Annotated in this window: 82 protein-coding genes and 1 tRNA gene; 51 read left to right on the forward strand and 32 right to left on the reverse strand. The window is 59.3% G+C overall.

The window, feature by feature from the left end; genetic code table 11:
- Positions 1 to 306 precede the first annotated feature (306 nt).
- Both C9422_RS28775 and C9422_RS28780 read left to right on the forward strand, forming a co-directional pair.
- Positions 307 to 588 (forward strand): DUF6124 family protein, encoded by a 282-nt coding sequence (locus tag C9422_RS28775; RefSeq protein WP_116582975.1) that lies wholly within the window; start codon positions 307 to 309, stop codon positions 586 to 588.
- 144 nt (positions 589 to 732) lie between these two features.
- The gene (locus C9422_RS28780) at positions 733 to 2079 is read left to right on the forward strand and encodes a Fic family protein (RefSeq protein WP_116582976.1); all 1347 of its coding nucleotides are present in this window, start codon (positions 733 to 735) and stop codon (positions 2077 to 2079) included.
- A 178-nt stretch (positions 2080 to 2257) separates the two neighbouring features.
- Here the strand turns inward: C9422_RS28780 and C9422_RS28785 are convergent, their stop codons facing one another.
- The 5 genes from C9422_RS28785 to plsB all read right to left on the reverse strand — a co-directional run bounded on the left by C9422_RS28785 (position 2258) and on the right by plsB (position 7354).
- Positions 2258 to 2899 carry a hypothetical protein gene (locus tag C9422_RS28785; RefSeq protein ID WP_116582977.1) on the reverse strand — a complete coding sequence of 214 codons (642 nt, stop codon included), beginning with the start codon at positions 2897 to 2899 and terminating at the stop codon, positions 2258 to 2260.
- 237 nt (positions 2900 to 3136) lie between these two features.
- A complete protein-coding gene (locus C9422_RS28790; protein ID WP_116582978.1) occupies positions 3137 to 3826 on the reverse strand; it encodes a DUF4197 domain-containing protein in 690 nt (229 codons plus the stop codon).
- Between the two features lie 29 nt (positions 3827 to 3855).
- Entirely contained in the window at positions 3856 to 4254 is a 399-nt protein-coding gene (locus C9422_RS28795) for a YbaY family lipoprotein (RefSeq protein WP_116582979.1), read from the reverse strand.
- Positions 4255 to 4353: 99 nt separating this feature from the next.
- Positions 4354 to 4692, reverse strand: coding sequence for a YbaY family lipoprotein (locus C9422_RS28800; protein ID WP_007978424.1), 339 nt, complete (start codon positions 4690 to 4692; stop codon positions 4354 to 4356).
- A 169-nt stretch (positions 4693 to 4861) separates the two neighbouring features.
- Positions 4862 to 7354 (reverse strand): glycerol-3-phosphate 1-O-acyltransferase PlsB, encoded by a 2493-nt coding sequence (gene plsB, locus C9422_RS28805; RefSeq protein ID WP_116582980.1) that lies wholly within the window; start codon positions 7352 to 7354, stop codon positions 4862 to 4864.
- Positions 7355 to 7590: 236 nt separating this feature from the next.
- Here plsB and C9422_RS28810 point away from each other — a divergent pair, with 236 nt between their 5' ends.
- Positions 7591 to 7800: a cold shock domain-containing protein gene (locus C9422_RS28810; RefSeq protein ID WP_007954750.1), complete on the forward strand. Its 210-nt coding sequence runs from the start codon at positions 7591 to 7593 to the stop codon at positions 7798 to 7800.
- 92 nt (positions 7801 to 7892) lie between these two features.
- Here the strand turns inward: C9422_RS28810 and C9422_RS28815 are convergent, their stop codons facing one another.
- The 4 genes from C9422_RS28815 to C9422_RS28830 all read right to left on the reverse strand — a co-directional run bounded on the left by C9422_RS28815 (position 7893) and on the right by C9422_RS28830 (position 13092).
- A complete protein-coding gene (locus C9422_RS28815; protein WP_116582981.1) occupies positions 7893 to 8270 on the reverse strand; it encodes a hypothetical protein in 378 nt (125 codons plus the stop codon).
- Between the two features lie 84 nt (positions 8271 to 8354).
- On the reverse strand, positions 8355 to 9164 hold the full coding sequence (locus C9422_RS28820) for a putative RNA methyltransferase (RefSeq protein ID WP_116582982.1): 810 nt from the start codon (positions 9162 to 9164) through the stop codon (positions 8355 to 8357).
- Positions 9164 to 10315 carry a succinyl-diaminopimelate desuccinylase gene (gene dapE / locus C9422_RS28825; protein ID WP_015093751.1) on the reverse strand — a complete coding sequence of 384 codons (1152 nt, stop codon included), beginning with the start codon at positions 10313 to 10315 and terminating at the stop codon, positions 9164 to 9166. Before dapE ends, C9422_RS28820 begins: the two co-directional genes overlap by 1 nt.
- A 188-nt stretch (positions 10316 to 10503) precedes the next feature.
- Positions 10504 to 13092 (reverse strand): glycosyltransferase, encoded by a 2589-nt coding sequence (locus C9422_RS28830; protein ID WP_116582983.1) that lies wholly within the window; start codon positions 13090 to 13092, stop codon positions 10504 to 10506.
- A 209-nt stretch (positions 13093 to 13301) separates the two neighbouring features.
- On the opposite strand from C9422_RS28830, the gene tcdA reads away from it, so the two are divergent.
- Positions 13302 to 14120: a tRNA cyclic N6-threonylcarbamoyladenosine(37) synthase TcdA gene (gene tcdA, locus C9422_RS28835; protein ID WP_116582984.1), complete on the forward strand. Its 819-nt coding sequence runs from the start codon at positions 13302 to 13304 to the stop codon at positions 14118 to 14120.
- Between the two features lie 110 nt (positions 14121 to 14230).
- Here tcdA and C9422_RS28840 read toward each other — a convergent pair whose 3' ends face one another.
- From C9422_RS28840 to C9422_RS28855, 4 genes are all read right to left on the reverse strand, one after another.
- Entirely contained in the window at positions 14231 to 14635 is a 405-nt protein-coding gene (locus tag C9422_RS28840; protein WP_116582985.1) for a SufE family protein, read from the reverse strand.
- On the reverse strand, positions 14632 to 15837 hold the full coding sequence (locus C9422_RS28845; RefSeq protein ID WP_116582986.1) for an aminotransferase class V-fold PLP-dependent enzyme: 1206 nt from the start codon (positions 15835 to 15837) through the stop codon (positions 14632 to 14634). The genes C9422_RS28840 and C9422_RS28845 overlap by 4 nt, the downstream gene beginning before the upstream one ends.
- Positions 15838 to 15970: 133 nt before the next feature.
- Positions 15971 to 17005, reverse strand: coding sequence for a 2,3,4,5-tetrahydropyridine-2,6-dicarboxylate N-succinyltransferase (gene dapD, locus C9422_RS28850; RefSeq protein ID WP_116582987.1), 1035 nt, complete (start codon positions 17003 to 17005; stop codon positions 15971 to 15973).
- Between the two features lie 32 nt (positions 17006 to 17037).
- Positions 17038 to 17400 carry an ArsC family reductase gene (locus tag C9422_RS28855; RefSeq protein WP_007978403.1) on the reverse strand — a complete coding sequence of 121 codons (363 nt, stop codon included), beginning with the start codon at positions 17398 to 17400 and terminating at the stop codon, positions 17038 to 17040.
- A 328-nt stretch (positions 17401 to 17728) separates the two neighbouring features.
- Here C9422_RS28855 and C9422_RS28860 point away from each other — a divergent pair, with 328 nt between their 5' ends.
- On the forward strand, positions 17729 to 19360 hold the full coding sequence (locus C9422_RS28860; RefSeq protein WP_116582988.1) for a Na+/H+ antiporter: 1632 nt from the start codon (positions 17729 to 17731) through the stop codon (positions 19358 to 19360).
- 103 nt (positions 19361 to 19463) lie between these two features.
- Here the strand turns inward: C9422_RS28860 and C9422_RS28865 are convergent, their stop codons facing one another.
- From C9422_RS28865 to map, 4 genes are all read right to left on the reverse strand, one after another.
- Positions 19464 to 20264: a M12 family metallopeptidase gene (locus C9422_RS28865; protein ID WP_116582989.1), complete on the reverse strand. Its 801-nt coding sequence runs from the start codon at positions 20262 to 20264 to the stop codon at positions 19464 to 19466.
- A 274-nt stretch (positions 20265 to 20538) separates the two neighbouring features.
- The gene (dapC, locus tag C9422_RS28870) at positions 20539 to 21738 is read right to left on the reverse strand and encodes a succinyldiaminopimelate transaminase (protein ID WP_007978397.1); all 1200 of its coding nucleotides are present in this window, start codon (positions 21736 to 21738) and stop codon (positions 20539 to 20541) included.
- 115 nt (positions 21739 to 21853) lie between these two features.
- Positions 21854 to 24556 (reverse strand): [protein-PII] uridylyltransferase, encoded by a 2703-nt coding sequence (locus C9422_RS28875; protein ID WP_116582990.1) that lies wholly within the window; start codon positions 24554 to 24556, stop codon positions 21854 to 21856.
- Between the two features lie 41 nt (positions 24557 to 24597).
- Positions 24598 to 25380: a type I methionyl aminopeptidase gene (map, locus tag C9422_RS28880; protein ID WP_007978392.1), complete on the reverse strand. Its 783-nt coding sequence runs from the start codon at positions 25378 to 25380 to the stop codon at positions 24598 to 24600.
- A 371-nt stretch (positions 25381 to 25751) separates the two neighbouring features.
- Here map and rpsB point away from each other — a divergent pair, with 371 nt between their 5' ends.
- The 23 genes from rpsB to ispD all read left to right on the forward strand — a co-directional run bounded on the left by rpsB (position 25752) and on the right by ispD (position 51881).
- A complete protein-coding gene (gene rpsB / locus C9422_RS28885) occupies positions 25752 to 26489 on the forward strand; it encodes a 30S ribosomal protein S2 (protein ID WP_007978390.1) in 738 nt (245 codons plus the stop codon).
- A 189-nt stretch (positions 26490 to 26678) separates the two neighbouring features.
- Positions 26679 to 27542 carry a translation elongation factor Ts gene (gene tsf / locus C9422_RS28890; RefSeq protein ID WP_015093762.1) on the forward strand — a complete coding sequence of 288 codons (864 nt, stop codon included), beginning with the start codon at positions 26679 to 26681 and terminating at the stop codon, positions 27540 to 27542.
- Between the two features lie 209 nt (positions 27543 to 27751).
- Positions 27752 to 28495 carry a UMP kinase gene (pyrH, locus tag C9422_RS28895; protein ID WP_003222124.1) on the forward strand — a complete coding sequence of 248 codons (744 nt, stop codon included), beginning with the start codon at positions 27752 to 27754 and terminating at the stop codon, positions 28493 to 28495.
- Positions 28492 to 29049: a ribosome recycling factor gene (gene frr / locus C9422_RS28900; protein ID WP_007978385.1), complete on the forward strand. Its 558-nt coding sequence runs from the start codon at positions 28492 to 28494 to the stop codon at positions 29047 to 29049. Before pyrH ends, frr begins: the two co-directional genes overlap by 4 nt.
- Positions 29050 to 29062: 13 nt before the next feature.
- A complete protein-coding gene (gene uppS / locus C9422_RS28905) occupies positions 29063 to 29818 on the forward strand; it encodes a polyprenyl diphosphate synthase (RefSeq protein ID WP_102699380.1) in 756 nt (251 codons plus the stop codon).
- On the forward strand, positions 29818 to 30624 hold the full coding sequence (locus tag C9422_RS28910) for a phosphatidate cytidylyltransferase (protein WP_116582991.1): 807 nt from the start codon (positions 29818 to 29820) through the stop codon (positions 30622 to 30624). Before uppS ends, C9422_RS28910 begins: the two co-directional genes overlap by 1 nt.
- The gene (gene ispC / locus C9422_RS28915; RefSeq protein WP_116582992.1) at positions 30621 to 31811 is read left to right on the forward strand and encodes a 1-deoxy-D-xylulose-5-phosphate reductoisomerase; all 1191 of its coding nucleotides are present in this window, start codon (positions 30621 to 30623) and stop codon (positions 31809 to 31811) included. Before C9422_RS28910 ends, ispC begins: the two co-directional genes overlap by 4 nt.
- A 53-nt stretch (positions 31812 to 31864) precedes the next feature.
- Positions 31865 to 33217: a sigma E protease regulator RseP gene (rseP, locus tag C9422_RS28920; protein WP_116582993.1), complete on the forward strand. Its 1353-nt coding sequence runs from the start codon at positions 31865 to 31867 to the stop codon at positions 33215 to 33217.
- A gap of 72 nt (positions 33218 to 33289) precedes the next feature.
- Positions 33290 to 35680 carry an outer membrane protein assembly factor BamA gene (gene bamA, locus C9422_RS28925; RefSeq protein ID WP_116582994.1) on the forward strand — a complete coding sequence of 797 codons (2391 nt, stop codon included), beginning with the start codon at positions 33290 to 33292 and terminating at the stop codon, positions 35678 to 35680.
- A 45-nt stretch (positions 35681 to 35725) separates the two neighbouring features.
- Positions 35726 to 36229: an OmpH family outer membrane protein gene (locus C9422_RS28930; RefSeq protein ID WP_007978376.1), complete on the forward strand. Its 504-nt coding sequence runs from the start codon at positions 35726 to 35728 to the stop codon at positions 36227 to 36229.
- Positions 36230 to 36232: 3 nt separating this feature from the next.
- Positions 36233 to 37288: a UDP-3-O-(3-hydroxymyristoyl)glucosamine N-acyltransferase gene (lpxD, locus tag C9422_RS28935; protein WP_116582995.1), complete on the forward strand. Its 1056-nt coding sequence runs from the start codon at positions 36233 to 36235 to the stop codon at positions 37286 to 37288.
- A gap of 108 nt (positions 37289 to 37396) precedes the next feature.
- The gene (gene fabZ, locus C9422_RS28940) at positions 37397 to 37837 is read left to right on the forward strand and encodes a 3-hydroxyacyl-ACP dehydratase FabZ (RefSeq protein WP_007978374.1); all 441 of its coding nucleotides are present in this window, start codon (positions 37397 to 37399) and stop codon (positions 37835 to 37837) included.
- A complete protein-coding gene (gene lpxA, locus C9422_RS28945; protein ID WP_007978373.1) occupies positions 37834 to 38610 on the forward strand; it encodes an acyl-ACP--UDP-N-acetylglucosamine O-acyltransferase in 777 nt (258 codons plus the stop codon). Before fabZ ends, lpxA begins: the two co-directional genes overlap by 4 nt.
- A gap of 2 nt (positions 38611 to 38612) precedes the next feature.
- Positions 38613 to 39743 carry a lipid-A-disaccharide synthase gene (gene lpxB, locus C9422_RS28950; RefSeq protein WP_007978372.1) on the forward strand — a complete coding sequence of 377 codons (1131 nt, stop codon included), beginning with the start codon at positions 38613 to 38615 and terminating at the stop codon, positions 39741 to 39743.
- A gap of 11 nt (positions 39744 to 39754) precedes the next feature.
- Entirely contained in the window at positions 39755 to 40381 is a 627-nt protein-coding gene (gene rnhB, locus C9422_RS28955; protein ID WP_116582996.1) for a ribonuclease HII, read from the forward strand.
- Between the two features lie 77 nt (positions 40382 to 40458).
- Positions 40459 to 43980, forward strand: coding sequence for a DNA polymerase III subunit alpha (gene dnaE, locus C9422_RS28960; protein WP_116582997.1), 3522 nt, complete (start codon positions 40459 to 40461; stop codon positions 43978 to 43980).
- Between the two features lie 139 nt (positions 43981 to 44119).
- A complete protein-coding gene (locus C9422_RS28965; protein WP_007978369.1) occupies positions 44120 to 45067 on the forward strand; it encodes an acetyl-CoA carboxylase carboxyltransferase subunit alpha in 948 nt (315 codons plus the stop codon).
- 128 nt (positions 45068 to 45195) lie between these two features.
- Positions 45196 to 46524 (forward strand): tRNA lysidine(34) synthetase TilS, encoded by a 1329-nt coding sequence (tilS, locus tag C9422_RS28970; protein WP_116582998.1) that lies wholly within the window; start codon positions 45196 to 45198, stop codon positions 46522 to 46524.
- Positions 46525 to 46798: 274 nt separating this feature from the next.
- A complete protein-coding gene (locus C9422_RS28975) occupies positions 46799 to 48430 on the forward strand; it encodes a CTP synthase (RefSeq protein WP_007970707.1) in 1632 nt (543 codons plus the stop codon).
- 5 nt (positions 48431 to 48435) lie between these two features.
- Complete coding sequence (kdsA, locus tag C9422_RS28980) at positions 48436 to 49281, forward strand: 3-deoxy-8-phosphooctulonate synthase (protein WP_007970708.1); 846 nt, start codon at positions 48436 to 48438, stop codon at positions 49279 to 49281.
- A gap of 156 nt (positions 49282 to 49437) precedes the next feature.
- Complete coding sequence (gene eno / locus C9422_RS28985) at positions 49438 to 50727, forward strand: phosphopyruvate hydratase (RefSeq protein ID WP_015093774.1); 1290 nt, start codon at positions 49438 to 49440, stop codon at positions 50725 to 50727.
- A gap of 171 nt (positions 50728 to 50898) precedes the next feature.
- On the forward strand, positions 50899 to 51177 hold the full coding sequence (ftsB, locus tag C9422_RS28990) for a cell division protein FtsB (RefSeq protein ID WP_116582999.1): 279 nt from the start codon (positions 50899 to 50901) through the stop codon (positions 51175 to 51177).
- Entirely contained in the window at positions 51174 to 51881 is a 708-nt protein-coding gene (gene ispD / locus C9422_RS28995; RefSeq protein ID WP_116583000.1) for a 2-C-methyl-D-erythritol 4-phosphate cytidylyltransferase, read from the forward strand. The genes ftsB and ispD overlap by 4 nt, the downstream gene beginning before the upstream one ends.
- Positions 51882 to 51965: 84 nt before the next feature.
- Here the strand turns inward: ispD and C9422_RS29000 are convergent, their stop codons facing one another.
- Positions 51966 to 52862 carry a LysR substrate-binding domain-containing protein gene (locus tag C9422_RS29000; protein ID WP_116583001.1) on the reverse strand — a complete coding sequence of 299 codons (897 nt, stop codon included), beginning with the start codon at positions 52860 to 52862 and terminating at the stop codon, positions 51966 to 51968.
- 107 nt (positions 52863 to 52969) lie between these two features.
- On the opposite strand from C9422_RS29000, the gene C9422_RS29005 reads away from it, so the two are divergent.
- The 8 genes from C9422_RS29005 (at position 52970) to rpoS (ending at position 60104) form a co-directional block, all read left to right on the forward strand.
- Positions 52970 to 54082, forward strand: coding sequence for an S-(hydroxymethyl)glutathione dehydrogenase/class III alcohol dehydrogenase (locus tag C9422_RS29005; protein WP_116583002.1), 1113 nt, complete (start codon positions 52970 to 52972; stop codon positions 54080 to 54082).
- 8 nt (positions 54083 to 54090) lie between these two features.
- Positions 54091 to 54936 carry an S-formylglutathione hydrolase gene (gene fghA, locus C9422_RS29010; RefSeq protein WP_116583003.1) on the forward strand — a complete coding sequence of 282 codons (846 nt, stop codon included), beginning with the start codon at positions 54091 to 54093 and terminating at the stop codon, positions 54934 to 54936.
- A 43-nt stretch (positions 54937 to 54979) separates the two neighbouring features.
- The gene (gene ispF / locus C9422_RS29015; RefSeq protein ID WP_007970721.1) at positions 54980 to 55453 is read left to right on the forward strand and encodes a 2-C-methyl-D-erythritol 2,4-cyclodiphosphate synthase; all 474 of its coding nucleotides are present in this window, start codon (positions 54980 to 54982) and stop codon (positions 55451 to 55453) included.
- Entirely contained in the window at positions 55450 to 56508 is a 1059-nt protein-coding gene (gene truD, locus C9422_RS29020; RefSeq protein WP_116583004.1) for a tRNA pseudouridine(13) synthase TruD, read from the forward strand. The genes ispF and truD overlap by 4 nt, the downstream gene beginning before the upstream one ends.
- Positions 56496 to 57245: a 5'/3'-nucleotidase SurE gene (gene surE, locus C9422_RS29025; RefSeq protein WP_116583005.1), complete on the forward strand. Its 750-nt coding sequence runs from the start codon at positions 56496 to 56498 to the stop codon at positions 57243 to 57245. Before truD ends, surE begins: the two co-directional genes overlap by 13 nt.
- A gap of 41 nt (positions 57246 to 57286) precedes the next feature.
- Positions 57287 to 57922 (forward strand): protein-L-isoaspartate(D-aspartate) O-methyltransferase, encoded by a 636-nt coding sequence (locus C9422_RS29030; RefSeq protein ID WP_177323519.1) that lies wholly within the window; start codon positions 57287 to 57289, stop codon positions 57920 to 57922.
- A 211-nt stretch (positions 57923 to 58133) separates the two neighbouring features.
- Positions 58134 to 58991 carry a peptidoglycan DD-metalloendopeptidase family protein gene (locus C9422_RS29035; RefSeq protein WP_007970727.1) on the forward strand — a complete coding sequence of 286 codons (858 nt, stop codon included), beginning with the start codon at positions 58134 to 58136 and terminating at the stop codon, positions 58989 to 58991.
- A 105-nt stretch (positions 58992 to 59096) separates the two neighbouring features.
- Positions 59097 to 60104, forward strand: coding sequence for an RNA polymerase sigma factor RpoS (gene rpoS / locus C9422_RS29040; RefSeq protein WP_007970728.1), 1008 nt, complete (start codon positions 59097 to 59099; stop codon positions 60102 to 60104).
- A gap of 1014 nt (positions 60105 to 61118) precedes the next feature.
- On the opposite strand, the gene fdxA is transcribed toward rpoS, so the two are convergent.
- Together fdxA and mutS are read right to left on the reverse strand one after the other, a co-directional pair.
- Positions 61119 to 61442: a ferredoxin FdxA gene (gene fdxA, locus C9422_RS29050; RefSeq protein ID WP_116583007.1), complete on the reverse strand. Its 324-nt coding sequence runs from the start codon at positions 61440 to 61442 to the stop codon at positions 61119 to 61121.
- Between the two features lie 142 nt (positions 61443 to 61584).
- Complete coding sequence (gene mutS / locus C9422_RS29055) at positions 61585 to 64164, reverse strand: DNA mismatch repair protein MutS (protein WP_116583008.1); 2580 nt, start codon at positions 64162 to 64164, stop codon at positions 61585 to 61587.
- A gap of 210 nt (positions 64165 to 64374) precedes the next feature.
- Between mutS and C9422_RS29060 the strand changes: the two genes are divergently transcribed.
- The 9 genes from C9422_RS29060 to recX all read left to right on the forward strand — a co-directional run bounded on the left by C9422_RS29060 (position 64375) and on the right by recX (position 70067).
- Positions 64375 to 65109 carry an XRE family transcriptional regulator gene (locus C9422_RS29060; RefSeq protein ID WP_116583023.1) on the forward strand — a complete coding sequence of 245 codons (735 nt, stop codon included), beginning with the start codon at positions 64375 to 64377 and terminating at the stop codon, positions 65107 to 65109.
- A gap of 406 nt (positions 65110 to 65515) precedes the next feature.
- Complete coding sequence (locus C9422_RS29065; RefSeq protein WP_116583009.1) at positions 65516 to 65704, forward strand: Com family DNA-binding transcriptional regulator; 189 nt, start codon at positions 65516 to 65518, stop codon at positions 65702 to 65704.
- A gap of 10 nt (positions 65705 to 65714) precedes the next feature.
- On the forward strand, positions 65715 to 66293 hold the full coding sequence (locus tag C9422_RS29070) for a DUF642 domain-containing protein (protein ID WP_116583010.1): 579 nt from the start codon (positions 65715 to 65717) through the stop codon (positions 66291 to 66293).
- A gap of 123 nt (positions 66294 to 66416) precedes the next feature.
- On the forward strand, positions 66417 to 66764 hold the full coding sequence (locus C9422_RS29075; RefSeq protein ID WP_116583011.1) for a phage holin family protein: 348 nt from the start codon (positions 66417 to 66419) through the stop codon (positions 66762 to 66764).
- Between the two features lie 23 nt (positions 66765 to 66787).
- A complete protein-coding gene (locus tag C9422_RS29080) occupies positions 66788 to 67351 on the forward strand; it encodes a glycoside hydrolase family 19 protein (RefSeq protein ID WP_116583012.1) in 564 nt (187 codons plus the stop codon).
- Complete coding sequence (locus tag C9422_RS29085; RefSeq protein ID WP_116583024.1) at positions 67333 to 67869, forward strand: lysis system i-spanin subunit Rz; 537 nt, start codon at positions 67333 to 67335, stop codon at positions 67867 to 67869. Before C9422_RS29080 ends, C9422_RS29085 begins: the two co-directional genes overlap by 19 nt.
- Before the next feature lie 79 nt (positions 67870 to 67948).
- A complete protein-coding gene (locus tag C9422_RS29090; RefSeq protein WP_007971146.1) occupies positions 67949 to 68449 on the forward strand; it encodes a CinA family protein in 501 nt (166 codons plus the stop codon).
- An 83-nt stretch (positions 68450 to 68532) separates the two neighbouring features.
- A complete protein-coding gene (gene recA / locus C9422_RS29095) occupies positions 68533 to 69591 on the forward strand; it encodes a recombinase RecA (RefSeq protein ID WP_007971148.1) in 1059 nt (352 codons plus the stop codon).
- A gap of 8 nt (positions 69592 to 69599) precedes the next feature.
- Entirely contained in the window at positions 69600 to 70067 is a 468-nt protein-coding gene (gene recX / locus C9422_RS29100; RefSeq protein WP_116583013.1) for a recombination regulator RecX, read from the forward strand.
- Between the two features lie 45 nt (positions 70068 to 70112).
- Here recX and C9422_RS29105 read toward each other — a convergent pair whose 3' ends face one another.
- Positions 70113 to 71231: a TIGR00730 family Rossman fold protein gene (locus C9422_RS29105; protein WP_116583014.1), complete on the reverse strand. Its 1119-nt coding sequence runs from the start codon at positions 71229 to 71231 to the stop codon at positions 70113 to 70115.
- A gap of 482 nt (positions 71232 to 71713) precedes the next feature.
- Between C9422_RS29105 and C9422_RS29110 the strand changes: the two genes are divergently transcribed.
- Complete coding sequence (locus C9422_RS29110) at positions 71714 to 71908, forward strand: hypothetical protein (protein WP_007971153.1); 195 nt, start codon at positions 71714 to 71716, stop codon at positions 71906 to 71908.
- Here C9422_RS29110 and C9422_RS29115 read toward each other — a convergent pair whose 3' ends face one another.
- On the reverse strand, positions 71909 to 72331 hold the full coding sequence (locus C9422_RS29115) for a quorum-sensing-regulated virulence factor family protein (protein ID WP_007971154.1): 423 nt from the start codon (positions 72329 to 72331) through the stop codon (positions 71909 to 71911). It abuts the gene before it with no gap.
- A gap of 188 nt (positions 72332 to 72519) precedes the next feature.
- Here C9422_RS29115 and C9422_RS29120 point away from each other — a divergent pair, with 188 nt between their 5' ends.
- The 3 genes from C9422_RS29120 to C9422_RS29130 all read left to right on the forward strand — a co-directional run bounded on the left by C9422_RS29120 (position 72520) and on the right by C9422_RS29130 (position 74585).
- Positions 72520 to 73278 carry a tRNA-uridine aminocarboxypropyltransferase gene (locus tag C9422_RS29120; RefSeq protein WP_116583015.1) on the forward strand — a complete coding sequence of 253 codons (759 nt, stop codon included), beginning with the start codon at positions 72520 to 72522 and terminating at the stop codon, positions 73276 to 73278.
- A gap of 218 nt (positions 73279 to 73496) precedes the next feature.
- Positions 73497 to 74147 carry a response regulator transcription factor ErdR gene (gene erdR, locus C9422_RS29125; RefSeq protein ID WP_116583016.1) on the forward strand — a complete coding sequence of 217 codons (651 nt, stop codon included), beginning with the start codon at positions 73497 to 73499 and terminating at the stop codon, positions 74145 to 74147.
- Positions 74148 to 74222: 75 nt separating this feature from the next.
- A complete protein-coding gene (locus C9422_RS29130; RefSeq protein WP_015093791.1) occupies positions 74223 to 74585 on the forward strand; it encodes a diacylglycerol kinase in 363 nt (120 codons plus the stop codon).
- On the opposite strand, the gene C9422_RS29135 is transcribed toward C9422_RS29130, so the two are convergent.
- Positions 74582 to 75508: a LysR family transcriptional regulator gene (locus tag C9422_RS29135; RefSeq protein ID WP_033047456.1), complete on the reverse strand. Its 927-nt coding sequence runs from the start codon at positions 75506 to 75508 to the stop codon at positions 74582 to 74584. The two genes, C9422_RS29130 and C9422_RS29135, sit on opposite strands and share 4 nt — an antisense overlap.
- Positions 75509 to 75653: 145 nt before the next feature.
- Here C9422_RS29135 and fpr point away from each other — a divergent pair, with 145 nt between their 5' ends.
- Positions 75654 to 76433, forward strand: a complete 780-nt coding sequence (gene fpr / locus C9422_RS29140) for a ferredoxin-NADP reductase (RefSeq protein WP_003443014.1) — start codon at positions 75654 to 75656, stop codon at positions 76431 to 76433.
- Between the two features lie 140 nt (positions 76434 to 76573).
- Here the strand turns inward: fpr and tsaA are convergent, their stop codons facing one another.
- The 6 genes from tsaA to rimO form a co-directional block, all read right to left on the reverse strand.
- A complete protein-coding gene (gene tsaA / locus C9422_RS29150; RefSeq protein ID WP_116583017.1) occupies positions 76574 to 77275 on the reverse strand; it encodes a tRNA (N6-threonylcarbamoyladenosine(37)-N6)-methyltransferase TrmO in 702 nt (233 codons plus the stop codon).
- Positions 77276 to 77395: 120 nt separating this feature from the next.
- Complete coding sequence (locus C9422_RS29155) at positions 77396 to 78166, reverse strand: SDR family oxidoreductase (RefSeq protein ID WP_116583018.1); 771 nt, start codon at positions 78164 to 78166, stop codon at positions 77396 to 77398.
- A 209-nt stretch (positions 78167 to 78375) separates the two neighbouring features.
- The gene (locus C9422_RS29165) at positions 78376 to 78846 is read right to left on the reverse strand and encodes a DUF1456 family protein (RefSeq protein WP_007971161.1); all 471 of its coding nucleotides are present in this window, start codon (positions 78844 to 78846) and stop codon (positions 78376 to 78378) included.
- A gap of 76 nt (positions 78847 to 78922) precedes the next feature.
- Entirely contained in the window at positions 78923 to 79633 is a 711-nt protein-coding gene (locus C9422_RS29170; RefSeq protein WP_116583019.1) for an rRNA pseudouridine synthase, read from the reverse strand.
- A 156-nt stretch (positions 79634 to 79789) separates the two neighbouring features.
- A complete protein-coding gene (locus C9422_RS29175) occupies positions 79790 to 80263 on the reverse strand; it encodes a GNAT family N-acetyltransferase (RefSeq protein ID WP_116583020.1) in 474 nt (157 codons plus the stop codon).
- A 112-nt stretch (positions 80264 to 80375) separates the two neighbouring features.
- Positions 80376 to 81713 (reverse strand): 30S ribosomal protein S12 methylthiotransferase RimO, encoded by a 1338-nt coding sequence (gene rimO / locus C9422_RS29180; RefSeq protein ID WP_007971167.1) that lies wholly within the window; start codon positions 81711 to 81713, stop codon positions 80376 to 80378.
- Between the two features lie 292 nt (positions 81714 to 82005).
- Between rimO and C9422_RS29190 the strand changes: the two genes are divergently transcribed.
- Positions 82006 to 83907, forward strand: coding sequence for a potassium transporter Kup (locus C9422_RS29190; RefSeq protein ID WP_007971169.1), 1902 nt, complete (start codon positions 82006 to 82008; stop codon positions 83905 to 83907).
- A 244-nt stretch (positions 83908 to 84151) separates the two neighbouring features.
- Here C9422_RS29190 and C9422_RS29195 read toward each other — a convergent pair whose 3' ends face one another.
- The 3 genes from C9422_RS29195 to C9422_RS29205 form a co-directional block, all read right to left on the reverse strand.
- Positions 84152 to 85447 carry a virulence factor family protein gene (locus tag C9422_RS29195; RefSeq protein WP_116583021.1) on the reverse strand — a complete coding sequence of 432 codons (1296 nt, stop codon included), beginning with the start codon at positions 85445 to 85447 and terminating at the stop codon, positions 84152 to 84154.
- The gene (mprF, locus tag C9422_RS29200; protein ID WP_116583022.1) at positions 85447 to 88089 is read right to left on the reverse strand and encodes a bifunctional lysylphosphatidylglycerol flippase/synthetase MprF; all 2643 of its coding nucleotides are present in this window, start codon (positions 88087 to 88089) and stop codon (positions 85447 to 85449) included. The genes C9422_RS29195 and mprF overlap by 1 nt, the downstream gene beginning before the upstream one ends.
- 278 nt (positions 88090 to 88367) lie before the next feature.
- Positions 88368 to 88444 (reverse strand) — tRNA-Met (locus C9422_RS29205).
- Positions 88445 to 88452: the final 8 nt, after the last annotated feature.

Raw genomic sequence — 88452 nt, forward strand, 5'->3', positions numbered from 1 at the left:
ATCGGCGCTTGGGTGAAAGGAGGAGGGGCGAAATCTCCCACGGATCTGTACTGCGCTAACAGTCAGAATCGGGCTTTGTCCCTCCTCCTCCCTTCAAGTCCTACCATACAAGCGGGCTTGCCCGCGAAGGCGTCCTGACAGTCAACAACGTTTACCGCCCAAGCCAACCATTCAGACCATTCCCACAAGACTTTCAGCTTGCCCGTCAGAAGCACGATCTCTAGCCTTTGTCCGTCGCTGCCACTTCAGCGACCGGGACTGCAAGCCCGCGAATAGTCGTTAGGCGCCTACTTTGGGAGCTTCGCAATGATCAAAGACAGTCCGGATTACTCTGCCTCTGAATCCGAGAAAAAAACGAGAATTTCAAATCGCCCCTGCCCAATTTTCACTATCCACCCAGGCGTCGACTCCGAAACCTTGCTGGTCCATGCCTACGAAACCCTCGCTTCAGCCAATGTAATGGCAACCGAACTGTCGTCCCTCCTGGCCGGCCCAACCTGCAATCTGGCACTCGGCATTCAGCAGATGATTGTCCTCGCGCAACTATCAGTGAATCGCGTGCTCGATCAGTTGGATCAGCAGCAATAGCAATACGAAGAAGCCCGCTGAACCTGTACCCATCAGCGAGCCTTCATTATTCCTACATTTATCTCGGACCCGTCTGATATTGAGGCTCATGAGCCCAGGTGTTGTACTCAACCCCCGGTTTTGTGAATGTTTGAGACAGTGTGCATGAAGAATCCACCCAAGTTGCGGGGACGGACCGACCCGGTGTTTGATCGGCTAGGGCAGTCGCCTCACAAGGAACGCCTCTCGGATTACCTGGCTCTGCTCAAGCACTTGGACGATCAGGGGCGTTATCTGCCATTCGATGCGTTGCGCTATCGCTGGGCGCCGGGTCTGGATTCCAGTTTGTGCTGGGCCTTGGTCAAGAAAGCCCGGACGGCGCAGTATTCGAGTCTTTTGCCATTGGGTGATCCGGTGCGGTGGCTGCAATTCGTGCTGACGCCGTTGGCGCAAAAGGCTATTTCCGCGGTAGACCGGCAAACCACTACGGCCGTGCTGGAGTACATGACCAGCCAGATCGGCGAGCGTGCGCACTTCAGCTATCTGCTCAATGACCTGATTGAAGATGAAGCCATCAGTAGCAGCCAGCTCGAAGGCGCGGCAACCACGACACGAGTGGCCAAGGACATGCTCAAGCGTCATCGCCTGCCGCGCACGCCGGACGAGCGAATGGTCATCGGTAATTTCAAGATGATGAACTTCGCCTGGGAGCAGCGCTACGAGCCTTTGAGCGTTGAGTTGATCGCGGCGATGCACCGCGTTGGCGTCGAGGGCATCGATGATCTGCAGTATTCGCCGGGGGTGTTCAGAAGCCGTGATGATGTCGTGGTGCAGGATGGCGAGGGCAACACCGTTCATACGCCGCCGCCCGCAGCAGGTATCGGGTTGCGTTTGCAGGCGCTGGCGCAATGGATCAACCATTCCCATAACAACCTCTATCAAGCGGATTACCTTCATCCTTTGATCAAAGGCATCGCTCTGCATTTTGCCCTGGGTTATGAGCATCCTTTTCGTGACGGCAACGGTCGGGTCGCGCGGGCGCTGTTTTACTGGTTCATGTTCAAGAATGACTTCTCGGCGTTCCGCTACATCGCGATCAGCGTCTTGCTACGCAATGCACCGGTGAAGTACGGGCGCTCATACCTGGATACCGAGGCGGATGATCTGGATCTGACGTATTTCATCGATTTCCAGTGTTCGGTGGTGCTGCGTGCCGTGGGCAGTTTTACCCAGGCGTATCGGAAAAGTCTGGTTGATGCCGAGTGCTTTGATCGTTGGTTGCGGGACAGTGGTTTTCTCGAGCAACTCACGGAGAATCAGCGGGCCGTGTTTCAAGTGGCCAAGAGCGGAATGGCCAAGGAATTTACTGCGGTCAATGTGAAGGAAAATCTGGGGTGCTCTTACAACACGGCATCAGCCACATTGAATGGGCTGGTCGAGTTGAAGTTATTTGAGAAACGGAAGATGGGACAGGAGTGGGTATTTTTTCTACGACCTGCCTCCGTGACCTGAACCAATATGGGAGCGAGCAGGTCCAATCCCGACGTTGGCATTCTTCGCGTCCACTACGCCCGTGGTCGTCCAGGATCAGTGTTTTTATGAGCAGCTCCATATCGAAGGCGCCAGTAGAATACTGACGCCTGTGACATGAAATAAGTGGATCTTGCGTCAAGTGTCGATCCGCAGGTTTTTAGGTAGAGGCACCGAAACCTGGAAGAGGAACAACATCATTTGGTTTCAGTATCAGATTGTCTGGATGAAGTCCCAGCGACAGTCGACGCTGGCCATAGTTCTCAAATGAACCGACCAGCGTGTAACGTCGGCCCGGTTTGATCATGGAGGGGTCATATTTCAAATAGAAATTGGGTTCCGCGGTCAAGCCGACCCCTTCACACACAAGGGTCTCGTCGTTCTCATCGCTAACGGGTTCAATCAGATTTACATACAGTTTCGAGTCCGCAGGGTAACCAATCCTCGGCATCCAGGTCTTTTCCACGGCGATGTAGCCCAAGGGGCTCAAATAAATGTCTGCATCGTGATCCCCACCTGCCCAATGGAACTCTCGCTCTATATCCAGCAAGAGCGCGGTGTTCTGATGGGAGATTTTTACGTTGATGACAAAGCGACTTCCGACGTCATACCGGTTTGAAGGGACATGGACAGCGAAATTGATGGGGCGTGCCGAGGGAAGTGTGTTGCTGCCCCATATCCCGTGAAGGGTCGGCATAGTTCTGTCGGTAATGTTTTGTACTCTGATATTGATGTCGCAGCCTTCCGGTACTTCGTAGTCCGGAGGAAAGTGCAAAAGTGCGTTGATTGTATGTTGCGTCATAATGATTTCCTTATCCGTTGGTTCGTCGAAATGACGAGCGCTGAGCGTACCCCCAACGCAATCGCGCCTTGCGTAGGAAAAGCTCTCTGTGAGAAGGCGAATCGCATATGGGATTGATCGGAAACGTCCCTGTTTCCGGGAAAGGTGACGGTCAGTTGCGCTCGACAAGATCCGCCGCATCTTCACTGCAATGCAGCGCACCAGTTCAGGCTCGCTACCACAGCGGTTTCTCGGGACCTAGAGCGTGCCGAATACCTTCTTCGCCAAACCGGTCGCCGCAGCCGCCGGGTTCTTGCGGATGGTTTCTTCCTGTTTGCCGATCATTTCGAACAAGCCATTCAACGCCTGTTCGGTGACGTAGTTTTCGACGTTGGCATTCTTCGCGTCCACTACGCCCATGGTCGCCGCTTGCCCGGCGAACGAGTTGTACTGTTGGGCCAGGCCCACCTTGTCGGTGGCTTGCTTGACGATCGGCAGGAACTTGGCGCGGATCTGTTCGCGGCTGGTCTTGTTCAGGTATTGGGTGGCCGAGTCGTTGCCGCCGCTGAGGATGCCCTTGGCGTCTTCCACGGTCATTTTCTTCACGGCATCGACGAGGATTGGCTGGGCCTGGGTCACGGCGGTTTCGGCCGCCTTGTTCATGCTGGCTTCCAGTTCATCGACCTGGTCACCCATGCCGAACTGTTTCATTTTGCTGGCGACCTTGCCCAGTTTGCCCGGCAGTTCGATTTTTACTTCCGGGTTGTTGCTAAAGCCGCCCGGGGTGCCGAGCTGTTTCACGGCCAGTTGCGCGCCTTGGGTCAGTGCGTCCTTGAGCCCGCCGGTGGCGTCTTTCTGCGACAGGTCGCTGAGGGAGAGCGCCAGGGCGTTGGCACAGATCATCAAACCTGCGCACAGGCCGGCAAAACGAAGGATAGGGCGGAGCATGGCAGCTTCCTTGTTCAGAAAAGAGAGAATTAGCGAACGGCGTCGACGCGGATTTTCAGCGGTTGCGGGTCCTTGCCATCAAGACGCACGGCATGGTTTTCGGTGGTGATGAACATCAGCTTTCCATCGACTTCGATGCGCGCGCTGACTGAGTAGCGATGGCCGGGTTTGACCTGCGCCGGATCGTAGCTCAGATGAAACGGCAGTGGCACCTGGCCTTTGACCGGGCCGTTCTGTTCGTCGAGGACAATGGCCGGTGCGTCGGCCAGGGACACGTCCTGCAAGCTCACGCTCAGGGTAGCGGTGGGCGGCAGGGCGCTGCGTTGCAGGTAAAAGACTTCGCCGTCGAGGCTGGCCTTCGGGGCAGGTTGCAGGGATTGGCAGGCGCCGAGCAAAACCGCAAGCCCGAGGAGAGAGAGTTTTTTCATGAAGCGGATCCTTGTCATTGGCACCCGAAGAAGACCGGCGCCAACGACAATTTAACGGATTTTACCGAGGATATCGCCTAACTTGCCTGGGGAGTGTTCTCAGACGAGCTGGACCAGCACTTCCTGTTCCTTCACATGATCGACACCCAGTTCCACCGGGTGAGTTTGAGTGGAGATGAAGTGCAGATGGTCTTCGTGGTTGATGCGCGCGCTGAGTGCATAGCGATGGCCGGGCAGGACATCAGCAAGCTTGTACGTCAGGTTGAAGTTCAGCCCGGCTTTTTCTGCATTGGTAGTGATCTGTACGGCCAGCTCTTTTGCTGCGACATCTTGCAGACTGACATCCTCCAGACGGACATAAAGAGTCGAGTTACGCCGCAGTACAGTATTTTCCAGGAAATACACTTTACCGCTGATGCTGAGGAGTTCGTTGCTCATATTGATTTCCTTATCGATTGATCGTCGGTAGTGACGAGGGCCCAGCATAGGGTCGAGGCAACGTTTGCTATGTAGGGGGATTCCTGGGAGCAGGGACGAAAAAGTGGTGGCATGAGCCAGAAGCGTCCTTGCTTCAGCCATGAAACTTCCGCGCAGAGATGTGAGTAAGTCAGACTGGCGTCACCAACTCCGCCGCATCTTCACTGCGATGCAACGCCACTTGCCGGATAGACAGGCGGATCTCCGCCGGCAACACCCGTTTGGCCGCGCCTTCGGCCAGTTCGCCGAGCAGTTCGTGATAACCGAGCTTGCCCGCTTCATCGCGTTTGAGCACGTCGAGGTCGAGCATCGTCTGGATGAAGTGGCGGAACAGGCTCTTGTCGAAGAACTCCGGAGCGTTCAGGCCATGCAGGATCGACAGACGCTGGGCCATGACCGTGCACAGGTCTTCCAGTTCTTCGGCGCTGATGCTGTTCTGACCGCTGTTGAGCAGCAGGGACACGGTCATGTAGAAGCGCTGCAGGGTCTGGGCGATGCTTTTCGATAGCAGCGTCAGTAACACGAAATGCCGTGAGCTTGGCGCCGGGCGCAGGTACACATCGTTCTCGAAACGCAGCAGGCCTTGTTCGACGAACGCCTCCAGCCATTGATCGATCACCCCGTCCAGTTCGTCCAGCGACCAGCGAATGAACAGCTCCGCTTGCAGGTACGGGTACAGCGCGCGGGTGTAGCGCAGGATCTGTTCGCGGCTCATGCGCGAGGCACTCTGGAAGAAGCTCGCCAGCAGTGCCGGCAGGGCGAAGATGTGCAATACGTTGTTGCGGTAGTAGGTCATCAGGACGGCGTTCTGTTCGTCCAGATACAGAATCTTGCCCAGGGCATCGCTCTGCTCGGACAGCAGGTCCATGTCCTTCACGTGCTCGATCAGCGCGCGGCCGTCACCGTCCGGCAGGGTGGTGTGTGGCGAGTACGGCACTTTGCGCAGCAGCGCCAGATACAGGTCGAGCACCCGCGCCATGGCGCGATCATCCAGAGCCAGGCGGCTGGTGGACAGTAGCGCCAGGGCAACGAGATTGACGGGGTTGATCGCCGCCGCTTCGTTCAGATGCCGGGCAACCTTCTCGCCGAGGCGGTTGGTGGTTTCGTTGAGCCAGGCGGGTCTGAACTGCGGGCCGAGTTCCTGTTGGCGCCAGTTCGGCTGTTCGCTGTCGAGGAATTCCGCCAGTTTGATCGGCTCGCCGAAGTTCACCGCGACCTGGCCGAAGCGCTGCTTGAGTGCGCCGATGACTTTGAAGATGTCAAAGATCGATTCTTTCTTCTTGGCCGCACCGCGCAACTCGCCAAGGTAGGTACGGCCTTCCAGTACGCGCTCGTAGCCGATGTACACCGGTACGAAGACGATGGGCATGCGCGATGAGCGCAGGAAGCTGCGCAGGGTGATCGCCAGCATCCCGGTCTTGGGTTGCAGCATGCGCCCGGTGCGCGAACGGCCACCCTCGACGAAATACTCCACCGGGAAGCCCTTGGTGAACAGGGTGTGCAGGTATTCGTTGAACACCGAGGTGTACAGCGGGTTGCCCTTGAACGTTCGGCGCATGAAGAACGCGCCGCCACGACGCAGCAGGCCGCCGATCACCGGCATGTTCAGGTTGATCCCGGCGGCGATGTGCGGCGGGGTCAGGCCGTTGCGGAACAACAGGTAGGACAGCAGCAGATAATCGATATGGCTGCGGTGGCAGGGGACGTAGATCACTTCGTGACCCTGGGCGACCTTCTGCACGCCTTCGATGTGGTTGACCTTGATCCCGTCGTAAATCTTGTTCCAGAACCAGCTCAGCACCACTTCCATAAAACGGATGGCCGTGTAGGTGTAGTCCGAGGCGATTTCGTTGCCATAGCGCAGGGCCTGGGCCTTGGCTTTTTCCGGTGAAATGTTCTCGCGTTCGGCTTCGTCGAGGATCGCTTGTCTGACCTGCGGCTGGTTCAGCAGGCCCTTGACCAGGTTGCGACGGTGGGAAATGTCCGGGCCGATCACCGCCGCCTTCAGGTTGCGAAAGTGCACCCGCAGGATGCGCTGGGCCATGCGCACGGTGCGCTCGTGCCCCTTGTTGTGCTCGATCAGTTCGCGCAGGTGGATCGGCGCGGAGAACTGCACGCGGGTCTTGCGCCCCAATACGATGATGCTCAGCAAGCGACGCAGACGCCCGGTCACCGCCCAGCTATCGGCGAACAGGAGTTTCCACGGGCTGTTTTCGCTGTCCGGCGACTGACCCCAGAACACGCTGACCGGAATGATCTGCGCGTCTTCGGCGGCGTTCTGGCTCAGGGCGCTGACCAGGCGGGTCAAGGTTGGCGGTGCGCCGCGCTTGTCCTGACGGCCGAGCCAGTCCGGGTCCGGCGTCAGGTAGAAGAACGCGGCCGGTTCCAGCAGGTTGCCCACCGATACCGGCAGCACCGGGCGCGGCAGGCCCGCCTTGCTGCATTCGGTGTCGACCACGGCAAGGTCGGTCAGCGAGGGGTTTTGCAGGACGTAGAACACCGGACGACTGCGGTCGAGGTTGAGGGTGAACGACGACTGATTGATCGTCTCCGAGCGAACCCAGAGGTACAACAGTCGGCGCAGGGTGCCAAACACAAGACGGCGGAACGGGGAACGGGTCATACGGCTTCTGCATGAGTGAATGAAACCAAGCGTTTGCTCGGGCGCTGCGTAGTGTGCCGGATTCGTCGAAAATCGGCAAAAAAGCGGCGAAGTAAAGTGCTATTGAGAGTTTCAGCGTCTGTCATATACTCGGCGCTCTGTCGCCGTTGCCCTCATGGGACCGGTATGCGCAGGCTGACGTTCCCGAGGCTTTCCTGCGAAAAGCCCGATCAATAATAAAAAGGGAGTATGAACAAATGGCAACACGCGAAACCGGCAACGTGAAGTGGTTCAACGACGCCAAGGGCTACGGCTTCATTCAGCGCGAGGACGGGGTGGACGTGTTCGTGCACTACCGCGCGATTCGTGGCGAGGGGCACCGTTCACTGACCGAAGGTCAGCAGGTTGAGTATGCGGTGGTCGAAGGGCAGAAGGGGTTGCAGGCTGAGGATGTGGTGGGGCTGTAACCTTTAAGATCAAAAGATCGCAGCCTGCGGCAGCTCCTACAGGTGTACACATAACCTTGTAGGAGCTGCCGCAGGCTGCGATCTTTTTGCTTTTAAGCGGTCTTCCAGGTGATCTCTTCTTCACCATCGGCGCTGATGCGAATCCAGCGGTCCGCCGTCTCTTCACCTTCTTCCTCGACCCAGGTTCCCGGCGCGCAACGCACTTCGACGTTCAGCGCGGCAAACGCGGCGCGGGCGCAGGCGATGTCGTCGTCCCATGGGGTCTGGTCGCTTTCCAGGTACAGGCTGTTCCACTTGCCGACCGCTTTTGGCAGCCAGGTCACCGGCACGCTGCCGGCCTTGCACTTGTAGGTCTGGCCTTTCTGGACCCAATCCGAACATGGGCCAAGTGCCGCGCCGAGCCAGGCGGCAATGGCTTTGTGATCGACGTCGGCGTCTTTCAGGTAAATCTCGATATCGGGCTGGCGCATGGATGTCCTCACTGCGGGTCTGAAAAATCCATTCGCGGATTTAGCCGGCCTTGAGCCGTTGCCCAAGACCAAAAATGTTTGAAGTTATTGAAGAACGAAATAATCGTAGCGCATCGACACGGTGACCTCGAACGGCTCGGCCTGCTCGATAACGGCAGCACGGCGTTCGGCACTGGCGCGCCAGCCGTGAGGTGTCATCGCCAGCAGGTTCGCCCGGTCCTGACCACTGTGGAGCGTCAGTTTGAATTCCAGGGTTTCACTATGCGCCAGCGCCATGCCTTCCGGCACCAGGTCCAGGTGCTTGTCGTCGATGTACTCGCGGACCTCATCGTACAGCCGCTCGCGCAATTCCATCAGGTGGCCGCTGGTCGGCCCGACTTTCATCAGGCCGCCGCCGACGCTGAGCAGGCGTTTGGCTTCTTCCCAGTCCAGCGGGCTGAAGACGCTGGCGAGGAACTGGCAACTGCCGGAAGCCAACGGCACCCGCGCCATGCTGGCGATCAACCAGGTGAGCTGCGGGTTGCGTTTGCAGGCGCGTTTGACCGCTTCGCGGGAGATGTCCAGCGCATAACCTTCGGCCTCCGGCAGCGCCTCGGCGATCTGCGCGGTGTAGTAGCCCTCGCCACAGCCGATGTCCAGCCAGCGCTGCGGCGCATAGCTGGCGGCCAGCTCCGCCAGACGCCTGGCCACCGGCGCATAGTGCCCGGCATTCAGGAAGTCACGGCGGGCTTCGACCATCGCCTGGTTATCCCCAGGGGCGCGGCTGTTCTTGTGCTGCACCGGCAGCAGGTTCAGGTAACCCTGGCGCGCACGGTCGAAACGATGCCCGGCGGGGCAGACCACACCGTTGTCCACCGCATTGAGCGGTGCGCTGCAGATAGGGCAGGCAAGCATCAGGCGAGCAACTTGATCAGGGTCTGGTAGTAGATTTCGGTCAGCACATCGAGGTCGGCTGCCAGTACGCGCTCGTTGACCTGGTGGATAGTCGCGTTGACCGGGCCCAGCTCAACCACTTGCGTGCCCATGGTCGCGATGAAGCGCCCGTCGGAGGTGCCGCCGCTGGTGGACGCCTTGGTGTCGCGACCGGTGATGTCCTTGATGCTCGACGACACCGCGTCCAGCAGCGCGCCCGGCTCGGTGAGGAACGGCAGGCCGGACAGGGCCCAATCGACGTGCCAGTCCAGGCCATGCTTGTCGAGGATATCGGCGACGCGCTTTTGCAGGCCTTCGACCGTGGACTCGGTGGAGAAACGGAAGTTGAACACCGCCACCAGGTCACCCGGGATCACGTTGGTCGCACCGGTGCCGGAATTGACGTTGGAGATCTGGAAACTGGTCGGCGGGAAGAAATCGTTGCCGTGGTCCCAATGCTCGGCGGCCAGTTCTGCCAGGGCCGGAGCGGCGAGGTGGATCGGGTTCTTCGCCAGGTGCGGGTAAGCCACGTGACCTTGCACGCCGCGCACGGTCAGTTTGGCGCCGAGGGAGCCGCGGCGGCCGTTCTTGACCACGTCACCCACCAGGGTGGTGCTCGACGGTTCGCCGACGATGCACCAGTCCAGACGCTCCTTGCGCGCGGCCAGGCGTTCTACCACTGCCTTGGTGCCGTGGTGCGCCGGGCCTTCTTCATCGCTGGTGATCAGGAACGCGACTTTGCCCTTGTGATTCGGGTAGTCGGCGACAAAGCGCTCGGACGCGACGGTCATGGCGGCGAGGCTGCCTTTCATGTCGGCGGCGCCACGGCCGCAGAGCATGCCGTGTTCGTCGATCAGCGCGTTGAACGGCTCGATCTGCCAGGCGCTCACCGGGCCGGTCGGGACCACGTCGGTGTGGCCGGCGAAGCACAGCACCGGACCGTCGTCCTGGCCGTGGGTGGCCCAGAAGTTATCCACATCTTCGATGCGCATCGGTTCCAGGGTGAAACCGGCATCGCCCAGGCGCTGCATCATCTGCTTCTGGCAATCGGCGTCGACCGGCGTCACGGACGGACGACGGATCAGGTCGATGGCGAGTTGAAGGGTCGGCGAAAGGTCGGCGTGGGCCGTCATGTGAAAACTCCGAGGTACGCACAGTAAACCTGTAGGAGCTGCCGAAGGCTGCGATCTTTTGATCTTGCTTTTGAAAGATCAAGATCAAAAGATCGCAGCCTTCGGCAGCTCCTACAGTGCAAAAGGGCGATCATTCTAAAGCAAAACGGCGACCCGAAGGCCGCCGTTTAACGTTATCCAATAACCGATCACGCCGTCGCGGGCGCAGCCTCTGTCGAAGGTTTCGGCAGCGACGACAGGAACGCCATGATCAGCGCCGCCAGATACGGCAGCGACTGCACCAGCAGCATGGTGACCCAGAAGCGCATGTCGTTGCTCGGCATGCCGTTGACCAGATAAATCCCCAGCGCCGCGCTCCACAGCAGCAACATGATGAACAACTCTTCGCGCGCTTCGGAAATCGCTACCCAGAAGCCATGGTTGTCGGCGTTTTTCGGTGTGCGAAAGAACGGAATGCTGCTGGTGAAGAAGCCGTACAGCACCGCTTTGGCGATGGTGTGAGACAACGCCAGACCGGCCAGCGCCGCGCAGAAGGCATCCTTCAAGTTCACCCCGACCGCACGACGGTAGAGGAAGATGATCTTGGCCACCTTGAACACGAACAGCGCCAACGGCGGGATTGCGAAGATCAGCAGCGGTGGATCGACCCGTTGCGGCACGATGATCATTGCCGCCGACCACAACAGCGCACCGACGGTGAAGAAGATGTTCATGCCGTCCGCCACCCACGGCAACCAGCCCGCGAGGAAGTGGTAACGCTGGCCGCGGGTCAGCTCGGTGTCCTTGCCGCGCAGCAGGCTGGCGGTGTGGCGCTTGATGATCTGAATCGCTCCGTAGGCCCAGCGGAAGCGCTGTTTCTTGAAATCGATGAAGGTATCGGGCATCAGGCCTTTGCCGTAGCTGGTGTGGTAGTACGCCGCCGACAGGCCTTTTTCGAATACGCGCAGGCCCAGTTCGGCGTCTTCACAGATGCACCAGTCGGCCCAGCCCAGCTCTTCGAGCACCGAGCGGCGGGTCATGGTCATGGTGCCGTGCTGGATGATCGCGTCGCGGTCGTTGCGGGTGACCATGCCGATATGGAAGAAGCCTTTGTATTCCGCGTAGCAGAGCTTCTTGAAGGTGCTTTCGTTCTGGTCGCGGTAGTCCTGCGGCGACTGCACCACGGCGATTTTCGGGTCGGCGAAGTGCGGCACCATGTGCTTGAGCCAGTTGCGGTCGACACAGTAGTCCGAGTCGATCACGGCAATCACTTCGGCGTCCTTGGCGGTGTGCGGAATCAGGTAGTTCAGCGCGCCACCCTTGAAGCCGGCCAGCGGTGCCACGTGGAAGAATTTGAAGCGTGGGCCGAGGGTTTCGCAATAATCGCGTACCGGTTCCCAGACCGCCGGGTCCTTGGTGTTGTTGTCGATGATCAGGACTTCGAAATCCGGATAGTCGAGGTTGGCCAGGGCGTTGAGGGTCTGTTTGACCATCTCCGGCGGCTCGTTGTAGCAAGGCACGTGAATCGACACTTTCGGGCGGTAGCCGGAATCGCCTTCCACTGGCAGGAATTCGCGGCGGCGCTTGTGCACCCACACCGCTTCTGCCAATTCATGGGCTTCGGTCAGCAACACGATAAACACCCCGAGCGCACCGAGGGCAAGCAGGAAACCCACTGTCAGACTGAACCAGGTGCTGTATTGCTGGCTGTAGTCGTAGCCGATCCACACCAGCACCGAACCGCAGAGGAACGCGATGAAGGTCAGGAAGGTGCGACCACGCTGGCGCAGGGCCGAGCCGTCGATCATCAGCAAGGTCAGCGACAACAGCGCCAATACCACCGAGCCGATGGCCAATACGCGCCATTGCGGAATCGCCACCACCGGGCCTTCGAAGTTGAACTTTTGCTGGCGCGCGGCGTTGAACACGCCCCAGTAGGCGCCGACGGAACCTTCGTCGCTGGCTTTCCACGGCTGGTCAAACGCTTCGATCACGAAGTAGTTGAAACCCTGGCGATTGAGCTTGTTGACCAGGGTTCGCAGGTAGATCGCCTGGTCTGCGGGCGAAGCATCGGCGCCACCGCGCATGCGGCCGTTGCTCGGCCAGCCCACTTCGGACAGCAGCAGCGGCTTTTTCGGGAACATTTTTTTCAGGTCGCGGGCGCGATCCAGAACGAACTGCTGGGCCTTGTCTACTGGAATGAATTCCCAGTAAGGCAGGACGTGCGCGGCGATCAGGTCGACGTGCTTGGCCAGTTCCGGGTGTTCCTCCCAGACGTGCCATTGCTCGGACGTGGTCACCGGCACCTTCACGGCAGCACGGACTCGGTCGAGCATCACGCTCAGTTCGGCGGCGGTGATTTCCTTGCGGAAGATCGCTTCGTTACCGACCACCACACGAACCACGCTGCGTGAGGAGTTGGCGATTTCGATGGCGCGGGTGATTTCCCGTTCGTTGCGTTCCTGGTCCGGGCTGATCCAGATCCCCAGTGTCACCCGCAAGCCGAATTCTTCCGCCAGTTTCGGGATGTCTTGCAGGGTGCCATCGACCGAGTAGATGCGGATGTTATCCGTCAGCTTGCTCATGATCTCCAGGTCGCGACGCATTTGATCATCGGTCGGGTACTGGTCTTTCTGCGGGAACTGGCCCTGCTGGAATGGCGAGTAGGAGAAGCCGGAGATCTGTTCAGGCCAGTTGGGGGCGGTGACCGGACGGTTGATCAGCGCCCAGAAGCCGGTAAACAGGGCCGCGATGGCGAGCACCACGACCAGGTTGAGTCCAAATTTACGCGATGACATAGCTATTTCGGGTTCCAAAGACTGTGGAACGGAGGAACGGTTGGCCGTCGCCAATGGGCGCGCATCCTATACCGGGCATTCTCTGGTCCTACAGCGGACAGGGAATTGCCGGACGTTGGGCAATGTGATTTCGTTAAAGTTCTTTCTATTTTTCCTGTAACTGGTTTTGTCTTCATATCGCCATATAATGCCCGCCGGTTTTTGGGGTAATGGTCATGAGTACTGAAGATCCGCGTTTTGCCGGCATTGCCCGTTTGTATGGCATCGAAGGCCTTGAGCGCCTGCGCGCAGCCCATGTGGCGATTGTCGGCGTCGGTGGTGTCGGTTCCTGGGCGGCGGAAGCCATGGCCCGTTGTGGCGTGGGCGAGATTTCGCTGTTCGATCTGGACGACGTCTGCGTCAGCAACGCCAACCGTCAGTTGCACGCGCTGGACAGTACCGTCGGCAAACCCAAGGTCGAGGTGATGGCTGAGCGTCTGCGCGGGATCAACCCGGACTGCACGGTGCACGCGGTGCCGGACTTCGTCACCCGCGACACCATGGCCGAGTACATCATGCCGAACATCGACTGCGTGATCGACTGCATCGACAGCGTCAACGCCAAGGCTGCGCTGATCGCCTGGTGCAAGCGTCGCAAGATCCAGATCATCACGACCGGTGGTGCGGGCGGGCAGATCGACCCGACCTTGATTCAGGTCTGCGACCTGAACCGCACGTTCAACGACCCGCTGGCGTCGAAAGTGCGCTCTACGCTGCGCCGCGACTACGGCTTTTCACGCACAGTGACCCGCCATTACAGCGTGCCGTGCGTGTTTTCCACCGAGCAGCTGCGTTATCCGAAACCGGACGGCAGCATTTGCCTGCAGAAGAGTTTTGTCGGTGATGGCGTGAAGCTCGATTGCGCCGGCGGGTTTGGCGCGGTGATGATGGTGACGGCGACCTTCGGCATGGTCGCGGCGACCAAGGCTGTGGACAAGATCGTGGCCGGTGTGCGGCGCCCGGCGGAACGCATCAAGCCCCAAGCCTGAGGTCGACACCTGTAGGAGCTGCCGCAGGCTGCGATCTTTTGATCTTGTTTTTAAAAGGGCAAAGTCAAAAGATCGCAGCCTTCGGCAGCTCCTAGGGCGTTTGGGGGCGATCAGGCGGCCAGTTCGCGCATCCGCTGTAGCACCGCATTCAAGCCATTGCTGCGGGATTCGGACAATTGCCGCCCCAATCCCAACTGATTGAACCAGTCCGGCAAATCCACCTGCTGCAATTGGGCCGCCGACAAGCCGTTGACCCGCGCCAGCAACAACGCCACCAACCCGCGAATCAACCGCGCATCGCTGTTGGCGCTGAACTGCCAATGGCCGTCGCGCAATTCGCCCACCAGCCACACCTGGCTTTCACAACCGTACACCCGGTTGGCGTCGCACATCTGCGCGTCGCTCAAGGCAGGCAGACGCTCGCCCCATTGCATCAGCAGGCGTGCCCGTTGTTCCCAGCCGGCGGCTTTGCCAAAGGTATCGAGTGCGGTCACGGCATCGGCAGGCAGGTTCATCGCAGCAGCTCCAACGCCTGATCCAGGGCTTCAAAAAACCGTTGCAGGTCTTCGGAGTCGTTGTACAGCGCCAATGACACGCGAATCGCCCCCGCCAGTTCAAAGCGTTTGAGCAGCGGCATGGCGCAGTGATGGCCTGCGCGCACTGCAATCCCTTGTTCAGTCAGCAAATGCGCCAGGTCGGCATTATGTACACCCTCGACGGTAAAACTGGCCAGTGCCACTTGCGGCTTGCCCAGCAAGCGGATGCCGTGACGTGCCTCAAGCCCCTTGAGCAGACAGGCATGCAGCGCCGTTTCATGGGCGGACACGGCGTCCTGATCAAGCCCGGCGAGGTAATCGAGGGTTGCTCCCAGGCCGATCACACTGGCAATCGGCGGCGTCCCGGCCTCGAAGCCCAGAGGGGCCGGGCGAAAGCGGGCGTCGTGATAATTGGCATCGAGCACCATTTCACCGCCGAACTGCCAGGGACGCAGCTGTTGCAGCGCTGCATTGCGCCCGAACAGCACGCCCAGGCCATCGGGGCCGTAGAGCTTGTGGCTGGAGAACACATAAAAATCGCAGCCCAATGCTTGTACGTCGTGGCGGCCATGGACCACGCCCTGGGCGCCATCGATCACGGTCAGGGCGTTGTGCCCCTTGGCCAGTGCCAGCAATTGAGGCAGCGGTTGCCACGCGCCAATCACGTTGGACAGTTGACTGACGGCCAGCAGACGCGTGCGTGGGCCGATCAAACCGGCGGCGGCTTCAAGGTCGATCACGCCGTTGGCATCCAGCGGCAGGATCACCAGCTTCAGGTCGCGACGGTGCGCCAGTTGCTGCCACGGCAAAAGGTTGGCGTGATGCTCCAGGGCGCTGATGACAATTTCGTCGCCCGGATTGAAAAGATGTTCCAGGCCATAGGCCAGGAGATTCAGCGCGGACGTCGCGCCGTGGGTAAAGATGATCTGCCCGCAATCGCCAGCATTGAGCCATTGCGCGGCTTTGCGACGGCTGTCCTCGAACGCCTGGGTGGCGTGGGCGCCGGGCAAGTGTTGCGCCCGATGCACGTTGGCTGCGCCATTGGCGTAGTAGTGCGCCAGGGCGTCCAGCAGGGCTTGAGGTTTTTGCGTGGTGGCGGCGTTGTCCAGATAGGTCTGGCCTTGGCGCTGCAGGGCGGCGATGGCCGGAAAATCGGCGCGCCAGGGAGAGAGAATCATCATGTTATCGGGCCCTGGTGAACATGGGCGGGGGGAACGCCTGACGTTGTAGGAGCTGCCGCAGGCTGCGATCTTTAAAAAACAAGATCAAAAGATCGCAGCCTGCGGCAGCTCCTACGGGGTCATCGTGTGACGCTTAGTTGTGGGCGTGCAGCGCTTCGTTCAATTCGATGGCCGATTTGTGGGTTTTGCATTCCACGGCACCGGTTTCCGAATTGCGACGGAACAGCAGGTCCGGCTGGCCGGCCAGTTCACGGGCCTTGACCACTTTGACCAGCTGGTTGTTTTCGTCCAGCAGCGCGACTTTGGTACCGGCGGTCACGTACAAGCCCGACTCGACGGTGTTGCGGTCGCCCAACGGGATGCCGATACCGGCGTTGGCGCCGATCAGGCAGCCTTCGCCGACCTTGATCACGATGTTGCCGCCGCCCGACAGGGTACCCATGGTCGAGCAGCCGCCGCCCAGGTCCGAACCCTTGCCGACGAATACGCCGGCGGATACGCGGCCTTCGATCATGCCCGGGCCTTCGGTGCCGGCGTTAAAGTTGATGAAACCTTCGTGCATCACGGTGGTGCCTTCGCCCACGTAGGCGCCCAGGCGCAGACGCGCAGCGTCAGCGATACGCACGCCGGCCGGAACCACGTAGTCGGTCATTTTCGGGAACTTGTCCACCGAGAACACTTCCAGCAGCTCGCCGCGCAGGCGGGCTTCGAGTTGCAGTTCGGCCAGTTCGCTCAGGTCGACAGCGCCCTGGCTGGTCCAGGCCACGTTCGGCAGCAGCGGGAAAATCCCGGCCAGGTTCAGGCCGTGAGGCTTGACCAGGCGATGGCTCAGCAGGTGCAGCTTGAGGTACGCCTCCGGGGTGGACGACAGCTGGGCGTCTTCAGCCAGCAGAGTGGCAACCAGCGGCTTGTGGCTCTCGGCCAGACGGGTCAGCAGGGCAGCCTGGGCGGCGTCGACGCCTTTGAGGGCCTCGGCCAGTTGCGAGGCCTGGGCGGTGCTGAATGCGATGGCCTGATTGCCTTCGGTGTAGCCCAGGATCGGTGCGATAGCGGCGACGACTTCAGCCGATGGCTTGAGAACCGGGGCGGCGTAGAACACTTCCAGCCATGCGCCTTGACGGTTTTGAGTGCCGACGCCGAAGGCCAGGCTGAACAGGGTAGCGGACATGTGAATACCTCTAACAAAATTGAACGGGCTGCTTACTTGAGCGCGGCCGCGTAGATGTCTGGCTTGAAGCCAATCAGGGTTCGGTCACCGAGATCGAGCACCGGGCGCTTGATCATCGAAGGTTGTGCGAGCATCAGTTCGATGGCTTTCGTCTGGTCGAGATCGGCTTTGCGTTCGTCGTCGAGCTTGCGAAAGGTCGTGCCTGCACGGTTCAACACCACTTCCCAGCCGTGCTCGCTGCACCATTGGGTCAGGTGTTCACGGTCGATACCGACCGCTTTGTAATCATGAAAGTCATAGCTGACAGCGTGTTCATCGAGCCAGGTGCGCGCCTTTTTCATGGTGTCGCAGGCTTTGATGCCGAAAAGGTGCAACGTTTTGCTTGAAACGGTCAAGGAATTGCCCCCTTTGCAGGTGCTGGAAATAAAAGGTGGAGGATTATGCCATGGCCGGACGGTTTCGCGGCGGCTGTGGTCGGGTTTGTATTTTTGTCATGGCGTAGCACCTTGTAGGAGCGAGCTTGCTCGCGATGAACCAGAGAGCGCCGCGGGGTATCAGGTAGCCGGCGTAATCGTTAACGACCATCGCGAGCAATCGAGCGTCGACCGGCTGCTCCTACAGGGGGCGGTATTCCGTTGTGCGACATTGGTGCAAGGGCCCCCAGGTAGTCTAAGCAGCTAATATGGCACTTCAATGCTGTCGATTGTCCGGGAACCACGCTTTATGCAAACCGCCTACACCGTCCTGATCCTGTTGATGCTGGTCGGCGTTTCGCGCCTGATCGGACGGGTGATCCCGCTGCCGTTGCCGCTGGTGCAAATCGCCGCCGGGACATTGCTTGCGTGGCCGACTCTGGGGCTGCATGTGGCCCTGGATCCCGAGTTGTTCCTGTTTCTGTTTCTGCCACCGCTGCTTTTCTCCGACGGTTGGCGCATGCCCAAGCGCGAATTCTGGCACCTGCGCGGACCGATCCTGACCCTGGCGGTGGGCCTGGTGTTGTTTACCGTGGTGGGCGCCGGCTATTTCATTCATTGGCTGCTGCCCGGTGTGCCGTTGCCGGTGGCGTTTGCCCTGGCGGCGGTGCTGTCGCCGACGGATGCGGTGGCGGTGTCGGCCATCTCCCGCAATCGGCTGCCCACGCCATTGATGCACATCTTGCAGGGTGAGGCGCTGATGAACGACGCCTCGGGCCTGGTGACGTTCAAGTTTGCCTTGGTGGCGGCGGTCACCGGCGTGTTCTCACTGGCCAATGCCAGTCTGACGTTCGTGCTGGTCGCCGTCGGCGGGCTGGCCGTCGGGGTGGCCTTGAGCTGGCTGGTTGGCCGTCTGCGGGCGTGGATGATCGCGCGCGGCTGGGATGACCCCGCGACGCACGTGGTGTTCATGTTGTTGCTGCCGTTTGCGGCCTACGTGCTGGCCGAGCGCATGGAGGTGTCAGGCATCCTGTCGGCGGTGGCGGCGGGGATGATGCAGAGCTGGCTCGATCTGCTGCCGCGCCAGACCAACACGCGCCTGCTCAATCGCAGTGTCTGGTCATTGCTGGAGTTCGCCTTCAACGGCTTGATTTTCCTGCTGTTGGGCCTGCAGTTGCCGGACATCATCAAGGCGGTGGCCAGTCACGAAACCTCGTTATGGCCGACGTTGTTGTATCGCGGGTTGGATGTGGTGGCGATTTTCCTGGTGCTGCTGGTTTTGCGGTTCGTCTGGGTGCAAAGCATCTGGCGGCTGTCGGTGCTGCTGCGGCGCCTGCGCGGCAAGGGTGAGGTGACGCAGGTGCCGACGGCACGATCCTGTTGGTTACTGACTGTGGCGGGTGTGCGTGGGGCCGTGACGCTGGCGGGTGTGATGTCGGTGCCAATGCTCATGGGGGCCAGTGCGTTTCCCGAGCGCGATCTGCTGATATTCATCGCCGCCGGCGTGATTCTGCTGTCGTTGATTGCGGCCTGCATCGCGCTACCACTGTTGTTGCGCGGCATCGAAGCCAGCCCGGACGACAAGCGGCGCAATGAAGTGCGCGACGCTTGGCGCAAGACCGCCGAAGCGGCCATTCATGCGCTGGAGACAGAAGAGATCAACCCGCAGGACGCCGCCGAGTCCGCGCTGGCGGCCGAACTCAAGGCACGGATCATGTCCGAATACCGACACCAGTTGGAGGTGTTCAACGATTCAGCCGAAGCCCAGGCCCTGGCCTTTCAGATGGACTTGCTGGAGCGGCGCTTGCGGGTGAAGGCGCTGCGGGCGCAGCGCCTGGAGTTGTACAGACTCAGTCGTCAGCACCAGATTGGCGATGACGTGTTGCGTGAGGTGCTGGGGGAGCTTGATCTGAGTGAGGCCAAGCTTGGAACGGTCAAGTAATAATGTACATGTTTCCATTGTTGCGTGGCGTACATGGAAGATGCATTGAAAATAATAGTCCTCAAGAAACGATCAGTTTGTTGGAGGATATCTTCAGGATGTTTTAATTGGAACTGCCAGTAAATGGCGCCTTTATTTTGTTAAGTAACTCAATCAGTGAGTGGGGTATGTATGGTGTCCCGTGAGGGTAAATCTTACTGACTACCTCCAGGTCTTTCCTGCTTAGTGTGGAGCCTCCTGGGTGGCTCCAGTTGTTTATGGTAAGTCTGCTATCGATGTCGTAGTGCATGATTGACAAGGAGTCGTAATCACCGTAGGTGTAGTTTGTGTTGCGGGGTAGTGGGAGAACGTCTCTGTCAACTTGATCGCGTTCAAGGTTGAATTCTTCTTTATACCATGCGTAAACTTTTTCCCGATCCCAAGGAATATCTGCGTCCGGGTGCTGATGTTCATGGGCGAGGCCAAGTGCGTGTCCAAACTCATGTAATACGCTGAATTCAAACTCATCATCTTCTAAAGGCAGCCCTATTTGCATTGTTTCTTTTTCAGGGGGGCGGGTGAGCGCATCTGTACCGAGATAGGAGTAAGAATCGCCGTATTGGGTTTGCTCGATTTTTATACGAATATCGCCCTCTGCTCCTGAAACGAATTCAAACTTCAAATTGGCATACTCTATCCATTTGCTCGCAATGCTTTTGACTTTGTCGATGGTTTTCTGGTCTTCGTCGTACATGGCTATTTTCAGGATTCGACCAGGCTTCCAGAATTTAGTATGCACAGCGACACTTCTCTTGGCTCGTTTGGAAGTGTTGGGTTCGGCATTATCACTGCGCTCACTGATTGCGGCCTCATAGGATGCAATCGGGTCAATGCTTTCAGGGAAACTGCAAGTTCCAATTTTCATAGGGGTGGCGTCCGTGTCTTTTATCGGTTGTAGTTTGTTTAAAATGAGATTTGTTGGTTTGGTTTGTTTGCGGTTTGTTGGGGGCTTTTATATAGCTTTGCAAGGGTCTTGATGTGGCATTTTCGCTCTCCTTCTCGAGGTTTAATCCGGACAATTAATTGGTTTCGAGTAGGAGATTATTTAAATGAGCGTCACGCTGTAAAGTTGCTGTATATGAGATGTTGTTGCTGAGGAGAGGCCTGTACTGCGTTGCACAGTACAGGCCTTGTTAGTGTCAGTTGCGGCGAGTGATAAAGTCGCGAATACGTTCTGCCGCTTCAACGCATTCTGATAATGGTGCAACCAGCGCCATGCGCACGCGCCCGGCGCCTGGATTGACGCCATCGACATCCCGCGACAGGTAAGAACCCGGCACCACGGTCACGTGCTCCTGCTCGAACAGATCGCGGCAGAACGCTGCGTCGTCACCGGCCACATTCGGCCACAGGTAGAAACTGCCGTCCGGACGCTGTACGTCCAGCACCGGGCTGAGGATTTCCAGTACCGCATCAAACTTCTCGCGATACAACGCACGGTTGGCGCGCACATGCACTTCGTCATTCCATGCAGCAACGCTGGCCAGTTGGGTTTGAACCGGCATCGCGCAGCCGTGGTAGGTGCGGTAAAGCAGGAAGCCTTTGAGAATGTCGGCGTCACCGGCGACAAAACCGGAACGCAGGCCTGGCAGGTTCGAACGCTTGGACAGGCTGTGGAACACCACGCAGCGCTTGAAGTCCTTGCGGCCCAGTTCTGCGCAGGCGCTGAGCAGGCCTGGCGGCGGCGTTTGTTCGTCGAAGTAGAGTTCGCTGTAGCACTCGTCCGCGGCAATCACGAAATCGTACTCATCGGCCAGGGCGATCAGCTTTTTCAGGGTTTCAACCGGAATCAGTGCGCCGGTCGGATTGCCTGGCGAGCACAGGAACAGGATCTGGCAGCGTTTCCAGATGTCCGGCGAAACGGCGTCGAAATCCGGGTTGAAACCGTTTTCGTCCAGGCACGGCAGGTAATGCGGCTTGGCCCCGGCGAGGAACGCCGCGCCTTCGTAGATCTGGTAGAACGGATTCGGGCTGACCACCAGCGCGTCATCGCCACGGTTGACCACGGTCTGGGTGAAGGCGAACAGCGCTTCGCGGGTGCCGTTGACCGGCAGCACGTTGCGCGCGGGATCGATCCAGCCCTTGGGGACATCGAAGCGACGTTCGCACCAGGCGGCGATGGCTTCGCGCAGGGCCGGGATGCCGAGGGTGGTCGGGTATACGGCCATCTGATCGAGATTGCTGGCCAGGGCTTCGGCGACGAAGCTCGGCGAGCGGTGTTTAGGCTCGCCAATGGACAGCGCAATAGGGCGCTTGTCCGGGTTGGGCGTGACGCTGCCGAGCAAGGCGCGGAGCTTCTCGAACGGGTAGGGCTGCAGCTGGGATAAAGCGTTGTTCATGAGGGGCCTCGTTCAATGTAGGAGCTGCCGAAGGCTGCGATCTTTTGATCTTGATCTTAAAAAGCAGATCAAAAGATCGCAGCCTGCGGCAGCTCCTACAGGGGATGGGTTTGATTCAGATACTGATGCGCGACAGTTTGATATCGGGTTCCTGGTTGACGCTCAACTGTTCGACGATTGCATCTTGTAACCGGCTACACAGCAACGGGTCGGACAGCGGCTGATTGTGGGCGTCGGTGATGAAGAACACGTCTTCCACGCGCTCGCCGAGGGTGGCGATCTTGGCGTTTTGCAGCGACAGGTCGAACTCCAGGAAAATCGTGCCGATCCGTGCCAGCAGGCCCGGGCGGTCGGGCGCGGTGAGCTCCAGCACCGTCACCGGCCGCTGGGCGTCGTTGTGGATCGTTACCTGTGGTGCAAAGGCGAAATGCTTGAGCTGGCGCGGTACCCGGCGCTGGATGATGGTCGGGTAGTCGTCCGGGTTGCGCAGGGCCTCGGTCAGGCCGTCGCGGATCTGTTTGACCCGTGCCGGGTTGTCGCCGATCGAGTCGCCGTCGGTGTCGAGCACGATGTAGGTGTCGAGGGTGAACTGGCTGCTGGAGGTGATGACCCGGGCGTCATGGATGTTCAGGTTGAGCTGGTCCATCGCGGCCACGGTCACGGCGAAGAAGTCGTGCTGGTCGGGGGCGTAGATGAAGATCTGGGTCCCGCCTTCGAACTCGCGCTGGGTGGTCTCCTTGATCAGCACCAGGGGGCCGCCATCGGCCGGTTGCTGGAGGATCGCGTCGCTGTGCCAGGCCACATCGCCGGCGGTGTGACGCAGGAAATAGTCATCACCCAACTGCGCCCACAGTTGCTCGACATCGTCCGGATCGGTGCCGCCGCGCACCAGAATGTCCAGGGCGGCGCTCTGGGTCTGGCGGATCTGCTCTTCGCGATCCACCGGATTCTCCAGGCCACGACGCAGGGCACGCTTGGTTTCGGTGTAGAGCTGGCGCAGCAGGCTGGCGCGCCAGGAATTCCACAGTGTCGGGTTGGTGGCGTTGATGTCGGCGACGGTCAGCACATACAAGTAGTCAAGGCGGGTTTCATCGCCGACGATCTGTGCGAAGTCGTGGATAACCTGCGGGTCGGACAGGTCCTTGCGCTGGGCGGTGGTCGACATCACCAGATGGTTTTGCACCAGCCATACGATCAGGCGGCTGTCCCACACTGGCAACTGGTGACGTTGGCAAAACGCCTCGGCGTCGACCGCGCCGACGTCCGAGTGGTCGCCATGCCGGCCTTTGCCGATGTCGTGGTACAGGCCGGCCATGTAGATCAGCTCGGGTTTGGGCAGCTTGCCCATGAGCTTGCTGGCCAGCGGGAATTTTTCCGACACCTGTGTGTACTGCAACTTACGCAGGTGCTTGATCAGGTTCAGGGTATGGGCATCGACCGTATAGATGTGGAACAGGTCATGCTGCATCTGCCCGACGATAAAGCCGAATTCGGGCAGATAACGACCCAGGATGCCGTAGCGGTTCATTCGTCGCAGGTTGCGGTGGATACCGATCTTGCACTTGAACAGCTCGATAAATAGGCTGGTATTGCGAATGTCGTTGCGGAAGTCGTCATCGATCAGGTGACGGCTTTCCCGCAGCATGCGAATGGTGTCTGCACGTACGCCCTTGATTTCCGGCTGCTGGGCCATCAATACGAAAATTTCCAGCATGGCGAACGGCGTGCGGCGGAAAACGTTGTGGTTGCGTGCTTCGATATAGCCATCATGCAGCTGGAAGCGCGAGTTGATCGGCTGCGGTGGTGCCTCGTCTTCCGGTGCGAGGATGACTTCCTCGAAGTGCTGGATGATCAGGTCGCTGAGCTGGGCGATGCTCATCACCACCCGGTAATACTGCTGCATGAAATTTTCGATGGCTTGCTTGGCGTCGTCGCCTTTGAACCCCAGCAGCCCGGCAATGGTGCGCTGGTGATCGAACAGCAGGCGGTCTTCGGCGCGACCGGCGAGCATGTGCAGGGCATAGCGAACCTTCCACAGGAATTCCTGGGAAGAGGCCAGCAGGGCGTTTTCACTTTCGACCAGGAAGCCTTCGCCGGCCAGTGCCCGCAGGTTCAGGGTGCCGTACTCGCGACGGGCCACCCACAGAATCGTCTGGATATCCCGCAGGCCGCCGGGTGAGCCTTTGACGTTGGGTTCCAGGTTGTATTCGGTGTCATTGTACTTGTGGTGGCGAGCCTTTTGTTCGGCACGCTTGGCCAGGAAGAAGTCCTTGCTCGGCCACATGTGCCCGGTGCTGGTGACGTCCAGCATGCGCTGGCGCAAACGCTCGGGGCCGGCGATGGTGCGGCTTTCCATCAGGTTGGTGACGACCGTCAGGTCGGCGCGGGCCTCGACGGCGCACTCTTCGACCGAGCGAACGCTCTGACCGACTTCCAGGCCGATGTCCCACAACAGTGTCAGAAAGCGCTCGATGGAGTCGCGGAAAACTTCGTGGTCCGCGCTGTCCAGCAGGATCAGCAAATCGATGTCGGAATAAGGGTGCAATTCACCGCGGCCGTAGCCGCCGACCGCGACCAGCGCGATGTCGGCGTCCTCGCTCCAGCTGAACTGCTCCCAGGCCTTTTGCAGGATGTTGTCGACGAACCAGGCGCGATCCTCGATCAGTCGACGAATGTCCCGGCCATTGCGAAAACGTGCGTCGAGCACCTCGCGGGCCTGGCGGATCGCCTTCTTGAAGGCCGCGATCGGGCTTGCCTTCAGGGCCAGTTCAGCCTGGAACTGGCCTCGGTCGAAGAGTTCGGGATCCACCTGCGGCATCGATTGGCTTTCCTTTCTATAGGCGAGATACGCTGGCGAGATCAGGCCGAAACGCGAGGGATGGTGTCATCGCTGCGCAGGGTGAAGATCTCGTAACCGGTTTCGGTCACCAGCAGGGTGTGTTCCCACTGTGCCGAGAGCTTGCGATCCTTGGTGATCGCGGTCCAGCCGTCGCCCAGAACCTTGGTGTCGGCTTTGCCCTGGTTGATCATCGGCTCGATGGTGAAGGTCATGCCGGCCTTGAGTTCCATGCCGGTGCCGGCGCGGCCGTAGTGCAGGATCTGCGGCTCTTCGTGGAACACCTTGCCGATACCGTGGCCGCAGAACTCGCGAACCACCGAGAATCCGTTCTTTTCAGCATGCTTCTGGATGATTTCGCCGATGTCGCCCAGGCGGCAGCCGGGCTTGACGATTTCAATCGCCTTGTACATGCATTCCTGGGTCACCTGGGACAGGCGCTCGGCCCAGACCGGCACGCTGCCGACGTGGAACATGCGGCTGGTGTCGCCGTGGTAGCCGTCCTTGATGACGGTAACGTCGATGTTGAGGGTGTCGCCGTCTTTCAGCGGCTTGTCGTTCGGGATGCCGTGGCAGACTACGTGGTTGATCGACGTGCAGATCGACTTTGGATAACCCTTGTAGTTGAGCGGGGCAGGGATGGCTTTCTGCTCATTGACGATGTAGTCGTGGCAGATCTGGTTCAGTTGATCGGTGGTAACGCCCGGCTTGACATGTTCGGCAATCATTTCCAGCACATCGGCGGCCAGTTTGCCGGCGATACGCATTTTGGCGATATCCTCGGGCGTTTTGAGGGTGACGGTCATACAGGCTCTCTCTGCGCCAGGCGGCGCTTTCTGAACGGAAAGGGCATTGCGCGATGGGTCTTCGCAGCCCTGAAAAATACGATTCTACCAGACGATCAGCGCAAATCTGCGCCTGTGTGCATCGCTTCTCTCTATAGAATGGTGCATTCTTGGAGGATTCCAAGGGATGGCGCAAAGCGTTCGCCAGGATTTCAGAATCCGGGTTCCGTTTTGCCCTGCCTTGTGATATAAAATGCGCCGCTTTCCGGGGATGTCCCGAAAAGCCTAAATCCACACACGTGTCGACACGATGACCTGGGTGCCTTCAGCTGATGCTGCTGGTTGGTCATTGGGATACGTGGAGGCCAAACCCGACTTATTAAGGAACTATCATGTCCCAAGTCAACATGCGCGATATGCTGAAGGCCGGTGTGCACTTCGGTCACCAGACCCGTTACTGGAACCCGAAAATGGGCAAGTACATTTTCGGCGCGCGTAACAAGATCCACATCATCAACCTTGAAAAAACCCTGCCAATGTTCAACGAAGCTCTGACTTTCGTAGAGCGTCTGGCCCAGGGCAAAAACAAGATTCTGTTCGTCGGCACCAAGCGTTCCGCTGGCAAGATCGTTGCTGAAGAAGCAGCACGTTGCGGTTCGCCGTACGTCGATCACCGCTGGTTGGGCGGCATGCTGACCAACTTCAAGACCATCCGTGCTTCCATCAAGCGTCTGCGTGACCTTGAAGTTCAAGCCGAAGACGGTACTTTCGCCAAGCTGACCAAGAAAGAAGCGCTGATGCGCACTCGTGACCTGGAAAAGCTGGATCGTTCCCTGGGTGGTATCAAGGACATGGGCGGTCTGCCAGACGCTCTGTTCGTTATCGACGTTGATCACGAGCGCATCGCGATCACCGAAGCCAACAAGCTGGGCATCCCGGTCATCGGCGTAGTCGATACCAACAGCAGCCCGGAAGGCGTTGACTACATCATCCCAGGCAACGATGACGCAATCCGCGCTATCCAGCTGTACATGGGTTCGATGGCTGACGCCGTTATCCGTGGCCGCAACAACGTTGCCGGCGGCACCGAAGTGTTCGTTGAAGAAGCTCCGGTAGCAGCAGCTGAGTAATTGACGCCTTGGCGTTGACTCAGTAAGCAAAAAGGGGGCTTGGCCCCCTTTTTGCCACCTCGAAAACCATTTGTCGGCGCCCACCGCTCTATCTGTAACGTGCGGCAGCTAACAAGGGTGGTTCGGGAAGAATTGATCGCCCGTTCGATCGGGTGGAATGGTTGAAAACCTATCCAAGAGGATTTTGAAATGGCAGAGATTACTGCAGCGTTGGTCAAAGAACTGCGCGAGCGTACTGGCGAAGGCATGATGGACTGCAAAAAGGCCTTGACCAAGGCTGGCGGCGACATCGAGAAAGCCATTGATGACATGCGTGCTTCGGGCGCCATCAAGGCCGCCAAGAAAGCCGGCAACGTTGCCGCTGAAGGCGCTATCGCCATCAAGGCCGACGACAAGGCGGCCGTGCTGCTGGAAGTCAACTCGCAGACCGACTTCCTGGCCCTGCAAGATGACTTCAAGAACTTCGTTGCTGCCAGCGTAGAGAAAGCCTTCGACGAGAAACTGACCGACGCAGCTCCGCTGATCGCCGCTCAGGAATCGGCTCGTGAAGCACTGGTTGCCAAAGTTGGCGAAAACGTCAACATCCGTCGCCTGGTGCGCGTAGAGGGCGACGTTGTCGGCACCTACCTGCACGGTAACAAGATCGGTGTTGCTGTTGTTCTCAAGGGCGGCGATGTTCAGCTGGCCAAAGAGATCGCCATGCACGTGGCTGCAAGCAACCCTGAGTTCCTGCTGCCATCGCAGGTTTCGCCAGAAGCCATCGAGCGTGAAAAAGCCGTTTTCCTGTCTTTGAACGAAGACAAGATGAAAGGCAAGCCAGCTGAAATCGTCGAGAAGATGATCGCTGGTCGTATCACCAAGTTCCTGGCTGAAGCCAGCCTGGTCGAGCAAGCTTTCGTCATGAACCCGGAAGTCACCGTTGGTGCTCTGGCCAAGAAAGCTGGCGCTGAAATCGTTTCCTTCACTTACTTCAAGGTAGGCGAAGGCATCGAGAAGCCAGTGGACAACTTCGCAGAAGAAGTTGCTGCCCAGCTGGCTGCCGCCAAGCAATAAGACGGTTTTTTAACTGTCGCCCAGAAGAGGCTGCCCGCTCACGCGCGCAGCCTCTTTTCAGATGGGGCACCAATTTTTATTGGTTTCCTTTTGGAACTGGCTTACAAAGCCATGTTCCGATGGCGCTGAAGCAGCGCCAAGCTAGAGTGAACGCCAGCTGTAAACAGCTCGCAAAGAATTTTTAAAATACGCCGCAGGAGAGATTCGCAATGGCTCAGCAGGGCAGTGGTTATCAGGCTCGCTATAAACGCATTCTACTCAAGCTCAGCGGCGAGGCCCTGATGGGCTCGGAAGAGTTCGGGATCGATCCGAAAGTTCTGGATCGCATGGCATTGGAAGTTGGCCAGCTGGTCGGCATCGGTGTACAGGTCGGTCTGGTTATCGGTGGTGGCAACCTGTTTCGCGGTGAAGCGCTGAGCAAGGCTGGCATGGATCGGGTCACTGGCGACCACATGGGCATGCTGGCCACTGTGATGAACGCCCTGGCCATGCGCGACGCCCTTGAGCGCGCCAACATCTCGGCCATCGTGATGTCCGCTATTTCGATGGTTGGCGTGACCGATCACTATGATCGTCGCAAGGCCATGCGTCACTTGAACTCCAAGGACGTGGTGATTTTCGCGGCCGGTACCGGCAACCCGTTCTTTACGACGGATTCGGCTGCCTGCCTGCGTGCAATCGAAATCGATGCCGATGTCGTGCTCAAGGCCACCAAGGTTGACGGCGTCTATACCGCTGATCCGTTCAAAGACCCGCATGCCGAGAAGTTCGATCATCTGACTTACGATGAAGTGCTGGATCGCAAGCTGGGTGTGATGGATCTGACGGCCATTTGCCTGTGCCGCGACCACAAGATGCCGCTACGCGTATTTAACATGAACAAGCCCGGCGCCCTGCTGAACATCGTGCATGGCGGCGCTGAAGGAACCCTGATCGAGGAAGGCCAACAATGATCAACGAAATCAAGAAAGACGCTAAAGAGCGCATGCAGAAGTCCGTGGAATCGCTGGCGCACAACTTCGGCCGCATTCGTACCGGTCAAGCGCACCCGAGCATCCTGGAAGGCGTGATGGTGCCGTACTACGGTTCCGACACCCCGATCAAGCAAGTGGCCAACATCACCGTCAAAGATGCCCGTACCCTGCAAGTCGTTGCCTTCGAGCGCAACATGCTGGGCGCTGTCGACAAGGCGATCGGCAGTGCAGGCCTGAACCTGAACCCGACCAACCTTGGTGAGCTGCTGCTGATCAGCATGCCGGCCCTGACCGAAGAAACCCGTCGCGGTTTCACCAAGCAGGCCCGTGATGTGGCTGAAGATGCCCGTGTTGCCGTGCGCAACATCCGTCGCGATGCGAACAGCTCGTTGAAGGATCTGGTCAAGGAAAAGGAAATCAGCGAGGACGAAGAGCGTCGCGCCACTGGCGAGATCGACGATCTGACCAAGAAGTTCGTAGCTGAAATCGACGCTAAGTTGGCGGAGAAAGAAAAAGACCTGATGGCCGTATAAGGGTCGCGTTTTCATGGAAAAGACCAAGCAGACTGCACCGTCCGCGGTGCCGCGCCATGTCGCGATCATCATGGATGGTAACAATCGCTGGGCGAAAAAACGCTTTATGCCAGGTGTCGCCGGGCATAAAGCAGGCGTGGATGCGGTACGTGCGGTCATTGAAGTCTGTGCCGAGGCCAAGGTCGAGGTGCTCACCCTGTTCGCCTTTTCCAGCGAGAACTGGCAACGTCCGGCCGATGAGGTCAGCGCCTTGATGGACCTGTTCTTCAAGGCGCTGCGTCGTGAGGCCAAGCGCCTCAACGACAACAACATCAGCCTGCGCATCATTGGTGATCGCTCGCGTTTTCATCCCGAGCTGCAGGCCGCCATGCGCGAAGCCGAGGCCATGACGGCTGGCGCCAATCGTTTTGTCCTGCAGATCGCCGCCAATTACGGCGGTCAGTGGGATATCGCGCAAGCGGCGCAACGACTGGCACGAGAGGTTCAGGCCGGGCACTTGCGTCCGGAAGACATCACGCCTGATCTGCTGCAGACCTGCCTGGCCACAGGTGATCTGCCGTTGCCTGACTTGTGTATCCGTACCGGTGGCGAGCATCGCATCAGCAATTTCCTGCTCTGGCAGCTGGCCTATGCCGAGCTGTATTTTTCCGACCTGTTCTGGCCGGACTTCAAACACGATGCCATGCGCAATGCGCTGGCCGATTACGCTTCCCGCCAGCGCCGCTTCGGTAAAACGAGCGAGCAGGTCGAGGCTGGAGCCCGGGTTTAATGCTTAAACAACGAATCATCACTGCACTGATCCTGCTGCCGATTGCCCTGTGCGGGTTTTTCCTGCTTGAAGGTTCCAGTTTTGCGCTGTTCATCGGGCTGGTAGTTACCCTTGGTGCATGGGAGTGGGCGCGTCTGGCGGGTTTCGCCGGTCAAGCGTTCCGTGTCGGCTTTGCCGCTGTGGTCGCCTTGATGCTGTTCGTCATGTACATCCTGCCCGGGCTGGCGCCTTGGGTATTGGGCGCTTCGGTGCTGTGGTGGGCGGTGGCGACGTATCTGGTGTTGACCTATCCGCGTTCGAGCGAGCACTGGTCCAATGCGGCGACCAAGCTGGTGATCGGCCTGTTGATTCTCCTGCCGGCCTGGCAGGGTCTGGTACAGATCAAGCAGTACCCGCTGGGTAACTGGCTGATCATGGCCGTGATGGTGTTGGTCTGGGGGGCTGATATCGGCGCCTACTTCTCCGGTCGTGCATTCGGCAAGCGTAAGCTCGCGCCGCAGGTCAGTCCGGGCAAAAGCTGGGAGGGCGTGTACGGTGGGCTGGCGCTGAGCCTGGTCATTACCACGCTCGTTGCACTGGTGCGCGACTGGACGGTGGCGCAGCTGTTCAAGGGGCTGATCTGTGCTGCTCTGATCGTGTTCATTTCGGTGGTGGGCGACCTCACTGAAAGCATGTTCAAGCGTCAGTCCGGGATCAAGGACAGCAGCAATCTGCTACCAGGTCACGGTGGCGTGCTGGATCGTATCGACAGCCTGACGGCGGCCATTCCGGTGTTCGCTGTGCTGTTGTGGATGGCGGCCCCATGAGCCGCCCGCAACAGATTACCGTTCTGGGGGCAACCGGTTCGATTGGCCTGAGTACGCTCGACGTCATCGCTCGTCATCCTGATCGTTACCAGGTCTTTGCCTTGAGTGGCTTCACTCGCTTGAGTGAACTGCTGGCGCTCTGCGTGCGCCATATCCCGCGATTTGCCGTAGTGCCTGAGGTCGCGGTTGCCCGCACCTTGCAGGATGATTTGCGCGCGGCGGGTCTTCCAACTCGTGTTCTGGTGGGTGAGGAAGGTTTGTGTCAGGTCGCTTCCGATCCGGAGGTCGATACGGTCATGGCGGCCATCGTCGGGGCGGCGGGGTTGCGCCCGACGCTGGCGGCGGTCGAGGCGGGCAAGAAGATCCTCCTGGCCAATAAAGAAGCGCTGGTGATGTCCGGTGCGCTGTTCATGCAGGCGGTGCGCAAGAGCGGTTCGGTATTGCTGCCGATCGATAGCGAGCACAACGCCATTTTCCAGTGCATGCCACACGATTATGCCCGTGGCCTCGAGGCGGTCGGCGTTCGCCGAATTTTGCTGACGGCTTCCGGCGGTCCGTTCCGTCAGACGCCACTGGCTGAACTGGCGCATGTTTCACCTGATCAGGCGTGTGCGCATCCGAACTGGTCCATGGGGCGAAAAATCTCCGTTGACTCCGCCAGTATGATGAACAAAGGGCTTGAGCTGATCGAGGCCTGCTGGCTGTTCGATGCCAAACCATCCCAGGTCGAGGTGGTGATTCACCCGCAAAGCGTGATTCATTCGCTGGTCGACTACGTCGATGGTTCGGTCCTGGCGCAGTTGGGTAATCCGGACATGCGCACACCCATCGCCAATGCCCTGGCCTGGCCGGAGCGGATTGACTCGGGTGTGGCGCCGCTGGATCTGTTTGCCATTGCACGGCTGGACTTCCAGGCGCCCGATGAAGAGCGTTTCCCTTGTTTGCGTCTGGCTCGCCAGGCGGCTGAAGCGGGAAACAGCGCGCCAGCCATGCTCAATGCCGCGAACGAAGTGGCGGTGGCGGCATTTCTCGACGAGCGGGTTCGTTACCCGGAAATCGCGAGTATCATCGAGGAAGTACTGAGTCTGGAGCCTGTCGTGGCAGTGGATGATCTCGAGGCAGTGTTCACGGCAGACGCGAAAGCGCGATTGCTGGCCGGACAATGGTTGAGCCGTCACGGGCGGTAAATGCTGCAGATAGTCGACCCAGGCAGCAGCGGATAGGATTGCGGAGAAAGTAGATGAGCGCGCTCTATATGATTGTCGGCACCCTGGTCGCTCTGGGTGTGCTGGTTACCTTCCACGAGTTCGGCCATTTCTGGGTCGCACGTCGCTGTGGAGTCAAGGTGCTGCGCTTCTCCGTAGGCTTCGGCATGCCTTTGTTGCGCTGGCACGACAGGCAGGGTACCGAATTTGTCGTTGCCGCCATCCCGTTGGGTGGCTACGTGAAAATGCTCGACGAGCGCGAAGGCGAAGTGCCGCCCGATCAGCTTGGTCAATCCTTCAATCGCAAATCCGTTCGTCAGCGCATTGCCATCGTGGCGGCGGGGCCGATCGCCAACTTCCTGCTGGCAATGGTGTTCTTCTGGGCGCTGGCAATGCTCGGCAGTGAGCAGGTGCGTCCGGTCATCGGGGCTGTGGAGTCCGGCAGTATTGCGGCCAAGGCGGGATTGAACCCGGGCGAGGAAATCGTGGCCATCGATGGCGAGGCGACTTCCGGCTGGGCGGCGGTGAATCTGCAACTGGTTCGTCGCCTGGGTGAAAGCGGTTCATTGCAGATAATGGTTCGCGAGCAAGGCTCGACGACCGATTCGCCACGTGAACTTGCGCTGGATAAATGGCTCAAAGGGGCTGACGAGCCAGATCCCATTCATTCGTTGGGGATTCGCCCGTGGCGCCCGGCATTGCCGCCTGTTCTGGCTGAACTCGATCCAAAGGGGCCGGCCCAGGCTGCCGGCCTGAAGACCGGTGACCGATTGCTGGCGCTCGATGGTCGTACGCTGGATGACTGGCAGCAGGTCGTCGATACCGTCCGTATGCATCCTGATACCAAAATCATGCTGCGGGTCGAGCGGGACGGTGCTCAAATCGACGTCCCGGTGACACTTGTCGCTCGCGGCGAGAGCAAGTCACCCAGCGGCTACCTGGGGGCAGGGGTGAAGGCTGTCGATTGGCCGCCGGAGATGATCCGCGAGGTCAGTTACGGACCATTGGCAGCGATTGGCGAGGGGGCTCGGCGCACCTGGACCATGAGCGTGCTGACCCTCGATTCACTGAAGAAAATGTTGTTCGGCGAGCTCTCGGTAAAAAACTTGAGTGGACCGATAACCATTGCTAAAGTGGCGGGCGCTTCGGCCCAGTCGGGTGTTGCTGATTTCCTGAATTTCCTTGCTTATCTGAGTATTAGCCTGGGGGTTCTGAATTTGCTGCCCATTCCTGTGCTGGATGGGGGGCATTTGTTGTTTTATCTGATTGAGTGGGCGCGTGGTCGTCCCTTGTCGGATCGGGTGCAAGGTTGGGGGATACAGATTGGCATCAGTTTGGTGATCGGAGTGATGTTGCTCGCTCTGGTTAATGATCTGGGTCGTCTGTAACGTCGCTGAATTGCGAATCTGCCGCATTTTGCGGCAGTTTGTTTATTGCCAGTTGGAATAAGAAAGGACTTCATGAAACGTCTGCTGCTAACTGCGGTTCTCACCGTATTGATGATCGCCGAAGTTCACGCCGAGTCCTTCACTATCTCTGATATTCGCGTCAATGGCCTCCAGCGGGTCTCCGCGGGTAGCGTCTTTGGTGCTTTGCCGTTGAACGTCGGTGAACAGGCGGATGATCGTCGCCTGGTGGAATCCACTCGTGCGTTGTTCAAAACCGGTTTCTTTCAAGATATCCAGCTGGGCCGCGATGGCAACGTCCTGGTCATCACGGTAGTCGAACGCCCGTCGGTCGCCAGTATCGAGATCGAAGGCAACAAGGCGATCTCTACCGAAGACCTGATGAAAGGCCTCAAGCAATCCGGTCTGGCCGAAGGCGAAATCTTCCAGCGTGCCACCCTTGAAGGTGTGCGTAACGAACTGCAGCGCCAGTACGTCGCCCAAGGTCGCTACTCGGCTACCGTCGACACCGAAGTGGTTCCGCAGCCGCGTAACCGCGTTGGCCTGAAGGTCAACATCAACGAAGGTACCGTTGCGGCGATCCAGCACATCAACGTGGTGGGCAACACGGTCTTCCCCGATGAAGACCTGATCGACCTGTTCGAACTCAAGACCACCAACTGGTTGTCGTTCTTCAAGAACGATGACAAGTACGCCCGTGAAAAACTGTCCGGTGACCTGGAGCGTCTGCGTTCCTACTACCTGGACCGTGGCTATATCAACATGGATATCGCCTCGACCCAGGTTTCCATTACGCCGGACAAGAAACACGTCTACATCACCGTCAACGTCAACGAAGGCGAGAAATACACCGTTCGCGACGTCAAGCTCAGCGGCGACCTGAAAGTCCCTGAAGACCAGATCAAGTCCCTGTTGCTGGTGCAAAAAGGCCAGGTGTTCTCGCGCAAGCTGATGACCACCACCTCCGAGCTGATCACCCGTCGCCTGGGTAACGAAGGCTACACCTTCGCGAACGTCAACGGCGTGCCTCAACCGCACGATGAAGATCACACCGTGGACATCCTGTTCGCGGTCGATCCGGGCAAGCGTGCCTACGTGAATCGCATCAACTTCCGTGGCAACACCAAGTCCGAAGACGAAGTGCTGCGTCGTGAAATGCGTCAGATGGAAGGCGGCTGGGCTTCGACCTACCTGATCGATCAATCCAAGACCCGTCTTGAACGTCTGGGCTTCTTCAAGGAAGTCAACGTCGAAACTCCGGCCGTACCGGGTGTCGATGACCAGGTGGACGTCAACTACAGCGTTGAAGAGCAAGCCTCCGGTTCGATTACCGCCAGCGTCGGTTTCGCCCAGAGCGCCGGCCTGATCCTCGGTGGTTCGATCACCCAGAACAACTTCCTGGGTACCGGTAACAAGGTCAGCGTCGGCTTGACCAAAAGCGAATACCAGACCCGCTACAACTTCGGTTTCGTCGACCCCTACTGGACCGCCGACGGCGTGAGCCTGGGTTACAACGCGTTCTACCGCACGACTGACTACGATGAGCTCGATACCGACGTCGCCAGCTACGCCGTGGACAGCCTGGGTGCCGGTGTGAGTGTCGGTTATCCAATCAGCGAGACTTCGCGTCTGACCTTCGGCCTGAATGCGCAACAGGACACGATCAAGACTGGTGTTTACACCGTCGACGAGATCTTCGACTTCGTTAACAGGGAAGGCGACAAATACCTGAACTTCAAGGCTTCGGCCGGTTGGTCCGAGTCCACCCTGAACAAAGGCGTTTTGGCGACTCGTGGTCACTCCCAAAGCTTGACGGCGGAAGTCACCGTGCCGGGTAGTGACCTGTCGTTCTTCAAACTCGATTACCGTGGCCAGTTGTTCCAGCCGCTGAGTGAAAACTACACCATGCGCCTGCACACCGAATTGGGTTATGGCGATGGTTATGGTTCGACTGACGGCTTGCCATTCTATGAAAACTACTATGCTGGTGGTTTCAACTCGGTTCGTGGCTTCAAGGACAGTACATTGGGTCCACGCAGTACTCCGAGCCGCGGCGTAGACAGTACGGGCAACCCTGGCACTCTTGCTGACCCGGATCAGGACCCACTGCCGTTCGGCGGTAATGTGCTGATTCAAGGTGGTGCAGAGATTCTGTTCCCGCTGCCGTTCGTCAAGGATCAACGTTCCCTGCGTACGTCGGTATTCTGGGACGTGGGTAACGTATTCGACTCCAAATGCGATCAGACGACCAATACAAATCCTGCGTCGAAGTCCAATACGCAGTGCAACGACATTAGCCTGAGCAATATGGCCAGTTCCGTTGGTGTAGGTGTGACGTGGGTCACTGCACTGGGTCCTTTGAGTTTCGCATTGGCCATGCCGGTCAAGAAACCGGATGACGCCGAGACTCAAGTGTTCCAATTTTCCCTCGGCCAGACGTTCTAAGCGTCTGACCCAAGATAACGACAATGAATTTTGTAGGAGTGCATCGTGCGTAAGTTGACTCAATTGGTTCTCCTGGCCAGCGTCCTGGTCGCTGGTCCGGCATTTGCCGACATGAAAATTGCAGTTCTGAACTATCAGATGGCTCTGCTGGAGTCCGACGCGGCCAAGAAATACGCCGTGGATGCCGAGAAGAAGTTCGGTCCTCAGCTGACCAAGCTCAAGGCGCTGGAAACCAGCGCCAAGGGTATCCAGGACCGCCTGATGGCCGGTGGCGACAAAATGCAGCAGGGCGAACGCGAGCGTCTGGAGCTTGAATTCAAGCAAAAGGCCCGTGACTTCCAGTTCCAGTCCAAGGAACTGAACGAAGCCAAAGCCGTTGCCGACCGTGAAATGCTGAAGCAGCTCAAGCCGAAACTGGACAGCGCTGTGGAAGAAGTTATCAAGAAAGGTGCTTTTGACCTGGTCTTCGAGCGTGGCGCAGTGATTGATGTCAAGCCTCAGTACGACATCACCCGCCAGGTTATCGAGCGCATGAATCAGCTGAAATAATCCATGACCGTGACCATTAAGCTCGGCCAGCTGGCCGAGTTCCTCGGCGCCACGCTACGTGGCGACCCTGAGAGAGAAATTACTGGGCTGGCCACCTTGCAGGAGGCTGGCCCAGCTCAGTTGAGCTTTCTCGCAAACCCTCAATACCGTAAATACCTGGCAGACAGCCGGGCCGCAGCACTGTTGCTGAAGGCTGCTGATGCCGAAGGTTTTGCCGGTAATGCGCTGGTGGTGCCTGATCCGTATCTGGCCTACGCGCGTGTTTCCCATCTGTTCGATCCAAAGCCGAAAGCGGCTGCCGGTATTCACCCGACAGCGGTTGTGGCCGAAGACGCGGTGGTTGACCCGGCTGCGAGTATTGGTGCCTTTGCGGTGATCGAAAGCTCGGCACGAATTGCTGCTGGCGTGACCATCGGTGCACATTGCTTCATCGGTGCCCGTTGCGAAATCGGCGAAGGCGGCTGGCTGGCCCCGCGGGTCACGCTGTACCACGACGTGCGCATCGGCAAGCGTGTGGTCATTCAGTCCGGTGCCGTGCTCGGTGGCGAAGGTTTCGGTTTTGCCAATGAGAAAGGTGTCTGGCAGAAAATTGCCCAGATCGGTGGCGTGCTGGTCGGTGATGATGTCGAGATTGGCGTGAATACCGCTATCGATCGCGGCGCATTGGCCGATACCATTCTCGGTAATGGTGTGAAGCTCGACAACCAGATCCAGATCGCCCACAACGTTCAGGTCGGTGATCACACCGCCATGGCGGCCTGTGTCGGAATTTCCGGCAGCACCAAAATCGGCAAGCATTGCATGCTCGCTGGCGGTGTAGGGCTGGTGGGGCACATCGAAATTTGCGATAACGTTTTCATCACCGGGATGACCATGGTGACCCACTCGATTACCGAAAAGGGTTCCTATTCTTCCGGTACGGCCATGCAGCCAGCAGCCGAATGGCGCAAAAGCGCGGCTCGCATCCGTCAGCTCGATGACATCGCGCGGCGCCTGCGACAGCTGGAAAAGCAAGTAGGGGAAGTGACCCCTGACGGTAATGCTTCATCAGATGGCTGATACCATTTCCATATCAAGTGTGCACAGCCGCTAGACTGCGTCCTTGATTTGCTAGAGGAGCGCGCGCCAGTTGCGCGCCCCCAATCTTTACATAGGCTTCCCCCCGAAATGATGGACATCAACGAGATTCGCGAATACCTGCCTCACCGTTACCCGTTCCTGCTGGTGGACCGGGTAGTGGAGCTGGATGTTGAAGGCAAGCGCATTCGCGCCTACAAGAATGTCAGCATCAACGAACCGTTCTTCAATGGCCACTTCCCCGCGCATCCAATCATGCCGGGCGTATTGATCATCGAAGCCATGGCTCAGGCTGCCGGGATCCTTGGTTTCAAGATGCTCGACGTGAAACCGGCCGACGGCACCCTCTATTACTTCGTCGGTTCCGACAAGCTGCGCTTCCGCCAGCCGGTTCTGCCAGGCGATCAGTTGATCCTTGAAGCCAAGTTCATCAGCTGCAAGCGTCAGATCTGGAAATTCGAATGCCAGGCTTCGGTCGATGGCAAGCCGGTCTGCTCCGCTGAAATCATCTGCGCGGAACGCAAACTATGAGTTTGATTGACCCTCGTGCAATCATCGATCCGACAGCCATTCTGGCTGACGGCGTCGAGGTCGGCCCGTGGTCGATCGTCGGCGCAGGTGTGGAAATCGGCGAGGGGACAGTCATCGGGCCGCACGTGATCCTCAAGGGCCCGACCCGAATCGGCAAGCACAATCGCATCTACCAGTTTTCCTCGGTGGGTGAGGACACACCTGACCTGAAGTACAAGGGCGAGGAAACCCGCCTGGTGATTGGTGATCACAACGTCATCCGTGAAGGCGTGACGATCCACCGTGGCACCATCCAGGACCGTTCGGAAACGACCCTGGGCGATCACAACCTGATCATGGCCTATGCCCACATCGGCCATGACAGCGTGATTGGCAACCACTGCATCCTGGTGAACAACACCGCGCTGGCGGGCCATGTGCATGTGGAAGACTGGGCCATCCTCTCCGGTTTCACCCTGGTTCACCAGTATTGCCACATTGGCGCCCACAGCTTCTCCGGCATGGGGACGGCGATCGGCAAGGATGTTCCAGCGTACGTCACGGTATTCGGCAACCCTGCCGAAGCCCGCAGCATGAACTTCGAGGGCATGCGCCGTCGGGGGTTCAGCGAAGATGCGATCCACGCGCTGCGTCGTGCCTACAAGGTGGTGTACCGCCAGGGCCTGACCGTGGAGCAGGCGCTTGCCGAGCTGGCAGAGCCGTCCGCCCAGTATCCGGAAGTGGCGGTGTTCCGTGACTCCATCCAGTCTTCGACCCGCGGCATCACCCGCTAACCATGGCCAATCTGCGTATTGCGCTGGTAGCGGGTGAGGCTTCCGGTGACATTCTGGGTGCGGGCCTCATGCGCGCGCTCAAGGCTCGTCACCCGGCCGTCGAGTTCATCGGTGTCGGTGGTCCGTTGATGCAGGCTGAAGGCCTGACCTCGTATTTCCCGATGGAACGTCTGTCCGTCATGGGCCTGGTGGAAGTGCTGGGTCGCCTGCGCGAGTTGCTGGCGCGGCGCAAGAAGCTGGTCGCCGACTTGATCGCCGCGAAGCCCGATGTGTTCATCGGTATCGATGCGCCGGACTTCAACCTCAATATCGAACTCAAACTGCGTCAGGCCGGTATCAAGACCGTGCATTACGTCAGTCCGTCGGTGTGGGCCTGGCGGCAGAAACGCGTGCTGAAGATTCGCGAAGGCTGCGACCTGATGCTCACGCTGTTCCCGTTCGAAGCCAAATTTTATGAAGAGAAAGGCGTGCCGGTGCGGTTCGTCGGCCATACCCTGGCCGATGCCATTCCACTCGAAGCCGATCGCGCGGCTGCGCGGGCCGAGCTCGGTTTGCCTGACGGGCCGCTGGTGGCGTTGATGCCTGGCAGTCGTGGCGGTGAAGTTGGCCGGCTAGGTGCGTTGTTTCTCGATACTGCGCAGCGCCTGCGGGCATTGCGCCCGGGTGTGCGGTTTGTCATGCCTTGCGCCAGTGCGCAACGTCGCGCACAGCTTGAAGAACTGTTGGCTGGTCGCGATCTGCCACTGACCCTGCTCGATGGACAGTCGCATCTGGCCTTGGCAGCGTGCGATGCGGTGTTGATTGCCTCCGGTACCGCGACGCTTGAAGCATTGCTTTACAAGCGGCCGATGGTGGTCGCCTATCGCCTGGCGCCGCTGACGTTCTGGATTCTCAAGCGCATGGTGAAAAGCCCCTACATTTCGTTGCCGAACCTGTTGGCTCAGCGTCTGTTGGTGCCCGAGTTGTTGCAGGACGATGCCACGGTCGAAGCGCTGGCCCAGACCTTGTCACCCTTGATCGAGGGTGGAGAAGAGCAGACCCGTGGTTTTGATGAAATTCACCGGACCCTGCGTCTGGATGCCTCCAACCAGGCTGCGGACGCAGTGCTGAAGCTGATCGGCCAAGTAGAATGAGTAAAACGAACATGCAGATGGGGCTGGACTTTACCTTGGTCGCTGAAGTCGAAGAGTTGGTTGCCGGCGTCGATGAAGTGGGTCGTGGCCCGCTCTGTGGCGCGGTAGTGACAGCGGCGGTGATTCTTGATCCGAATCGTCCGATCATCGGCCTGAACGACTCGAAGAAACTCACCGAGGCCCGTCGCGAAAAGCTCTACGACGAAATCTGCGAAAAAGCCCTGAGCTGGTGCATCGCTCGCGCCGAAGTCGAGGAAATCGACGAACTGAATATCCTGCACGCCACCATGCTGGCCATGCAGCGTGCGGTCGCCGGGCTGCACATCCAGCCGAAACTGGCGATGATCGACGGTAACCGCTGCCCGAAACTGCCGATGCGCTCCGAGGCAGTGGTGAAGGGCGATAGCAAGGTTCCTGCCATCGCCGCCGCATCGATTCTGGCCAAGGTCAGCCGCGATCGCGAAATGGCTGCGTTCGAATTGATCTATCCGGGTTACGGCATTGGCGGGCATAAAGGCTACCCGACACCCGTTCATCTGGAAGCGCTCGCCCGTCTCGGCCCAACCCCGATTCACCGGCGTTCGTTTGCTCCTGTACGGCAAGCATATGAAGCGCGAGAAAGCCTGATCGAGAGTTAGTCGCAAGGCTGATTTTTTTTAGCAGGGCCCGGTACAATCCGGGCCTTGTTGTTTTCAAGTTCACAGACAGGATCACTATGCCGGCTTCATTCGTTCACCTACGCCTGCACACTGAATACTCCCTGGTCGACGGTCTGGTGCGGATCAAGCCGCTGGTCAAGACCCTGGTCGGCATGAACATGCCTGCCGTGGCGGTCACCGACCAGAACAACATGTGTTCCCTGGTCAAATTCTATAAAAACGCCATGGGTGCCGGGATCAAGCCGATCTGCGGCGCCGACCTGTGGCTGTCGAACAAGGATCCGGACAACCCGCTGAGCCGGATCAGCCTGCTGGTGATGAACGCCGAAGGCTATCGCAACCTCACCGAGCTGATTTCCCGCGGCTTTATCGAAGGTCAGCGCAATGGCGCAATCATCATCGAGCGCGAATGGGTCGCTGAAGCCAGCGCCGGCTTGATCATGTTGTCGGCGGCCAAAGAAGGCGAGATCGGCCAGGCCATGCTCAGCGGCAACCCCGCCGAGGCTGAAACCCTGGCCCGCGAATGGATGGACGTGTTTCCGGATCGTTTCTACCTGGAGATCCAGCGCACCAATCGCCCCAACGATGAAGAACAGTTGCACGGCGCCGTGGCCCTGGCCGAGAGGCTCGGTGCGCCGCTGGTGGCGACCAACGACGTGCGTTTCATCAAGCAGGAAGACTTCGCCGCCCACGAAACCCGCGTCTGCATCGGTGAGGGCCGTGCCCTCGACGATCCGCGGCGCTCGAAGAATTACAGCGATCAGCAGTACCTCAAAAGCGCCGAGGAAATGGCCGAGCTGTTCAGCGACATTCCCGAAGCTCTGGAAAACACCGTCGAGATCGCCAAGCGTTGCAACATTGAAGTGAAGCTGGGTACGCACTTCCTGCCCAACTTCCCGATCCCTGATGGCATGACCATCGACGAGTACTTCCGCAAGGTGTCCTTCGATGGCCTGGAAGAGCGCCTTGCTGTTCTGCTGCCCAAGGACACCACCGAAGACTATGAAGCCAAGCGTCAGGTCTATGTCGACCGGCTGAATTTCGAGCTGGATATCATCATCCAGATGGGCTTCCCGGGTTACTTCCTGATCGTGATGGACTTTATCCAGTGGGCCAAGAACAACGGCGTGCCGGTAGGTCCTGGCCGTGGATCGGGTGCCGGGTCGCTGGTGGCCTATGTGCAGAAGATCACCGACCTTGATCCGCTGGAATATGACTTGCTGTTCGAACGTTTCCTTAACCCGGAACGGGTATCGATGCCCGACTTCGACGTCGACTTCTGCATGGACGGTCGCGATCGGGTGATCGACTACGTGGCCGAGAAATACGGCCGCAACGCGGTAAGCCAGATCATCACCTTCGGTTCCATGGCGGCCAAGGCTGTGGTCCGTGACGTGGCGCGGGTGCAGGGCAAGTCCTATGGCCTGGCGGATCGTCTGTCGAAGATGATTCCGTTCGAAGTCGGCATGACCCTGGAAAAGGCCTACGAGCAGGAAGAGATCCTGCGCGACTTCATCAAGGTCGATGAAGAAGCCGCGGAAATCTGGGAGATGGCCCGCAAGCTCGAAGGCGTTGTGCGTAACGTCGGCAAGCACGCCGGTGGTGTTGTGATTGCCCCGACCAAACTGACCGACTTCTCGCCGATCTACTGCGACGAGGCGGGCGATGGCCTGGTAACCCAGTTCGACAAGGACGACGTTGAAGCGGCCGGTCTGGTGAAGTTCGACTTCCTCGGTTTGCGGACCCTGACGATCATCGATTGGGCGCTGAAAACCATCAACCGCGACCGCGCCAAGGTCAACGAGCCACCGCTGGATATCGCGTTCATCCCTCTGGACGACAAGCCGACCTACACCTTGCTGCAAAAAGCCGAAACCACGGCGGTGTTCCAGCTTGAATCCCGGGGCATGAAGGAGCTGATCAAAAAGCTCAAGCCCGACTGCCTGGAAGACTTGATCGCACTGGTGGCCCTGTTCCGTCCGGGCCCGCTGCAATCGGGCATGGTGGACGACTTCATCAACCGCAAGCACGGTCGCGCCGAGCTGGCGTATCCGCACTCGGACTACCAGTACGAAGGCCTCAAGCCCGTACTGGCACCAACCTACGGCATCATCCTGTATCAGGAACAGGTGATGCAGATTGCGCAGGTCATGGCCGGTTACACCCTCGGTGGTGCGGACATGCTGCGTCGTGCCATGGGCAAGAAAAAACCCGAGGAAATGGCCAAGCAGCGCGGCGGTTTCATTGAAGGTTGCGCCACCAACAATATCGACGCGGACCTCGCCGGTAACATTTTCGACCTGGTGGAAAAATTCGCCGGTTACGGCTTCAACAAGTCGCACTCCGCCGCCTATGGCCTGGTGTCCTACCAGACTGCGTGGCTGAAGGCGCACTACCCGGCGCCGTTCATGGCCGCGGTACTCTCGGCGGATATGCACAACACCGACAAGGTCGTGACCTTGATCGAAGAAGTGCGGACGATGAAGCTGCGTCTCGACGCACCGGACGTGAACACCTCCGAGTTCAAGTTCACGGTGAACGACGAAGGCCGGATCATCTACGGCCTGGGGGCCATCAAGGGCGTGGGTGAGGGGCCGGTCGAGGCCATCACCGAAGCGCGTCTGGCGGGCCCGTTCAAGGATCTGTTCGATTTCTGCGCCCGGGTCGACCTCAAGCGCATCAACAAGCGCACCCTCGACGGTTTGATCCGCAGCGGTGCCCTGGATCGCCTCGGGCCGTACTTCCACGATGAGCAGAAAGCCTACCAGGCCAACATCGACCGCAATCGTGCGGTGCTGCTGACGGCCATGGAAGAAGCGATCAAGGCGGCCGAACAGACCGCGCGGACCCAGGACAGCGGTCACTCGGACCTGTTTGGCGGTCTGTTTGTCGAAGAAGACGCCGACGTCTACGCCAATCATCGCAAGGCCAAGGAGCTGACCCTCAAGGAGCGTCTCAAGGGCGAGAAAGATACCCTCGGCCTGTACCTGACCGGTCACCCGATTGACGAGTACGAGGGTGAGATCCGTCGCTTCGCCCGTCAGCGCATCATCGATCTGAAACCAGCGCGTGATACCCAGACTGTTGCCGGGATGATCATCGCCTTGCGGGTGATGAAGAACAAAAAGGGCGACAAGATGGGGTTCATCACCCTTGACGACCGCTCCGGGCGGATCGAGGCCTCGCTGTTTTCCGAGGCGTTCCATTCGGCGCAGTCACTGTTGCAGACCGACGCGATGGTGGTGGTCGAAGGCGAGGTCAGCAACGACGACTTCTCCGGCGGCCTGAAGTTGCGGGTCAAGCGGGTGATGAGCATGGAAGATGCGCGCACCAACCTGGCCGAAAGCCTGCGCCTGAAGCTGCATGCCAAGGATCTCAAGGGCGATCAGCTACGCTGGTTGGGCGAGCTGTTGAAGCGTCACCGCGGTGCGTGCCCGATCACCATGGACTACACCAGCCCTGATGCGAAGGCCTTGTTGCAGTTCGGCGAGGGCTGGCGGATCGATCCGGCGGATGCGTTGATTCAAGCCCTGCGTGACCAGTTCGGGCGAGACAACGTCTTCCTCCAATACCGTTGACGGTCAGTGCCATCAGATTGCCCTGACCCAAACCTGAATTTTTAATCTCGACCTCAACGCGCCTGTCCCTTAAGGTAGGGCGCGAATAGACAACCGGCCGGCCCAAGACTCCTTGGGACTCGACCCAAGACGGACGCCTATGAACCCGAATTTTCTAGATTTCGAACAGCCGATCGCCGACCTGCAAGCCAAGATCGAAGAGTTGCGCTTGGTCGGTAATGACAATTCGCTGAATATCGGCGATGAGATCTCCCGCCTGCAGGACAAGAGCAAAACGCTGACCGAAGACATTTTCGGCAAGCTGACCAGTTGGCAGATCGCACGCCTGGCACGTCACCCGAAACGTCCGTATACCCTGGACTACATCGAACACATCTTCACCGAGTTCGACGAACTGCACGGTGACCGTCACTTCTCCGACGACGCGGCCATCGTTGGCGGCATCGCCCGTCTGGACGACAAGCCGGTCATGGTCATCGGCCACCAGAAGGGCCGTGAAGTGCGCGAGAAGGTTCGCCGCAACTTCGGCATGCCGCGTCCGGAAGGCTACCGCAAGGCTTGCCGCCTGATGGAAATGGCCGAACGCTTCAAGATGCCGATCCTGACCTTCATCGACACCCCGGGCGCTTACCCTGGCATCGACGCTGAAGAGCGCAACCAGAGCGAAGCGATTGCCTGGAACCTGCGGGTCATGGCGCGCCTGAAAACCCCAATCATCGCCACCGTGATCGGTGAGGGTGGTTCCGGTGGTGCACTGGCAATCGGTGTCTGCGACCAGCTGAACATGCTGCAATACTCGACCTACGCGGTGATTTCGCCGGAAGGTTGCGCTTCGATTCTGTGGAAAACCGCCGAGAAGGCACCGGATGCCGCAGAAGCGATGGGCATCACCGCCGAGCGCCTCAAGGGCCTGGGCATCGTGGACAAGGTGATTGGCGAGCCATTGGGCGGCGCGCACCGTGACCCGGCTGCTGCCGCTGCGTCGATCCGCGCTGAGTTGAGTTCGCAGCTGGCGATGCTGAAGAAGTTCGACAACGACGCGCTGCTCAAGCGCCGTTACGATCGTCTGATGAGCTACGGTCTCTAACCGACCTCGCTGCACCTTGTAGGAGCTGCCGAAGGCTGCGATCTTTTGATCTTGTTTTTTAAATCAAGGTCAAAAGATCGCAGCCTTCGGCAGCTCCTACAGGGCTCCATGAGAAGCGGTCAATCTCTATGAATCCTTCGAAGAGTGATCTGCCTTCCCGGCTTTTGCTGAATCTTGAGCCTTGGCGCCATGCTGCACATTGGCGAATTGCATTCTCCGGTGGTCTCGACTCCACCGTCCTGCTGCATCTGCTTGCCCATCTCGCAAACACCGAATCCCTCCCGAACCTGAGCGCCATCCATATCCATCACGGTCTTCAGGTCGCGGCAGACGCATGGCCGCAACATTGTCAGTCGGTCTGCGACGGACTGAGCATCCCGTTGCAAGTGGAGCGGGTGACGGTGCAACCGGGGGCGAGTCTGGAGCGGGCGGCGCGGGATGCGCGGTACGCAATGTTCAGTTCGGTGACGCAAGCCGATGACGTGCTGCTGATCGCCCAGCACCGCGACGATCAGGCGGAAACCTTGCTGTTCCGTTTGTTGCGTGGGGCCGGCGTGCGCGGGCTGTCGGGTATGCCGCGTCAGCGCCCGTTGGGCAAGGGCCATCTGCTGCGGCCATTGCTCGATGTCACGCGAGTTGAGCTGGAGGCCTATGCCGACGAGCATGGCTTGAGCTGGATCGAGGATCCTTCAAACGAAGATCGGCAGTACTCACGCAACTACCTGCGGCATCAAGTCTTCCCTGCATTGACCCGGCGCTGGCCGCAAGCGGTGGCAACCATGGCCCGCAGCGCGGCGCATCTGACTGAAGCGCAGGGGTTGCTCGAAGAGCTGGCGGACATGGATTTGCGTGAGGCCAACTCTGTCAGTGAGTTCGCCTGGCTCGGCTTGCGATCCCTTGAGCTGGCGTCTCTTGCGAAACTCTCCGATGCCCGCCAGCGCAATGCCTTGAGTCATTGGCTCGAACCACTGACCCGCCTGCCGGACACTGACCATTGGTCGGGTTGGAAGGATTTGCGCGACGCTACCGGCGATGCCTGCCCGGTGTGGCGGCTGGCCGATGGCGAGCTGCATCGGGCTGGCGGGCGGATCTGGTGGTTGTCGGGCCGCTGGTTGCGCCCTCTGCCTGTCGCCGGAGCGTGGCAGGACCCGCGTTCACCGCTGGTAATCCCGGACAACGGCATGCTGTCGCTCACCGGGCAAATCCCCGATGGCCCGTTACAGATCCGCTATCGTGAAGGGGGAGAGGTCATGGCTTTGCCAGGCCGTGGCCATCGGGATCTGAAACGTTTGCTCAATGAAAGCTGTGTACCGTCTTTCGTGCGCGGCAGATTGCCGCTGCTCTACAAAGACGGGCAATTGCTGGCGGTAGCGAACCTCAACGGGCTCGATGGTGGTGCGATCGGTAACTGGCATTTGCATTGGCAGCCACTGAACGAAGATCAAGGTTTGAGCTGAAAGGGGCTTTCCGGTAGACTACGCTCCCTTCTTGATACAACTTCTGTGGATTCGCCTGAATTGCAGGAGTTGCCGATTACCAAGCAGTCTTTGCTGGGCGATTCCAAAAAATGTGTAGCGAGCAACGAACCGGTGATTCATTTCCCGGTCTGTCCCAACGCGGCGGTTTTTTTGAAAGGTGCACTGTGATTAATGCAGGTGATCGGGGGCTTCGGCCTTCCTTCGCTTTCCCCGGCGGCTCGGACCGCTTTAACGCAGACTTCTAGGGTTTTTCATGACGCGCTACATATTCGTCACGGGCGGTGTTGTTTCTTCATTGGGGAAAGGCATTGCATCGGCATCATTGGCGGCCATCCTGGAGGCGCGGGGACTTAAGGTCACCATGCTGAAGCTGGACCCGTACATCAACGTCGACCCGGGCACCATGAGCCCGTTCCAGCACGGTGAAGTGTTCGTCACCCACGACGGCGCCGAGACCGACCTGGACCTGGGCCACTACGAGCGGTTCATCCGCACGACCATGACCCAGAACAACAACTTCACCACCGGCCGTGTCTACGAACACGTGCTGCGCAAAGAGCGCCGTGGTGACTACCTGGGTGCAACCATCCAGGTGATCCCGCACATCACCGACGAAATCAAGCGCCGCATCATCAAGGGTGCCGGCGACGCTGACGTGGCCATGGTCGAGATCGGTGGCACCGTGGGTGACATCGAGTCGCAACCGTTCCTCGAGGCGATCCGCCAACTGCGTTTCGAAGTCGGCGCCAAGCGCGCGATGCTGATGCACCTGACACTGGTGCCGTACATCGCCACTGCCGGTGAAACCAAGACCAAGCCAACCCAGCACTCGGTGAAGGAACTGCGTTCCATCGGCCTGCAACCAGACGTGCTGGTCTGCCGCTCCGACCACCCGATCGATGTGTCGTCGCGTCGCAAGATCGCGCAGTTCACCAACGTTGAAGAACGTGCGGTGATCGCGCTGGAAGACGCCGATACCATCTACAAGATCCCGGGCATCCTGCACTCCCAGGGCCTGGACGATTTTGTCGTCGAGCGCTTCGGCCTGCAATGCGGCGGTGCCGATCTGTCCGAGTGGGAAGCCGTGGTCGACGCCAAGCTCAACCCTGAGCACGAAGTCACCATCGCCATGGTCGGCAAGTACATGGAGCTGCTGGACGCCTACAAGTCGCTGATCGAAGCGATGAGTCACGCCGGCATCAGCAACCGTACCAAGGTCAACCTGCGCTACATCGATTCCGAAGACATCGAGAACCAGGGCACTGCGCTGCTGGAAGGCGTCGACGCCATCCTGGTACCTGGCGGCTTCGGTCTGCGTGGCGTTGAAGGCAAGATCACTGCCGTCCAATACGCTCGCGAAAACAAGGTTCCATACCTGGGTATCTGCCTGGGCATGCAAGTGGCCGTTATCGAGTTCGCCCGTAACGTGATGGGCTGGAAAGACGCCAACTCCACCGAGTTCGATCGTGCAAGCGGCCACCCGGTCGTGGGCCTGATCACCGAGTGGGAAGATGCCACCGGCGCGGTCGAAACCCGTACCGAAGCTTCCGATCTGGGCGGCACCATGCGCCTGGGTGCGCAGGATTGCCTGCTGGAGCCGGGTTCCCTGGTTCATGGTTGCTACGGCAAGGACGTGATCGTCGAGCGTCACCGTCATCGCTACGAAGTGAACAACAACCTGCTGCCGCAAATCATGGAAGCCGGTTTGAAAATCTCCGGTCGTTCCGGGGATGGCGCACTGGTTGAAGTGGTTGAAGCACCGGATCATCCATGGTTCGTCGCTTGCCAGTTCCACCCTGAGTTCACCTCGACGCCACGCGACGGTCATCCGCTGTTCAGCGGTTTCGTCAAGGCTGCGTTGGCTCAACACCAGAAGAAGGCGTAACCCCGATGGCACAGAAGATCATCCGCGTCGGCGACATCGAGATTGCCAACGACAAACCCATGGTGCTGTTCGGCGGCATGAACGTGCTGGAAAGCCGTGACATGGCCATGCAGGTTTGCGAAGAGTATGTGAAGGTCACCGAAAAGCTCGGTATCCCTTACGTGTTCAAGGCCAGTTTCGACAAGGCGAACCGGTCTTCTGTGACCTCCTATCGCGGTCCTGGCCTGGAAGAAGGCATGCGCATCTTCCAGGACATCAAGCAAGCCTTTGGCGTGCCGGTCATCACCGACGTCCACGAGCCTGACCAGGCCGCGGTCGTCGCTGAAGTCTGCGACATCATCCAGTTGCCGGCCTTCCTGTCGCGCCAGACCGACCTCGTGGTCGCGATGGCCAAAACGGGCGCCGTGATCAACATCAAGAAAGCCCAGTTCCTCGCCCCTCAGGAAATGAAGCACATCCTGAACAAGTGCGTGGAAGCGGGTAATGATCAGTTGATTCTTTGCGAGCGTGGTTCGAGCTTCGGCTACAACAACCTGGTCGTCGACATGCTCGGCTTCGGCATCATGAAGCAGTTCGAATACCCGGTGTTCTTCGACGTGACCCACGCGCTGCAAATGCCTGGCGGTCGCTCCGATTCCGCCGGCGGTCGTCGCGCCCAGGTCACCGACCTGGCGAAGGCCGGCATGAGCCAATCGCTGGCCGGCCTGTTCCTGGAAGCCCACCCGGATCCGGACAACGCCAAATGTGACGGTCCTTGCGCCTTGCGCCTGGACAAACTGGAGCCATTCCTGGCCCAGCTCAAAGCCCTGGACGAACTGGTGAAGAGTTTTCCGACGGTAGAAACCGCGTAATCCTCAATTCTCCGGTAAAGTACCGCACGATTTAACGCTCTGGCCCTCGGGCCTGAGCCTTGTCGTCTGCAAGACTGCCCGCTGCACCTCGCTTGCCGACGATCAAAGATTTCCTACAGCTGCGTCGTTTTCGTCAACTTTGGAGTGTTTACAACAATGGCTAAAATCGTCGACATCAAAGGTCGTGAAGTTCTCGACTCCCGTGGCAATCCCACCGTGGAAGCGGACGTGCTTCTCGATAACGGCATCATCGGCAGCGCCTGCGCGCCGTCCGGTGCTTCCACTGGCTCGCGTGAAGCGCTCGAGCTGCGTGATGGCGACAAGAGCCGTTACCTGGGCAAGGGTGTTCTGAAGGCCGTAGCCAACATCAACGGTCCGATCAAGGACCTGTTGAAAGGCATGGACCCAAGCGACCAGAAAGCGCTCGATCTGGCAATGATCAAGCTCGACGGTACTGAAAACAAAGGTTCCCTGGGCGCCAACGCGATCCTCGCCGTTTCCCTGGCTGCCGCCAAGGCCGCCGCACAGGACCAGGACCTGCCGCTGTACGCTCACATCGCCAACCTGAACGGCACCCCGGGTGTCTACTCGATGCCGGTTCCGATGATGAACATCATCAACGGCGGCGAGCACGCCGATAACAACGTCGACATCCAGGAATTCATGGTTCAGCCGGTTGGCGCCAAGTCTTTCTCGGAAGGTCTGCGCATGGGCACCGAGATTTTCCATCACCTCAAAGCCGTGCTGAAGGCCCGTGGCCTGAGCACTGCTGTCGGTGACGAAGGTGGTTTCGCGCCGAACCTGGCTTCCAACGAAGACGCTTTGAAAGTGATCTCCGAAGCCGTGGCCAACGCCGGTTACAAGCTGGGCACCGACGTGACCCTGGCCCTGGACTGCGCGGCCAGCGAATTCTACGAAGACGGCAAGTACAACCTGTCCGGCGAAGGCCAGGTGTTCACCGCCGAAGGTTTCGCCGACTACCTCAAAGGCCTGACCGAGCGTTACCCGATCATCTCCATCGAAGATGGCCTGGACGAGTCCGACTGGGCTGGCTGGAAGATCCTCACCGACAAGATCGGCGAGAAGACCCAACTGGTAGGCGACGACCTGTTCGTCACCAACACCAAGATCCTGAAAGAAGGCATCGACAAGAAGATCGCCAACTCGATCCTGATCAAGTTCAACCAGATCGGCACCCTGACCGAAACCCTGGAAGCCATCCAGATGGCCAAGGCTGCCGGTTACACCGCCGTGATCTCGCACCGCTCCGGCGAAACCGAAGATTCGACCATTGCCGACCTGGCCGTGGGTACCTCGGCTGGCCAGATCAAGACCGGCTCTCTGTGCCGTTCCGATCGCGTTTCCAAGTACAACCAACTGCTGCGTATCGAAGAGCAGTTGAACGGCAAGGCCAAGTACAACGGTCGCGGCGAATTCCGCGGCTGAGTCAGTACGTGGTAAAAAAGACACCGGATTGTGTCGGAAAAATCGCTACAGCGACGTTTTTGCCACTAATCTGATGCCTTATCAGCACAAGCCTGGTTCTTCCAGGCTTCGTGCTATCAGAAGCTTCACGTTTGGCATGGCTGTCTTTTTTCACTGGATACCTGATATTCGATGCGCAGTCCCAATTGGTTGTTCCTCATCCTGCTTTTGTTGCTGGCTGGCCTGCAGTACCGCCTGTGGGTGGGAAACGGCAGTCTGGCGCAAGTGGCCGAGTTGACGCAGCAGATCGCGGATCAGCAAGCTGAGAACCAGACATTGCTGGAGCGCAATCGGGTAATGGACGCCGAAGTCAGTGAGTTGAAAAAGGGCATGGAGACCGTTGAAGAACGGGCTCGCCATGAGCTGGGCATGGTCAAGGATGGTGAAACCCTTTACCAGCTGGCGCAATGAACCAGACGTTACCGGCCTTCTGGGCCGTGATTCCTGCCGCGGGCGTTGGTGCCCGTATGGCCGCGGACCGTCCCAAGCAATACTTGCAACTGGGCGGGCGCACTATTCTCGAACACAGCCTCGGCTGTTTCCTTGATCATCCTTGCCTGAAAGGCTTGGTGGTCAGTCTTGCTGTCGACGATCCTTATTGGCCGAACCTGGCGTGTGCCAGAGATCCGCGTATTGCCCGGGTCGAAGGCGGTTCCGAACGTTCCGGGTCGGTGCTCAATGCCTTGCTGCACCTGCATGCGCAGGGCGCTGATAATGAGGATTGGGTACTGGTTCACGATGCCGCACGACCGAACCTAAGTCGTGACGATCTGGACAAGCTGCTGGCTGAACTGGCTGACGACCCTGTCGGCGGACTGCTGGCAGTTCCGGCACGGGATACGCTCAAACGGGTCGACAAGCACGGTCGTGTGCTCGAAACCGTGGATCGCAGTGTGATCTGGCAGGCCTACACGCCGCAGATGTTTCGTCTTGGGGCGTTGCATCGGGCGTTGGCGGACAGCCTGGTGGCCGATGCCGTTATTACCGACGAAGCTTCGGCCATGGAGTGGGCCGGTTCGGCACCACGCCTGATCGAAGGGCGGTCCGATAACCTCAAGGTGACGCGTCCCGAAGATCTTGAATGGTTGAGGCAGCGTTGGGCTAATCGTCGTTAAAAGATCGCAGCCTGCGGCAGCTCCTACAGGGATCGGGTACGGATCCCCCCTGTAGGAGCTGCCGCAGGCTGCGATCTTTTGATCTCAAACCCGATACTCCGGCCGCTCGGCCAACCCTTCCTTCAAAAAATCCACCAACTTGCGCACCTTCGGCGACAAATGCCGTTGCTGTGGATAAAGAGCCCAAACCGCGGTGTTCGGCGGTTGATGCCCCTCCAGCAGCGAAATCAATGCGCCGCTCTTCAAATGCTCCAGCACGTAATAGTCCGGCAACTGACACAACCCCACACCCTGTAGCGCCGCGTCCAGTACGGCTTGCCCACTGTTGCAGCGCCAGTTTCCCTGGACTCGCTGGGAAAATTCCCGTCCGTTCTGTTCCAGTTGCCAAAGATCCGAACTGCCGACAAGGCAGTTGTGGCGGCTGAGTTCCGACAGGCTGTGCGGCCGGCCGTAGCGCTCAACGTAGGAGGGTGATGCACAGAGAAACATGCGCCGTGGCGCGAGGCGGGTGGCCACCAGCCGTGAATCCTGCAAGCGCCCGAGGCGGATCGCCAGATCGAGGCCATCATGTACCAGGTCGAGTTGCCGGTTGGTCAATTCGATATCGATGCGCAATTGCGGATACAGCCCCATGAAGCGGGTCACCAGCGGCACGATGAAGCGTTCACCGTAAGCCACGGCGCAGGTCATGCGCAGCATGCCTTTGGGCTCGCTGGTCAAGTCGCCCACCGCGCGCAGCGCCTCTTCGCGGCCGTCCTGCAAACGTTGGCAATGTTGCAGGAACGTTTGCCCGGCCTCGGTCAGCGCGACCCGGCGGGTGCTGCGGTAGAGCAAACGGGTTTGCAGGCGCTCTTCGAGGCGTACGATTTGTCGACTGATATGGGAGGACGAAACCCCCAGACGTTCCGCCGCAGCGGTGAACTGGTTGCACTCGGCAACGGCGACAAACTCGTCGATCCCTTCCCAGCGGTTTTCGGACATCGATGATTATCCCTGTGTGGCAATAATATTTTGCATTTACGTCGATTATTCATCGCTGAGCCATGGATTACACTCCCTGTCTCGTTTTTATTCACTGGAGAGCCATCATGATCAAGTCGCGCGCCGCCGTTGCCTTCGAGGCCAAGAAACCCCTCGAAATCGTTGAAGTCGATGTCGCCATGCCCAAGGCCGGCGAAGTCTTGCTGCGCGTGGTGGCCTCCGGTGTCTGCCATACCGATGCCTACACCTTGTCCGGCGCTGATCCGGAAGGCATCTTCCCGTCGATCCTCGGTCACGAAGGCGGGGCGATCGTTGAAGCCATCGGCGAGGGTGTGACCTCCGTGGCGGTAGGCGACCATGTGATCCCGCTGTACACCCCGGAATGTCGCCAGTGCAAATTCTGCCTGTCGGGCAAGACCAACCTCTGCCAGGCGATTCGCGCGACCCAGGGCAAAGGCTTGATGCCGGACGGCACTTCGCGTTTTTCCTACAAGGGCGAAACGATTTTCCACTACATGGGCACTTCGACCTTCTCCGAGTACACCGTGCTTCCGGAGATTTCCGTGGCGAAAATCGCCAAGGAAGCGCCACTGGAAAAAGTCTGCCTGCTGGGCTGCGGTGTCACTACCGGTATCGGTGCCGTGCTCAACACCGCCAAGGTAAAACCGGGTGATACCGTGGCCATTTTCGGCCTCGGCGGCATCGGTCTGTCGGCTGTGATTGGCGCGGTCAAAGCCAAGGCTGCCCGCATCATCGCCATCGACATCAACCCGGCGAAGTTCGAGATCGCCAAACAGCTGGGTGCAACCGATTGCGTGAACCCGAAAGACTTCGATCGTCCGATCCAGGAAGTCATCGTCGACATGACCGACGGCGGCGTCGACTTTTCCTTCGAGTGCATCGGCAACGTGCAACTGATGCGCGCGGCACTGGAGTGCTGCCACAAGGGTTGGGGCGAGTCGGTCATCATCGGTGTTGCCGGTGCCGGCCAGGAAATCTCCACCCGTCCGTTCCAGCTGGTCACCGGCCGCGTCTGGCGCGGTTCGGCGTTCGGCGGTGTGCGTGGCCGTACCGAGTTGCCAAGCTATGTGGAAATGGCCGAGACCGGTGAGATTCCGCTGGATACCTTCATCACCCACACCATGGGCCTGGAAGATATCAACAAAGCGTTCGACCTGATGCATGAAGGAAAAAGCATCCGCTCCGTCATCCAATTCTGAGGTCTGTCATGAGCCTGGAAAACATTTCCTGCCAGAAAAGCTTCGGTGGCTGGCACAAGCGCTATCGCCATCGCTCGCAAGTGCTCGGCTGCGACATGGTGTTCGCCGTCTATCTGCCGCCGCAGGCGGAGCAGGGCGGCAAGCTGCCGGTGTTGTACTGGTTGTCCGGCCTGACCTGCACCGACGAGAACTTCATGCAGAAGGCCGGCGCCATGCGCATGGCCGCCGAGTTGGGGCTGATCATCGTCGCGCCGGACACCAGCCCTCGCGGTCTTGATGTGCCAGGCGATCCGGATGGCGCCTGGGATTTCGGCCTCGGCGCCGGGTTCTATCTGAATGCCACCCAGGAACCCTGGTCGCGACACTATCGGATGCATGACTACGTTGTGCAGGAATTGCCGACTTTGGTTGAAGCCCATTTCCCGGCGTCGGACAAGCGCGGCATCAGCGGACATTCCATGGGTGGCCACGGCGCACTGGTCTGTGCTTTGCGCAACCCGGGGCGTTATCGTTCGGTATCGGCGTTCTCGCCCATTAACAATCCGATGGATTGTCCGTGGGGGCAGAAAGCCTTCTCCCGCTATCTGGGAGAGGACCGTTCGAAATGGCGTGAATGGGATGCCTGCGCGTTGATTGCCGAGGCCGATGAAAAGCTGCCGCTGCTGGTCGACCAGGGGGATCGCGACGATTTTCTCGCCACCCAGCTCAAGCCTGAAGCCTTGCAACAGGCGACCAAACTGGCCGGTCATCCGCTGACGTTGCGCCTGCAACCGGGCTATGACCACAGCTATTTCTTTATCGCCAGTTTCATCGAAGAGCACTTGCGGCATCACGCGCATGCTCTGGTTGGCTAATGCAGGTAGAATCACGCCCTGACAAAAATCGGGGCGTTTTTTTATGCGTATTGGCCACGGCTATGATGTGCACCGTTTCGCTGAAGGCGATTTCATCACTCTGGGCGGTGTGCGCATTGCACACAGCTTCGGGCTGCTCGCCCACTCTGACGGTGACGTCCTCTTGCACGCCTTGAGCGATGCCTTGCTCGGCGCCGCGGCGCTGGGCGACATCGGCAAGCACTTCCCGGATACCGACCCGCAATTCAAGGGCGCCGACAGCCGTGCGCTGTTGCGTCACGTCGTCGCGCTAGTCCATGCCAAAGGCTGGAAAGTCGGTAACGTCGACAACACCATCGTCGCCCAGGCGCCGAAAATGGCCCCGCATATCGAATCGATGCGCGCGCTGATTGCCGCGGATCTTCAAGTAGAGTTGGATCAAGTGAACGTGAAAGCTACCACCACCGAAAAGCTCGGCTTTGTCGGTCGCGAAGAAGGCATTGCCGTGCACTCCGTTGCCTTGTTGCTGCGCGCATGAACGAACTGCAATTGCTCGGCCCGCGGGCTTACGGTGAGGCTCTCGGCACGGCGGTCCTTAAGGCGATCGCGGAAGATTTCCAGGTCGACGAAGTCCTCGACATTCCCCTCAGTGGCGAAGGCGAACACCTGTGGATATGGGTGGAAAAGCGCGGCCTGAATACTGAAGAAGCGGCGCGACGGATTGCCAAGGCTGCGGGTGTGCCCTTGCGTACCGTCAGTTATGCCGGGCTCAAGGACCGTCAGGCGTTGACTCGCCAGTGGTTCAGCGTGCAATTGCCGGGCAAGGCCGACCCTGATCTGGCAGCCGCGGAAAACGATACGCTGAAGATCCTCAAGACCGCCCGCCACAAGCGCAAACTGCAACGTGGCGCGCACTCTGCCAACGGCTTCACCTTGCGCCTGACGCAGTTCGCCGGTGACAAGCCTGCGCTTGAAGAGCGCCTGCAACTGATCGCCAAACAAGGCATCCCCAATTATTTCGGCGCCCAGCGTTTCGGCCATGACGGCGGTAACGTCGTCGATGCTCGCGCCTGGGCCGCGCGCAAGGCCTTGCCGGAGCAGCGCAACGTGCGCTCGCGGCTGCTCTCCACGGCGCGCAGTTTTTTGTTCAATCAGGTATTGGCCGCACGTGTCGCCGACGGCACCTGGCAGCGTGCCCAGGTGGGCGATCTGCTGGCGTTCACCGACAGCCGCAGTTTTTTCCCGGCAGGCGAAGCCGAGTGCAGCGACCCGCGCCTGGCGATTCTCGATCTGCACCCGACCGGTCCGCAGTGGGGCGAAGGTGACTCGCCGGCCACGGGCGCTGTCCATGAACTGGAGCAGGCCATCGCCGCACGCGAAGCGGATTTGCGTGATTGGCTGATCAACGCCGGTATGAGCCACGAACGTCGCATCCTGCGGCTGCCCATTGGCGGGTTGACGTGGCATTATCCCGAGCCTGACATTCTGCAACTGGAATTCGTCCTGCCGGCCGGATGCTTCGCCACCGTATTGGTGCGTGAGCTTGTTGATCTGGTGCCGGTGGGGCAGACGGACAGCCCATGCGTATTCTGATTTCTAACGACGATGGGGTAACAGCACCCGGTCTCGCCGCGCTTTATGCTGCGCTGGCGGATTATACCGAGTGCGTGGTTATCGCCCCGGACCAGGACAAGAGCGGCGCCAGCAGTTCGCTGACGCTCGACCGTCCGTTGCACCCGCAAACCCTGGCCAACGGCTTTATCAGCCTCAACGGCACGCCAACCGATTGTGTGCACCTGGGCCTCAACGGCCTGCTGGAGCGCGAAGCGGACATGGTGGTTTCCGGTATCAACCTGGGCGCGAACCTGGGGGACGATGTCCTGTATTCCGGCACGGTGGCGGCGGCCCTTGAGGGGCGTTTCCTGAAACACCCTTCGTTTGCCTTTTCGCTGGTCTCACGCCAGGTAGAGAACCTTCCCACCGCTGCCCATTTCGCGCGCAAGCTGGTCGAAGCCCATGCCGAGCTGGATCTGCCACCGCGAACGGTACTGAATGTGAACATTCCCAATTTGCCGCTGGACCGTATCCGCGGTATTCAGTTGACTCGCCTGGGGCATCGCGCCCGAGCCGCAGCACCGATGAAGGTGGTAGATCCACGGGGCAAGTCCGGTTACTGGATCGCCGCGGCGGGGGATGCCGAGGACGGTGGTCCGGGGACCGATTTCCATGCGGTGATGCAGGGATATGTTTCGATCACGCCGCTGCAGCTGGATCGCACGTTCAATGATGCCTTCAGGAGTCTGGACGGCTGGCTGGAGGGGCTGAGCTGATGGGTCGCGAACAAGACGATATGCTGCGTCGCGGTATCGGCATGACCTCCCAGCGAACCCGGGAGCGGCTCATCCAGCGCCTGTATGAAGAAGGCATCTCCAACGCGAAGGTGCTGGAGGTCATTCGCCGGACCCCGCGTCACCTGTTCGTCGACGAAGCGCTGGCGCACCGTGCCTATGAAGACACCGCGCTGCCGATTGGCAACAACCAGACCATCTCCCAGCCTTATATGGTGGCGCGCATGAGCGAGCTGCTGCTGGAGGCCGGTCCTCTCGACAAGGTGCTGGAAATCGGCACCGGGTCGGGTTATCAGACGGCGGTGCTGTCGCAACTGGTCGAGCGAGTGTTCTCGGTCGAGCGCATCAAGGTTCTGCAGGATCGGGCAAAGGAACGTCTGGTCGAACTGAACCTGCGCAACGTGGTGTTCCGCTGGGGCGATGGTTGGGAAGGCTGGCCGGCACTGGCGCCGTACAACGGGATTATCGTCACTGCCGTGGCGACTGACGTGCCCCAGGCATTGCTTGACCAGTTGGCACCCGGAGGCCGGATGGTGATCCCGGTGGGGGCCGGTGAAGTCCAGCAATTGATGCTGATCATCCGTGAGGAACAAGGTTTTTCCAGGCATGTTCTGGGGGCTGTGCGCTTCGTGCCATTGCTCAATGGGCCATTGGCCTGAGCATTTGTTTCGGCGCGCTGAATTCTCTTCGATTGCCTTTGTCTTACAGCGGCATCGATTGCTTCAACGGGATTCATCTTCAGGCAGCAAACGTGTGCGCGACAACGATTCGCCACATTAAAGGTAAAGCGTGCACGGCCCGTTATACTTGCGACAGTTCATGCCGGACTCCGGTATTTCACATTTTCAGCCACCACAGAGGGAGCGGCGGGTGAGTCTCACAGTCATTGCGCAGCGTATGAGTAAAACGAGCTTTCAGCGCCTGGTGACTGGCCTTGTCTTGAGTACATTGCTGGTCGGTTGTTCCAGCAACAAATCCAGTGATGTTCGTGTCGTGGATCGCAACAATGCCGCGGCTCAGCGTCCGGCGGTGACCACCGGGCAATACGTGGTGCGTCCCAAGGACACCCTGTTTTCCATTGCCTTCCGTTACGGCTGGGACTACAAGGCCCTGGCGGCCCGAAACAATATTCCAGCGCCCTACACCATCCATCCGGGCCAGACAATTCGCTTTGATGGTCGTACCGATTCAACGTCGACGGCGGTGGTCAGCTCGTCCAGTTCAACACCTTCGTCGTCGAGTAAAACTACGGTCATCCGTCGTTCGGCAAACGGTACGACCACCAGCACAACGACGGTTGTACCGTCCGTCGCGAGCAAGCCGGCCCCCGCTCCTTTGCCCCCTCCGGGGCCAGCCCCGACCGGCTGGGGATGGCCATCTAATGGCATTCTGATTGGAAAATTCTCTTCAAACGGTAGTTTGAATAAAGGAATTGATATCGCCGGAGATTTGGGACAGCCTGTTTTAGCTGCGTCTGATGGGACGGTGGTATACGCCGGGAGTGGCTTAAGGGGCTACGGCGAATTAGTGATCATCAAGCACAGTGAAACCTACGTCAGTGCCTACGGACATAACCGCAGGCTGTTGGTTCGGGAGGGGCAGCAGGTCAAGGTCGGACAGACAATTGCCGAAATGGGGTCAACGGGTACAGACCGGGTGAAACTGCATTTTGAGATTCGCCGCCAAGGTAAACCTGTAGATCCGCTGCAATTCCTGCCACGTCGTTGATCGCTTACCAGCCTGTTCCGTCGCGTAGAGGGGACAGGCTCCAGCGTTGCCAGGGAGAAAGGCGCCGCTTGAGCTTGAGGTCGAACTCACCAAAGGACTATAACAATGGCTCTCAGTAAAGAAGTGCCGGAGTTTGACATCGACGATGAGGTTCTCCTGATGGAGAGCGGCATCGATACGGATTCGATGTCGAATGATGAAGGGGCGGCTCCACCTTCCGTTCGTGCCAAATCCAAACACTCCGCATCGTTGAAACAACACAAGTACATTGACTACACGCGGGCACTCGATGCCACGCAGTTGTATCTCAATGAAATTGGTTTTTCTCCCCTGCTATCACCCGAAGAAGAAGTTCATTTTGCGCGCCTGTCGCAAAGTGGCGATCCGGCCGGGCGCAAGCGCATGATTGAAAGCAACCTGCGACTGGTGGTGAAAATCGCCCGACGCTATGTCAATCGTGGGCTGTCGCTGCTGGACCTGATCGAAGAGGGCAACCTCGGCTTGATCCGGGCGGTGGAGAAGTTCGATCCGGAACGCGGCTTCCGCTTCTCGACCTACGCGACCTGGTGGATTCGCCAGACCATCGAACGCGCAATCATGAATCAGACCCGGACCATCCGGCTGCCGATCCATGTGGTCAAAGAGCTGAATGTGTACCTGCGGGCTGCGCGCGAACTGACGCAAAAACTCGACCATGAACCCTCACCCGAAGAAATCGCCAACCTGCTGGAAAAACCGGTGGGAGAGGTCAAGCGTATGCTCGGCCTTAACGAGCGGGTTTCCTCCGTCGACGTCTCGCTGGGGCCGGATTCGGATAAAACCCTGCTCGACACCCTGACTGACGACCGCCCGACCGATCCATGCGAACTGTTGCAGGACGACGACCTGTCCCAGAGCATCGATCAATGGCTCTCGGAACTGACCGACAAGCAACGCGAAGTGGTTGTACGCCGCTTTGGCCTGCGCGGTCATGAAAGCAGCACCCTTGAAGACGTCGGCCTGGAAATCGGCCTGACCCGTGAGCGGGTCCGGCAGATTCAGGTGGAAGGCTTGAAGCGGCTGCGCGAGATCCTGGAAAAAAATGGTCTGTCGAGTGAGTCGCTGTTCCAATAAGGCACTCACTGCGATGGCATGAAAAACCCCGACTGGCTCGGGGTTTTTTATTGCCTGGCCAGAAGACCGAATCCCCTCGGGATTTCGGTTTCGTGCTGTAAGCCCAGGCTTACACTTGCGTAAGTGTTCGTTATTTTTACACCCTGGCAATCGTCCATGTTGAACGCCTTTCGTTTTTATTTTTTTGATTTATATGGCAATTTTTTATTATTAAGGACGTGTGACAGCTGAGTTTCGCGCCAAGGGGCGATTGATCCCGCAGGGGAACACTCTAGTATTGAGGTTGTGTCGACGGACAGACACGTCCTTCAAGGATGAGGGATATGGAAATCGCAGGACGCGATTCATCAGGATGATGAAAAGGAACACAGGGAATAGGGAAAAAATGTGGGCGGGTCAAACCGCCCCTTTTTTTGGGTTCTTCACGGAATCCCGGGGGAACACAGATAACGAATTATCTGTAGGAGCTGCCGGAGGCTGCGATCTTTTGATCTTGTTTTTGCGATCTGGAGATTGCTGAAGATCAAGATCAAAAGATCGCAGCCTGCGGCAGCTCCTACAGGGGAAAGCGTGCACCACCAAACAACGAGGCCGAGCGTAATCTCGCCTCGCGGTGCTTTTGCGGTGCACGCCCCCTCGAGAGGCCGATCGCGGCGGGCTTTGTAGGAGCGAGCTTGCTCAGGGCGGCGTTCCGACGAAAAACCTGAGAGCGCCACGGGGTGTCAGGCACCCCGCATCATCGTTGACCTCCATCGCGAGCAAGCTCGCTCCTACAGGCCGGGCGGCGTTCCGCTCCTCCAAGTGACCCGCCGTAAAGGCGGAAGCATAAGCGGCCGTTACCGCAGAAATGGATAGGCACACCACCAATAAAATCCGCCAGGCATGAGGCCGCCATCGCCAGCAAACCGACTCATACAGTTATCGGTGTTCCCCGGCATTGTGTAAACCACCTTTTTTTGCCCGCAGAAAAGCAAAAAGGCCCTTGTGGGGCCTTTTTAGGGAACGCGGGGGTAATCAGCGTTCGAGTTGTGCGATCTTGCCTGGCTTGCCATCCCAATCAGCGGAATCAGGCATTGGATCCTTGCGTTCGGTGATGTTTGGCCAGATATCGGCCAACTCAGCGTTCAGCTCGATGAAGTTTTCCATGCCAGCCGGAACCTCATCTTCGGAGAAGATAGCTACAGCGGGGCATTCAGGTTCGCACAGCGCGCAATCGATGCACTCATCCGGGTGAATCACCAGGAAATTCGGGCCTTCGTAAAAGCAGTCCACCGGACAGACTTCTACGCAGTCGGTGTACTTGCACTTGATGCAGTTGTCGGTGACGACGAAGGTCATTTCTAATTTTCTCCTCAGGCGCGGCTTGCTGCGCCCCTTCTCGTAGGGGTCGCCAGGTTCGGGAGCGATAGTCTGCTGGCCAGGCTCTTAGCCAGCAGCATCCCAAACCGCGCGAGATTCTAACAGCTTGCAAGCCGCTGCGTTAGATCCGTGTCTTTAGTGTATAGAGCAATTCGAGCGCACGGCGTGGTGTCATGTCGTCCAGATCAAGCTTGGCCAGGTCATCCAGCACCGGGTGCGGCAGACTGGCGAACATATCGCTTTGCTGTGGAGCCGCCGGTTTACCTTTGGCAGGTGCTGGCGACTCGTGGGGCAGGGCGGTGTCTTCCAGGCGGCTCAAATGTTCGCGGGCGCGGGTAATGACTTCAGTCGGTACGCCTGCCAGCTGTGCCACGGCCAGGCCATAACTCTGGCTGGCCGGCCCCGGCAGCACGTGGTGCAGGAACACGATACGTTCATTGTGCTCGGTGGCATTGAGGTGCACGTTGGCCACCAGCGGCTGGGCCTCCGGCAGGACGGTCAGTTCAAAGTAGTGGGTGGCGAACAGCGTGTAGGCACGCAGATGCGCCAGGCGTTCGGCCGCCGCCCAGGCCAGGGACAGACCATCGAAGGTGCTGGTGCCGCGCCCGACTTCGTCCATCAACACCAGGCTGCGCTCGGTGGCGTTGTGCAGAATGTTCGCGGTTTCGCTCATTTCCACCATGAAGGTCGAGCGTCCGCCGGCCAGGTCATCGCTGGAACCGATCCGGGTGAAGATGCGGTCGACCAGCGACAATTCGCAACTGGCCGCCGGCACGAAGCTGCCGATGTGCGCCAGCAGCACAATCAGAGCGGTCTGACGCATGTAGGTGGATTTACCGCCCATGTTCGGGCCGGTGATCACCAGCATGCGCGTGTTGTCGTCCAGGCTCAGGTCGTTGGCCACGAACGGGGTGGTCAGCACTTGCTCGACCACCGGATGGCGGCCCTGGCTGATGCGCATGCACGGTTCGCTGACGAAGCGCGGGCAGTTCAGGTCGAGGTTCAGTGCACGCTCGGCCAGGTTGCTCAAGACGTCCAGTTCGGCCAGGGCACCGGCGGTGTCCTGCAAGGGTGGCAGCTGGGCGATCAGGTCTTCGAGCAGTGCTTCGTACAGCATCTTCTCGCGGGCCAGGGCACGGCTCTTGGCTGACAATGCCTTGTCTTCGAATGCTTTGAGTTCCGGCGTAATGAAACGCTCGGCACCTTTGAGGGTCTGGCGGCGAATATAGTCGGCGGGTGCCGACTCCGCCTGCTTGCTTGGCAACTCGATGAAGTAACCGTGAATGCGGTTGTAGCCGACCTTCAGGTGGGACAGGCCGGTGCGGGCCTTTTCCCGTGCTTCGAGGTCGATCAGGAATTGCCCGGCGTTTTCACTGAGCGATTGCAGTTCGTCGAGTTCGCTGTCGTAGCCGGTTTTCAATACGCCGCCGTCCCGAATGACCGCGGGCGGGTTGTCGATGATGGCTTTTTCTAGGAGTGCCGCCAGTTCCGGGTAAGTGCTGGTGATGGTGGCGAGTTGCTGGAGGTGCGGGGCTTCGAGCTCGGTCATTGCCACTTGCAGTTCCGGCAGTGCGCCGAGGGCGTCACGCAAGCGGGCGAGGTCGCGCGGGCGGGCGTTGCGCAGGCCGATCCGCGCAAGAATCCGTTCGATGTCACCGATTTCCTTGAGCTGCGGTTGCAGTCTTTCGAAACGGTAACCGTCGAGCAGGCAGGTGATCGAGGTCTGGCGCGCCAACAGCACTGTCAGATCGCGTAACGGGCGATTCAGCCAGCGGGTCAGCAGGCGGCTGCCCATGGCGGTCTGACAACGGTCCACTACCGATTGCAGGGTGTTGTCGCGGCCGCCGGCCAGGTTGGTGTCGAGCTCCAGGTTGCGACGGCTGGCGCCATCGAGAACTACGGTGTCGTCCAGGCGTTCATGACGCAAGCTGCGCAGGTGGGGCAGGGCGGTGCGCTGGGTTTCCTTGGCGTAGGCCAGCAGGCAACCGGCGGCGCCGATGGCCAGGGTCAGGTTTTCGCAGCCGAAGCCCTTGAGATCCTGGGTCGAGAATTGCTGGCACAGGCTTTTGAGCGCCGAATCGCGCTCGAAATCCCATGGCGCACGGCGACGCACACCGCGGCGTTTTTCCGCCGGCAAATCCTTGGGCCAGTCATCCGGGATCAGCAGTTCCACCGGGTTGACCCGCTCCAGTTCCGCCAGCAGGTTTTCCCAGCCCTTGATTTCCAGCACGCTGAAGTTGCCACTGGTGATGTCCAGCACCGCCAGGCCGAACAGACGCTCATCACCCAGGACGGCAGCGATCAGGTTGTCCCGACGCTCGTCGAGCAACGCCTCGTCACTCACCGTCCCCGGCGTGATGATGCGCACGACCTGCCGCTCCACGGGCCCTTTGCTGGTGGCCGGGTCACCGACCTGCTCGCAGATCACCACCGACTCGCCAAGCTTCACCAGTTTCGCCAGGTAACCCTCGGCGGCATGGTAAGGAATGCCGCACATCGGAATCGCCTGCCCCGCCGACTGCCCGCGGGCGGTCAGGGTGATGTCCAGCAACTTGGCGGCCTTCTTCGCGTCTTCATAGAAGATCTCGTAGAAGTCGCCCATGCGGTAGAACATCAACTGGTCCGGATGCTGATTTTTCAGGCGCCAGTACTGCTGCATCATCGGGGTGTGGGAGGACAGGTCGGAGACGGCTTTATTCATCGGATTGTCAGGAAGCTCGTTGAAAGAGGTGGGGCAAAAGCGGGGCAACGGCCGGGCTTTTCCGCGATGGGCGCAAGGTTACCATGGGCGCTCTACCCGACGCAGGCATCGCGGCCGGGTGACATCTTTTACGATGCAAAAAACAGGTTATGCATCGATTATGCAATTGGGCATTTGTTTTCTGCGAAAATAACCAGCACTATGCGCGGTATGCACAAACGCAACGTATCTACTGTCTTAAGAGCATTGCTCGACCAGCACGGGATCTCCCCCACGGAGCTTCACCGTCGTACCGGCGTGCCTCAATCCACGCTCTCGCGCATTCTCAGCGGGAAGATCGTCGATCCTTCGGATAAACATATTTCGAAGATCGCCGAGTACTTCGCCGTGAGCACCGATCAATTGCGAGGTCGCGCGGACGTCGCGCCTGCCGCCAATGCCGGGCGCGCTCCTGTGCATTCGGAACTCAAGGATATAAGCCTGTGGGACGACGATACCCCTGTCGATGACGACGAGGTGTCGGTCCCCTTTCTTCGCGAGGTTGAATTGGCCGCAGGATCGGGAAGATTCGTCATCGAAGAAAGCGAGCGCTCTAGCCTGCGCTTCGGCAAACGTAGCCTGCGCCATAACGGCGTTCAGTTCGATCAGGCTAAGTGCGTGACAGTGCGGGGCAACAGCATGTTGCCGGTACTGCGTGACGGAGCGACGGTCGGGGTCAATGCCGGCAAGTGCGGCATTGGCGATATCGTTGACGGCGACCTTTATGCAATCAATCACAACGGACAACTTCGGGTGAAACAGCTGTATCGCCTGCCGACCGGGATTCGCCTGCGCAGCTTCAACCGCGACGAACATCCGGACGAGGACTACAGCTTCCAGGAAATCCAGGAAGAGCAGATCGTCATCCTCGGTCATGTCTTTTGGTGGGGCATGTACGCCCGCTGACAACCGCTCTATTCGATAGAACCCGCTCACGAGCGGGTTTTTTTTCGCCTGCCAAAAACGCGTCATGACCTGCGTGGCTGGGGCTTTCATGCGTTAGCGCAAAACCAATGCATAACTAAATGCATTTATGCATTGACTGTATATGCATCCATGCATATTCTTTGTCTCAAGCCGCTCGACAAAGCAGCTCGAAACGAAGCTCTTTAGTTCCACCGCACAGGCAGCGATGAACCGGCCTTAACGGTTCAGAGGGTTGGCAACTGACCCGGGTGTGCAGCGTAAAGCACCAGAAGCAGTTATCCGGCGGGCAGGGACCGCGGTCGGGAAAAAAACAGGTGGGCACATACAGCCCCGGTTGGCCGAAAGGCTGGCGCGAAGGCCCGACAGAAATTCAAAGGCAAAGCAGATGTTGAGAGATTGCAGATGTGGACATTGCCAAAAACTTCTTGCCCGGACGGGCGACTACACGGAACTCCAGATCAAATGTTCTAGATGCGGAACATTGAATCATGTGAAGGCCCAGAGCCTCGAGCGATCGCCTGTGAGCGACACGGAAGCTGTATCGACAGCTTTGATCAATCATTCTTCTCAATAGGTGAACACGCATGATCGAAATCAAAAAACACATTGCCCCGCTCTTGCTGACCGCTGCGCTACTTGGTTTCGGAGGTAGTGCGGTTGCGGCTAATCTCCTGGTCAATGGTAGCTTTGAACAACCTGGCTGCAGTACTACCTGTGTCCTTGATACCACAGCACAAACAAACCTCATCACTGGCTGGACGACATTTCTGTCCGGTATCGAGTACTTGACGCCCGCTGCAATCGCCGGTTCCACAGGTCCTGACGGCACTTCGATGGTTGACCTCGCGAATTACGTTTATCGCAATGGCGGGGGAATCCAGCAGAACTTTGCCACGGTGGTCGGGGCCAGGTATCGATTGACCTTCAGTGCGGGTAATTCGCGATACGCCAGCCGTGCCGGCGACGGTGTTGTTCAGGTAAAGGTGGCTGGGGAAACCGTCAGCTTCAATACTCCGGTTGCCCAAGGTGTTGCGATCGAATGGGGCACCATCACTTACGATTTCACCGCGACCACTCCTCAAACGACGTTGGCCTTCTCTAACGAGCAGAACCCGTATGGCAATTACGCCTTCATCGACAATGTAGTCGTCGAGGCCCTGTAATTTTCAGCGGTGTTTTTCCATCCGCACTTGCGGTGACAACGTTGCGATTGCATGCGGCGCCGGGTCCCGGGCGCCGCTCTTCGCTGAATCCCTGCATTCATCAATCACCCCGGGAGGCGTGACATGACAAACGAGCATCAAGCGTTGCTGGACATTCCGATCTGGCTCGTCATCGTCCTCGCCTTGCTGGGCGGGGTGTCCGGCGAAATGTGGCGCGCTGACAAGGAAGGCGCCCGCGGCTGGTCGCTCTTACGGCGCCTGGCCCTGCGCTCCGGGGCCTGCATGATCTGCGGCGTCTCGGCGATCATGCTGTTGTATGCCGCTGGCATGTCGATCTGGGCAGCCTGTGCATTTGGATGTCTGACAGCGATGGCCGGTGCCGACGTGGCCATCAGGCTTTATGAGCGTTGGGCGGCCATGCGAATCGGTGTTGGCGATGTACCGCCGCAGGATAACCGCTCCGACAGATAATCATTAATAGTAGAGGTCAAACCATGCCGCTGACTGAACGGCAACTTCTCAAAATCATGCCAGGCGCCCGCACCCAAGCGGGCGTTTTTATTTCTGCTCTCAACATTGCCATGGCTAATCACCGCATCAATACGCCCAAACGCATCGCTGCGTTCCTCGCGCAAGTCGGTCATGAGTCCGGGCAGTTGCAGTTCGTGCGGGAGTTGGGCAGCGATCAGTACCTGAGCCAGTACGATACGGGTGCCCTGGCTGTTCGCCTGGGCAATACCGCAGAACCTGACCGCGACGGCCAGAAGTACCGCGGACGCGGTTTGATTCAGGTCACCGGTCGCAACAACTACCGTCAATGCAGCCTCGGCCTGTTCGGCGACGAACGCCTGCTGGCCGCGCCTGAACTGCTCGAGCAACCGCAATGGGCTGCTGAATCCGCTGCGTGGTATTGGGCGCAAAACGGTCTGAACGAATTGGCCGATCGCGACCAGTTCAACAGCATCACCCGCCGTATCAACGGCGGTTTGAACGGGCTACAGGATCGCTTGCAGCTATGGGCGCGGGCGAGGGCAGTGTTATGTCAGCCTTCGGTTTGATTTCGGCGCCTTACCAAGCGGCCGTCAGTGTTGTTTTATTGGTGGTGCTGGCGGGCGGCTCGGCGGCGCTGGCCTGGCGTATTCAGGATTGGCGCTACGCGGGGCAACTGGAGGAACAGGCCAGGTTGCACCATGAAACGCTGAATCAACTGACCCTGGTTGCTCAAACCCAGAGGCAGGCGGAGCAGGACAGGCGCCTCTCCCTGGAGCAGCAATTGTCCACCAGCGAAAAAAAACATTACCGAGTGCTAAGCGATGTTCAACGTGATCAGGATCGCCTGCGCGATCGTCTTGCCACTGCTGATCTGCGCCTGTCAGTCCTCCTCGATGCAGGCGATGTTGCCCCCGACCGTGCAGTGCCAGGCACCTCCGGCCCCGGCGGCGTGGATCATGGCGCCGTACGCGCCCGACTTGACCCGGCGCATGCTCGACGAATTATCGCCATTACCGACGCCGGCGACCGCGGACTGATTGCCTTGCAGGCTTGTCAGGCTTATGTCAGAGCGCTTGCGCACTAACATTTTGATCGGTCCAGTCGCTTGCAAGTGCAGTCTGCTGGTGTACGGTTAACCCATCCCGCCCCATCAGGAGATGACCGTGAAAGTAATTACTCAGCTCGCCGCTGACCTTGGCAGGCAATTGCAGATTCTCAATGCCCACGTTTCCACGGCCGAGTCCTGCACCGGAGGCGGGATTGCCGAGGCGATCACTCGTATTCCGGGCAGTTCGGCGTGGTTCGAGGCCGGTTACGTCACCTATTCCAATCTGCAGAAGAACCTGCAACTGGATGTTCCTGTGGAGTTGTTCACCACGGTGGGGGCGGTCAGTCGCGAAGTGGTTGAAGCGATGGCCAGGGGGGCGCAGGAGAAAAGTCGCGCGTATTTTTCCGTGGCGGTCAGTGGCGTTGCCGGGCCGGACGGTGGTTCACCGAGCAAGCCGGTGGGGACGGTTTGGCTGGCCTGGGGCGTGGGCGAGCGAGTGTTCAGCGAGTTGCAACACTTCGCCGGTGACCGCGACGAGGTGCGCCGACAAACGGTGAAGGCCGCGCTAGAGGGGCTGCTGCGCTATGCCGCGGCAGAAATCTCAAATCAGGGGTAGGCGATCCGGAATCGCTGTGGAATAATACTGGCTACTTATACAGGTGTTGGCCGTCAGGCCTTATTGATTACGTGAGGACTTTAATGGACGACAACAAGAAGAAAGCCTTGGCTGCGGCCCTGGGTCAGATCGAACGTCAATTCGGCAAGGGTGCCGTAATGCGTATGGGCGATCAGGACCGTCAGGCGATCCCGGCCATTTCCACTGGCTCTCTGGGTCTGGACATCGCTCTCGGCATCGGCGGCCTGCCAAAAGGCCGTATTGTTGAAATCTACGGTCCTGAATCTTCCGGTAAAACCACGCTGACCTTGTCCGTGATCGCCCAGGCTCAAAAAGCCGGCGCGACCTGCGCATTCGTCGACGCCGAACACGCCCTCGACCCTGAGTACGCCGGCAAGCTGGGCGTCAACGTCGACGACCTGCTGGTTTCCCAGCCGGACACCGGCGAGCAGGCCCTGGAAATCACCGACATGCTGGTGCGTTCCAACGCGGTTGACGTGATCATCGTCGACTCCGTGGCCGCCCTGGTGCCAAAGGCTGAAATCGAAGGCGAAATGGGTGACATGCACGTGGGCCTGCAAGCCCGTCTGATGTCCCAGGCGCTGCGTAAAATCACCGGTAACATCAAGAACGCCAACTGCCTGGTGATCTTCATCAACCAGATCCGCATGAAGATCGGCGTGATGTTCGGCAGCCCGGAAACCACCACCGGTGGTAACGCGCTGAAGTTCTACGCATCGGTTCGTCTGGACATCCGTCGTACTGGCGCGGTGAAGGAAGGTGATGAAGTCGTCGGTAGCGAAACCCGCGTCAAGGTCGTGAAGAACAAGGTGGCTTCGCCGTTCCGTCAGGCCGAGTTCCAGATTCTTTACGGCAAGGGCATCTACCTCAACGGTGAGATGATCGACCTGGGTGTTCTGCACGGTTTCGTCGAGAAGTCCGGCGCCTGGTATGCCTATGAAGGCACCAAGATCGGTCAGGGCAAGGCCAACTCGGCCAAGTTCCTGGCGGACAACCCGGAAGTCGCGGCAAAGCTGGAGAAGCAACTGCGTGACAAGCTCTTGTCCCCGGCATCCGTAGCAGACGCCAAAGCTTCTGCGGTCAAAGAGACCGAAGACGACCTGGTTGACGCTGATATCTGATCGAAGCGATGACCGCCGTACTCGATACACTCGTCGCGGTGCGGCGAACCGCAATGGACCTGCTCGCACGACGCGAGCACGGTCGAGTCGAGCTGACGCGTAAACTGCGTCAGCGCGGCGCCCTCCCTGAATTGATCGAAACAGCACTCGACCGGTTGACGGAAGAGGGGTTGTTGTCTGAAACCCGTTACCTCGAAAGTTTCGTTTCCTACCGCGCCCGTTCCGGTTATGGCCCTTTACGCATTCGTGAAGAGTTGAGCCAGCGCGGCCTGCAGCGCACCGATATTGAACTTGCCCTGTGTGAGAGCGGTATCGACTGGCAGGAGCAACTGGCCGACACCTGGCGACGTAAATTCTCCGGGCAATTGCCGGCAGATGTCCGGGAGCGAGCCAAGCAAGGCCGATTCCTGGCGTATCGGGGATACTCCATGGAAATGATCAGCCGCCTGTTCAGCGGTCGAGGGATGGACGACTGAACTGAAACGGCCCGCTATTTCGATAGCGGGCCGTTTTTTTATGCCTCACGTAACCTTTGACGGCTCCCGCGTGCGTTGTTGTGCCTGGGATTTTGATTGTGCCCAGTTTTCCGGCAGGTTGATGTAGTCCACAAGTTCGCGCAGGCGGCCATGATTGCGGGCGTTGAAGTTGAAGACCAGTCGCGCCAGATGGCTGAATTCGGCTTCGTCGTGTTCTTCACCGCTGTAAGCATGCTGATGGAAATGATCGCTCAGGCACAGGTCGGCGAAAGCCTCCTGCATGTGTTCGAGTGCCTGGTCGTTGAGTGAGTGATTCATGCGAATCAGGAACTGATGCTTGAGCCAGCGACTGGAGTGGAAGTTGCTGTAGAACTGGTTGATGTGCTCTACCGCTTCTTCGACGTTGTAGACCAGCCTCACCAGCTTCATGTCAGTGGGCAGGATGTAATGGTTTTCCTCCAGTTGCTGGTGAATGAAGTCCAGTGCGCCTTGCCAGAATTTTCCGCCCGGCGCGTCGAGCAGCACCACGGGCACCAAAGGGCTCTTGCCGGTCTGAATCAGCGTCAGCACTTCCAGGGCTTCATCCAGCGTGCCAAAGCCGCCCGGGCACAGCACCAGGGCATCGGCCTCCTTGACGAAGAACAGCTTGCGGGTGAAGAAGAAATGGAAGGGCAGCAGGTTGGTCGTGCCGTCGACAGTGGGGTTGGCATGCTGCTCGAAGGGCAGGGTGATGTTGAACCCCAGGCTGTGTGTCAGGCCGGCGCCCTCGTGGGCGGCGGCCATGATGCCGCCACCGGCACCGGTAATGACCATCATGTCCGAGCGCGCCAGAGCGGCGCCGAGTTCCCGGGCCATCCTGTAGAGCGGGTGTTCCATGGGGGTGCGGGCCGAGCCGAAAACAGTGACCTTGCGCCGTCCCTTGAATTGTTCGAGCACGCGGAAGGCCTGTTCCAGTTCGCGCAGGGCTTGCAGGGTGATTTTGGCATTCCAGCGGTTGTGGTCTTCCTGGGCCATGCGCAGCACGGTCAGGATCATGTCACGGTAGATCGGGATGTTCGGGCTGTTGGGTGAAATCAGCTTGAGTTGTTCTTCGACCTTGCTGAGGAGGTCGTGGCCGCTTTCTTCGAAATGACGGCTCAGGAGGTCATTCGGTTGGTAAGGCATTCAACTTCTCCTTCTGCACAGAACCCTCGGCCCGACAACGTACGCCGGTGCCACGACACTTCGTGTGTCGCTGTCTGCCCAGGCCCATGCCTGGGCGATCTAATTGACCCGAAAGGCATCGGATCATCCAAACAGGTTCTGTTTTTCCCTTGGATGAAAGAAACAATCGCACAACACTGCAAGCGACGGCCAGCCCCCTTTCCAGCCCTGAAAAAGTGAAGGTGGATACCTGAAATCTAGACCTTCACAATGATTTGCGCTGTTTGATCATTGCGCCACAACGTCTTTGCTGGCAACCGCTTATTGACGATTTGCAAGGTGGTTTCACCGCTCGTCTGAACAGGCGTCGCATGGGCCGCACTCTGATTTACTAAGTTACAAGTGCCACACGACAACTTTGCGTCAACGGCAGGGCGCACGGTATATGCAGTTCAAGGATTTAATCGCTCAAACATGAGTGAAGTGCAGGGAGGCGGGAAACCATGGCCAGAGTCGTTCTGGAGGTCGATACGCAACTGTATCGATTGTTGAAGTCGTCAGCCGAGGCCAATCATTTGAGCCTCGAAGAGGAGTGCTGCCGGCGTTTGCGTGGCGGCGAACGCCGTTCGCATTACTTGCAGGCGCTGCTGGCAGAATTGCGCGCCGAAGATGAACAGCGGCGCGCCAATTCCCGGTGATTACTTTTTCTTCTTGGCCGGTTGCAGGCAATCCGATTCCTGGAAGCTGGCGGAGCCGACCGGACGGTTGGTCTTCACCTCGGTGAAGTCGTAACGCATGATCGCGCCCTTGGCCATCAGCTTGCGAAACCCTTCGTTCCTGCAGACAGAAGCGCCCAACTGGAAGTACACCGCCTTCGGGTCTGCACGCATTTTGTCGGCATGGCTGCTCTGCACGCTCAGGTGGTTGATCAGCTGTTTGCCTTCAACGGTGTAGCCTTGATCGAGTATGTCTTCGTTGATCGCTCGTGGAGTGCCGACGCTGCTCTGGGTGGCGACGTTTTGCAGCATTTTGTTCAGTTCCGTGTCTTTCAAGGACGCAGCCTGGGCATTGAGGGACGACGCCAGCAAAATGGCCGCGGTAGGAACGATAAGGCGCAGCATGAAACTCTCCTGGTTCAGTGATGGGGGTTTGACCCGTCACGTGACTGTGCGTTCAGTGGCGGCGAATTATAGGGGAGGCGGGCTGGACGGTACAGGCTTGCGCCGGGCGGTCTGGTAAACTGCTGGCACTTTTTACCCTGTCGAGTGTGTTTCGTGTCGAGTTTCCTTCTCTGTGGGCGTTGCCCGCTATGAGCCCCACCCCCGCGCGCTTTGCCTTGAATGCAGTAGCCCGCTTGCGCGATCAGCGTGAGGAGGAGGGCATCAAGCCGATTCAGGCCCGTGGCTGGCGTGCGCCGCGTTGCCGTGACTGCCGGGTGATCGAGAGCCACTGCCTGTGCGCATGGCGTCCGCAGGTCGCGACCCGCTCCGGCGTATGCCTGATCATGACCAACAAGGAAGTGTTCAAACCAAGCAACACCGGTTGGCTGATCGCCGACGTGGTCCCTGACAACCACGCCTTCATCTGGTCCCGTACCGAGGTCGATCCGAAGTTGCTGGCGCTGTTGTCCGATCCGCAATGGCAGCCGTACCTGGTGTTTCCGGGTGAATATGTCGAGCCTGAGCGGGTGACAAACAGTGTGGATGTCGATGGCACGAAGCGTCCGTTGTTCATTCTGTTGGACGCGACCTGGACCGAGGCGCGGAAGATCTTTCGCAAGAGTCCCTATTTCGATCGATTGCCGATCCTCAGCCTGCTGCCCGAAAAACTCTCGCGCTACCGGTTGCGTCGCTCCACCCGCAGCGAGCATCTGTGCACGGCGGAAGTGGCGGCGCTGTGTCTCGACCTTGCGGGCGATGTCGACGCAGCCTCGGCGCTGGATGCCTACTTTGATGTGTTCAGCCAGCATTACCTCGACGCCAAACATCAGTTGGACATGAACGTTTCGACCCCGGCGCATGCCGAGTTGATGCCCTATGTCCAGTCGGTCACTCCTTTGATGGGCTGATTGTCGCTCATACTGCAATAAACTGTACCGGGCATGCGGCTTGACCACCCCGGCTTCGCTGGGCATGCTTGGCGCCGATCAGGGCGCGGCCAGTGTTTGCAATGGCGTTTCTTGCGTTGAACGTGCCTTGTCAGTGCAGCTCCATGGCTGTGTCTTGAGGTGCTTTGGCGAGGTCCGAATGCATCGGGCGTCCCATGAAAAACAGGATCATTTGAAAAATGGCCACATACGAAATCCTGATTGCCGATGACCACCCACTGTTTCGTAGTGCCTTGCATCAAGCGTTGACCCTGGGCCTTGGCCCGGATGTCCGTCTGGTGGAGGTGGCGAGCATTGCCGAACTGGAAGTCCGCCTGACGGAAAAGTCCGACTGGGATCTGGTACTGCTGGACTTGAACATGCCGGGGGCCTACGGTTTTTCCGGGCTGGTCCTGCTGCGCGGTCAGTACCCGCAGATTCCGGTGGTCATGGTCTCGGCCCAGGAAGAACCGACCATCATGGTCAAGTCCCGTGAGTTCGGCGCCAGTGGCTTCATTCCCAAATCCAGCGACTTGAGTGTGATCCAGAAAGCCGTGCGTGCGGTCCTCGATGGCGATGTGTTCTGGCCGCCGCAGGCGTTCGAAGCGGTCAGCGTCTCGGATGAGGCCAAGGCAGCCAGCGAAGGGCTTGCCAGCCTGACACCGCAGCAATTCCGGGTGCTGACCATGGTCTGCGAAGGCTTGTTGAACAAGCAGATCGCCTACGAGCTGAGTGTTTCCGAGGCGACTATCAAGGCGCACGTGACCGCGATTTTCCGTAAACTGAATGTGCGGACCCGGACCCAGGCTGCGCTGCTCTTGCAACAACTTGAGTCAACTTCCAGCCATTAAAGGCTGGCAACTTCACGCTTTTTTGACTTTGGTTGAACTAGCTTTCCCACTTCCTTTTTGTCAGTTGCCCACTCTATGTCACCTTTCAAAGGCCAGACCGGTCTGAAACGTATTCTCAATGCCTCCGGTTATTCGCTGGACGGCCTGCGCGCAGCCTTCACCGGCGAAGCCGCCTTTCGGCAACTGGTATTGCTCAACGTCATCCTGATTCCCTTGTCGTTCTTCCTGAATGTCAGCCGGGTCGAACAGGCGTTGTTGATCGCGGTATGCCTGTTGGCGTTGATCGTCGAGTTGCTCAATTCGGCCGTGGAAGCGGCCATCGACCGCATTTCCCTTGAGCGGCACCCGCTGTCCAAGAATGCCAAGGACATGGGCAGTGCCGCCCAGTTCGTGGCATTGAGCATGATTGCCCTGGTGTGGGCGGTCATCCTGCTCTAAGCGATCGTTGGCAGCACGATCTCGTCGCTGCGCTGGACCCCGGCGGTGAAGGCGCGGCAAAGATCGAGGAACTCGCGCATCGCCGAGGTCTGATATTTCTGTTTATGCCAGATGAAATAAAACTGTCGCGCCAGATCCAGATCCGGCGTCTCGACAGGCACCAGGCTGCCGCGGCGGAATGCGTCGCGCAAAGCCAGCCGGGAAATGCAGCCAATCCCCAAACCTGACTCCACCGCGCGCTTGATCGCTTCGGTGTGCTCAAGCTCCAGGCGGATATTCAAGGAAGAACGGTGATGGCGCATGGCTTGATCGAAGGTCAGCCGTGTGCCGGAACCCTGTTCGCGCAAGATCCACGCTTCGTGGCTCAACTCGTCCATGGTGGCCGTGCCGCGCTTGGCCAGCGGATGCTGAGGGGCGCAAAACACCACCAGTTCGTCCTCGACCCAGCTTTGCACTTCGATGTCCGGGTGACTGCAGTCGCCTTCGATCAGACCCAGGTCAATTTCATAGTGGGCCACCTGTTGCACAATGTTGGCAGTGTTCTGCACGTGCAGCTTCACCTGGCTTTCCGGATGGCGCTGCATGAAGCTGCCGATCAGCAGGGTAGCCAGGTAATTGCCGATGGTCAGGGTCGCGCCTACGGCCAGCGAGCCGAAACCGGACTTGCCGTTGAGCAGGTCTTCGATTTCCTTGGCCTGGTCGAGCAGGGCGACCGCTTGCGGCAATAGTTGTTTACCGAGGGCGTTCAGGCTCAGCCGTTTGCCGGCGCGGTCGAACAGTTGGCAGCTGCACTGGCGCTCCAGTTCGGTAATCGAGGTGCTCGCCGCCGATTGCGAGAGGTTGAGCAGGCCCGCAGCACGGGACACGCTTTCCTGCTGGGCGACGGCGACGAATACTTGAAGTTGACGGAGAGTAAATCGCATATCGATATAACCGATAACCCTTATCTTAATAATCCATTTAACAGATATTGTCTCTGCCTTTAGAATGCGATGCAATTGCGCAGAGCTGGCTTTCTTGCAGAGCACACCGAACACGCGCAGACCAATCTCCAGGAGTCCCACGTACATGAGCAACATGAACCACGAGCGTGTCCTCAGTGTTCACCACTGGAACGACACTCTGTTCAGCTTCAAGTGCACCCGTGATCCGGGCCTGCGCTTCGAGAACGGTCAGTTCGTGATGATCGGCCTGCAACAGCCCAACGGCCGCCCGCTTATGCGCGCTTACTCGATTGCCAGCCCGAACTGGGAAGAGCATCTCGAGTTCTTCAGCATCAAGGTGCCTGATGGTCCGCTGACTTCGCAGTTGCAGCATCTGAAGGAAGGCGACGAGATCATCATCAGCAAGAAGCCTACCGGCACGCTGGTGCTGGATGACCTGAAGCCTGGCAAACATTTGTACCTGCTCAGCACCGGTACCGGTCTGGCGCCGTTCATGAGCGTCATCCAGGACCCGGAAACCTACGAGCGTTTCGAAAAAGTGATCCTGTGCCACGGCGTGCGTTACGTCAACGAAGTCGCTTACCGCGAGTTCATCACCGAGCACCTGCCGCAGAACGAATTCTTCGGCGAAGCCCTGCGTGACAAGTTGATCTACTACCCGACCGTGACCCGCGAGCCGTTCGAGAACGAAGGCCGCCTGACCGACCTGATGCGCAGCGGCAAGCTGTTCAGTGACATCGGACTGCCTCCGATCAACCCGCAGGACGACCGCGCCATGCTGTGCGGCAGCCCGAGCATGCTCGACGAGACCAGCGAAGTGCTGAACAGCTTCGGCCTGAAGGTTTCGCCGCGGATGCGCGAGCCGGGTGACTACCTGATCGAGCGTGCGTTCGTAGAGAAGTAAGCAACCTGCATCATTGAAAAGCCCGCGCTGCCTCAAGGCAACGCGGGCTTTTTGCTTTCCTGTAGGAGCTGCCGCAGGCTGCGATCTTTTGATCTTGTTTTTAAAAATCAAAATCAAAAGATAGCAGCCTGCGGCAGCTCCTACAGGTTGGATGCGGGTATGACTTCCAGGACGCGGATCAGCTCCGGTGTCGGGTAATGCCAGCGCACATCCAGGTCCCAGAACTGCGCGCCGTATTCCCGCTCGGGTGCAGGCATTTGATAGGCCGGGCGTGGATCTTGCGCCAGGCATTGCTCGATCAGCTCGACCAAAGGCTCATCAAGGCGCCGGGCATGCTCGTGAGCCTGCAGCAGCGCTGAGTCCGTCCACTGCACGGGAATCAGCCGTGGCGCAGCGCTGGCGATGCTGTTGGCGGCTGTATCGACGATGTCGGCGTAGGGCACGTAGGGCTTGATATCGAGAATCGGTGTGCCATCCAGCAGATCGATGCCCGAGATCCACAGACGGTTGGCTTCGACCCTGTCCAGTTTCACCACTGATTGCCCGATGCCATTGGGGCGGTGGGTGGCACGGGTGGCGAACACGCCCATGGATTTGTTGCCGCCGAGACGAGGAGGGCGGACCTTCAGGCGAGGCTTTTGCTCCAGGGCCTGGTGGAACAGGAACAGCAGCCACACGTGGCTGACCTGCTCCAGGCCCTGTACGGCGTCCCCTTGATCGAACGGAGCCACCAGTTCCAGTACCCCACGGGCGGCCGGGGCCAGTTGTGGCTGGCGCGGAATGGCAAACTTCTCCTTGAAGCAGGAGCGTACGAAGCCGATGGGGGAAACGCTGTAGGTCATGGTTTGAGGTCGAGGCGGAGTCAGACCGGGATGATGCCTTAAAGATCAAAAGATCGCAGCCTTCGGCAGCTCCTACGCCGAACGAATTCCTCTGTAGGAGCTGCCGCAGGCTGCGATCTTTTAAAGGCTGAACCCGCCATCCAAAGGAATGATATTCCCCGTCATATAGGCTCCGGCCGTGCTCGCCAGACTGATCGCCAGCGCCGCCATCTCTTCCTCGCGGCCCCAGCGCTTCATGGGAATCAGCGCCGTATCCTCAGCCAGTGCCTGTTCATCATCGCCAATGTGCCAGGTCATCTTGCTCGGAAAACGACCCGGTGCGATCACATTGACATTGATGTGCTGGCTCACCAGTTCGCGCGCCAGAATCCTCGACAGTTGATGCAGCGCCGCCTTGCTCGGCCCGTAGGCATACGCCTGTTCGCCGAAGGATGAAATCCCGGCCACCGAACCAATATTGATGATTCGCGCGGGATTCTGCGCTGAACCGGCCTCGCGCAGCAGGGGCAGGAATTGCTGGATGCAGTTGAACACCGATGTCACGTTGAGCTGCATGACTTTTTCCCAGCCCTTGATCGGGTAGCTCTCCAGTGGTGCACCCCAGGTGGTGCCGGCATTGTTCACCAGGATGTCCAGATGGGAAATTTGCTCGCCCAGGCGTGTGGCCAGTTGCAGGACGCCCTCTTCGGTGGCGAGGTTGGCCACCATGGCGTGGCAGTGTCCAAGCGCGCCGAGTTCGTCGGCGGTTTGCCGGCAGGCTTCGGCGTCGCGGGCGCAGACGTACACGGTGGCGCCTGCTTCGACGTAGGCCTTGGCGATCATCCTGCCGATACCACGGGTGCCGCCGGTCACCAGGGCGGTGCGGCCTTGCAGGGAGAAGTAGGGATGCATGGCGAATCCTGAGAGCTGAGGGTCTTGATACCCTAGTCGTCAGCCGTCCGAAACGGAGCCACTATTTTTGCGCGGAATGAATGGCCATACGGCCAAGCCCTGAACCACCTGTGTAGGAGCTGCCGCAGGCTGCGATCTTTTGATCTTGATTTTTAAAAGCAAGATCAAAAGATCGCAGCCTGCGGCAGCTCCTACAGGGGTGCGGTGGTTTATTGGGGGCGAACGCGCAGGGTCAGGCCCTTGAGGAAGTTGCGCAGCAACTGGTCGCCGCACGGGCGATAGTTGGTGTGGCCGAACTTGCGGAACAGCGCGCTCAGCTCGGGCTTGGACACCGGGAACTCGGCGGCCTTGAGGATCGCGTGCATGTCGTCTTCTTTCAGCTCGAATGCGACCCGCAGCTTTTTCAGGATGATGTTGTTGGTCACCGGCACTTCGATCGGCTGCGGCGGACGGCTTTCGTCCTTGCCGCGCTTGAAGATCACCAGGCCGTCGAGGAAATGTGCCATGACTTCGTCCGGGCAGCGCACGAAGCCTTCCTCGTCTTCCTCTTTCTTGTCGAGATAGGTCACCAGGTCTGCCAGGGTCACGTCCAGGCCGCCGAGCTTGATGATCTCGATGACTTTCTTGTCGCTGATGTCGAGCATGTAGCGCACGCTGCGCAGTACGTCGTTATGAATCATGTGTGCGGTCCTGATAATTCAGCTATGGGTGCCGCCGAAAACAGCAGCACCGAAAAGTGTGGCGGTGCGCAAAGCCTTAGAACTTCTCTTTGCCGGACAAGTAGCGCCATTGCCCCACGGGCACTTTGCCGATGGACACGCCGCCGATGCGGATGCGGCGGATGGCGACGACCTTCAGGCCCACGGCCTGGCACAGCAGGGCGATGATGCCCGGTTGCGGGTTCTTCATGGCAAAGCGCAGGCGGTTTTCGTTCTGCCAACTGGCCTTGACCGCCGGCAACTCCTTGCCTTTGTAGGTCAGGCCATGGTTCAGACGGTTGAGGCCGTGAGCCACCATCTCGCCTTCAACCTCGACCACATACTCTTGCTCGATCTTGCTGGAGTCGGCGGTGAGCTTGCGCAGGATTTTCCAGTCCTGGGTGAACACCAGCAGCCCGCTGGCGTTGGCCTGCAGGTCGGTGCTGGCGGTCAGGCGCAGGAAGTGCCCGCGCAAGGGGCGCTTGCCGTAGCGGTGTTCTTCGCTCAGGGTCTCGGCGCCGAGGGTGGCCATGGCGGTGTCTGCGTCCATGCCGGCCGGCACGTTGAGCAGCAGGGTCACCGGTTCCGGCGTGGTGGCCTTGGCTTCTGGATCAAGCTCGACTTTCTGGGTGTCGACCTTGAATTGCGGCTCGTCGATGACCACGCCGTCGACGGTGACCCAGCCGCCCTCGATGAACAGCTCAGCCTCCCGACGGGAACAGCCGACGAGTTCGATGAGGCGTTTGGAGAGACGAATCGGGTCAGTCATGTCAGGGCCGTAACAAAAAGGGGGTAGGCATTGTACCTGCCTGGCGCCGGTTAATCCCGGTTCCATTTGTAGGAGCTGCCGAAGGCTGTGATCTTTTGATCTTTTAAAGCAAAGATCGCAGCCTTCGGCAGCTCCTACACGGGGCTCGGTGTTGTGTCAGCCATGTCGGGAGTGTTGCTGGTTTTGACGCATACGCATGTGCAACAACGGATACGGTTGGCCCATGCCATCGACTTCCGAGCGACCGATGACCTCGAAACCCTGTTTGAAGTAAAAGCCGAGGGCTTGCGGGTTCTGTTCGTTGACGTCCAGCTCATCGGCGTTCAGGTGTTCCAGGGCATAACGCAACAATTTCTTCCCCAGGCCCTGGCCGCGATGGTCGGGGTCGATGAAGAGCATTTCGATCTTGCCGGCCGCGACGCCGGCGAATCCGGTGATGCGCTGGCTCGAATCCTTGGTGCAGATCAGCATCACCGAGTCGAGGTAGCGGGTCAGCACCATGTTTTTCAGCAGTTCGATGTAGCTGTCCGGCAGAAAGTCGTGGGTGGCGCGCACCGAGGCCTCCCAGACCCGGGTCAATTCTTCGTAGTCGCCGAGTTTCGGCGTGTGGATGACCGAATGCTGACGCATGCCCGTCTGCCTCTTTTGCAGTGGTTGATAGGAATCCTTCCATGTGCAAACGATAGCCGTAAAAAAGCCCCGCATCTCGTCAAGAGAGCGGGGCTTTTTGTATTTTTTGCGTTTAGATCTGTTCAGCCCACAGGTCGTATTCGTCGGCGTCGGTCACTTTGCACCAGACCTTGTCGCCCGGCTTGAGGTTGCTGCCGTTGTCGATGAATACGTTGCCGTCGATTTCCGGGGCGTCGAAGAAGCAGCGGCCCACGGCGCCTTGCTCGTCGACTTCATCGACCAGCACTTCGATCTCGCGGCCGATGCGCATTTGCAGGCGCGCCGAGCTGATGGCCTGCTGGTGCGCCATGAAGCGCTCCCAACGGTCCTGCTTGACGTCGTCCGGGACGACTTCCAGGTCCAGGTCATTGGCCGGTGCGCCTTCTACCGGCGAGTACTGGAAGCAGCCGACACGGTCGAGCTGGGCTTCGGTCAGCCAGTTCAGCAAGTACTGGAAGTCCTCTTCGGTTTCGCCCGGGAAGCCGACGATGAAGGTCGAACGGATGATCAGGTCCGGGCAGATTTCGCGCCAGTTCTTGATGCGTGCCAGGGTCTTGTCTTCGAAGGCCGGGCGTTTCATCGACTTCAGCACTTTCGGGCTGGCGTGCTGGAACGGGATGTCCAGGTACGGCAGGATCTTGCCGGCGGCCATCAGCGGGATCAGTTCGTCAACGTGCGGGTACGGGTAAACGTAGTGCAGGCGAACCCAGACGCCGAGGGTGCTGAGGGCTTCGCAGAGTTCGGTCATGCGGGTTTTCACCGGCGCGCCGTTCCAGAAACCGGTGCGGTATTTCACGTCGACGCCATAGGCGCTGGTGTCCTGGGAGATCACCAACAGTTCCTTGACGCCGGACTTGACCAGGCGCTGGGCCTCGTCGAGGACGTCGCCCACCGGACGGCTGACCAGTTTACCGCGCATCGACGGGATGATGCAGAAGCTGCAGCTATGGTTGCAGCCTTCGGAAATCTTCAGGTAGGCGTAGTGGCGCGGAGTCAGCTTGATGCCTTGTGGCGGCACCAGGTCGATCAGCGGGTTGTGGTCCTGGCGTGGCGGCACGACTTCGTGCACGGCGTTGACCACTTGCTCGTACTGCTGCGGACCGGTCACGGCCAGCACGCTCGGGTGTACGTCGCGAATGTTGCCTTCTTCGACGCCCATGCAGCCGGTCACGATGACCTTGCCGTTTTCCTTGATGGCTTCGCCGATCACTTCCAGGGACTCGGCCTTGGCCGAATCGATGAAGCCGCAGGTGTTGACCACCACGACATCGGCGTCCTGGTAAGTGGAGACAACGTCATAGCCTTCCATGCGCAGCTGGGTAAGGATGCGCTCGGAGTCGACCAGTGCTTTGGGGCAGCCCAGGGATACGAAGCCAACCTTTGGATTGGCCGACGCAGGAGTGGTGGACATGTCTAACCTCGGTATTTTGTGACGCCTCGTGCCGAGTGCGGCAAGACGACGGACGGGCGCTTATTTGGCGCCTCTGGTCAAAAAGTGCGCAATTCTAGCGATGGTAAGCCCACTTGACCAGCTTTATGCAGGGAAATACGACGAGTGCTGCGCTATGCTTCGCGCCGTTACGCTTTACTGGTTTTTTACAGTCAACAAAACGTCTGTAACCTGAAGTAAAACAGCGCATGCTGCACGACAAAGCATAGTGCTTCTTTCAAAGAAGCCCGGGTCTGAGAAGTAGGAGTGGTGGATGGGTCAGGCAAGTAGTCAGGCTGCCGGTGCAGAGCATTCGGCGGTGAAGCCGATCGGTATGCTGGTCGCGGCAGTCGGGGTGGTTTATGGCGATATCGGCACCAGTCCGTTGTACACCCTCAAGGAAGTGTTTTCCGGAGGCTATGGCGTGCCGGTCAACCATGACGGGGTGCTGGGGATTCTGGCACTCATTTTCTGGTCGCTGATCTGGGTCGTGTCGATCAAGTACATGATGTTCGTCCTGCGCGCTGACAACCAGGGCGAAGGCGGGATCATGGCCCTGACCGCACTGGCCCGGCGGGCGGCGGCGGGCCACGCGAAGTTGCGCACACTATTGGTGGTTTGCGGACTGATCGGTGCGGCGCTGTTCTATGGCGACAGCATGATTACCCCGGCGATTTCCGTGCTTTCGGCGATTGAAGGCCTGGGGCTGGCATTCGAAGGCATCGACCATTGGGTGGTGCCATTGTCACTGGTGGTGTTGGTCGCACTGTTTCTGATCCAGAGTCACGGGACCGCGCGCATCGGCATTCTGTTCGGGCCGATCATGGTCACCTGGTTCCTGGTGCTGGGTGCACTGGGCGTCTATGGCATCAGCCAGCATCCGGAAGTCCTGGAAGCGATGAACCCGGTGTGGGGCGTGCGTTTCTTCATGGTGCATCCGGGCATGGGCCTGTCGATTCTCGGTGCCGTGGTGCTCGCACTGACCGGTGCCGAAGCGCTGTACGCGGACATGGGCCACTTCGGTCGCAAGCCGATCGCTCGTGCCTGGTTCATCCTCGTGCTGCCGGCGCTGGTGCTGAACTACTTCGGCCAGGGCGCACTCCTGCTGGGCGATCCGGAAGCTGCCCGTAACCCGTTCTACCTGTTGGCACCGAGCTGGGCACTGATCCCGCTGGTCGGCCTGTCGACCCTGGCCACGGTGATTGCCTCGCAAGCGGTGATTTCCGGTGCGTTCTCCCTGACCCGTCAGGCGATCCAGCTCGGTTACATTCCGCGCATGCACATCCGGCACACTTCCAGTGCCGAACAGGGCCAGATCTACATCGGCGCGGTGAACTGGGCGTTGATGGTCGGCGTGGTGCTGTTGGTGCTGGGTTTCGAATCCTCCGGCGCCCTGGCCTCGGCCTACGGCGTGGCCGTGACCGGGACCATGCTGATGACCAGTATCCTGGTGTCCGCGGTGATCCTGCTGCTTTGGAAGTGGCCACCGGTGCTTGTGGTGCCGATCCTGTTGGGTTTCCTCTTGGTAGACGGTGTGTACTTCGCCGCCAACGTGCCGAAAATCGTTCAGGGCGGTGCATTTCCGGTGATCGCCGGCTTCGCGCTGTTTGTGCTGATGACCACTTGGAAGCGCGGCAAGCAGTTGCTGGTCGAGCGCATCGATGAGGGTGGTTTGCCGCTGCCGATCTTTATCAGCAGTATCGCGGTACAACCGCCCCATCGCGTTCAGGGTACTGCCGTGTTCCTCACGGCGCGGCCGGATGCCGTGCCCCACGCGCTGTTGCACAACCTGCTGCATAACCAGGTGCTGCATGAGCAAGTGGTGCTGCTGACGGTGGTGTACGAAGACATCCCGCGGGTACCGCCGACGCGGCGCTTCGAGGTGGATTCCTACGGCGAAGGTTTCTTCCGGGTGATCCTGCACTTCGGCTTCACCGACGAGCCGGACGTACCGAAGGCGCTGAAACTGTGTCACCTCGATGAACTGGACTTCAGCCCGATGCGCACCACGTACTTCCTCAGTCGCGAGACGGTCATCGCCTCCAAGCTCGAAGGCATGTCTCGTTGGCGCGAGGCGCTGTTTGCCTTCATGTTGCAGAACGCCAACGGCAATTTGCGTTTCTTCAATCTGCCGCTGAACCGGGTGATTGAGTTGGGTACTCAGGTCGAGATGTAAGCCTCATCAAAAAGCCCCCGTTGCCATTGTGGTAGCGGGGGCTTTTTTGTACCTGGTCGCTGGATACTTCAGAACCTCTGTGGGAGCGAGCTTGCTCGCGATGGCGGTGCCACATTCAACAGAAATGCTGACTGATCTACCGCTATCGCGAGCAAGCCCGCTCCCACAGGGGATCTGTGGTGCTCCAGAATGAAAAAGCCCCCGGGACCGTAAGGCAGCGGGGGCTTTTTTGCAGGCTGTCAGATCACTCTGTAGCAGCCGTTTCCTTCACCTGCCGCTTCTCGATCACCTCCACCAGACGCTTGGCCAGCGCCGGGTAGTTTTCGTCGAAGTGGTGGCCACCAGGCAGCTTGATGGCTTCGCCCACCGCCGTCTTGTCGGTGCAGCCACTCTCGTCGGTTTCTTCTTCGCCGTAGATGCACACCACTTTGGCGGCGGGCAGCTTGGCCATTTCCGGGCCGGTGGCGGCTTCCTTGCCGGCGTTGCCGAGCCAGCCTTCGACTTCGATCTCGAAGCTGCCGGTGCGGGCGAAGGCCAGCAGGATGATTGCGTCGACGCGTTGCTGTTCCGATTCGGCCAGGCGGTTATAGATTGCCGGCAGAACGTCGGCACCAAACGAGTATCCGGTCAGGATGAAGCGCTTGGTGCCCCATTTCTGCCGGTAGTGCTGCATCAGTTCGGCCAGGTCCAGCGCGCTTTGCTCAGGGCTCTTGTGCTGCCAGTAGTAGCGCAGGGTGTCGATGCCCACCACCGGGTAGCCGATCTTGGCCATCTCGCCCGCCACGTCGCGGTCGAGGTCGCGCCAGCCACCGTCACCGGACAGGAACAGGGTCACGGTGTCCCTGGCCTGACCGGCGGGCACTTCGACCACCGGAATCTGCAGGCCGCCAGCGGCTTTGTCGCCGCCGACGAGGATCTTGCGCAGTTCGTTGTTCAGCACTTGCGGCAGGTTGATGTCGTAGTCGCTGATGCTGGTTTCGGCGTTCGGTTGATCACGCACGAAGCCGGCGCTGGTGTCATCCGGGTTGTCGTTCCAGGCTGCCAGCCAGTGGCCGTGGGTCGCGCTTTTTGGCAACAGGTGCGTGCAACCTCCCTTTTCCAGGGCCAAATCGACCGAGACGGCGTAAGCCTTGTCGTCCTTTTGCTCGGACAACCAGCGCCAGGCCAGCACGGCACCCGGGCCGATGCCGCTGACCAGGGTCGCCGGGCCTTTGAGTTCCCTCAGGCCCGATTGCAGGGCGCGGCTTTGCAGCAGGCAGTCCTTGGGCAGGATCACCTGGACAATCTGCGCCGAGCCACTGCGGCTCAGGGTCATCAATTGCTTGTCGCTGAGTTTCTGGTCTTCGTTGACCGCCACCAGCACCTGGGCGCGTGGCGTGGTACCGGGGATGACGCGGGTCATCGCCGCACCATCGGCCGGGGTCAGGGATTCGAGGGTCGGTTCCGGCGCCGGACGTTTCAGGTACCAGAAACCGCCACCGAGAATCAGGGCCACTATCACCAGTGTGCCCAATACATACCGCAAGGAGCGTTGAATCATCAGCGTTTCACCAATCCGGTCAAGCCGCCCGCGATCAGGGCAGCAGTGTCGGCCAGCGCAACCAGCGGATCGAGTCCGGCGGGCACGGCCATATAACGGGGTTCCCAATCAGGCTGGAACTTGTCTTTGAAGCGGCGCAAGCCTTGGAAGTTGTACAGCTGCTCACCACGGCGGAATACCATCGAGCCCAGGCGCTGGGTCAATGGCGCGCCGCGACGGGGTTGCAACCCCGACAGCGGCACCATGCCCAGGCTGAAACGCGCGTATCCATGGTTTTTATAATGTTGAATCAGGCCGACCATCATGAATTCCATGGTCAGCTTCGGGGCGTCCGGGTGCGCGCGCATCAGGTCGAGGCTGGCCAGGTCATGGCCGTAGGTCTCGAGCAAGTTGGCGAACGCCACCGGGCGTCCTTCGAAACGAATCACCGCGATGCGGAAATACTTCAGGTAGTCATCGCTGAAACGGCCCAGCGAAAAACCTTTCTCGCGGACGTTCTTGCCGGTCAGCCAGGCATCGGAGATCACCTTGAGCTCATCCATCGGCGCGTGGCCCGGCTCAAAGATTTCCAGCGACAGGCCGTCACGGGTGCCACGGTTCCAGGTATAGCGCAGGTCCTTCATCTCTTTGCCCTTGGCTTCGAGATCAAAACGCTTGAGATCGACCCGGGCTTCTTCGCCGAGCTTGATCGCGGTCAGGCCGATGTCCATGTAGTACGGCAGGTTCTCTGCGCGCACTTGATAGAACACGGGGCGGGCGTGGTGGATGTCGCACAGGTCGCGGAACTGCCAGATCATTTCCGCCCGTTGCTGGCCTGGGCCGATCGGATCATACAGCGCCACCAGGCTGCGGCCGCGACGGGCGTACATCAGGAACGCCTCGTCGTTGGGGTGGAATAGCAGCGCCTTGTCACCGGTCAGGGCCAGGCCACCATCGGGTTGCGCGGAGGCCATGAGGATCTTGCTGGCGCGCTCCAGCTCTTCGGGTGTCGGCAGGTGAATGACCGGACGTGCGGTGCGCAGCAACCAGGTCAGCGACACCACGACCAGCAGCACGGCGGCCCCGAGCAGCGAACGCAGGCCGCGAGGGGCATCGGCGTCCAGAGTGAATTGCCACCAGAGTTGATGACTGTACGGAACGTCCTGATAGGCGAACAGCAGCAACCAGATCGACGCCCCGAGCACGCACAGGCTGGCCACCAGGTACAGCGGCGAGAACGGTACTTCGGTCAGACGGCTGGGGCGGTAGAACGAGCGGCGGAATACCCCGAGCAGGCTCGCCGTCAGCACCATCAGGCTGGCTTCTTCCCAGTCGAAACCCTTGAGCAGTGAGAGCAGGGCGCCGACCAGCAACAGGATAGTGGTCAGCATCCACGCGGCCGACAACCGGCGGCGCAGGCCCTGGGCCAGCAACAGGCACAGCACGCCGACCAGGCTGGCGCCAAAGTGCGAAGCATCGACCAATCGATGGGGGATCAGAAAACCGATGTGTTCCAGGCGGGTGTCGATTTCCGGGGTGGCGCCGGAGAACAGCAGGACAACACCGGACAAAAACACCAGCACCGCCAGTATCGGCGCCGCCAGGCCCGAGGCCGCGCGCAATGTCTGGCGTGTCTGGAACAGGCGCTGACCTTCGTTGACCAGCAACAGCAGGCAGGCCACCAGCAAGGGCAGGACCACGTAGATCAAGCGATAGAGCAGCAGGGCGGCCGCCAGCGGCGCAGCACCCAGTGTGTCAGAAAAGGCTGCCAGCAAGATCGCCTCGAACACCCCGACACCGCCCGGCACATGACTGAGCACGCCAGCGGCCAGCGCCAACAGGTAAACCAGGAGAAACGCACCGAAGGGTGGCGTTTCCGGCAGCAGCAGATAGAGCACCGTTGCGGCGGCGGCAACGTCCAGGGCGGTGATGATCAATTGCAGGAACGTCAGGCGAGTCCCGGGGAGGCGCAGGGTGCGGCGCCCGATCCTGACCAGCAGGTTGTCCGGGTAAGGCTGTTCCGGCAACCGGCGACGGTAGATACCGATGGCCAGCACCGAAAACAGCACGAGCACGGCGCTCGCCACTATGCCAAGCAATGTCTCGGAGATTCCCAGGGCGGTGGCGGCGGCAGGCAGGTCGCTGAGCGTCGCCAGGGCGGCCAGCGGCGGCAGGGCGCAACCCAGCGAGAGGCTGGCAAATAGCGTCATGCGCGCGACTTCAGCTGCTCCCAGACCATGACGGGCATAGAGGCGATAACGCACCGAGCCGCCCGACAACATTGAAAGGCCGATGGCGTTGCCGATGGCAAAGGCCGTGAAACCGCCCAGTGCCAGCGTGCGCGGTGCCAGGTTCACATCGGCATAGCGGCTGGCCGACCATTCGTAGCCGAGCAGAATGATGAAGCCCACCACGGTTGCGCCCAGGGCGCCCAACAAGGCAGGTTTTGGAACTTCGAGGATCGAGTCGTGCAGCGCGTAAAGGTCGAGTTCGCTCAGCAGGTGGCGACAGGCAATCAACGCGATCGCGAACAACAGCAGGGTGACCGCCAGGCCAATGGGTTGACGGTATTTGCTCAATCGATCAAGCAGGCGCAAACGCTCAGCCTTGATCGGTTGTGTCGCTGTGACAGTGTCTTGTGAATCAGACGAGTTGGCGCGCATCAATCACCTCTTGGATTGTGCGCGACAGGATGGGGGTATCCAGCCAAGTTACCAATCCCTGTAGAAAAAAATAATCACAAATATTAACGCCTATCACCGGGCGGCGGAGACGGCGCGACATCAGTCGTGAGGGCTTCAGCCTGCAATAGAGCATAGTCTGAACCCGGCGCATGGGTGGCCCCAAACGGCTTGCTGCACAGTGACAGATCATTGTTGCGAAAGGACTTTTTCAACAGATACAAAAAAGGCCACTCTTTCGAGTAGCCTTTTTTGATGTTTGGTTGCGGGAGCCGGATTTGAACCGACGACCTTCGGGTTATGAGCCCGACGAGCTACCAGACTGCTCCATCCCGCGTCTGTGTG

It is taken from the genome of Pseudomonas sp. B1(2018) (genome assembly GCF_003097365.1).
In the GTDB taxonomy this organism is placed as follows: Bacteria; Pseudomonadota; Gammaproteobacteria; order Pseudomonadales; family Pseudomonadaceae; genus Aquipseudomonas; species Aquipseudomonas laurylsulfatiphila.

Excerpts from the sequence above, each read along its gene's own strand:
- C9422_RS28775 (WP_116582975.1), top strand. The coding sequence starts at position 307 with ATGATCAAAGACAGTCCGGATTACTCTGCCTCTGAATCCGAGAAAAAA.
- C9422_RS28780 (WP_116582976.1), top strand. The coding sequence starts at position 733 with ATGAAGAATCCACCCAAGTTGCGGGGACGGACCGACCCGGTGTTTGAT.
- C9422_RS28785 (WP_116582977.1), bottom strand. The coding sequence starts at position 2,899 with ATGACGCAACATACAATCAACGCACTTTTGCACTTTCCTCCGGACTAC.
- C9422_RS28790 (WP_116582978.1), bottom strand. The coding sequence starts at position 3,826 with ATGCTCCGCCCTATCCTTCGTTTTGCCGGCCTGTGCGCAGGTTTGATG.
- C9422_RS28795 (WP_116582979.1), bottom strand. The coding sequence starts at position 4,254 with ATGAAAAAACTCTCTCTCCTCGGGCTTGCGGTTTTGCTCGGCGCCTGC.
- C9422_RS28800 (WP_007978424.1), bottom strand. The coding sequence starts at position 4,692 with ATGAGCAACGAACTCCTCAGCATCAGCGGTAAAGTGTATTTCCTGGAA.
- plsB (WP_116582980.1), bottom strand. The coding sequence starts at position 7,354 with ATGACCCGTTCCCCGTTCCGCCGTCTTGTGTTTGGCACCCTGCGCCGA.
- C9422_RS28810 (WP_007954750.1), top strand. The coding sequence starts at position 7,591 with ATGGCAACACGCGAAACCGGCAACGTGAAGTGGTTCAACGACGCCAAG.
- C9422_RS28815 (WP_116582981.1), bottom strand. The coding sequence starts at position 8,270 with ATGCGCCAGCCCGATATCGAGATTTACCTGAAAGACGCCGACGTCGAT.
- C9422_RS28820 (WP_116582982.1), bottom strand. The coding sequence starts at position 9,164 with ATGCTTGCCTGCCCTATCTGCAGCGCACCGCTCAATGCGGTGGACAAC.
- dapE (WP_015093751.1), bottom strand. The coding sequence starts at position 10,315 with ATGACGGCCCACGCCGACCTTTCGCCGACCCTTCAACTCGCCATCGAC.
- C9422_RS28830 (WP_116582983.1), bottom strand. The coding sequence starts at position 13,092 with ATGTCATCGCGTAAATTTGGACTCAACCTGGTCGTGGTGCTCGCCATC.
- tcdA (WP_116582984.1), top strand. The coding sequence starts at position 13,302 with ATGGTCATGAGTACTGAAGATCCGCGTTTTGCCGGCATTGCCCGTTTG.
- C9422_RS28840 (WP_116582985.1), bottom strand. The coding sequence starts at position 14,635 with ATGAACCTGCCTGCCGATGCCGTGACCGCACTCGATACCTTTGGCAAA.
- C9422_RS28845 (WP_116582986.1), bottom strand. The coding sequence starts at position 15,837 with ATGATGATTCTCTCTCCCTGGCGCGCCGATTTTCCGGCCATCGCCGCC.
- dapD (WP_116582987.1), bottom strand. The coding sequence starts at position 17,005 with ATGTCCGCTACCCTGTTCAGCCTGGCCTTCGGCGTCGGCACTCAAAAC.
- C9422_RS28860 (WP_116582988.1), top strand. The coding sequence starts at position 17,729 with ATGCAAACCGCCTACACCGTCCTGATCCTGTTGATGCTGGTCGGCGTT.
- C9422_RS28865 (WP_116582989.1), bottom strand. The coding sequence starts at position 20,264 with ATGAAAATTGGAACTTGCAGTTTCCCTGAAAGCATTGACCCGATTGCA.
- dapC (WP_007978397.1), bottom strand. The coding sequence starts at position 21,738 with ATGAACAACGCTTTATCCCAGCTGCAGCCCTACCCGTTCGAGAAGCTC.
- C9422_RS28875 (WP_116582990.1), bottom strand. The coding sequence starts at position 24,556 with ATGCCGCAGGTGGATCCCGAACTCTTCGACCGAGGCCAGTTCCAGGCT.
- map (WP_007978392.1), bottom strand. The coding sequence starts at position 25,380 with ATGACCGTCACCCTCAAAACGCCCGAGGATATCGCCAAAATGCGTATC.
- rpsB (WP_007978390.1), top strand. The coding sequence starts at position 25,752 with ATGTCCCAAGTCAACATGCGCGATATGCTGAAGGCCGGTGTGCACTTC.
- tsf (WP_015093762.1), top strand. The coding sequence starts at position 26,679 with ATGGCAGAGATTACTGCAGCGTTGGTCAAAGAACTGCGCGAGCGTACT.
- pyrH (WP_003222124.1), top strand. The coding sequence starts at position 27,752 with ATGGCTCAGCAGGGCAGTGGTTATCAGGCTCGCTATAAACGCATTCTA.
- frr (WP_007978385.1), top strand. The coding sequence starts at position 28,492 with ATGATCAACGAAATCAAGAAAGACGCTAAAGAGCGCATGCAGAAGTCC.
- uppS (WP_102699380.1), top strand. The coding sequence starts at position 29,063 with ATGGAAAAGACCAAGCAGACTGCACCGTCCGCGGTGCCGCGCCATGTC.
- C9422_RS28910 (WP_116582991.1), top strand. The coding sequence starts at position 29,818 with ATGCTTAAACAACGAATCATCACTGCACTGATCCTGCTGCCGATTGCC.
- ispC (WP_116582992.1), top strand. The coding sequence starts at position 30,621 with ATGAGCCGCCCGCAACAGATTACCGTTCTGGGGGCAACCGGTTCGATT.
- rseP (WP_116582993.1), top strand. The coding sequence starts at position 31,865 with ATGAGCGCGCTCTATATGATTGTCGGCACCCTGGTCGCTCTGGGTGTG.
- bamA (WP_116582994.1), top strand. The coding sequence starts at position 33,290 with ATGAAACGTCTGCTGCTAACTGCGGTTCTCACCGTATTGATGATCGCC.
- lpxD (WP_116582995.1), top strand. The coding sequence starts at position 36,233 with ATGACCGTGACCATTAAGCTCGGCCAGCTGGCCGAGTTCCTCGGCGCC.
- fabZ (WP_007978374.1), top strand. The coding sequence starts at position 37,397 with ATGATGGACATCAACGAGATTCGCGAATACCTGCCTCACCGTTACCCG.
- lpxA (WP_007978373.1), top strand. The coding sequence starts at position 37,834 with ATGAGTTTGATTGACCCTCGTGCAATCATCGATCCGACAGCCATTCTG.
- lpxB (WP_007978372.1), top strand. The coding sequence starts at position 38,613 with ATGGCCAATCTGCGTATTGCGCTGGTAGCGGGTGAGGCTTCCGGTGAC.
- rnhB (WP_116582996.1), top strand. The coding sequence starts at position 39,755 with ATGCAGATGGGGCTGGACTTTACCTTGGTCGCTGAAGTCGAAGAGTTG.
- dnaE (WP_116582997.1), top strand. The coding sequence starts at position 40,459 with ATGCCGGCTTCATTCGTTCACCTACGCCTGCACACTGAATACTCCCTG.
- C9422_RS28965 (WP_007978369.1), top strand. The coding sequence starts at position 44,120 with ATGAACCCGAATTTTCTAGATTTCGAACAGCCGATCGCCGACCTGCAA.
- tilS (WP_116582998.1), top strand. The coding sequence starts at position 45,196 with ATGAATCCTTCGAAGAGTGATCTGCCTTCCCGGCTTTTGCTGAATCTT.
- C9422_RS28975 (WP_007970707.1), top strand. The coding sequence starts at position 46,799 with ATGACGCGCTACATATTCGTCACGGGCGGTGTTGTTTCTTCATTGGGG.
- kdsA (WP_007970708.1), top strand. The coding sequence starts at position 48,436 with ATGGCACAGAAGATCATCCGCGTCGGCGACATCGAGATTGCCAACGAC.
- eno (WP_015093774.1), top strand. The coding sequence starts at position 49,438 with ATGGCTAAAATCGTCGACATCAAAGGTCGTGAAGTTCTCGACTCCCGT.
- ftsB (WP_116582999.1), top strand. The coding sequence starts at position 50,899 with ATGCGCAGTCCCAATTGGTTGTTCCTCATCCTGCTTTTGTTGCTGGCT.
- ispD (WP_116583000.1), top strand. The coding sequence starts at position 51,174 with ATGAACCAGACGTTACCGGCCTTCTGGGCCGTGATTCCTGCCGCGGGC.
- C9422_RS29000 (WP_116583001.1), bottom strand. The coding sequence starts at position 52,862 with ATGTCCGAAAACCGCTGGGAAGGGATCGACGAGTTTGTCGCCGTTGCC.
- C9422_RS29005 (WP_116583002.1), top strand. The coding sequence starts at position 52,970 with ATGATCAAGTCGCGCGCCGCCGTTGCCTTCGAGGCCAAGAAACCCCTC.
- fghA (WP_116583003.1), top strand. The coding sequence starts at position 54,091 with ATGAGCCTGGAAAACATTTCCTGCCAGAAAAGCTTCGGTGGCTGGCAC.
- ispF (WP_007970721.1), top strand. The coding sequence starts at position 54,980 with ATGCGTATTGGCCACGGCTATGATGTGCACCGTTTCGCTGAAGGCGAT.
- truD (WP_116583004.1), top strand. The coding sequence starts at position 55,450 with ATGAACGAACTGCAATTGCTCGGCCCGCGGGCTTACGGTGAGGCTCTC.
- surE (WP_116583005.1), top strand. The coding sequence starts at position 56,496 with ATGCGTATTCTGATTTCTAACGACGATGGGGTAACAGCACCCGGTCTC.
- C9422_RS29030 (WP_177323519.1), top strand. The coding sequence starts at position 57,287 with ATGACCTCCCAGCGAACCCGGGAGCGGCTCATCCAGCGCCTGTATGAA.
- rpoS (WP_007970728.1), top strand. The coding sequence starts at position 59,097 with ATGGCTCTCAGTAAAGAAGTGCCGGAGTTTGACATCGACGATGAGGTT.
- fdxA (WP_116583007.1), bottom strand. The coding sequence starts at position 61,442 with ATGACCTTCGTCGTCACCGACAACTGCATCAAGTGCAAGTACACCGAC.
- mutS (WP_116583008.1), bottom strand. The coding sequence starts at position 64,164 with ATGAATAAAGCCGTCTCCGACCTGTCCTCCCACACCCCGATGATGCAG.
- C9422_RS29060 (WP_116583023.1), top strand. The coding sequence starts at position 64,375 with ATGCACAAACGCAACGTATCTACTGTCTTAAGAGCATTGCTCGACCAG.
- C9422_RS29065 (WP_116583009.1), top strand. The coding sequence starts at position 65,516 with ATGTTGAGAGATTGCAGATGTGGACATTGCCAAAAACTTCTTGCCCGG.
- C9422_RS29070 (WP_116583010.1), top strand. The coding sequence starts at position 65,715 with ATGATCGAAATCAAAAAACACATTGCCCCGCTCTTGCTGACCGCTGCG.
- C9422_RS29075 (WP_116583011.1), top strand. The coding sequence starts at position 66,417 with ATGACAAACGAGCATCAAGCGTTGCTGGACATTCCGATCTGGCTCGTC.
- C9422_RS29080 (WP_116583012.1), top strand. The coding sequence starts at position 66,788 with ATGCCGCTGACTGAACGGCAACTTCTCAAAATCATGCCAGGCGCCCGC.
- C9422_RS29085 (WP_116583024.1), top strand. The coding sequence starts at position 67,333 with ATGTCAGCCTTCGGTTTGATTTCGGCGCCTTACCAAGCGGCCGTCAGT.
- recA (WP_007971148.1), top strand. The coding sequence starts at position 68,533 with ATGGACGACAACAAGAAGAAAGCCTTGGCTGCGGCCCTGGGTCAGATC.
- recX (WP_116583013.1), top strand. The coding sequence starts at position 69,600 with ATGACCGCCGTACTCGATACACTCGTCGCGGTGCGGCGAACCGCAATG.
- C9422_RS29105 (WP_116583014.1), bottom strand. The coding sequence starts at position 71,231 with ATGCCTTACCAACCGAATGACCTCCTGAGCCGTCATTTCGAAGAAAGC.
- C9422_RS29110 (WP_007971153.1), top strand. The coding sequence starts at position 71,714 with ATGGCCAGAGTCGTTCTGGAGGTCGATACGCAACTGTATCGATTGTTG.
- C9422_RS29115 (WP_007971154.1), bottom strand. The coding sequence starts at position 72,331 with ATGCTGCGCCTTATCGTTCCTACCGCGGCCATTTTGCTGGCGTCGTCC.
- C9422_RS29120 (WP_116583015.1), top strand. The coding sequence starts at position 72,520 with ATGAGCCCCACCCCCGCGCGCTTTGCCTTGAATGCAGTAGCCCGCTTG.
- erdR (WP_116583016.1), top strand. The coding sequence starts at position 73,497 with ATGGCCACATACGAAATCCTGATTGCCGATGACCACCCACTGTTTCGT.
- C9422_RS29130 (WP_015093791.1), top strand. The coding sequence starts at position 74,223 with ATGTCACCTTTCAAAGGCCAGACCGGTCTGAAACGTATTCTCAATGCC.
- C9422_RS29135 (WP_033047456.1), bottom strand. The coding sequence starts at position 75,508 with ATGCGATTTACTCTCCGTCAACTTCAAGTATTCGTCGCCGTCGCCCAG.
- fpr (WP_003443014.1), top strand. The coding sequence starts at position 75,654 with ATGAGCAACATGAACCACGAGCGTGTCCTCAGTGTTCACCACTGGAAC.
- tsaA (WP_116583017.1), bottom strand. The coding sequence starts at position 77,275 with ATGACCTACAGCGTTTCCCCCATCGGCTTCGTACGCTCCTGCTTCAAG.
- C9422_RS29155 (WP_116583018.1), bottom strand. The coding sequence starts at position 78,166 with ATGCATCCCTACTTCTCCCTGCAAGGCCGCACCGCCCTGGTGACCGGC.
- C9422_RS29165 (WP_007971161.1), bottom strand. The coding sequence starts at position 78,846 with ATGATTCATAACGACGTACTGCGCAGCGTGCGCTACATGCTCGACATC.
- C9422_RS29170 (WP_116583019.1), bottom strand. The coding sequence starts at position 79,633 with ATGACTGACCCGATTCGTCTCTCCAAACGCCTCATCGAACTCGTCGGC.
- C9422_RS29175 (WP_116583020.1), bottom strand. The coding sequence starts at position 80,263 with ATGCGTCAGCATTCGGTCATCCACACGCCGAAACTCGGCGACTACGAA.
- rimO (WP_007971167.1), bottom strand. The coding sequence starts at position 81,713 with ATGTCCACCACTCCTGCGTCGGCCAATCCAAAGGTTGGCTTCGTATCC.
- C9422_RS29190 (WP_007971169.1), top strand. The coding sequence starts at position 82,006 with ATGGGTCAGGCAAGTAGTCAGGCTGCCGGTGCAGAGCATTCGGCGGTG.
- C9422_RS29195 (WP_116583021.1), bottom strand. The coding sequence starts at position 85,447 with ATGATTCAACGCTCCTTGCGGTATGTATTGGGCACACTGGTGATAGTG.
- mprF (WP_116583022.1), bottom strand. The coding sequence starts at position 88,089 with ATGCGCGCCAACTCGTCTGATTCACAAGACACTGTCACAGCGACACAA.